Raw genomic sequence first — 89,116 nt, 5'->3', positions numbered from 1 at the left:
CCGGCCGACGGCAGGGTCGACAGGATGGTCAGCGGGTGCAGCGGGCTTTCGTACAGGATGCCCAGCACCAGGTAGATGGCCACCAGTACGCCCAGGATCAGCCACGGCTGGTCCTGCAGGCTCTGCTGGAAGCTGCGGGCGTCGCCGCCCAGGCGGGTCTGGATGTGGGCGGGCACCATCAGCTTGGCCATGGCGGCGTCGATGGCGGCCAGGCCTTGCTGCAGCGACACGCCTTCGGCCAGCGAGAAGCCCACGCCCACGGCGGCAAACAGGCCGTCGTGAAAGACGCGGTCGTTGACCAGGCCGTGTTCATAGGTGGCGAAAGCCGTGAGCGGCACGCGGCTGCCGTCGGCGGCCACGACCTGCACGCGTTCCAGTACCTCGGGGTCTTCGGTGTAGCGCGGGTCCAGTTCCAGCACCACGCGGTACTGGTTCATGGGGTCGTACAGGGTGGCGACCTGGCGCTGGCTGAACGAATTGCTGAGCACGCTGCTGATCGTCTGCATGTCCACGCCCAGGCGCTGGGCGGCGCTGCGGTCGATGTGGATGACCACCTGCTGGGTGGCGGCGTCGCCGACGGCGTCGACGTCGCGCAGTTCGGGAATGTCCTGCATGGCGCGGGAAATGCGGCGCGACCATTGCCGCAGGGCGGGCACGTCGCTGGCCATGATGGCCAGTTCGTGGTCGCCGGAATTGCCGAAGCCGCCGGGCATGCGCAGGTCCTGGTCGACGTTCAGGAAGAACATGCCGCCGGGTACGGGCGGGGCGTTGGCACGCAGCCAGTTGATGACCTGGGCCGACGATTCGCCGCGCTCGGCAGCGGGTTTGAGGCGGATGAGAAACAGCGAATTGCTGATGCCCAGGCTGCCGCCGTTGTAGCCGATGACGTCCTGCACGGCCGGGTGCCGCAACACCAGTTGCCGGTAGACGTCGATTTTCGGTTGCATGACCTGGAACGAGAAGCCGTCGTCGCCGCGCACGAAGCCCACGAGCTGGCCGGTGTCCTGCTGCGGCAGGAAGCCCTTGGGCGCCTGGGCATACAGATAGACGTTCAGGCCGACCACGGCGGCCAGCAGCAGCAAGGTCAGGCGGGCGTGGCCCAGCACGCGCGCCAGCGAGACGCCGTACCAGTGATGCATGCGGGCAAAGACGGCGCGCAGGCGCGAGGGGCGGCCGGTATCGGCGGGGGGTGGCGCGGGCCGCAGCCAGCGCGCGCACAGGCTGGGGATGATGGCCACCGATACCACCAGCGAGATCACGATGGCGGCGACCAGGGTGATGGAGAACTCGCGGAACAGGCGCTCCACCAGGCCGCCCATGAACAGGATCGACACGAACACCACCGACAGCGCCAGCGTCATGGCGACCAGGGTGAAGCCCACTTCGCGCACGCCGCGCAGCGCGGCCTGGCGCGGGGCCAGCCCGCGTTCCAGGTGGCGGGTGATGTTTTCCAGCACCACGATGGCGTCGTCGACCACCAGGCCGGCCGCCACGATCAGCGCCATCAGCGACAGGTTGTTCAGCGAGAAGCCCCACAGGTACATGACGGCGAAGGTGGCGACCAGGCACACGGGAATCGCGACGCTGGGAATGGCGGCGGCGCGCGCGCTGCCCAGGAACAGCCACACCACCAGGATCACCAGGCCCACGGCCAGGGCCAGGGTGATGTGGGCTTCGCGCAGGGTGGCGTGGATGCCGGGGGATCGGTCCAGCACCACGGTCAGGTCGACGTCGGCTGGCATCAGCGCGCGCAGGCCGGGCAGGGCCTGGTTGATGGCGGCGATGGTCTCGATGATGTTGGCGCCGGGCTGGCGGCTGATGGTCAGGACGACCGACGGGTTCTGGTTGTGAAAGCCGCTGCTGTAGCGGTTCTCGACCGAATCACTGACCTGGGCGACCTGCGCCAGGCGGGTGGTGGCGCCGTCCCGGTGGCGCACGATCAGGCCGTTGTAGTCGTGGGCGGTGCGCGGCTGGCCGGGCGTGCCGACTTCCCAGCGCTGGCCGGGCGAGTCCAGTTGACCCTGCGGGCCCATGGGGGCGGCGTTGGCAATCGCCTGGCGCAGGTCGTCCAGGGCGATGCCGTAGTGGGCCAGCGCGTTGGGATTGACCTGCACGCGCACGGCGGGCAAGGAACTGCCGCCCAGGGTTACTTCGCCCACGCCGACGACCTGCGAGATCTTCTGCGCCAGCACGGTGGCGCCCAGGTCATAAAGCTGGCCGGCGGGCCGGGTGGCCGAGCTGAGCGCCAGCGCCATGATGGGCGCCTGCGATGGGTTGATCTTGCGGTAGGTGGGGTTGCCGGGCATGCCGGACGGCAGCTCGGCGCGGGCCGCGTTGATGGCGGCCTGCACGTCGCGCGCGGCTTCGTTGATGTTGCGGTCCAGCGCGAACTGCAGCAGCACGCGGGTGGCGCCCTGGTTGCTGGACGAGCTCATGGCGCTGACGCCGGCAATGGCGCCCAGCGCGCGCTCCAGCGGTGCGGCCACGGTGCTGGCCATGCTCTCGGGGCTGGCGCCGGGCAGCTCGGCCCGCACTTCGATGGTGGGAAAATCCACCTGCGGCAGCGGCGCCACGGGCAGCAGGCGCCAGGCCACGGCGCCCAGCAAGGTCAGGGCCACCGCCAGGAAGATGCAGGCGATGGGCCGGTGCAGCAGCGCGCGGATCATGGCGCCGGCCGGTCCGTGGCAGCCGGGGCGGCGGTCTGGCGGCGTTGACCCAGGCGATGGAAGAACAGGTAGACGGCGGGGGTGGTGAACAGCGTCAGCACCTGGCTGACCAAGAGGCCGCCCACCATCACCCAGCCCAGCGGCTGGCGCAGTTCCGCACCCGACCCGGTGGCCAGCATCAGCGGCAGGGCGCCGAACAGCGCGGCCAGCGTGGTCATCAGAATCGGCCGCAGGCGCAGCAGCGCGGCTTCGCGGATAGCGGCCTGCGGCGCCAGGCCGCGGCTGCGTTCGGCTTCCAGCGCGAAGTCCACCATCATGATGCCGTTCTTCTTGACCAGGCCGATCAGCAGGATGATGCCGATGACGGCGATCAGGTCCAGCGGCCGGCCGGTCAACAGCAGCGCCAGCAGCGCGCCCACGGTGGCGGACGGCAGCGTCGACAGGATGGTGATCGGGTGGATGGCGCTTTCATAGAGCATGCCCAGCACCAGGTACATGGTGACCACGGCGGCCAGCATCAGCCACAAGGTGTTGGACAGGGAGGCCTGGAAGGCCGATGCCGCGCCTTGCAGCCGCAGTTCGACGCTGGGCGGCATGGCGATGTCCTGCCGCGCGGCCTCGATGGCGGCGATGGCCTCGCCCAGCGAGCCGCCCGGCGGCAGGTTGAACGATAGGTTGACGGCCGGAAACTGCGACAGGTGGTTCACCGCCAGCGGCACCGCGCGTTCGCTGACGCTGGCCAGCGCCGACAGCGGAATGGCCTGGCCGTCCTTGCTTTGCAGGTGGATGCGTTCGAGCGCGTCGGGGCTGGCGGCCAGGCGGCGGTCCACTTCCAGCACCACGCGGTACTGGTTCGACTGCGTGAACAGCGTGGCGACCTGGCGCTGGCCGAAGGCGCTGTACAGCGCCTGCGCCACGTCGTCCAGCGTCACGCCCAGGCGGGCGGCGGCGTCGCGCGACACGTCCAGGTAGGCCTGGCGGCCATCGCCCTGCAGGTCGGACGAGATGTCGGCCAATTGCGGCGCGGCAGCCAGGCGCTGGGTCAGCGCGGCGCTCCAGCGGGCCAGCAGCGCGCTGTCGGGCGAGGTCAGCGTGAACTGGTACTGGCCGCGGCTGACGCGGTCTTCGATGTTCAGTTCCTGCACCGGTTGCAGGAACAGGGATATGCCCTGCACCTGGCGCGCCCGCGCGTCCAGCCGCGCCATGATGTCGGCCAGCGGCGCGCTGCGCTCGCTCCAGGGTTTCAGGTTGACCAGCAGGCGGCCGGTGTTCAGCGTGGGGTTCATGCCGTCGATGCCGATGAAGGACGACAGGCTGGCCACGTCGGGGTCGCCCAGCAGGCTTTGCGCCAGCGCCTGCTGGCGCCGCGACATGGCCTCGAACGAGGTGCTTTGCGCGGACTGGGTCACCCCTTGCAGCACGCCGCCGTCCTGCACCGGGAAAAAGCCCTTGGGCACGGCCAGGTACAACAGCCCCGTCAGCACGACCGTGGCCAGCATGGCCAGCAGGGTCAGGCGCTGGTGGCGCAGGGTGGCGTCGAGCCAGCCGGCATAGCGTTCCTGCAGACGGTCCAGCAGGCCGGGCGGGCGTTCGGCGTGCGCGGGCAAGAGGCGCGCGCACATCATCGGCGTCAGCGTCAGGGACACGGCCAGCGATATCAGGATGGCCACGGCCAGCGTGATGGCGAACTCGCGAAACAGGCGGCCGACCACGTCTTCCATGAACAGCAGTGGAATCAGCACGGCGATCAGCGACAGGGTCAGGGACACCAGGGTGAAGCCGATCTGCCCGGCGCCCTTGAGCGCAGCCGACATCGGGCTGTGGCCCTGTTCACGATAGCGGGCGATGTTCTCGAGCATGACGATGGCGTCGTCCACCACGAAGCCGGCGCCGATGGTCAGCGCCATCAGCGTCAGGTTGTTGGTGGAAAACCCCGCCAGGTGCATGAAACCGAACGTGCCGATCAGCGACAGCGGCACGGCCAGGCTGGGGATCAGCGTGGCCGGCAGGTTGCGCAGGAACAGGAAGGTGACCAGCACCACCAGGCCCACGGCAAAGGCCAGTTCCCATTGAACCCCCCGTACGGATGCGCGGATGCTCTCGGTACGGTCGGTCAGGATGCGCACCTGCACGGCGGCGGGCAGGCTCGCAGTCAGTTGCGGCAGCAGGGCCTTGACCTGGTCGGCCACGGCGATGACGTTGGCGCCCGGCTGGCGCTGGATGTTCACCAGTACGGCGGGCTGGCGGTCGACCCAGGCGGCCAGGTAGCGGTCTTCGGCGCCGTCTTCCACCGTGGCCACGTCGCCCAGGCGCACCGGCGCGCCGTTGCGCCAGGCCACGATCAGGTCGCGGTATTCCTGGGCGCTTTGCAATTGGTCGTTGGCGTCCATGATGACCGAGCGCACCGGGCCGTCGAAGCTGCCTTTGGGTTGGTTGGAGTTGGCCTTGGCGATCGTGTCGCGCAGGTCCGACAGTTGCAGCCCGCGCGCGGCCAGCGCCATCGGGTTGGCCTGCACCCTGACCGCGGGCCGTTGGCCGCCCGCCAGGCTGACCATGCCCACGCCGGACAGCTGCGCCAGGCGTTGGGTCATGCGGGTGTCGACCAGGTCGTACACCTGCGGCAGCGGCACCGAATCAGACGTGACGGCCAGCGTCAGGATGGGCACGTCGGCCGGGTTGACCTTGCGGTACACCGGCGGGGTGGGCAGGTCGTTGGGCAGCAGCGAGCCGCTGGCGCTGATGGCGGCCTGCACTTCCTGTTCGGCCACGCCCAGCGACACGTCCAGCGAGAACTGCAGCGTGATGACCGAGATGCCGCTGCCGCTGGACGACGACATCTGCTTCAAGCCGGGAATCTGGCCAAAGCGGCGTTCCAGCGGCGCGGTGACGGCGCGGGCCGTCACGTCGGGGCTGGCGCCGGGGTAGGGCGTGGTGACCTGGATGATGGGGTAGTCCACCTGCGGCAGCGCCGCCACGGGCAGCAGGCGCCAGGCCAGGATGCCCGACAGCAGCAGCGCGATCATCAGGAACGACGTGGCGACCGGGCGCAGGATGAAGGGGCGGGACAGGCTCATGGTGGGGGGCGTCTCGCGTTAGCTCTGGGCGTCCACGACCTGCACGCCGCGGCCGTCGTGCAGGCGGTCCACACCTTCGACCACCACGCGCTCGGCGGGCGCCAGGCCCGACACGACGGTGACGCGGCCGGCGTTGGCGCGGCCCAGTGTCAGTTCGCGGCGGGTGGCTTTCAGGTCATCGTCGATGACGTAGACAAAGGCGCCTTCGGTGCCGTATTGCACCGCGGCCGTGGGAATGGACAGCACGTCTTCGTGCTGCGCCAGGGCCAGCCGGATGTTGACGAACTGGTTGGGGAACAGCGATTCGTCGGCGTTCTCGAACAGGGCGCGCAGCTTGACGGTACCGCTGGCGGCCTGCACCCGGTTGTCCAGCGCTTGCAGCGTGCCTTCGGCAAGCAGGCGCCGGTCGTCGGCGTCCCAGGCTTGCACCCGCAGCACCGTGCCGTCGGCGCGCGCCTGGGCCTGCGCTTGCCGCAGCAGGTCCAGCCGGGTTTCCGAAATGGCGAACAGCGCCGAGATCGGCCGCATCTGCACCAGGGTGGTCAGGCCATCGGTATCGGTGGCGCGCACGTGGTTGCCGGCGTCGACGCGGCGCAGGCCGATGCGGCCGTCCTGCGGCGCGGTGATGCGGGTCTGCTCCAGCAGGCGGCGGGCATCGGCCACGCGGGCGGCCAGGCGCTGGCGCTGGGCGGCATAGCTGCGCGCCTGAGCCTCGGCGGTGTCCAGCTGCTGGCCCGCCACGGCTTCCTGGCGGGCCAGGGTGCGGTAGCGGTCCAGGTCAATGCGGGCGTTGTGCAGCAGCGCATCGGTATGGGCCAATTCACCTTCGGCCGCAGCCAGGGCGGCCTGGTAGGGGCGCGGGTCGATCTCGGCCAGCAGTTGGCCGCGCTGCACCGCCTGGCCCTCGGTGTAGTGCAGCTGCTGCAACTGGCCGTCGACCTGGCTGCGCAAGACCACCTGCGCCAGCGGGGTGATGGTGCCCAGGGCATGCAGGTCCAGCGGCAGCGGGCCGCTGCGCGCGGCGGCGACGCTGACGGCCACGGGCTGCTGGTCGTAATTGGGGATGGCGGGGGCGCCTGGGCCGGGCGACATGTAGCGCCACACGCCCCAGGCGGCCAGCGCGATCACGCTCAGGGCGGCGGCCAGCGCCTTGGCGCGGCGTTTTCCAGGCGGGGAGTGTCGGGGGGAAACAGGGCCCGCGGGCAGGGGCAGGGACATCGGTACTGCCAGGGTTCAGGGGTTGGGGACAGTTCGTGATTCTATCTGAATAATAATTATTAGCGTTTTCGAATCAGCAAGCTGTCAGGTTTCAGGGGGAAAGGCGCGATTGCATGAATTCCAGCAAGGCGCGCACGCGCGCGGTCACCGAGTGGCGGTGGGTGTACACGCCCAGCAGTTGCAGCGGGGCGGGCCGCAGGTCCAGCGGCACTTCCTGCAAGCGGCCTGCCGCCAGATCGTCCTGGCACGACATGGCCGCCAGAATGGCAAAGCCGATGCCCTGGCGGGCGCCGGCCAACGCCAATTCCCCGCTGTTGACCCGGTAGCGGCTGCGCACCGGCACTTTCACGATGCCGCCGGCACCGTCGTCGAACTGCCAGGGTTGGCCCTTGAGCGCGCTGAGCGTGGTGATGCAGGGCAACGCTTTCAGCTGGCGCACGTGGCGGGGCGTGCCAGTCCTGGCGAGCAGGGCCGGGGCCGCAACCACGAGGCTGGGCAGCGTGACCAGGTCGCGGGTGATGAGCGCGCTGTCTTCCAGGCGGCCGCGGTGGAACACGATGGACAGGTCCACGTCTTCGCGCAGCGCGTCGATGCCCGTCAGGCGGGTATCGCATTCCAGCTCGATGGCGGGGTGCAGATCGCAGAACTCGGCCAGGATGGGGGCGAGCAGCCGCGGCGCCTCGCCGGGCATGCACATCTTCAGCGGGCCGCGCAGTTCGCGCCGCACGGCGCCCAGTTCCTCTTCCGTGCTGGCCAGCGCATCGAGCAGGGGCTTGGCGCGTTGGTACAGCAATTGGCCGGCCTCGGTCATGCGCAGGTGGCGCGTGCTGCGTTCCAGCAACCGGGCGCCCAGCTTTTTTTCCAGCGTGGCCACGTGCCGGCTGACGTTGGACGAGGGCATCGACAGCAGGCGCGCGGCCCCCGCGAAACTCTGTTCGTCGACGACAGCGGCGTAGACGCGCACGGCATTCAGATCCATGGCCTGTCGCATGATTATCCTGAATAAGGTAAGAAACGATCCTATTTTTGCATGCTAGTTATCGCATCTGGCGCAATCTACGATGCCGTCTCGTTTCGAATCTGGTCCCCCCACAGGCGGTGGACGGCAACATTCCAAGGAGTCTTCAACATGGACATCGGCATCGTGGGCGGCGGCGTGGCGGGCTTGAGCGTCGCGCTTTCCCTGCAACGACTGGGGCACCGTCCCAAGGTCTACGAGCGCGGCGACGGGCCGGCCACCATGGGGGCCGGCGTCACGCTGTGGCCCAACGCCGGTCTGGTGCTGGACGAGCTGGGGGTGTTGCGCGACATCGCCAGGCTCGGGGGGCGGCCGGTGGCGATGCGCCGACTGGATTCGGCGGGCCAGCCGCTGGGCGGCATCGATATCGGGCTGCTGGACCGATTGATGGGCTATCCCACCCATACGATCCTGCGGCGCGATTTGCTGGCCGTACTGCTGGACCACGCTGCCAGGGCCGGGATCGACGTCCTGTATGGCCATCGCGCAACGGAGATCGAATTGGACGACGGCGGCAGGGCCGTGGCCACGTTCGACAACGGCGTGCGCATTCGGCCCGACCTGCTCATCGGCGCCGATGGCCGCATGGGTTCGGTCGCGCGCCGCTTCGTGGCGGGCGACAACGCGCCGGTGTATCAGGGCTTCGTGAACTGGATCGGCGTTGCGTCGGACGCCGGCGCATTGGTGGACGATATGGCCATCCAGGACTACTGGGGCGTGGGCGAGCGCTTCGGTCTGGTGCCGGTCCGGCGCGACCTGGTGTATTGGGCTGCCGCCCAGGCGCGGCCCAATACACCAGGTCCCGCCGAGGCCGGGGCGGCGGATCTGCGCGCCGACGTGCAACGCCTTTTTGGCCAATGGGCGGGGCCGATCCCCCGGATCATCCAGGCCACGCCCACGGCGGCCTTGCGGCTGATTGCCGTGCATGACCTGGAGCCGCTACCCGTCTGGAGCCGGGCCAACGTGCTGCTGGTGGGCGATGCGGCGCATGCGCCGTTGCCCACGTCGGGGCAAGGCGCCTGCCAGGCGTTGGAAGATGCCTGGCACCTGGCGCGTTGCCTGGAAGATGCCGGCGCCACCCTGGACGCCGCGCTGCAGCGTTTCACTCGAATTCGGGGGCCCAAGACCGCGCAGTTGACGCAACAGGCGCGCGGGTATGCGCAGGCCCTGTTCATCACGGATCCCGACGTGTGCCGGAGCCGTAACCAGCAGGTCCTGGCGGCCGACCCGGTGCAGCAGGTGCAAGCCATGGCCGCAGGGTGGGCGCAGGGGCTGGAATCGGCAAGCGTTCGCACGCAGGGATAAAATGCCGTCCAATCATGCCGTGGCGCGCTGTGCGCCGCATTCATCGAACAGGTTTCAGCCATGTCACAACAATCCCCCGAAGCGCTCGCGCTCGAACTGGACGCCGCGCGCGCCAAGCTGCGCCTGTGGCGCGAGGTGGAACCCGCGTACCAGAAGCAGTTCGAAGACGTGCTGGCGCCCCTGGAATCGGCCGCGCTGGAACTGAAGGCCAAGCTGGTGCTGTGCTTTGACCACGCCTGCAAGCAGAAAGAGCTGACCCGCGCTGAGCGTGAGTTGGCCTCGGAACTGGTGCAGCAACTGGGGCAAGAGACGCTGGCGGCCATCGTGCTGGACGGCACGCCCGCCGACTGCGACGTGGACCGGCTCAAGGCCGTGTACTTGAAGCACAGCGGGTCGGACTTCGATGCCGAGGTGGCTGATGAGCTGGCCGAAATCCAGGCCCACGCAGTGACGCTGGCGCTGGCGGTGCCGGCCGAACCCGATCCGGGCCCGGACCTGGCGGCGCAACTGGCGGCGGTGCGGCGTGAACTGCTGGCGGTCGAAGAGCACTTCGCGGCCCGCTTTCACTTCGATCCGGATCAGGACATCGACCCGGCCGAGCTGATGGAAGACCTGGCCGCCGAGATCGAAGACGCCGAGGAATACATCGGCGAACTGGAATTCGAGCTGACGCAGTTCGTGGACATGCAGCAGGTCAAGGCCTGGCTGAAGGCCATGAAGAAGCAGCTGGACGCGAACAAGCGGCGCGACGGCCGCGCGTAATTTGGTCGGGGCCTTGGCGGACCAAGACGCTCAAGACGCTCAGGGCGCTGAAGGTGCTCCAGGCGCTCAAGGCGCTCGGGGCGTTCAACGCGCCTGCCGCGGCCCCGCCGGCACGATGCGCGTCATCGGCGCCGCGCCCTTGGCCGGCGCGTCAAAGCGCGGCCGCACCATCCAGGGCGTGAAGCGCCACAGATACAGCCCGAACGCCAGCGCCCAGGCGCCAGCCGACGCGTGCAGCAGCCCTAGCGCGCCCGCGGTGGGCAGCAGGGCGGCCAGGCGCAGCAGCGCCGCCAGGATCACCAGCGCATAGCTCAGCACCATGCTGCGGTCGGTGCGCAGCGGCCGGCCCAGGTGGCCCAGCGCGGTGCGCGTGGCCATGCCCAGGATCAGCACCGAAAAGCCGGCCACGCCAATGACGTGCGCGGGCCAGGCGGGCCGCAGCACATAGCCGGCCAGTTGCGCCGCGCCCACCAGCAGGCCGATGCCCAGGCCGGCATAACCGGCGTACAGAATCCACAGCAAGGGCACGCGGCGCGCGGCCCAGGGCTTCCAGGCCAGCCATTGCGCCAGCGCAATCAGGCCCGTGGCCGCCAGCAGCAGCGCAGCCAGGCGCGGGGCACCCGCGAGCAGGCAGGCGATGGCCAGCACGCCCGTGGCCAGTTGCCAATGGCCGCTGCGGGTATGCGGGGGAATGTCCAGGCCGGCGACGGCGCGCTTGGCAAAGAAGGGGATCACGCGCCGCGCGATCAGCAGGGTCAGCACCGCCATGCTCAGCAGGCCGGCATTGAAATAGCGCATCAGCGCCAGGTAGTCGCCGGCCAGGGCCGCGCGCACATACAGCACGTGGGCGGCGGCCAGCGCCACCAGCAGCAGCGGCACGCCATAATTGCGGCGGTTGCGCGTGACCCAGACCGAACGGCCCAGCGCCGCGGCGCCCCACAGGAAGAACAACAGATCGGCGCCCGCGGCGACGTAGAGCGCCGCCGTGCCCGGCGCCAGGTAGGCTGCGCGCGCCACCAGCCAGACGCCGCACAGCAGCGCCAGCGGCAGGCCGCGCAGGGGATTCTTGCCGGTCCAGTTGGCGCCCGCCGTCAGCAGAAAGCCCACCGCGATGGTGGCGACAAAGCCCCACAGCATTTCGTGGGCGTGCCACGGCATGGCGGTCAACAGGCCCGTCAGCCGGGCGGGCGCGAACACCCATAGCAGTACGGATACCAGCGCCCAGGCGCAACCGGCCAGGTACAGCGGGCGAAAGCCCATTTCCGTGAAGGCGCGCCAGTCGGGCGCCGGCGAACGATTCTGGTCGCGGGGCGCAGCGGGTTCTTCCAGGGTCAGCAAGGGGTTCATGGGGTCTCCGCCCGTCGTGGCCGCCATGGCGGCGATAAACATGCATTTCAAATACATATTAATACCGTCGGCCGGCCGCGGGCCAGTGCGCCGGGTTGATCCAGCGCAAACGCGGCCGCTTCCCAGGGGTGACTAGTCACAACGGCAGGGGGTGTTTGGTCGGGTGGGCAATGGTGGGCCGCGCCCGGCATGCCTACGCTGGGTGCAGTCGTATCCGAGTGCACAACAAGCGAGAATCACCATGGCATCAACTCACCCCTCGGCCAGCGCGCCCATGCGGGTCCTGGTATCCAGCACCTTCGCCTTCACCATCTGTTTTGCGGTGTGGATGATCTTTGCGGTGCTGGGCATTCCCATCAAGGCCCAGCTGGGCCTGTCTGAAACCGAATTCGGCCTGCTGGCCGCCATGCCGGTGCTGACCGGTTCACTGGTGCGCGTGCCGCTGGGCATCTGGACCGACCGCTACGGCGGCCGGCCTGTGTTCTTCGTGCTGATGCTGCTGGCGGTGGTGCCGATCTGGCTGCTGTCGTACGCCACGCAGTACTGGCAGTTCCTGGTGCTGGCGCTGTTCGTGGGCCTGACCGGCGGGTCGTTCTCCGTTGGCACGCCCTATGTGGCGCGCTGGTTTCCCCGCAGCAAGCAGGGCCTGGCCATGGGCGTGTTCGGCGCCGGCAATTCGGGTTCGGCCATCACCAAGTTCGTGGCGCCTGCGCTGATCGCGGCCGCGGGCGGCGCCTGGGTGATCGTGCCGCAGGTATATGCCGTGGCGCTGCTGGTGACGGCGATCCTGTTCTGGCTGTTCTCGGCATCGGACCCCTCGCACCGCGTGGCGGGCGGGGCCAGCCTGTCGGCCCAGTTCGCCATGCTGAAGGACCCGCGGGTGTGGCGCTACTGCCAGTACTACTCGGTGGTGTTCGGCGGCTACGTGGCGCTGGCGCTGTGGATGACCAAGTACTACATCGGTGAATACGGCTTCGACATGAAGCTGGCGGCGCTGCTGGCGGCCTGCTTTTCCCTGCCGGGCGGCGTGCTGCGCGCGCTGGGCGGCTGGATCTCTGACCGCTACGGCGCCTACAAGACCACCTGGTGGGTGATGTGGGTGTGCTGGGTGGCGTTCTTCATCCTGAGCTATCCGCAGACCCATTTCACTGTGCTGACCACCGGCGGCCCGCGCCAGTTCGACATCGCCCTGGGCCCCACCAGCTTCACCGTGCTGCTGTTCGTGGTGGGCATCGCCATGGCGATCGGCAAGGCCTCGGTCTTCAAGTTCATCTCGGATGAGTTCAGCGACAACATCGGCGCCGTGTCCGGCATCGTCGGCCTGGCCGGCGGCCTGGGCGGCTTCGTGCTGCCGATCCTGTTCGGCGTGCTGCTGGACCTGACCGGCGTGCGCTCCAGCGCCTTCATGCTGCTGTACGGCACGGTCTGCGTCTCGCTCATCTTCATGCATTTCAGTTTCCGGCCCGAAAGCGCCGCCATCGCCCGGCGGCAAGCCGCCTGACCCCTGATCGGAGAACCCTATGTCTACCCATGTCCTGGCGCGCTGGGAGCCGGAAAACCCCGGCTTCTGGAAACAGACCGGCGCGCGCATCGCCAATCGCAACCTGTGGATCTCGATTCCCGCGCTGATGCTGGCGTTCAGCATCTGGATGCTCTGGAGCGTGGTGGTCGTCAACCTGGACCGCGCCGGCTTCATGCTGTCCAAGAACCAGCTGTTCTGGCTGACCGCGCTGCCCGCCTTGTCGGGCGCCACGCTGCGCATCTTCTATTCGTTCCTGGTGCCGGTGTTCGGCGGCCGCAAGTGGACGGCGATCTCCACCGCCTCGCTGCTGATTCCGGCGCTGGGCATGGGGTTTGCGCTGCGCGACCCGACCACCTCGTTTCCCACCTTGCTGATCCTGGCGCTGCTGTGCGGCCTGGGCGGCGGCAATTTCAGTTCCAGCATGGCCAATATCAGCTTTTTCTTTCCCAAGGAAAAGAAGGGCCTGGCGACCGGGCTGAACGCCGGCATCGGCAACCTGGGTGTGTCGCTGGCGCAGTTCGTGGTGCCGGTGGTGATCTCGGTGGGCATGTTCGGCGCGCTTGGCGGCGATCCGCAGACGGTGGCGGGCGACACGCCGCGCAGCCTGTGGCTGCAGAACGCCGGCTTCATCTGGGTCCTGCCCATCGCGCTGGCGTCCCTGGCCGCGTGGTTCGGCATGAACGACATCGCCGATGCGCGTGCGTCGTTTGCCGACCAGGCCGTGATCTTCAAGCGCAAGCACAACTGGCTGATGTGCTGGCTGTACGTGGGCACCTTCGGCTCGTTCATCGGCTTTTCGGCGGGCTTCGCCATGCTGACCAAGACCTTGTTCCCGCAGGTCGACCCCATGACCTATGCCTTCCTGGGGCCGCTGGTCGGCTCGCTGACCCGGCCGGTGGGCGGTTGGGTGTCCGACAAGCTGGGTGGCGCGCGGGTCACGTTGTTCACCTTCGCCGGCATGATCGCCGCCGTGCTGGGCGTGATGGCGTTCCTGCCGGTGCACGGGCAGGGCGGTGACTTCAACGGCTTTCTGGCCATGTTCATCGTGCTGTTCGCGCTGACCGGCGTGGGCAACGGGTCCACCTTCCGCATGATTCCCGTGATTTTCCTGCGTGAGCGCACCCAGGCCGCGCAAGGCAAGGGGGCGGCCGCCCAGAAGCAGGCGCTGACGGACGCGGCGCGTGAATCCGCGGCAGTGCTGGGCTTTTCCGGCGCGATCGGCGCCTACGGCGGCTTTTTCATCCCGCGCAGCTTCGGCACCTCGCTGGAGATGACGGGCGGGGCGCAGGCCGCGCTCTATTGCTTCATCGGCTTTTACGCCACCTGCATGGTGATCACCTGGTGGTACTACGCGCGCCGTAATGCGCCGGTGCCCTGCTGAAGCGCCGGACTGGCCGGGGTGACTAGTCACTCTGCCGCGCCCGGCCTATGCCACTGGCGAATGGTCGCCCGCCGGGCCCGCGCCTAAAGTGGTCTGGACAGCACTGATTGCAGTACGCGCCGGCAAACCCGGCGCCCTTGGAGAACCATAATGAGTCATTTTCTGGACCGGTTGAAGTTCATGTCGCGGGTGAAATCCACCTTCGCGGACGGTCACGGCGAGCTGGTCAATGAAGACCGCAAGTGGGAAAACGCCTATCGCGCCCGCTGGCAGCACGACAAGGTGGTGCGCTCGACCCACGGCGTGAACTGCACGGGCTCGTGCTCGTGGAAGGTATACGTCAAGAATGGCCTGATCACCTGGGAAACCCAGCAGACCGACTACCCGCGCACGCGGCCCGACCTGCCCAACCACGAGCCGCGCGGCTGTCCGCGGGGCGCGTCCTACAGCTGGTACGTCTATTCCGCCCAGCGCGTGAAGTACCCGATGATGCGCGGCCGCCTGATGGAAATGTGGCGCGAGGCCCGCAAGACCATGGACCCGATCGCGGCCTGGGAATGGATCAGCCAGGACCCCGTGCGCGCCAAGCGCTACAAGTCGGTTCGCGGCCTGGGCGGTTTCGTGCGCACCGACTGGGACACGGCGATGGAAATGATCGCCGCCGCCAACGCCTACACCATCAAGCAATTCGGCCCTGACCGCCTGATCGGCTTTTCGCCGATTCCCGCCATGTCGATGGTCAGCTACGCCGCCGGGGCCCGCTACCTGAGCCTGCTGGGCGGCGCGTGTCTCAGCTTCTACGACTGGTATTGCGACCTGCCGCCGGCCAGCCCGCAGGTCTGGGGCGAGCAGACCGACGTGCCCGAATCGGCCGATTGGTACAACTCGACCTACCTGATGGTGTGGGGCTCGAACGTGCCGCAGACGCGCACCCCCGACGCCCACTTCTACACCGAGGTTCGCTACAAGGGCACCAAGACGGTGGCGGTATCCAGCGACTTCGGCGAAATGGTCAAGTTCGGCGACATCTGGCTGGCGCCCAAGCAGGGCACCGACGCCGCGCTGGCCATGGCCATGGGCCACGTCATCCTGAAGGAATTCCACCTGTCGGGCGCCTCGGCCTATTTCCGCGACTACGTGCGCCGCTACACCGACATGCCCATGCTGGTGCTGCTGCAGGAACGCGACGGCTTCTACGCGCCCGACCACTTCCTGCGCGCCTCGCACCTGGACGGCGCGCTGGGCGAACAGAACAACCCCGACTGGAAGACCCTGGTCATCGATGCCGCCAGCGGCGACCTGGTGGCGCCCAACGGCAGCATCGGTTTCCGCTGGGGCGAGGGCGCGGTCAACGGCGGCGAGAAGGTCGGCCGCTGGAACCTGGAATCGCGCGACGGCGGCAGCGGCCGCGAGATCGAACCGGTACTCAGCCTGATCGACCGGGCCGATGCCGTGGTGGGCGTGGGCTTTCCGTACTTCGGCGCCGAACACGACGATCTGATGGTGCGCAACGTGCCGGCCCGCCGCATCCGCCTGGCGGACGGCAGCGAGGCCCTGGTGGCCAGCGTGTACGACCTGCAGATGGCCAACTACGGCCTGGACCGCGGCCTGGGCGGCGGCAATGTCGCCACGTCGTATGACGATGACGTGCCCTACACCCCGGCCTGGCAGGAAAAGCACACCGGCGTGCCGCGCGCGCAGGTGATCCAGGTGGCGCGCGAGTTCGCGCAGAACGCGCACGACACCGAAGGCAAGTCGATGGTGATCGTGGGCGCCGGCCTGAACCACTGGTACCACATGGACATGATCTACCGCGGCATCATCAACATGCTGATGATGTGCGGCTGCGTGGGCAAGAGCGGCGGCGGCTGGGCGCACTACGTGGGCCAGGAAAAGCTGCGGCCGCAGTTCGGCTGGGCACCGCTGGCGTTCGCGTCCGACTGGGTGCGCCCGCCGCGCCAGATGAACGGCACCTCGTTCTTCTACGCCCACACCAGCCAATGGCGCCACGAAAAGCTGCACGTGCAGGAAGTGCTGGGCCCCACCGCCGACCGCGGCCGCTATGGCGACCTGAGCATGATCGACCTGAACGCCCGCGCCGAGCGCATGGGCTGGCTGCCGTCGGCGCCGCAGCTGCGCACCAATCCACTGGACCTGACCGACCAGGCCGCGGCCGCCGGCAAGGACCCGGTGGCCTTCGCCGCGGAACAGCTCAAGTCCGGCGCGCTGAAAATGTCGTGCGAAAACCCCGACGATCCCGCCAACTTCCCACGCAACATGTTCGTGTGGCGCTCGAACATCCTGGGTTCCAGCGGCAAGGGCCACGAGTACTTCCTGAAGTACCTGCTGGGCACGCAGAACGCCGTCTTCGGCGACGAGGGCGACGCGATCCGGCCGACCGAGGTCACCTATGAAGAAGACGCGGCCGAAGGCAAGCTGGACCTGCTGACGGTGCTGGATTTCCGCATGAGCACCACCTGCCTGTACGGCGACATCGTGCTGCCCACCGCCACCTGGTACGAGAAAGACGATCTGAACACGTCGGACATGCACCCGTTCATCCACCCGTTGAGCGAAGCGGTGCAGCCGCTGTGGGAAAGCAAGACCGACTGGGAAATCTACAAGCTGCTCGCCAAGAAGTTCAGCGACATCGGCGGCCCCTACCTGGGCAAGCGCCGCGACCTGGTGCTGACCCCGCTGATGCACGACACCCCGGGCGAACTGGGCCAGGCCTTCGAACCCAAGGATTGGAAGCTGGGCCAGTGCGACCTGGTGCCGGGCAAGACGGCGCCCAACATGACAGTGGTGGAACGCGACTACAACGACATCTACCGCAAGTTCACGTCGGTGGGCCCGCTGCTGGACAAGCTGGGCAACGGCGGCAAGGGCATCAACTGGAACACCGAGCACGAAGTGCACGAACTGGGCGGCATCAATGACAACGTGGCCGAGGCGGGCGTGAGCCAGGGCCGGCCGCGGCTGGACACCGCCATCGACGCGGCCGAGATGATTCTGACCTTTGCCCCCGAGACCAACGGCCACGTGTCGGTCAAGGCCTGGGAAGCGCTGGGCAAGATCACCGGGCGCGACCACACCCACCTGGCCGTGGGCCGCGAGCACGACAAGATCCGCTTTCGCGACATCCAGGCGCAGCCGCGCAAGATCATTTCGGCGCCCACCTGGTCGGGCCTGGAAAGCGAAGAGGTCAGCTACAACGCCGGCTACACCAACGTGCACGAACTGATCCCATGGCGCACCATTACCGGCCGCCAGCAGTTCTACCAGGACCACCGTTGGATGCTGGATTTCGGCGAAGGCCTGTGCGTGTACAAGCCCGCCATCGACACCAAGACCATCGCGCCGATGCTGGGCCGCTACCCCAACGGTGAAAAGGAACTGGTGCTGAACTGGCTGACGCCGCACCAGAAGTGGGGCATCCACAGCACCTATTCCGACAACCTGCGCATGCTGACGCTCAGTCGCGGTGGCCCCCACGTGTGGGTGTCCGAGACCGAGGCCAAGCAGGCCGGGTTGGTCGACAACGACTGGGTCGAGGTCTTCAACGTCAACGGCACGCTGACCGCCCGCGTGGTGGTCAGCCAGCGCGTGCCGGTGGGCATGTGCCTGATGTACCACGCCCAGGAAAAGATCGTGAACGTGCCGGGCGCGGAAACCAGCGGCAAGCGCGGCGGCATCCATAACTCGGTCACGCGCACGGTGCTCAAGCCCACGCACATGATCGGCGGCTACGCGCAGCAGGCCTACGGCTTCAATTACTACGGCACCGTGGGCGCCAACCGCGACGAATTCGTGGTGCTGCGCAAGATGAAGAAAGTGGACTGGATGGAAGGCCCGCTGGTGGAAGACCCCGCCGCCGCAACGCAACTGGAAGAGAAGCAATCATGAGGATACGCGCCCAAATCGGCATGGTGCTGAACCTGGACAAGTGCATCGGCTGCCACACTTGCTCGGTCACCTGCAAGAACGTCTGGACCAGCCGCGACGGCGTCGAATACGCCTGGTTCAACAACGTCGAAACCAAGCCCGGCATCGGCTATCCCAAGGAATGGGAAAACCAGGAAAAGTGGAAGGGCGGCTGGAAGCGCACCGCGGCCGGCAAGCTGGAACCGCGCCAGGGCGGCAAGCTGCGCATCCTGGCCAACCTGTTCGCCAACCCCAACCTGCCGCAGATCGACGACTACTACGAACCCTTCACCTTCGACTATGAGCACCTGAAGAACGCGCCCCTGTCGCAGACGCCGCCCACCGCGCGCCCGGTGTCGGTGCTGACCGGCAAGAAGATGGACAAGATCGTCTGGGGCCCGAACTGGGAAGACGACCTGGGCGGCGAATTCGCCGCGCGCAGCCGCGACGCGCTGTTCGAAGGCGTGCAGAAAGAGATGTACTCGACCTTCGAGAACACCTTCATGATGTACCTGCCGCGCCTGTGCGAGCACTGCCTGAACCCGGCCTGTGTCGCCAGCTGCCCGTCGGGCTCGATCTACAAGCGCGAAGACGACGGCATCGTGCTGGTCGACCAGGACAAATGCCGCGGCTGGCGCATGTGCATCTCGGGCTGCCCGTACAAGAAGATCTACTACAACTGGCACAGCGGCAAGGCCGAGAAGTGCACCTTCTGCTATCCGCGCATCGAAGCGGGCCAGCCCACCGTGTGTTCGGAGACCTGCGTGGGCCGCATCCGCTACCTGGGCGTGCTGCTGTACGACGCCGACCAGATCGAACGCGCCGCCGCCGTGGGCGATGAACAGGACCTGTACGAATCGCAGCTGGGCCTGTTCCTGGACCCGCATTCGCCCGAGGTGATCGCCGCCGCGCGCGAACAGGGCATTCCCGAATCGTGGCTGGAAGCCGCGCGCCAGTCGCCGGTCTACAAGATGGCTGTGGAGTGGCGCGTCGCCTTCCCGCTGCACCCCGAATACCGCACCTTGCCGATGGTCTGGTACATCCCGCCGCTGTCGCCCATCCAGACGGCGGCCGAAGCCGGCCAGATGCCGCAGCGCACGCTGGGCAAGAGCGCCATGATTCCCGATGTGGCCAGCCTGCGCATTCCGGTGCGCTACCTGGCCAACCTGCTGACCGCCGGCAAGGAAGCGCCGGTCTTGCAGGCACTGGAACGCATGCTGGCCATGCGCGCCTACAAGCGGTCGGAAACCGTGCACGGCGAACGTGACACCGCATTGCTGGAACAGGTGGGCCTGACGGAGGCCACCGTGCAGGACATGTACCGCATCATGGCGATCGCCAACTACGAAGACCGCTTCGTGGTGCCCAGCAGCCACAAGGAAATCGTCGAAGACAGCTTCAACGAGAAGGGCAGCTGCGGCTTCACCTTCGGCAACGGCTGCTCGGGCGGGGTGTCGGAAGGCACGCTGTTCGGCCGCAAGCCCCAGGGCAGCGAGATCTTCATCGACATGCCCAAGTCGCGCAAGAAGGCCGCCACGGCCTGACCCAGGAGAAACGCCATGAAACTCTATCACCTGCTTTCCGCGCTGCTCTGCTACCCCGAACAGGACCTGGTGGATGCGCTGCCCGAACTCGAAGAGCGGCTGGCCGCCTACCCGGACGCCGAGGAGACCCTGCAACCGCTGGTTGCCCATCTGGCCAGCCACGACCTGATCGCCCTGCAGGAAACCTACGTCGCCACCTTCGACCGCAACCGGGCGCATTCGCTGCACCTGTTCGAACACGTGCACGGCGAAAGCCGCGACCGCGGCCAGGCCATGGTCGACCTGCTGGATACCTACCGCGGCCATGGCTTCGAGCCGGTGGTGTCCGAACTGCCGGACCACGTGCCGCTGTTCCTGGAATTCCTGGGCGTGATCGACCCGGCCGTGGCGCAGGACCTGCTGGACGAGGCCATCCACGTGCTGGCGGCGGTGGGCGCGCGCCTGGCCCGCAGCGAAAGCCCCTATGCCAGCGTGTTCGCCGTGCTGCGCGGCCTGTCGCGGGTGACGCCGCGCGAACAGACCGCGCCGCCGGTGCGCGACATGGACGAGGCGATGGAAACCTTCGGCGCCGGTCCCGATGGCGTCGAGCCGCTCTTGCGGCCGTTCTCGGGCGATGGCGCGCAGGCGGTGCGGTTCTATCCGCGCGCGCCCGCCGCCCATTGAATCCCCGTCTTTTCAGGACCCAAGCATCATGAATTCCCTGAATCAGTTCCTCTTCGGCATCTACCCCTACATCGCGCTGACGGTGTTCCTGCTCGGCAGCCTGGCGCGCTTCGAACGCGAGCAATACACCTGGAAGACGGACAGCTCGCAGCTGCTGCACCGCGGCCAGTTGCGGCTGGGCAATATCCTTTTCCACATCGGCATCCTGGGGCTGTTCTTCGGCCACCTGGCGGGCCTGTTGACGCCCGTGGCGGTGTGGGACTGGCTGGGCGTGTCGCACACGCTCAAGCAGACGGTGGCCATGGTGGCCGGCGGCGTCATGGGCGGGCTGTGCCTGATCGGCCTGTTGATCCTGATCCACCGCCGCCTGAGCGACCCGCGCATCCGCAAGACCACTCGCCCTGGCGACAAGCTGCTGTTGCTGTGGATTCTGGTGACCCTGCTGCTGGGCCTGTCGACCATTGCGCTGTCGGCCGGCCACATGGACGGCGAGATGATGGTGCGCCTGATGACCTGGGCGCAGCACATCGTGACCCTGCGCGGCGACGCCGCCAGCCACATTGCCGACGTGCCGCTGCTGTTCAAGGCGCACCTGTTCATGGGCCTGACGCTGTTCGTGATCTTTCCCTTCACCCGGCTGGTGCATGTCTGGAGCGGCTTTGCGTCGCTGGGCTACCTGGGCCGCGCCTGGCAACTGGTGCGTCCGCGCTGAGGCGCGTTTTCCAAGGAGCCGGACATGCCTGTGATCGTCAATGGCGTCGAACTGAACGACGCCGAGCTGGAACAAGAACTGCCGCGGCACGCGGATGCCGCCAACCCCATGCGCGCCGCCATCACGGCGCTGGTGCTGCGGCGCGTGCTGCTGGACGAGGCGGCGCGGCAGGGCGTGGATCAAGGGGAGGGCGCGCGGGCGGAGGCAGGTTGCAGTGCAGACCCAAGCCTCACCCCGGACTTGGCCCGCGAGGACGAGATCATCGGCGCCTTGCTGGACCGCCAGGCCCCGACGCCCGAGGCCGACGAGGCCGCCTGCCTGCGCTATTACCAGTCCAACCCGCAGCGCTTCGTGGTGGGCGAACTGATCGAGGCCGACCACATCCTGTTCCAGGTCACGCCGGGCGTGAACCTGGACATGCTGCGCGCCCATGCGGACGCGGTGCTGGCGGACCTGCTGGCCGATCCGTCGCGCTTTGCCGAGGTGGCGCGGCAGCAGTCCAATTGCCCCTCGGCCGCGCTGGGCGGCAACCTGGGGCAGCTGGGGCGCGGCGACACGGTGCCTGAATTCGAAAAGGCGGTGTTCGCCTTGCCGGCCGGCGGCCTGTTGCCGCAGGTGCTGCAAACCCGCCACGGTCTGCATATCGTGCGGGTGACGCGGAGGGTGGAAGGGCGGCGGCTGCCCTTTGACGAGGTGCGCGAGCAGATCGCAGCGGCCTTGTCGGCGCTCAGCCGCGACACGGCCTGGCGCCAGTACGTGAAGCTCCTGGTCGAGCGCGCCGACGTGCGCGGCATCGACCTGGGCGGGGCAGAGGACGACCGCGTCTTCGGGAGCCCGTCATGAACCCGCGACCGGCAAGCGATTCCTCGGGCGCCGCGCCGGCGCCGCAGGGGCTGGTTGACGGTCATGGCCGTCGCATCGACTACCTGCGGGTATCGGTCACCGACCGCTGCGACCTGCGCTGCGGCTACTGCATGCCCAAGGGCTTCAAGGGATTCGAGACGCCCGCCAACTGGCTGCGCCATGACGAAATGGCGCGGCTGGTGGGCCTGTTCGCCGGCCTGGGCGTGAGCAAGGTGCGCCTGACCGGCGGCGAACCCTTGTTGCGCCGCGGCGTGGCGGACCTGGCCGGCGCCATCGCGGCGCTGCCCGGCGTGGCCGACCTGTCGGTGTCCACCAACGGCACCCAGCTGGCGCGCCACGCCCAGGCGTTGCGCGCGGCCGGGGTCCGCCGGCTCAACATCAGCCTGGACACGCTGGACGCAGCCGAATTCACCCGCATCACTGGCCGCGACTGCCTGGACGCGGTGCTGTCCGGCCTGATGGCGGCCCGCGATGCCGGCTTTGCCCCCATCAAGCTCAACAGCGTGGTGCACGCCGCCACGCCCGAGGCCGACGTGCGCCGGCTGCTGGGCTACGCGCTGGCGCAGGGCTTCATCCTGCGCCTGATCGAACCCATGCCCATCGGTGACAGCGGCCGCCGCTACCGCCATGCCGACCTGGGCGCCCTGGGCGCGCGGCTGGCGGCCGACCATGGCCTGGTGCCGGCGCTGGCCGGGCAGGGCGCAGGCCCGGCGCGCTACTGGACGGCGGGCGCCGGGGCGCCGGCCCTGGGCGTCATCACGCCCCTGTCGCGGCACTTCTGCGCCACCTGCAACCGCGTCCGCCTGGGCGTGGACGGCACGCTGTACCTGTGCCTGGGCCAGGAAGACCAGGTGCCGCTGGGCCACCTGCTGCGCGCCGGGGCCAGCGACGCCGAGCTGCAAGCGGCGATCCGGGCCGGCATTGCCGCCAAGCCCGAACGGCACGAATTCACCACCCGGCCCGAGCGCATCGTGCGCTTCATGTCGCAGACGGGAGGGTGAGGCATGGGCCAACGCATGGGCGACATCGAACGGCTGGTCGACGGCTTCCAGCGCTTCCAGCACCAATACTACGAAGCCACCCCGTCGCTGTACCGCAACCTGCGCGACGGCCAGCATCCCAGCACCTTGCTGGTGGGCTGCTGCGATTCGCGGGTCGACCCGGCCATGCTGCTGGGCTGCGACCCCGGCGACATCTTCACCGTGCGCAACGTGGCCAACCTGGTGCCGCCGGCCGACCGCGACCAGGGCCACCACGGCGTGCTGGCCGCGATCCAGTTCGCCGTCGAACAACTGGCGGTCAGCCGGATCATCGTGCTGGGCCACGCGCAATGCGGCGGTATCCGCGCGCTGATGGACCGGCCCGCCCGCAGCGACGGCGACCCCGACTACCTGAACCGCTGGATGGACATCGCCGAACCGGCCCGCCAACGCGTGTTGAGCCAGATGCCCGAGGCGTCCCGCGCCGAGCGGCGGCGGGCCTGCGAGCAGGCGTCCATCCTGATTTCGCTGCGTAACCTGGAAGCCTTGCCCTGCGTGGGGCGGCGGGTGGCGGCGGGCGAGCTGACCTTGCACGGCTGGTATTTCGACCTGGTGGCGGGGGCTTTGCTGGCATACTCGGCGCGGGCGGATGCGTTTCTGCCCATCGTGTGTCCCTTGTTCACGGAGCCAGCATGACCCCTGTATTCGGCATCGCCGGCCGCTCCGGCAGCGGCAAGACCACCCTGATCGAGGCCATGCTGCCGCTCCTGGGCGCAGCCGGGCTGGCGGTCAGCGTCATCAAGCACAGCCACCACGATTTCCAGATGGAGCCGCCCGGCAAAGACAGCGCGCGCTTTCGCCTGGCCGGCGCGCGCGAAGTAATGGTGGCCTCGCCCTTTCGCTACGCCATCGTGCATGAACTGCGCGACGCCCCGGAGCCGTCGCTGGCAGAGCAGGTGGCCCGGCTGGCGCCGGCCGACCTGGTGCTGGTCGAAGGCTTCAAGGCGGCCGACATTCCGCGCATCGAGGTCTACCGGCCGGCGCTGGGCAAGCCGCCGCTGCACGGCGACGACCCCGGCTTCCTGGCGGTGGTGACCGACGCCGAGCTGGACACGGCCTTGCCGTGCCTGCCCCTGAACGATCCGGCGGCGGTGGCCGCGTTCATCCGGCGCACGGTCGGGCGGGACTGAACTACACTGATCGTCTGCGATTTCCCTTGAAAGTCCCTGCAAGTCCCGCTTCCATGCCTCTGTCCGCCACCCCCGCCGATGCCGACGGCCTGCCGTCGTCGCGGCATCGCCTGTCCACCCGCATCATCGCCAGTTCGCTGGTGGCGCTGATCGTGGTGCTCAGCATGGTCAGCTGGACGCTGTGGCTGTCGTGGCAGCTGGAAGGCGCGGGCGCCGCCATCAACGATACCGGCAGCCTGCGCATGCGCGCCAACCGGGTGGCGGTGGAATTGATGCGGCCGCAGGCTGGCCGGCAGGTCCGCACCGACGAACAGCTGCGCCTGATGGACGACACCATCGCCCGGCTGGCGCGCGGCAACCCGGCGCGGCCGCTGTTCATTCCCAACGATCCGGCCATCCGCGAGCAATGGCTGGGCGTGGCCGATTACTGGCGCAGCATCATGCGGCCGGCGGCGGTGCGTGCCATCGAACGCGAAGACGCCGCCGAATATCTGGAAACGCTGCCCGATTTCGTGGCCCGCGCCGACGCCCTGGTGCGCATGATCGAGCAGGACAACGCCGGCAAGACCACGTCGCTGCGGCTGTCGCAGGGGGTGTTGGCGGCGATTGCCAGCGCCGGCACCCTGGCCATGATCTACCTGTTGTACCTGTGGATCATCTCGCCCGTGCTGCGGCTGCGCGACGGCCTGCAGCGCATGGCGGCGCGCGAATTCAGCACCCGCCTGCCGGTCGAAAGCCGCGACGAATTCGGCGTGCTGGCGCGCGGCTTCAACCGCATGGCCGACGAATTGCAGGGCCTGTACACGGGGCTGGAGCAGCGGGTGGGCGAAAAGACCGCCCAGCTGGCCGCGCAGAACCGCGACATCGGCGCGCTGTACGACATGGCCGCCTTCCTGAACCAGCCCAACGAGATCGAGGCCATGTGCCAGGGCTTCCTGCGCCGGGTGATGCTGCAGTTCGACGCCGAAGGCGGCAGCATCCGCGCGCTGGACCCGGACAACGACACACTCAACCTGGTGGTGTCGGTGGGCCTGTCCGAAGACCTGGTCGAATCCGAACACTGCATGCGGGTGGACGACTGCTACTGCGGCGTGGCCACGCGCCAGGCCGGCGTGATCGTCATTCAGGACCTGCGCCAGGCGCCGGCGCCGCAAGACCTGAACTGCCAGCGCGACGGCTTTGCCAGCGTGGCCGTGTTTCGCATCGTGACCCGCGACGAGGTGCTGGGCTCGTATTCGCTGCATTTCCGCAGCCCGCGGCAACTGGCGCCGTCTGAATCGCAGTTGCTGGAAACCCTGGGGCAGCACCTGGGCGTGGCGCTGGACAACCGCCGCCTCTCCGCCCAGGCGCGCCAGCTGGCCGTGGTGCAAGAGCGCGGGCTGGTGGCCCAGGGCCTGCACGACAGCCTGGCGCAGGGGCTGAACTTCCTGAACCTGCAACTGCAATTGCTGGATGCGGCGGTCAAGCGCGGCGACCAGGCCGAGATCGACGAGATCCTGCCGCTGCTGCGCACCGGCGTGGACGAAAGCTACCAGGACGTGCGCGAGCTGTTGACCAATTTCCGCAGCAAGCTGGGCCAGGGCGATCTGCGCGACGCCATGCAGGACACGGTGGAACGCTTTCGCCGCCAGACCGGCCTGTCCATCACCTTGGCGTTCGAGCAGGGCGAGGGCGCGCCGCTGCCGCCCGAGCAGCAATTGCAGGTGCTGTTCATCCTGCAGGAAGCGCTGTCCAACGTGCGCAAGCATTCCGAGGCCGACCGGGTCGAGATCCGCGTGCACAACGCGCGCGATTTCAGCCTGGACATCATCGACAACGGCCAGGGCTACGACCCGGCCGAAGTGGCGCGCCGCGGCGAGGCCCACGTGGGCCTGCACATCATGCGCGAACGCGCCGCGCGCATGCACGCCACGATTAACATGCAATCCCGTCCCGGCCACGGCACGCACATCGCGCTGCTGCTGCCCGGCGCCGAACGCCAGGCCGCCTGACCCCATCAAGACCATGCCCATCCGTATCCTGCTCGTCGACGACCACACCCTGTTCCGCTCGGGCATGCGCCTGCTGTTGCAACGCCAGCCCGATTTCGAAATCGTGGCCGAAGCCGGCGACGGGGTCGAAGGCGTCAAGCGCGCCAAGGAACTCAAGCCCGATGTGGTGCTGCTGGACTTGAACATGCCCGGCCTGTCGGGCCTGGAAACGTTGCAGCTGCTGACGCAGGACGTGCCGACCAGCGCGGTCATCATCCTGACCGTGTCCGAAGAAGCCGACGAGCTGGGCCAGGCGCTGCGCGACGGCGCCCGCGGCTACCTGCTCAAGAACATCGATGCCGACGTGCTGACCTCGGCCATCCGCCGCGCGGCGGGCGGCGAACCCGTCATTGCCGAAAGCATGACGGCCAAGCTGGTCGAACAATTCCGCGGCCAGGCCAATCTGGCGGCCAATGGGTCCGGGCCGTCCGGGCAGGCCGAACGCCACCGCCTGACCGCGCGCGAACGCCAGATCGTGCAGTGCCTGGCGCGCGGCGCCAGCAACAAGGTCATCGCGCGCGAACTCGATGTCAGCGAAAGCACCGTCAAGATCCACGTGCAGAACGTGCTGAAAAAGCTCAACCTGACCAGCCGGGTGCAAGTGGCCGTGTACGCGGTCGAGCATGGCCTGCACGGCGACGACCCGGCCTGAACAGGCGCCGTTTGACGGTTGACCTGGCCCGTCGCCAGCGCGTTTGATCTTCGACAAGGCTTTGCCGGCGGCCGGCCCCTAGACTGGCCGGCATGCATACCCGAACCTCTCCGTTGGAACTCGTGGCGCCCGCCGGCAGCCTGGCCGCGCTGAAGGCGGCGATCGAGGCAGGCGCCGACACCGTCTATCTGGGCCTGAAGAACGCCACCAACGCCCGCAATTTCGCCGGGCTCAATTTCACCGAAAACGATATCCGCGACGGCGTTGCGCTGGCTCACGCCAAGGGCCGCCAGGTGCTGTTCGCCATCAACACCTTTGTGCAGCCCGGCCGTGGCCAGGAATGGCGCGAGGCGGTCGATGCCGCCTACGCGCTGGGCGCCGACGCGGTCATCATGTCCGACGCCGGCCTGCTGGGCTATGCCCGCGACCGCTATCCCGACCTGCGGCTGCACTTGTCGGTGCAAGGCTCGGCCACGCACGCCGACGCCATCGAGCTGATGAAAGAGCAGTTCGGCATCCGCCGCGTGGTGCTGCCACGCGTGCTGACCCTGGCCGAAATTGCACGCATCTGCGCCAACGTCAGCGTCGAGGTCGAGGTGTTCGGCTTCGGCAGCCTGTGCGTCATGGCCGAAGGACGCTGCCTACTGTCTTCATACGCCACCGGCGATTCGCCCAACAACAAGGGCGTCTGTTCGCCGGCCGGCGCGGTGCGCTGGGTCGAGCAGGACGGCCGCCTGGACGCGCGCCTGAACGGCATTCTGATCGACCGCTACGAACCCGGCGAGCCGGCCGCGTACCCCACGCTGTGCAAGGGCCGCTTCGAGGTCGACGGCCACGCCGACCACGCGCTGGAAGAACCCACCAGCCTGAACGCCATCGGCCTGTTGCCCAAGCTGGCCGAAATGGGCGTGTCGGCCGTGAAGATAGAAGGGCGCCAGCGCAGCCCGGCCTACGTCACGCAGGTGGTGTCCACGCTGCGCGCGGCGCTGGACAGCGCCCATGCCGATCCCAACCGCTATTCCCCGCGCCCCGACTGGAACGCCATGCTGGCGCGCCATGCCGAGGGCTCTCAAGTTACGCAAGGCGCATTCGAACGTCCATGGAAATGACACCCAAGGCTTTCCGCATTTCGGCGGGTCCGCTGCTGTATTACTGGCCGCGTGCGCGCACGCTGGAATGCTATGCGGCGCTGGCCGACAGCCCCGTCGACATCCTCTACGTGGGCGAAACCGTCTGTAGCCGGCGCCACGAGCTGCGCGCCGACGACTGGCTGGACCTGGCGCGCGACCTGCGCGCCGCCGGCAAGGACGTGGTGCTGTCGGCCCGCACGCTGATCGAAACCGGCGCCGAGGCTGCGGCGTTGCGGCGCCTGTGCGAGCAGGGCGACTTCATGGTGGAAGCCGGCGAGGTCGGCGCGCTGCGCCACCTGGGCGGGCGGCCGTTCGTGGCCGGTCCGCACATGAACGCGTACCACGGCGGCACGCTGGACTGGCTGGCCGCGCGGGGTGCGGCGCGCTTCGTGGCGCCGCTGGAAATGCATGTGAACGCGCTGGCCCGGCTGCTGGCCGAGCGGCCGGCGGGCTTGCAGGCCGAAGTGATGGTGTGGGGCCGCATGGCGCTGGCGTTTTCGGCCCGCTGCTTTACCGCGCGCCATTTCCGCCTGAAGAAGGACGACTGCGGCTTTCGCTGCATCGAGCATCCCGACGGCCTGGACATGCGCACCCGCGAATCGCGCGAATTCCTGGCGATCAACGGCATCCAGGTGCAATCGGCCGCGTGCCTGGATCTGCTGGACCAGGCGGCGTACCTGGCCGACCTGGGCGCGCAGGTGCTGCGCGTCAGCCCGCAATCGAGCGGCACGTTGGAGGCCATCGCCGCGTTGGACGCCGCGCGCCAGGGCCGGGCGCAGGACGAGGTGGCGCCGCCTGCCGGCATCGGCCGCTGCAACGGCTATTTCCATGGCCAATCGGGCATCGCCTGGCAGGAGCGCGCATGAGCCACTCTGCCTTCACCTTGCCGTCCGTGGTGGCGCGCCTGGGGCGGCGCGTGCCGGCGCCGCTGGCTTCGCTGCATTTCGCGACCGGGCTGGAACTGGCGCGGCGCCTGAAATGGCTCGCGCCACCGCCGGAGCTGGACGGCCGCAGCTTTGCCATCACCGTCGAAGACCTGGGCTTGCGCAGCGGCTTCGCGGTGCGCGGCGGCGCCTTCCGCCCGCGCTGGGACGGCTCGCCCTGCGAGCTGGAACTGGGTGCGCGGCTGGCCGACCTGCTGGCGCTGATGCGCGCCGAGACCGATGCCGACACGCTGTTCTTCCAGCGCCGGCTGCGCATTTCGGGTGACACCGAACTGGGGCTGATCGTGAAGAACTGGCTGGACGCCGCGCCGCGCCCCGCCTGGCTGCAACGGCTGGCGGCCGCACGCTAGCCAGGCCCGGTCAGCCCCGCCGGCCTTCCATGGCCCGCGCCACGCGCGACAGCGCCAGGCTGGCCGCGAAATACAGCAGTGCCACGGCCAGGTAGACCTCGACGTGATAGGGCCGCCAGCCGGTGCCCGCGACCACCGACTTGGCCGCGCCCAGCACATCGAACACGCCGATGATGCTGACCAGCGACGTGTCCTTCACCGCGCCGACGAACACGCCCAGCGCGGCGGGCGCGGCGATGCGGCGCGCCTGCGGCCAGATCACCGTCCAATACGCCACGGCCGGGCGCATGCCCAGCGCGCGCGCTGCCATCATCTGGCCCGCGGGAATGGCCTGCAAGGCGCCGCGCAGCACCTCGGCCAGCAGGCAGGCGGTGTGCAGCGTCAGCGCGGCCAGCGCCATGCTGAATTTGGATACGCCGCCGCCCAAAAGCAGCGGCAGCACGAACGAGGCAAACAGCAATTGCGTGACCAACGGCACGCCGCGCACGGCCTCGATCAAGGCAGCCGCGGCCAGCGACCCGCCACGGCTGCCCGAACGGCGCAGCAGCGCCAGTCCGAACGCCAGTGGCACCGCCGCTACCAGTGCCGAGATCGCCAAAATCAGCGTCACCAGCAGGCCGCCCCAGCGCAACGGGCCGATGGCCGTGCCCCAGGGCATTCCGGCCAACGCGCCGAGTGTCACGGCCAGCGCCAGCGCAATCAGCGCCAGGCGCACGCGCGCCGGCAGGCGGCCAGCGCCCAGCGCTACCGCCACGCCGGCCAGCAGCGCGGCGCAAGCCACCAGGGCCTGGGGCCGGTCCTCTGGCGCCATGGCGCCGAACAGCAGTAGCGGCACGTTGTCGGTCACCGCGGCCCAGCAGGCGCCGGCGGCCGCGGCGCACTCGGCCGGCGCGCCGTGCCACACCGCGCGCAGCACGGCCCAATCCAGTACAGCCCAGGCAGCGGCGGCCAGCAGCACGGCCACCACGGCCGATCCCAACCAACGGCGCCAGGGGGTTGCACGGCGAGCATCCCCGCCCAGGAGCGGCAGGCCCGGCCGGTCGCCCAGGCGGGCGCCGTGGCTGTCGCCGGGGCCGTGGCGCGCATGGCGCGCGTTCCAGGCGGACAGGGCGCCGCCCAGCGCCAGCGCCAGGCCCAGGTACACGGCGACCGCCAGGGCAATGCCTTCCAGCGCCAGCCCGGTCTGCGTGATGGCGGTGTTGATCACGGCCATCAGTTCCTGGTAGCCGATGGCAATCGCCAGCGTGCTGTTCTTGACCAGCGCCAGGCACTGGTTGGCGTACGGCGGCAGGGCGACGCGCGCGGCGTAGGGCGCGATGACCCGGCGCAAGACACTGGCCGGGGTCAACGCCATGGCCTGGCCGGCCTCCACCAGGCCGACCGGCACCGCCCGCACCGAGGCGCGTACGATGTCGGCGATGTAGGCGGCGTGGAACACGGTGAGGCCGATGGCCAGCGCGGCGAATTCGATGCTGGGCTGCCAGCCCCCTTGCAGGCCCAGGCCGCGCCGGACGGGCAGATCGATCTGCACCGGCGGCAGCAGCGTCCAGGCCAGCAGCGCCAACGCCAGCGGCAGCAGCCACGTGGCGCCTTGGGGGAGCCGGCTTGAGCGGGATCCGATCCCGCGGCTCCAACGTCGATGCGCCAGCCAGCCGACCAGCAACGCGCCCACCGACGCCAGCGCATACGGCAGCCAGCCGTGCAGGGCGGGCAGCGCCAGCCCGCGGTTGGACAGCAGCACCGATGGCAGCGGCTGCCAGGCCTGGCGCGCATCCGGCAGGCGCAGCAGAAGGCCATACCAGACGAACAGTTGCAGCAGCACCGGCGTGTTGCGCAGCGGCGCGATGATGGCCGCGGCGGTGCGCGCGGCCAGCGGCTGCGACGACAGGCGCAGCAGCCCCAGCCCGATGCCCAATAGCGTCGCCACGGGGATGGCCACCAACGCCACCGTCAGCGTATTGACCAGCCCCGCGGCAATCGACATCCAGTACGGATCTTCGGGCGTGACCGGCAGCAGGCTTTCCGAAATGCGAAAGCCCGCCGGCTGGAACAGGAAGCCGAAGCCGCCGCGGATGCCGCGCGCCGCCTGCACGGATTCGATGTGCAGGATCAGCACGGCGGCCATGCCCCCCAGCGCCAGGGTCCAGGCCAGGGCGGGCAGCCAGCGCCGCAGGGCGGGGCTCCCGGGCAGGGCAAGGGTGGCGATCATGTCATTGGAACGGCGGCGAATACAGCAGCCCGCCCTTGTTCCACTGCGCGTTCAGGCCGCGCTCCAGCTTGAGCGGCGTGGCCGCGCCCAGGTTGCGGTCCCACACTTCGCCGTAGTTGCCCACCGCCTTGATGACGTTGCGGGCCCAGCCTTCGTCCAGGCCGAAGCTCTTGCCGATGCCCGGGTCCAGGCCCAGCAGGCGGCGTACCTGGGCATCGGTGCTCTGCGCCTGGCTGTCGACGTTTTTGGACGTGATGCCCAGTTCCTCGGCGGCCACCAGCGCGTTCACCGTCCAGCGCACGATCGCGGTCCAGTTCGGATCGTCCTGGCGTACGAAAGGCCCCAGCGGCGACTTGTTGATGCGTTCGGGCAGGATGACGAAGTCGTCCGGATTGGCGGCGCGCGCGGCGCGGCTGGCGGCCAGCGTGGACGCATCCGACAGGTAGACGTCGCAGCGGCCGGCGTAGAAGGCCTGTTCCAGCTCCACCAGGTTCTCGATCACCACGGGGCGATAGGTGAGCTTGTTCTTCTTGAAGTAGTCGACCAGGTTCTGTTCGTTGACAGTGCCCGGCTGCACGCAGACCTGCGCGCCATCCAGCTCGGTGGCGCTTTTCACGCCCAGCTTGCGCGGCACCAGGAAGCCCTGGCCGTCGTAGAACACGATGCCGGCGGACACGATGCCCAGGCCCGCGTCGCGGCCCGAGGTGATGGTGGTGTTGCGGTTCAGCACGTCGATCTCGCCGCCTTGCAGCGCGGGAAAGCGCTGCTGCGAACTGAGCGGTACGAAGCGGGTCTTCTCGGCATCGCCCAGCACGGCGGCGGCCAGCGCGCGGCAAAGATCGGCATCCAGGCCCGTCCAGCGGCCCTGCTTGTCGGCAATGGACAGGCCCGCCGAGCCCTGGCTCACGCCGCACACCAGTTCGCCGCGTTTCTTGATGGCGTCGACCGTGACGCCTGCCGTGGATGCGCTGGCATAAGCCAGCGCCGCCGCCACGCCGGCGGTCTTGAGAAGAGAGATCAACCGCATGCCGTTCCCGTATTCGTTGTATGCAAGAAAGGCATGAATTCTAGGGTGGCGCACCCGTGCGGCGAGCGACTATATGGTCATATGGTTATGAGAACTTAGCCTTATCCAGATTCGCGTCATATACCTAGAATCCGTCCATACCAAGTTGCATAGACGAAGAAGGTCGCGCATGAGCTGGCAGGACGAATTCAGGCAGTTGTTTCCCATTACACGCGACAAGGCCTACGCCAACATCGCCTACACCAGCCCCTTGGCGCCCAAGGTGGCCGCTGCGGTGGCGGACTTCTTTGACGGCATCACGCATGCCCGCAGCGACAAGCCGCAATGGCTGCGCGACGCGGCAGCCTTGCGCCCGCGCCTGGCGCGCCTGATCGGCGGCGATGCGCGCCGCGTGGCCTTTACCAAGAACACCACCGAAGGCCTGAACACCGTGGCGCAAGGCCTGGCCTGGCAAGAGGGCGACAACCTCATCGTCGACGACCAGGAACATCCCACCAACGCCTTGCCGTGGCTCAATCTGCGCCGCCGCGGCGTGCAGGTGCGCGTGCCGCCGTCGCGCGCCGGCCGCTATACGGTTGACGACCTGTGGCAGCACGTCGATGCCCGCACACGGCTCATCGCAGTATCGTGGGTGCAGTACGGCACGGGCCTGCGCACCGACATCGCCGAGCTCGGCCGACGCTGCGCCGAACGCGACATCTGGCTGGTGGTCGATGGCGTGCAGGGCGCGGGCCTGTTGCGCGCCGAGGTCGATGCCTGGGGCGTGGATGCCTTTGCCAGCGGTGCGCACAAAGGCCTGCTGGGCCCCTTGGGCGTGGGCTTTCTGCACGTATCGCCGCGCCTGCTGGATGCGCTGGACCCGTTGTATATCGGTCCGTCCGAAGTGACCACGCTGGGCAAGGACGGCCTGCAATGGCAAGTGGCCGTGTCGGACGCGGGCGATGCCCGCCGCCTGGAATCGGGCAACCTGAACTATCCCGGTATCGCCGGCCTGGCCGGCGCGCTGGATCTCATTGAATGGGCGCAGCCTGAACGCATCGAACCGTGGGTGATGGAACTGTCCACGGCATTGAGCGATGGTTTACGCGCACTGGGGCTGCAGGTAGTATCCCCAGCCGACGACGCCTTGCGCAGCACCACCACGGCCGTACGCGTGGCCGATCCGGCCGCCGCGCTGGCGCACCTGGCCCGCGAGGGTGTGGTGGCCAGCATTGTCGAGTATGGTTACCTGCGCCTGTCCGTCGGCGCCTACAACAATCACGGGGACATCGAACGCATCCTGCGCGCCGCGCGCGGGTTCGCCGCCTGATCCCCCCATCATTACGCATCTCAAGGAGAGACACATGACTGAAGCGAAAAAGCCCGACTGGCGGCTGGAAACCATTGCCGTGCATGGCGGCTACCGACCCGACCCGACCACGCGCGCCGTGGCCGTGCCGATCTACCAGACCGTGGCCTACGCCTTCGACGACACGCAACACGGCGCGGACCTGTTCGACCTGAAGGTCGCGGGCAACATCTACACCCGCATCATGAACCCGACGACCGACGTGCTGGAGCAGCGCGTGGCGGCCCTGGAAGGCGGCATCGCCGCGCTGGCGCTGGCCTCGGGCCAGGCCGCGGTCACCTACGCCATCCTGACCATCGCCGAAGCTGGCGACAACATCGTCTCGTCCAGCACGCTGTACGGCGGCACCTACAACCTGTTCGCGCACACGCTGCCGCAGTACGGCATCACCACGCGCTTTGCCAACCCCAGCGACCTGGCCGCCTTCGAAGCGCAGATCGATGACCGCACCAAGGCCATCTTCGCCGAGTCCGTCGGCAACCCGCTGGGCAACATCACCGACATCGCCGCGCTGGCCGAACTGGCCCACCGCCATGGCCTGCCGCTGATCGTCGACAACACCGTGCCGTCGCCGTACCTGCTGCGCCCCATCGAGCACGGCGCCGACATCGTGGTGCAGTCGCTGACCAAATACCTGGGCGGCCACGGCACCAGCCTGGGCGGCGCCATCATCGACTCGGGCAAGTTCCCCTGGGCCGAGCACAAGACCCGCTTCAAGCGCCTGAACGAACCCGACGTCAGCTACCACGGCGTGGTCTACACCGAAGCCTTCGGCCCGGCCGCCTACATCGGCCGCGCCCGCGTGGTGCCGCTGCGCAATACCGGTGCGGCGATCTCGCCGTTCAACTCGTTCCAGATCCTGCAAGGCATCGAAACGCTGGCGCTGCGCGTGGACCGCATCGTGGAAAACGCCGTCAAGGTGGCGCGCTACCTGCGCGAACACGCCAAGGTCGAATGGGTCAACTACGCCGGCCTGCCGGACCACCCCGACCACGCGCTGGTGCAGAAGTACCTGGGCGGCAAGGCGCCGGGCCTGTTCACGTTCGGTGTGAAGGGCGGCCGCGAAGCCGGCGCGCGCTTCCAGGACGCGCTGCAGCTGTTCACGCGCCTGGTGAACATCGGCGACGCCAAGTCGCTGGCGACCCACCCGGCGTCCACTACCCACCGCCAGTTGAACCCCGAAGAGCTGCAAAAGGCCGGCGTGCGCGAAGAAACCGTGCGCCTGTCCATCGGCATCGAGCACATCGACGACCTGCTGGCCGATCTGGACCAGGCCCTGGCCAAGGTGTGAACGGCATGACGATGATTCACCGCAGAAACCTGTTGAAGCTGGCCGCGGGGCTGCCCGCGCTGGCCGCAGCCCCGGCCATCGCGGCCCAGCCGCAAGCCGCGCACGCCAAGACCTACGTGCTGGCGCACGGCTCGTGGCATGGCGGCTGGTGCTGGCGGCCGGTGGCCGACCGGCTGCAGGCCGCCGGCCACCGCGTCTACGCGCCCAGCTTCACCGGCATGGGCGACCGCGCGCACCTGCTGAACCCGGCCATCACCATCGACACCTTCGTCGAAGACCTGGTGCAGGTGATCCAGTCCGAAGAACTGAACGACGTCATCCTGGTGGGTCACAGCTTCGGCGGCATTCCGATCTCGGGTGTCGCAGATCGCATTCCCGATCGGCTGGCCCACCTGGTGTACTTCGACTCGATCGTGCTGCAAAGCGGCCAGAACGCGTTTTCGGTGTACCCCAAGGGGGATGCCGATGCCCGCATCGCGGCGGCGTCCAAGGCCACCAACGGCCTGGCCGTGCCGATTCCCGATCCGCTGCCCGCGGCCTGGGGATTCAAGCCGGGCAGCGCCGACGAAGCCTGGGTCAAGCGGCGCCTGACCGCGCATCCGCTGGCCAGCTACACCACGCCGCTGACGCTCAAGCATCCCATCGGCAACGGCCGCCCGCGCACCTACATCCACTGCACCCAGCCTGAACTGCCGGTGCTGGAAGAATCGCGCAAGCTGGTGAAGTCGCAGCCGGGCTGGAACTGGGTCGACATCGCGGCGCCCCACGAGGCCCACATCACGCACCCGGCGCTGTTGGCCGATCTGCTGCTGGGGCTGTCTTAAGCCCCGGGTTTAAGGCCTTTCCTCCAGGCCGAGGGCGCCACGCCCTCGGTGCGCAGGAACACCCGGCTGAACGCCGCCTGCGAGCGGTACCCCACGCGTTCGGCGGCATCCTGGATGCCCACGCCTTGCGACAGCAAGCGCCGCGCCACGCGCATGCGCAGCAATTGCAGCAATTGCGCGGGCGTGGTGCCGCTGTGCAGCGTGAAGCGGCGGTGAAACGTCGCTTTGGACATATGCACGTGGCGCGCCATGTCGTCCAGGTTCCAGTCGTCTTCGGGCCGCGCCAGGATGGCCTGGAGCAAGCCCGCCATGGCCGGGTCGCGCGCCAGCACGAACAGGCCGTAGGCCTGGCGGTCGTGGATGGCCAGATGCCGCAGCATGAAGAAGATCAGCATGTCCGTCAGGCGTTCCAGCACCACGGCCGACGCGCCGCCTTCGCGCGCGGTTTCTCCCAGGATCAGGTCGAACACGCCGCGCGCACCGGCATAGCGCACATCGCCCGCGCGCAGCAACAGGACATCAGGCAAGGTGTCGGCCAGCAGGTCGGCCAGGCCGGGGCGAAACTGGAAAAAACCGCAGGCCAGGCCGGTGCCATCGGGCTGGGCCGGGGCCAGCGGCTGCATGGCGCGGCAGGCGGGTGCGCCGGGTTCGGGCGGGTCCAGCGGGGTCAGCGCGTGCGGCACGTCGCGCAGGAAGAACACGCCATCGCCCGCCGACAGCGTCAGCGGCGCCTGCTCGCCGCCCAGGTCGACGCGGCAGTGTCCGTGCAGGATCAGGTGAAAGCTGGCGCGCGCCCGGCCGCTGGTGCTGGCCGTCCAATTGCCGCAATACTGGCCCAGGTGATACAAGCTGGATTGCACTTCCAGGCTGGACAGCAGCAGGGCGTCGACGGCGGCTTGGTCGGTGTTCGGGGGGGCAGTAGATGGCATGGTTATATGGGCATTGCTGAAAGTCGATAAGATCGAGCATCAGCTTGCGATCCCCGTGCATTGTCGCGCTTCGCGGCGCGGCCGCACAATCGTGTTTTCATCGAACGTCTTCCAGGAGACTCTCATGGCCCGTTTGACCGTCCACACCGCGCAAAGTGCGCCCGAACCCACCCGCGCCGCCCTGGCCGCGGCCGAGCAGGGCGCCGGCTACCTGTCCAACCTGCTGGGGGTGCTGGCCAACGCACCCGTCGCGCTCGAAGCCTACCAGACCCTGTCGCAGATCAACGCCCGCGCCGGGCTGACGCTGCAGGAACGCGAAGTGGTGCAACTGGTGGCCGGCACGCGCCACGGCTGCACCTTCTGCGTGGCCGGCCACACGGCGCTGGCCCGCAACAAGGCCAAGCTGTCGCCCGAAGTGGTGGACGCGCTGCGCGCCCAGGGCGTCTTGCCCGACGCCCGCCTGCAAGCGCTGGCCGCCTTCACCGAAGCCGTCATCCAGACCCGTGGCCGCGTCAGCGACGACGCCCTGCAAGCGCTGCGCGACGCCGGCTACACCGACGGCAACGCCCTGGAAGTCATCGTCGGCGTGGGCCTGGCTACGATCTGCAATTTCGGCAACAACCTGGCGCAGACGCCGCTGAACGAGCAACTGAGCGCCTACGCCTGGAGCGGCGACCGATGACGGCGCGCCAGCCCGATCGGCTGACGCCGGAACTCGCCGCCTGGCTGGACCAGCACGCCGGCGCGCTGGACGACGGCACCCAGGACCCGGCCAGCGTGCTGCCGCGCCTGGCCGCCGCCGGCCTGTTCCGCCAAGGCGTCCCCGAGGCCCTGGGCGGCCTGCCGGGCACCGACATCGGCGATGCCATCGAAGCCGTGTCCCAGGTGGCCGAGCATTCCGTGGCCAGCGCCTTTGTCGCGTGGGGCCAGCGGGTCTTCATCGAATACTTGCTGCGCAGCCCCAACACGGTGCTGGCGCAGACGTGGCTGGCGCCGCTGCTGGCGGGCGAGCAGGCCGGCGCCACCGCGCTGTCGAACGCCATGAAATTCCTGAGCGGCATCGAATCGCTGCAGATCAGCGCCCGCCAGGACGGCGGGCAATGGCTGCTGGACGGCCGCATGCCCTGGGTCACCAACCTGCGCAAGCAGGGTTTCCTGGTGGCCGCTGCAGTCTCGGCGCCCGATGGCACGCCTGCCGTCGTGGCCTTGCCGCACGATATCGACGGCCTGGCGCGCAGCGCCGACCTCGACCTGCTGGCGCTGCAATCGAGCAACACCGCGGCGCTGGACGTACGCGGTGTGCGCATCGGCCCCGAATGGCTGATCCATCCGGACGCGCGGCAATACCTGCCGCAGGCGCGGCCGGCCTTTGCCGGGCTGCAATGCGGCCTGTCCATCGGCCTGGCCCGGCGCGCGCTGCGCGCGGCGCAGGAAGCGGGGCAGGGCCAGGCCTCGCGCGGCATCCTGGGCGAGCCGCTGCAAGCGCTGGCCGCCCAACTCGACGACCTGACCGCACGCCTCATCGACGGCGTGCGCAGCGAACGTTTCGTGGCCGAGCCGTGGCGCCTGTTCGAATTGCGCATCGGCCTGGCCGACATTGCCAGCCAGGCGGTGCAGCTCGAACTGCAGGCCAGCGGCGGGGCGGCCTACCTGAAACCCGCGGGCGACGGTTTTGCGCGGCGCTGGCGCGAGGCCGCGTTCCTGCCCATCGTCACGCCCAGCCTGGTGCAATTGAAGACCGAACTGGCCAAGCGCCAGGCGCGTCTGGCGGCCGAGGCCGACGCATCGGCGGGCGCGGCATCGCGCAGCGCCACGTCCGAGGCCGCTCGATGACGACGCCGCCGCGTCCCGTGCTGCAAGCCAGCGGGCTGTCGCTGCGCTATGCCGGCGCGCCCGCCGACGTGTTCCAGGGCGTGGACCTGGCGCTGGACCGCGGCGAAGTGGTGGCGGTGCTGGGCGCCAGCGGCGCGGGCAAATCCAGTCTGCTGCGCGTGCTGGCGGGCCTGCAAGCGGCCAGCACGGGGTCCCTGCTGATGGAAGGCGCGCCGCTGACCGGCGTGCATCCCCGCGTGGCCGTGGCCTTCCAGGACCCCAGCCTGTTGCCCTGGCTGTCGCTGGAACGCAATGTGGCCTTCGGCCTGGACTTCAAGCATCAGCCCGCCCTGAGCGCCGCCGAACGCCGCCTGCGGGTCGACCAGGCCATCGACGAAGTCGGCCTGGCGCATGCCCGCCAGTTGCGCCCGGCGCAGTTGTCCGGCGGCATGGCCCAGCGCGCGGCGCTGGCCCGCTGCCTGGCGCGCCAGCCGTCGGTGCTGCTGATGGACGAACCCTTCGGCGCGCTGGACGAAGTCACCCGCGGCGAAATGCAGGCGCTGCTGCGCAAGGTGGTGGCCGACTTCCATACCGCGGTGGTGCTGATCACCCACGATATCGACGAAGCGCTGCTGCTGGCCGACCGCATCGTGCTGCTGGGCGGCGCGCCCGGCCGCATCCTGGGCACGTGGCCGGTGGACCTGCCGCAGCCGCGCGCCGATCTATTGTCGGAAATGGGCGCATTGCGCCTGGAAATCCTGACCCGCCTGCGCGCCGCGCTGCGGGATGTACGCGGCCTGGGGCCGATCAACACTGAAAGCGCCAAGGAGACTATCGATGTGCCTTGAACACATGTCGCGTCGCGACTGGTTGAAACTCTCGGCCCTGCTGACCGTGGGCGGCGCCGCGCCGCTGCTGTCGGCCTTCAATGCGCGGGCGCAAAGCGAGCCCGACGCGCCCGTGCGCATCGGCTATCTGCCCATCACCGACGCGGCCCCGCTGCTGGTGGCGCACAACAATGGTCTTTTCGACAAGGCGGGCGTCAAGGCCGAAAAGCCCACGCTGCTGCGCAGCTGGGCGCAGGTGATCGAAGCCTTCATTTCCGGCCAGGTGAACGTGGTGCACCTCTTGTCGCCCATGACGGTCTGGGCGCGTTTTGGCAGCCAGGTACCGGCCAAGGTGGTGGCCTGGAACCACGTGGGCGGCTCTGGCCTGACGGTGGCCCCGGCCATCAACAGCGTCAAGGAACTGGGCGGCAAGACGGTCGCGATTCCGTTCTGGTATTCCATCCACAACGTCATGCTGCAGTATCTGCTGCGGGAAAACGGCTTGACGCCCGTGTCGCGCAAGGACGCCGCCGTGGCGGCCAACGAGGTCAATCTGGTGGTCATGGCGCCGTCCGACATGCCGCCCGCGCTGGCGCAGAACCGCATCGCCGGCTACATCGTGGCCGAACCCTTCAATGCCGTGGCCGAGACGCTGGGCGTGGGCAAGGTGCTGCGCTTTACGGGCGACATCTGGCGCAACCATGCCTGCTGCGTCGTCTTCATGCACGAGCGCGACCTGCAACAGCGCCCCGAGTGGTCGCAGAAAGTGGTGGACGCCATCGTCCAGGCCCAGCTCTGGATTCGCGACAACCGCGAAGAGACCGCCAGGCTGCTGTCCAAGGAAGGCATCAACCGCTACACGCCGCACGCCTTGCCGGCGCTGAGCAAGGTGCTGGCGCCGCCGCCGTCGGACCGCGAGCAGTACCTGGCCAGCGGCGCCATCCGTCATGCCGACTGGGACGAGCGCCGCATCGACTTCCAGCCGTACCCGTTCCCCAGCTACACCGAAGAACTGGTGCGCCGCCTGCGCGACACGCTGATCGAGGCCGACCGCGGTTTCCTGGCCAGCCTGGACCCGGCCCGCGCCGCCGCCGAGCTGGTCGACGATCGCTTCGTCAAGCGCGCCATCGAATCCGCGGGCGGCTTGCAGCGTTTCGGCTTCCCGGATTCGTACCGCCGGACCGAGACGGTGCAGGCGTGACGGCGGCTTCCGGGGCAACCCTGCCGCGCCGGCAAGGCCTGGCCGCGCGCTGCGGCCTGGGCCTGGCCGGCCTGGCGGCGCTGCTGGCGCTGTGGTGGCTGGGCACCGACGTGCTGGCGCCGGCCGGCGGCATGGCGCGCCGTTTCGCGCCCGGGCCGACCTTCGTCAGCCTGGGCGAACTGCTGACCGGGTCCGATCTGCCCATGCACGTGTGGGTCAGCCTGCGCCGCATCGCGGTCGGCCTGGGGCTGGCGTTGGCCATCGGCGTGCCGCTGGGCCTGGCCATCGGCAGCTACCGGCGGCTGGAGGCGGCCGTGTCGCCCGCCATGCAGTTCCTGCGCATGATCTCGCCGCTGTCGTGGATGCCGATTGCCGTCATGGTGTTCGGCGTGGGCGACGACCCGGTCTATTTCCTGCTGACCTTCGCCGCGGTCTGGCCCATCGTGCTCAACACCGCGGCCGGCGTGCAGCAGCTGGACGCACGCTGGCTGCAACTGGCGCAAAGCGTTGCCGCGACGCGTTGGGAAACGTTGTGGCATGTGATCCTGCCCGGCGTGCTGGGCCACATCCTGACCGGCGTGCGGCTGGCCATCGGCATCCTGTGGATCGTGCTGGTGCCCTGCGAAATGCTGGGCGTATCGGCCGGCATGGGTTACTTCATCCTGGACACGCGCGACCGCCTGGCCTATTCGGAACTGATGGCCATGGTGCTGCTGATCGGCGTGCTGGGCTTCTTGCTGGATGCGGCCGCGCGCGGGCTGTATCGGTACTGGCGAGGGTAGGGCGCCGCGCCGCGCGGGTCTGCGGGTGCATTGCCGCCCGCCATCGCGATGCACGGGCGCCCGAAGCGCCCGTTTCTTCTATTTGCGGGCGCTCTTGCCGCCCGCCGGGCAGACCACTCCGCGCAGCTTGCGCTGCACCGGGTCGCGCGCCACCGGCGCATTGACGATGCCGGCAATGGGGATCGATTCCACCAGCCCGCCATTGGCGTTGGGGCCGGCATAGTGCTGGGTCTCGGTGACCGTGTAGGTGTTGTTGCTGCAGTTCAGCGTGACGGGCTGCGTCACCGATCCGTAGGGCTGGCCGTTGGCCTCCGAGACCCGCGGCTGGGCATAGAACCAGGCCACCGTCACCCGCATCACAAGCGGCCGCTCGGACAGCGCCGCGATCGATTCGCTGTCGTAGAACACGCCCGGCATGGCCTGCGAATCCACGGGCTGCCAAGCCGGCGGGGTGCCGAACACGATGCCTTCGACGCCGGGCGTGCGCGGCACGATGTTCACCGCGCAGGCATTGTCCGGAATCGGATCGCCCTCGCGCACCGTCACCGCCTTGCAGACGTCAGCCGGCTCGGCCGTCGCCTGGGCCCAGGCCGGCCCCGCCAGCAATGCCAGGACCAGGGTGAGATGCGCATGCCGTGCTGTCATGGGGCGTTCCGTGTGAGACATCGATATCGTTAGCATCCAAGTATAGAGTGGCGCGCCCGCCCGGCCGCCCGGCCGCCCGAAGGCCGGGCAGCCCATCATCCCTGTATAGTCTCGTTCCGTTGCAGGCGTGTGTTCAGGCCGCCTGAATGTCGGGAGATGAGGCGATAGCGATGAATATCAGGGTGCTGGCCGGCGCGGCCGCCATCGCCGTGACCGGGGTGCTGGCCTACGGCTTGTATCAACAGATCCCGCCGGGCCAGCCGCTGGCCCGCAGCGAGGTCATTGGCGAGCTCGATGGCCCGCCGCTGGCCGGTTATTCCCGCACGCGCCTTTACCGCTTCGGCGCCCAGCAGTTCCTGACCGGCCAACTGATCGCCGGCCCTCGCGACATCGAACCGCTGCAGCAAGCCCCCGTGCTGGACGCCTTGCTGCCCACGCACGCGGACAGCCCGCTGCGCAGCGCTGCCGCCGCCCGAGAGGTCCGCAACCTGGTCTATGGGGGCCGCGATAATGGCCGCTACGCGTTGCTGGGTTCCATCGGCGGCGATACCGGCGTCAGCTTGATCGCCGGCCCGCAAGGCCAGACGCTGTATCTGGTGGCGGGTCCGTCGCGCGATGCCCGCCTGGGCGCGCCGGGCGCGGTGTCGGAAACGCTGCGGTCTGACGATCAGGGCGCCAACTGGCGCTACGAACCCGATGTGGCCCTGGGCCCGCCGCAACGCCACACCGCATTCCTGACCCCGGCCCGCGGCGTGGCGCTGCAAGACGGCCCCGACGGCGAACGCCTGCTGCATAGCGAAGACGGCGCGCGCACCTGGTGGGCCATCTCGCTGCGCGAGCAGGTCTGGCCTGACGCGGCCCGCTACGACAAGGCCTTTCGCGAGCAGGCCGCCCGCGCCCGCGACGAAGACGACACTCTGGCCTATGGTTGGTCGCTCTATCCGTTGGCGCCCGATCTGGCCGTGGGGTGGAGCTGGCGCGAACGCGTCGGCAAGGGCACGGCCCAGCGCATCGAGACCCGCCGATTCGAGGTGCGCTTCCAGGACGGCGCTTCACCCGCCTTCCGTATCGCAGCGGCGCCGCCGCCGGTGCCGGCGCAGGACCCCGAGGCGCAGGTGCTGCTGGGCCAGCCCGTTTTCGAGACGGCCGGCAACCGCATCTACCGCCTGGACGCGGCCGACAAGACCTGGCACGCCGTCGCGGCCACGCCCACCGTCCGCGGCGCGCGCACCCGGATCGGGCAGGCCTGGTTCGGCCGCAATGGCTGGGTGGTCAAGACCTACGCCACGCACCTGCTCTCGTTCGGCGACGACACCCGCTCCTATTTCTACACCGGCGACCAGGGCCGCACCTGGCGACCGTTCCAGCTGTCGCCCGACCAGGAACGCGGCCTGCTCGGGCTGGACGCGGCGGGGCAGGGGCTGCTGGTGCATGCCGATCAGGGCGGCAAGACCGTCATCCTGCGCTACGCGCTGGACGACGCGGGCCGCGCGCCGTGACCTGGACGATACGGCCCGCCACCGACGCCGATCGCCCGGCGCTGCGCGCGCTGTTCCTGGCCTCGCGCCAGCGAACCTACGTCTGGCAGCCGGCCGGATCGTTCGCCTTGGCGGATTTCGACGCGCAGACCGATGGCGAACGGCTGGTGGCCGCGTTCGACTCCGCAGGCCGCCTGGCCGGCTTCGTCTCGCTGTGGGAGCCGGATAACTTCATTCATCACCTGTACGTGGACGCCGCCTGGCTGCGGCGCGGGGTGGGGCAAGCCTTGCTGCGCGCCTTGCCCGGCTGGCCTGCCACCCCTTACCGGCTCAAGTGCCTGCGCCTGAACGTCGGCGCGCTGGCGTTCTACCGCGCCTGCGGCTTTACCGCCATCGGCTCGGGCGTGTCGGAAGACGGCGAATATGTCCTTCTGGAATCGGGCGGGGCCGCCTGACTGCGGCATGGCGTCGCCCCGGGCGGCGATTGCAGGCAGCGCTCGCCTTACTCGGCCAGCACGTAATCCGGATAGCGCTTGCAGATCTCGGCCACCTGGCTAAGCGTGCCCGACAGATGCTCGCGCAGCGCCTGCTGCGCGCGGGGCGCGTCCTGCGCGGCGATCGCATCCAGCACCCGCTGGTGGTCGTCCATGATGCGTTCGGCCTTGCCGGCTTCGGGCAGGTGCAGGCGCCGCAGGCGGTCCAGGTGGCCGCTGTAGCGCTGCGCCATGTGCCACAGCCCGATCATGCCGGCCGCCTCGTGCATGTCGCGGTGAAACGCCTGGTCGGCGTCCATGAACTGCTGCGACTGGCCGCTCGCGTGGCTGACCCGCTGGCGCTCGATGCTGGCCTGCAGGCGCTGGATCAACAGCGGATCCGGCCGCTGCGCCAGGATGTGCGCGATTTCCAGTTCCAGTGAGCGGCGCAGGAAATGCGCCTGGCGCGCTGCGGCGATGTCGATGCGGCTGACCACCGTGGTGTGCTGCGGATAGATCTCGACCAGCGCTTCCTCGGCCAGTTTCATGAGGGCGTCGCGGATGGGCGTCTGGCTCAGGCCATAGGCCTCGGCCAGCGTCACGCGCGACAGCGGGGCGCCCGGCGCCAGCTCCAGCGAGACGATCTGTTCGCGAAGATGTTCGAAGACCTGCGGCGCGGCGTGTCGCGAGCGGTCCAGTCTGAGCTTTTGGCTGTGCATCAGGGCGAAATCAAGTGAAGGCGTGTGGAACGGGAGTGTAGCGGGTTTCTCCCTAGCTGACGCACTAATGTATTAGTGTTTAAATGGCCTGTCTACGATTCCGCCCCGTCCCTTTTCCCCTTGCTCCCGCCTATGAAACGCACCTACGAAAGCCTGCGCAGCGCCGCCTGGATGGCCAAAGACGATCTGCGCTCGTTCGGTCACCGCTCCCGCATGATGCAAATGGGCTATGCCCCCGAAGATTGGGTCAATCGCCCCATCATCGCCATCATCAATACGTGGTCCGACCTCAACCCCTGCCACAGCCACTTCAAGCAGCGGGTCGAAGACGTCAAGCGCGGCGTGTTCCAGGCGGGCGGCTTTCCGGTGGAACTGCCGGCCATCTCGGTGTCGGAATCGTTCGTCAAGCCCACCACCATGCTCTACCGCAACATGCTGGCCATGGAAACCGAAGAGCTGCTGCGCAGCCATCCGGTCGACGGCGCCGTGCTCATGGGCGGTTGCGACAAGACCACCCCGGGCCTGCTCATGGGCGCCATCAGCGCCGGGCTGCCCTGTGTCTACGTGCCCGCCGGCCCCATGCTGCGCGGCAACTGGAAGGGCAAGATCCTGGGGTCCGGGTCGGACGCCTGGAAGCTCTGGGACGAACGCCGCGCCGGCAAAATCACCCAGGAACAATGGACCGAAGTCGAAGGCGGCATCGCCCGCAGCTACGGCACCTGCATGACGATGGGCACGGCCAGCACCATGACCGCCATCGCCGAAGCCATCGGCATGACCCTGCCGGGCGCCTCGTCCATTCCCGCGGCCGACGTCGGCCACATGCGCATGTCGGCCGAATGCGGCCGCCGCGTGGTCGACATGGTCTGGGAAGACCTGACCCCGCAGCGCATCCTGACGCTGGCCTCGTTCAAGAACGCCATCAACGTGGCCATGGCCATGGGTTGCTCCACCAATGCCATCGTGCACCTGGTGGCCATGTCGCGCCGCGCCGGCCACCCCGTGGGGCTGGACGACTTCGACGCCGCCAGCCGCAAGGTGCCCGTCATTGCCAACATCCGGCCCAGCGGCGACAAATACCTGATGGAAGACTTCTACTACGCCGGCGGCCTGCCGGCGCTGATGTCGCGCCTTCAAGACCACCTGGACCCGTCCGCGCTGACCGTCACCGGCAAGACGCTGGGCGAGAACATCGCGGGCGCCGAGGTCTACAACGACGACGTCATCCGCAAGCTGGACACCGCCATCTACGACGAAGGCGCGCTGGCCGTGCTGCGCGGCAATATCGCGCCTGACGGCTGCGTCATCAAGCCCAGCGCCTGCGCGCCGCAATACCTGCAGCACACCGGCCCGGCGCTGGTGTTCGACGACTACCCCAGCATGAAGGCCGCGGTCGACGACGAGAACCTGGACGTTACCGCCGACCACATCATGATCCTGCGCAATGCCGGGCCGCAAGGCGGGCCGGGCATGCCCGAATGGGGCATGCTGCCCATTCCCACCAAGCTGGTGAAACAGGGCGTGCGCGACATGCTGCGCCTGTCCGACGCCCGCATGAGCGGCACCAGCTACGGCGCCTGCATCCTGCACGCCGCGCCCGAAGCCTATATCGGCGGCCCGCTGGCGCTGGTCAAGACCGGCGACCTCATCACCGTCGACGTGCCGGCCCGCAGCATCCACCTGAACATCAGCGACGAAGAACTGGCCGCGCGCCGCGCCGCCTGGACACCGCCGCCCAAGCGCTACGAGCGCGGCTACGGCTGGATGTATTCGCAACACATCCTGCAGGCCAACGAAGGCTGCGATTTCGACTTCCTGGAAACCAGCTTCGGCGCGCCCGTGCCCGAACCCGAAATCTTCTGAACCTGTTTTCGCATCCGATCCCTGGAGCTTCCGACGTGTCCGACATGAATCCCGAAACCCGCGCCCGCCTGGCGGGCATCAGCACCGCCACGCTGTGCACCGCCTTGTTCAAGCGCGGCCTGCGCAACCAGTTCATCCAGGACGTACGTCCGCTGAACGCCACGCTGCCCAACATGGTCGGCCCCGCCTTTACGCTGCGCTACATCCCCGCCCGCGAAGACCTGAACACCATCAAGGTGTTCGAAGACCGCGCCCACCCCCAACGCGCCGCGGTCGAGACCTGCCCGGCGGGCGCGGTGCTGGTCATGGACAGTCGCAAGGACCCGCGTGCGGCCTCGGCCGGCTCGATCCTGGTCACCCGCCTGATGAAGCGCGGGGTGGCCGGCGTGGTCACCGACGGCGGCTTTCGTGATTCGCCCGAAATCGCCGAACTCGGCTTTCCCGCGTATCACAACCGCCCGTCGGCGCCGACCAACCTGACGCTGCACCAGGCGCTGGACATCAATGCGCCCATCGGCTGCGGCGACGTGGCCGTCTTCCCCGGCGACATCGTGGTGGGCGACCGCGAGGGCGTGGTCATCATCCCGGCGCACCTGGCCGACGAGATCGCCGTCGAAGCGGTGGAAATGACCGCTTTCGAAGACTTCGTCACCAGCCAGGTGCAGGACGGCGCGTCCATCCTGGGCCTGTATCCGCCCACCGACCCCGGCACGAAGGACAAATTCGCCGCCTGGCGCCTGCAGCACGGCCGCTGAGGCGCCACGCCGCATACGCCGCCTGGCATTCCCGACAAGGCCGTCGAGCCTTGGCCGGGCGGCGCTGAAAACGGGCCATGCACACGCCGGCAATCCCGCCGGCGGCCCATGCCTGATTACATAGACAAGGCAGGAGACAAACCATGAACACGCAACGTCGCAGCGCGCTGGCCGCGCTGCTGGCAGGACCGCTGCTGGGCGCGCTGGCGCTGCCGGCCTGCGCCGCCGAGTGGCCCGCGCAAAAGCCGATCTCTTATGTGGTGCCGTTCACCGTGGGCGGGTCCACCGACGTGGTCGGCCGCGTGCTGGCGCAAAAGCTGGGCGACCGGCTGCACCAGAACGTCATCGTCGAGAACAAGCCCGGCGCGGCCGGCGGCATCGGCGCCACCTACGTGGCCAAGGCCGCGCCCGACGGCTACACGCTGTTCGGCGGCACCATCAGCACCCACGCCATCAACGCCAGCCTGTACAAGAACCTGAAGTACGACCCGGTCAAGGACTTCGAGCCCGTCTCGCTGATCGCCTACCTGCCCAACGTGCTGCTGGTCGACCCCAACCTGGGTGTGAATTCCGTGGCCGACCTGATCGCGCTGCTCAAGCGCGACCCGTCCAAGCGTACCTTCGCCTCGTCCGGCGCCGGTACCTCCACTCACCTGGCCGGCGAGCTGTTCGCCAGCATGATCGGCGTGCCGCTGACGCATGTGCCCTACAAGGGCACGCCGCCCGCCATGGTCGACGTGTCCTCGGGCTCGGTCACCTTCATGTTCGACCAGATGACCGCGGCGCTGCCGCTGCTGCAGACCGGCAAGCTCAAGCTGCTGGCTGTCACCACCAAGGACCGTATCTCGCTGGCGCCCGACGTGCCCACCATGCAGGAAGCGGGCGTGCCCGGCTTCCAGATGGCCTCGTGGCAGGCCGTCTACGCGCCCAAGGGCACGCCCAAGCCCATCCTGGACAAGCTCGCCGCGGAAATCGCCGTCATCCTGAAAGAACCCGACGTGCAGGAAAAGCTGGGCAAGACCATGGGCATGGAACTGGTCGGCAGCACGCCCGACGAACTGCGCGCCCTGATGGCCACCGAGATTCCGCGCTGGGCGGAGGTGGTGAAGAAATCGGGGGCGACGGTGGAGTAGAAGAGGGAGGGCTGAACCGCCTGAGTGCTGTAGACGTCGACGAAGCAGACCGATTCACCGATGACGGCGGTTCAGGCCAGACGTAATCTGTTGACCAGGTTGATGATGGCATTTCATTCAGGACGGTCACAGCATGGTCAGCAAGGCGTCTACAGCGGCGGGTGAGCTCGCCGCCATTCCCCCGGGTTATGCCGATATCCACGACGGTATCGTGGTGCTGCTGGATACGGCGCGCCAGGCGGCGGCGCGCAGTGTCAATGCCGTCATGACCACCAGCTACTGGGAAATCGGCCGCCGCATTGTCGAGGCCGAGCAAAAGGGCCAGCGGCGGGCCGGCTATGGCGAACAGCTGATCGAGCGGCTGTCTGCCGATTTGAGCGCGCGATTCGGGCGGGGGTTCGGTGTCAATAACCTGGAGAACATGCGGCGCTTTTTTCTTTCCTATCCGCTTGCGGAGATTTCCCAGACACTGTCTGGGAAATTGGGAAAGGACATCGCCGTCGGGAATTCCCAGACGCCGTCCGGGATTTCTTGCTTGTCCGACCTGGCGCAAGCTTTCGTGCTGCCGTGGTCGGCCTATGTGCGTCTCTTGTCAGTCCAGGATGCCCACGCGCGCCAATTCTACGAAGCAGAAGCCCTCCGCGGAGGCTGGAGCGTACGCCAGCTTGATCGGCAGATCGGCAGCCAGTTCTACGAGCGGACGGCGTTGTCGAAAGACAAATCCAGCATGCTCGCCAAGGGCGCCATGGCCAAGCCCGAAGATGCGGTCACGCCTGGCGACGCCATCAAAGATCCCTACGTACTGGAATTCCTGGATCTCAAGGACGAATATTCAGAATCCGACCTGGAAGAAGCTCTGATCCTGCGTCTGCAGGACTTCCTGCTCGAACTGGGCGAAGGGTTCACCTTCGTCGGGCGGCAACGCCGCCTGCGCATCGATCAGACCTGGTATCGGGTGGACTTGCTGTTCTTTCACCGCGCATTGCGCTGTCTGGTCATCGTCGATCTCAAGCTGGGCGGCCTGACACATGCCGATGTGGGGCAGATGCATATGTACTGCAACTATGCCAAGGCGCACTGGACTTACGCGGACGAGAATCCGCCAGTGGGCTTGATTCTCTGCGCCGACAAAGGGCACGCCCTGGCGCGCTATGCCCTGGATGGCCTGCCGACCCAAGTCATGGCGGCCAACTACCGCACCGTGTTGCCAGATGCCGAATTGCTCCAGAAAGAATTGAATGCGGCGCGGCGTCTGCTTGAATCTTCTGGCTTGAATGCGTGAAGGAATTTTCAACCCCGGCCTTGAGCCGGGGCGCTATCCGGCACGCCTTCAAGGCTTCAGATTCAGCTTCGGCACCAGCGCATTGAACGCCTGCTCTTGCCGGGCCACGTCCGCGGCAAACTGCGGTTGGTCAGCGTATGACGGCGTCAGGTTCTGCTTGCGCATCAAGGCCTGGAAGTCCTTCGATTGCGCCACCTGGCGGGCGGCGGCGCGCCATTTCTCGGCGACGTCGGCAGGCGCCGCCTTCGGCAGGCCGATGCCGCGCCACACGCTGAACTGCAGGTCGGCGCCACGTTCCTTCATGGTCGGCACGTCGGGCAGGGTGTCCAGCCGCTTGGGGGCCATGACCGCCAGCGTGCGCAGCTTGCCGGTGTCCACGTGCTGCTGCAGCTCGGCGTAGGCCACGGTGGTGGCCTGCACGTCGCCGGACAGCAGGCCCATGATGGCCGGCGCCGAGCCCTGGTAGGGCACATGCACGAACTTCACGCCGGTCTGTTCGCCCAACGCGGCCGCGGCCATGTGCGGCACCGTGCCGATGCCCGCATTGGATACCGCCACGCGCTCAGGGTTCTTCCGGGCGTATTCCAGGAATTCCTCCACCGTCTTCCAGGGCGCATCGGCGCGCACGGTCACCGACGACGGGTCGTCGGTGAAGCGGGCGATGGGCTGGAAATCATTCACCGTGGTCTTGCCGATGCCCATCAGCGGCACCACCAGCATTTCGGGCGTCATCAACACCAGCTTGTAGCCGTCGGGCTGCGCATTGGCGACATACGCCCAGCCGATCGAGCCGCTGGCGCCGGGCTTGTTGATCACGACCGTGGGCTGCGCCAGCAAGGGCGGGCGCACGGCCTCGGCGATGGCGCGCGCCGTGTTGTCGCTGCCGCCGCCGGGCTGGTAGGCCACCACCAGTTCCATCGAACGGGTCGGGTAGTCGGCGGCGGCCGCGGGCGCCAGGGCGGACAGGCAGGTCAGGGCGCTGAAGGCCAGCGCGGGCAGGCGTAAGGGTGTCATGGCGGTTCCAGTATCAGTAGCCCAGGGCAGCCAGGTCCGCCAGGGTCTGGCGGGTGATGGCAAGGGTGCGTTCACGCTCGGCGCCGGCCAGGTCCAGGCGCGGTGGCTTGACGGTTTCGGCGCTGCCGGTGATCAGGTGCTCGGCCAGCTTGATGTGCTGCACCAGCTTGACCACCGTATCCAGGTGGAACAGCGGCGTCAGCGCGGCATACAGCTTGCGGGCGCGCACGAAATCGCCTTCGGCCGCCAGTCGCAGCAGGTCCACCGACGCCTTGGGCACCGCGTTGGCCATGCCGGACACCCAGGCCGTGACGCCCAGCGCGGCGCTCTCCAGCACCAGGTCGTCGACCCCGCAGACCACCGCCAGGCGGTCGCCAAAACGCGTGATCAGGTCAGTGACGCGGGTCGTGTCGTACGACTCTTCCTTGATGGCGACAATGGTGGGTTCCTGCAGCAGCTCGGCTACTACGTCCGGCGTCAGGTCCACACCGTAGCCGCGCGGATTGTTGTACAGCAGGATCGGTAGCGGGCTGGCCTGCGCCACGCTGCGGTAGAACGCGATCGTCTCGCGGTCGTCCGACTTGTACGTCAGCCCGGGAAACACCATGAGGCCGTCCACGCCGATCCGGGCCGCTTCCTGGGTGAAGGCCGCCGCGCGGGCGGTGCCGGTCTCGGCCACGCCCGACACCACCGGCACGCGGCCACGCACCGTCTCGACCGCCGTGCGCAGCACCGCCAGCTTTTCATCGGGGGACAACTGGGCGTTTTCGCCCACCATGCCCATCATCACCACACCGCCCACGCCGTTGGCGATCAGCCGTTCCAGGCCCTGGCGGATGGCGTCCAGATCCAACGAGAAATCGGGTTTCAACTTGGTGGTGACGGCGGGGAATACGCCTTGCCATTGAATGCTCATGCTGCTGCTCCTGTTGCGAGGTCCGGCGGGCCGCTCCCGTCGGATCGTTATGATTGGATATTGGATCCAAAATAAAAAGCCTAGAAAAAACAGGCGCTTGGCCTGTGCTACCCGACGGCCGGGGCCGTCGGTTTCAACTGGATCATGGATCCAATATACTTCGCATTAAACGGGCTGCCGGCACCCGCTGTCTCTCGGGGTTTTCCTGGGCATGGTGGCCGCGGCAGACTTCCTGCCAGCCTCTCTTGCCGCGCGGCGCCTGCCGGGCGGCTTCATGCATCAGGTATCACGTGACCCGGAATTCCACCGCTGCTTCCCTTTCTTCCTCGTCCGGCCCGGCTGGCCGCCTCGTGCGCAAGACCGCTGTCGATCTGGTGGTCGACGAACTGCGCGACCGGATCCTGTCGGGGGCGATTCCGCCCGGCTCCGCGCTGCGCCAGGAACTGCTGGCCGATGAACTGGGGGTGAGCCGCCTGCCGGTGCGCGAAGCCATCCGCCAGCTCAGCGCCGAAGGGCTGGTCGACATGATTGCGCACCGCGGCGCCTATGTGTCGATGCTGTCGCGCGCCGAAGTGCAGGAATTCTTCGATATCCGGCTACGGCTGGAACCCTGGCTGTTCCGCCTGGCCGTGCAGCAGCACGACGTCGGCGATCTGGACCGCGCCGCGCAGGTGGTGACGCAGATGGACAGCGCCGAACCCGAGCAGTGGGGCCGGCTGAACTGGCAACTGCATGAACTTCTGTACCGCGCCGCGCAGCGGCCCGCCGCCCTGGCGATGGTGCGCGCGCTGCATGAAAAATCCGAGCGCTATTTCCGCTTCCAGATCGTCAATGCGCCCATCCGCCAGCAGGCCCACGACGAACATTCCGAACTCATCGCGCTCAGCCGCCAAGGCCAGGCCGACAAGGCCGAGGCCGCCTTGGAACGCCACATCGCCCAGGCGGCCGATCAGATCCTGGTCATCGTCGATCATCTGCTGGATGCCACGGCGCCGGCCTAGCGGCCGGCACGGTATCGCCGCGCCGCACGTCGACGCGGGCGCGGCGTCCTGGCACACGGCGCCCGCGCCCAATGCGACAGCGCCGGCCCGGGCAATGCCCGGCCGGCGCATCTGCGGCAGCCCGAAGGCCACCGCTCAAGCCCACAAGCGGCTCAATTGATCTTGATGTTGCGTTCCTTGACCAGCACCTTCCACTGCGCCGTTTCCTTGGCCAGGTGGTCGCGCAGTTCGTCGGGCGAGCCGCCGATGGATTCCGCGCCGATCGAATCCAGCGTGGCCTTCACCTTGGGCTCGTTCAGCGCCTGGCGCATGGCGGCGTTCAGCTTGGCCACCACTTCCGGCGGCGTGCCAGCGGGGGCAAAGGCGGCGAACCAGGGCATCAGTTCGTAGCCGGGCAGGCCGCTTTCGGCCACCGTGGGCACGTTGGGCAGGGCGGCCGAACGCTTGCTGGTGGTCACGGCCAGCGCGCGCAGCTTGCCGGCTTCGATGTGCGGCTTGGCCGACGTGATGCTGTCGAACATGTAGTCGACCTGGCCGCCCAGCAGGTCGGCGATGGCCGGGCCGCTGCCCTTGTACGGCACGTGCAGCATGTCGATCTTGGCCATCGACACGAACAGTTCGCCCGCCAGGTGAATCGACGTGCCCACGCCCGCCGAGGCAAAGGTGTAGTGGTTGGGCTGCGCCTTCGCCTTGGCGATCACGTCGTCCACGCTCTTGACGTCATTGCGTGCGGGGTTGGTGACCAGCACGTTCGGCACCACCGCCAGCAGCGAGATCGGTGCGAAATCCTTGATCGGGTCGTAGTTCAGGTCGGCGTACAGCGCCGGGTTCACGGCCATGCCGTTGGCCACGATCAGGATCGTGTAGCCGTCCGGCTTGGACCGCGCCACGCTGGCCGCGCCGATGTTGCCGCCCGCGCCTGCGCGGTTCTCGACGATGAACGAGGTATTGAGCTGCTTGCCCATCGATTCGCCCAGCGTGCGGGCGATGCTGTCCATGGCGCCGCCCGGCGGGAACGGCACGATCCACTTGACCGGGCGGTCCGGGTAGCCGTCGGCATAGGCGCCGCTGGCGGCGCCCAGCAGGGCCAGGCCCATGCAGGCCCGGGCAAGGTGTTTGAAGGCGTGGCGAATTGGCATGCTGTCTCCGTGGTGCTTGAATTATTGTTGCCGGCGCATCGGCCGGCAGGCCGTGCGCGCGGGGGTGATCGGGCAGGGGGCGGTCAGTTGCCCCTGCGGTAGAAAGTCAGTTTGTCTTCGTCCAGTTCGAGCCCCAGGCCGGGGCCGCTGGGAATCTCCATCTCGAAATCCGTGTAGCGCGGCGGGTTGGCGACGATGTCGTCCTTGAGCAGCAGCGGCCCGAACAGCTCGGTGCCCCACGACAGGCGCGGCAGGCAGGCAAAGCCGTGGGCCGAAGCGATCGACCCTACCGAGCCTTCCAGCATCGTGCCGCCATACAGCGACATGCCGGCTGCGTCGCCCACCGCGGCGGTGCGCAGCATTTCATAGATGCCGCCCGATTTGGCGATCTTCAGCGCCAGCACGTCGGCCGCGCCCAGTCGCGCGATGTCCAGCGCGTCTTCGGGGCCGTTGAGGGCTTCGTCGGCCATGATCGGCACCACGAAGCGTGCGGCCAGCCGGGCCATGCCGGCCAGGTTGGCGCGCGGAATCGGCTGCTCGATCAGGTCCACACCGGCCGCTTCCAGGCGCGCGATCGCGCCGGCGGCGTCGGCCTCGTTCCAGGCCTGGTTCACGTCCACCGTGACGCGGGCGCGGTCGCCCAGCGCCTGCTTGATGCGCGACACGTGTGCCACGTCGTCGGCCACCGCACGGCGTCCGACCTTCAGCTTGAACGTATTGTGGCGGCGGCTGGCAAGCAGCGATTCGGCTTCTTCGATGTCGCGCGCGGTATCGCCGCTGGCCAGCGTCCACAGCACCGGCAGGCGGGTGCGTACGGCACCGCCCAGCAGCGTCGACACCGGCACGCCCAGGCGCTTGCCCTGGGCGTCCAGCAGGGCGCTTTCCAGCGCCGACTTGGCAAAGCGGTTGCCGCGCGCCACCGTTTCCAGGCGCCGCATCGCGCCGTGGATGTTGGCCGCGTCCAGGCCTGCCAGGGCAGGCGCCAGATAGGTATCGATCGCCAGCTTCATGCCTTCCGGGCTTTCCTCGCCGTACGACAGGCCGCCGATGGTGGTGGCTTCGCCGATGCCCTCGATGCCGTCGCTGCAGCGCAGCCGCACGATCACCAGCGTCTGTCGCTGCATCACCGCCATGGCCAGTTGGTGGGCGCGGATGGTCGGCAGGTCCACCAAGACCGCTTCGACCGAGACTATGCTTACCGGATTCATACTTTTTACAGCCAGTTTGAACAATAGGCCGCAGTATCGCTTGCGCGCAGAGGCAAAGTCCAAGACTATATCGGTCTCTATTGATACCTTTAAGGTCTGAATAAGCCATGCAGCTCAGGCAACTTCGGTACTTCCAGGCGGTGGCGGAAGAGGGCAGCTTCACCCGCGCCGCCGAAAGGCTGCACATGGCCCAGCCCCCGCTCAGCCGCCAGATCCGCCAGTTCGAGGAAGAGCTGGGCGTGGCGCTGTTCGAACGCACCACCCGGGCCCTGCGCCTGACCGAGGCCGGCCGCTTCCTGCTCGAACAATCGCGCCTGTTGACCGCGCGGCTGGACGAAGTGCTGGAAGGCACCCGCCGGCTGGGCCAGACCCAGCGCCGCTGGTTCGGCATCGGCTTCGTGCCGTCCACCCTGTATGGCTTCGTGCCCGAACTGATTCGCCAACTGCGCAGCGCTGACCCGCTGGTGGAAGTCGGCCTGGCCGAGATGACCACGCAGCCGCAGCTGGAAGCCCTGAAGGCTGGCCGCATCGACCTGGGCATCGGCCGCATCCTGCTGGACGACCCGGCGATTGAACGGCGCGTGCTGATGACCGAACCCTTGATGGCCGCCGTGCCGCTGCACCACGCGCTGGCCGGCAGTGCCAGCGTCTCGGTCGACCGCCTGGCCCAGGAGCCCTTCGTGCTGTACCCGGCCCGCCCGCGGCCCAACTTTGCCGACCATGTGCTGGGCCTGTTCCGCGCCGCCGGCCATGCTCCGCAGGTGGTGCAAGAGGCCAACGAATTGCAGACCGCCATCGGCCTGGTGGCTGCCGGGCTGGGCGTGACCGTGGTGCCGGCGTCGGTCGAACGCCTGCAGCGGCGCGACGTGGCCCATGTGCGCATCGACGCCGACGCGTTTGTTTCGCCGGTCATCGCCAGCTACCGCAAGGACGATAGATCACCCTTCCTGGCACATGCCCTGGCCCTGGCCGAGGCCTTGGCCAAGGGGTAACAAACCGTTTTTTGACGATCCATCGCAAGCGGCGTTGGGGCACACTACGGCCGGGCTGAATGCCGGCAAACCCATTTTCCGGCAAGTCTTCCGGCCACCATCACCGAAATGCCCGAGAGAGGTAATGATGATCGTCACTATCCAGAACAAACCCAAGTGGCTGTTTTCGCAATTGGGGCAGCTGGTCATCGCCGTCGGCCTGCTGTCGCTGGTCTTCAACTACGCCTATCGCTACACGGTTGACCGCCACATCAATACCCCGACGTTCTACGTCGCCACCATCGTGCTGGGCCTGATTGCCTTTCTGATCATACGCAAGGACTATGTGTTCGTGAATCGCTACGCCTTCAGCGATGCCGAAATCTCGGTCAGCACCTTGCTGGGCGTGAAGAAAACCTACCCCACCGCGCAATACGAATTCGTGCCGTCGCTGCACAAGGCCATGAACCTGCCCGAGAAAAAGGCGTCCCTGTCGTTCTACGTGCGCGATACCCAAACCCAACGCAACATCCGCAACTATTCCTGGACGGGCTTTTCACCCGACGATTTCCAGAAGGTCTCGCAGATGTACGGCTACCGTGGCGAAACCGATTTCAAGCAGAAGGATTTCGGCAAGCGCTAGGAACGGTCAGGCCATTTCTCACATCGGATCCTGGGATCCATCATTTTTTTCTGGAACGCTATGACACTGAAGAAAAAAGGCGACTACTGGTATGGCACCTCGCCCGAAGACATCCAGACCGAGATCGCCAAGTTCAGCCACGATGAATATCCCGCCACCCGCTACGCGCAATCGGTGTGCACCTGCGGCAACCGCACGTTCAACCTGGAATCCGACGAAGAAGCCGGCGTCGCCCAGCGCACCTGCGCCGAGTGCGGGGTCGTCCATTTCATGGGAGACAGCGCCGAATTCGCCGACGAGGCCGACCTGGGCGGCCATGTCTGCGTGTGCGACGAAGACACCTTCGAATTGATGTCCGGCGTGGCGCTCTATGCCGACAGCAACGACGTGCGCTGGTACTACATCGGCTGCCGCTGCGTCGACTGCAACCTGGTGGGCGTGTTTGCTGAATGGAAGTGCGAAGCCGGCGACGCGGACGCGTTTCTGGCCAAGGTCTGACTCCCTGCCTCGATCAAGCCGCCCCGCTGCCACGCCGACCACGCCATGAAACTGAAGAAACTGCTGCCCAAGAACTTTGATGATTTGCTGGCTGAAGGCGATGTCGATGCCTTGAAGGCGGTATTCGCGGCGTGCAGCGTGGATGCCCGCGGCGGGTATTCCAAGCAGACCGCCTTGGCGTTCAATGAATTTCCCGACGAACTCTGCCGCTGGCTGGTGGAGCAGGGCGCGGATGTTTCCGCGGCGGATAGCTATGGCGACACGCCCTTGCAGTCGCGCGCCGGGCATTGGCAGGGCCGGTTGGACATCCTGCTGGACCTGGGCGCCGATGTTCACAGCGGCGAAGGGGGGCGTGGCACGGCGCTGCACAAAGCCTGCGGCGTCGGCCATGCGGACAACGTTCGCCTGTTGTTGCAGCAGGGCGCCAACCCTGACGCGCTGACGGCCGACGGCCTCACGCCGCTGGAATGGGCGCTGCAGCGCTGCAGCAACACCGGCATTGTCGGCATCGCCAAGGTGGCGCCCATCATGCTGGCGGCCGGCGCACGCCAGACGCCGCGCATGGAAGCATTCATCACGCGGATCGGCACGCAGTTCGAATTCCATCGCGCCGGCTTCAATCGTGATTCGGTGGACGAGTACAGCGCCGCGCTCGATCAGCTGTACCGCCTGTTCGCCGTGGCCCCGGTCCCGCGGCGCGCCATGCACGACGGCCGTTCGCCCATCGTCGTCAAGGCAGGCGCCTGGCAAGACCAGCACGAAGCGCTATGGGAGTTGCTGGTTCCTTCAAACGGACCCGCCGCCACCGTGCAGGGCGAAGTGATCCGCCTGTCGGGCCGCATCGCCAACGAACTCGACGGCAACGGCGGCGTGAACTGGGACGCAGACTTTCGTCGCATGGTCGATGCGCTGCTGGGGCATCTGGGCTCGGGCACCTCGTTGCCTGCCGAACGGCTGGACGCGGCCGCCGTCACCGCCAAAGCGATCAAGCAAAAATCGGGTGAGCCCGTACTGCTGTGCGAATTGGCGGTGCAATGGGTAGCGCGCAATCCGAAGCCCGTTGCCTTGCCTGCGGTGGATTACCGTCGGTAAGGCGGTGCGGCGATCTGGAGCATTGCGGCATGACGGGGCTGCGTTGCGCGGCTATCGATCTTTCTTGCGGCAGGTCCACCCCTTGAACGTGAACGCCGCGTAGAACAGTTCGATCTCTTCAAACCCCGCCTCACGCAGCACCGCTTCGTCGGCGGCGGGGTCCAGCACCGGCAGTTTTTCCTTCATCGTCTTGATGCTGTTCTGCGCTTGCACGGCAGGCACGCCCGCAGCCACCACGAAGGCCGCGTTGCGGGCCAGCCAGGCGTCCTGCCGGTCCAGCGGAAAGCTGTGATGGGCCACGATGAAGGGGGCGCCGGGCTTGAGCCGCCGGGCCACTTCCCGCACGGTTCTCAGCCGCTCTTCGTGTGGCAGGAAATGCAGCGTCAAGAGGCAGGTGGCGCCGTCGAACGGCCCGTCGGGGGCGTCGTCGATATAGCCTTGGTGCAGGGTGGCGCGCGGTGCCAGGGCGCCCAGCGTATCAGTTGCCTGGCGCAACATCTCGGGCGACGGGTCCACGCCATCCAGCCGCCAGCCCGGCCTTGTCTCGGCCAGGGCTTTCAATTCCAGCCCGCCGCCGGCGCCCAGCACGAGGATGCGGCCGTCGTGGGGCACGTGTTCCGCCATCAGCAAGCCCACCATGCGGTGCAGGTCACGCAGGCCGGGCACGTGGCGGGCGACGCGTTCGGCGTAGTCTTCCGAGGCGCCGGGGGTATTGGAAAAGGACATGGGGACTCCGGAGATGGGGCGCGTAGGCCATGACGGCAGGCGCATATCATATAACATATGATGTTGCGTGATAAGCGGCGCGTCAAGTGACGGGTCCGCCTGCCGGCACGGCGCTCTGGCGGTCGACAATGAAAAATGACCGCAGCGGATCACGCTGCGGTCATGTCATGCCCATCCGGTCAGGCCGCGATGGATAGCGGCCGCGCCGATCCTGGAAAGTCCGGCAGCGCAATGTCGCTATGGCCCGGCCGCACCCAGCGCACGCGTTCGCGGGTGGCGTCGATGCAGCCGCCCTGGTCGTAGACGCCCTGCGGATCGCGGATGCGCATCATGCGCGCCAGGATCGCGGCGGTGGCCTCGGGGTCGGCCAGCGTGTCATGCACGCGGGCCTTGACGACGTCTTCGTCCATGTAGCGCTTGCCAGCCGCGTCCGTGCGCAGGCCGTCGCGCCAATGGAAGATCTCGACGCACTTGGACGTCAGCGTATAGGGCACGCCGCGTTCCCAGAAATTGTTGAACTGGCCGCCGCCCAGGTAGAACACCCAGGACCCCTCGTAGCCTTCGACGTCCGACGATTCGGCGTCGGGATTGCGGAACCAGAGGCGGTCGCCCGGCACGTAGAAGCGTTGCGGCAGGGGTTCGGCCAGCGAGCCGTATTCGTGCAGGAAGGTTTCGTGGAAACTGCCGGACATGACGGCGCGGGTTTCCCATTGGCGTTGCAGGCGCCGCGCCAGGTCGGGGTTGGCGCTGTGCAGTTCCTGCGCAATGCCCAGCACGGTGACGTATTCCGTCGCCCGGTAGCATGAGAACGAATACAGCTGGCCCGAGGCCTCGGGCTGCGTCGCCTTGCGCAGGCCGTCGATCAGCGAGCGCCCCGGCAGCACCGTGAAACCGCGCGCTTCGTCATAGGTGAAGTAGTCGTCGGGCCGCTCGGCATGTTCGGTGTCGAAGGCCAGCGCCGTCTTGCTGGCGGCCTGCACGATGTAACGGCGGATGCGCACGGCCGATTCCCATTCCGCCACGGTGGGGAAGGTGAAGGCGACGGGGCTGGCCAGCATGGTCAGCACGATCTCGCGGTCCAGGTCCGCCGCATTGGCGTCGGTACGCAGGCTAAGCGCGCGGGCGATGCCGGTGGTGTCGTGGTCGGGCAGGTAGGTGGCGGCGAATCCCGCGTTCACCGCGGCGTGCACGCCCGGCACGGGGCCGGTCAAGAGATCGCAGTGGGAGGCGGCACGCAGGCCCAGCGCGGACAGGAACTGCTCTGCGGCGTCCAGCGCGGCGGCGGCCTGGCGTGAATCGGGGACTTCGATGCGAATCCCGCCTGGGTGAGGCTGATTCGGCGACTGCTGGGAAGACGGCATGAAATACGAATCGAAAAGCGGCAGGAATCAGTATGGATCAGTGCAGGCCGGGCAGAGTTCCCATCAAGCTGCAAGCTGGCGTGAACAACTATTTCAGCGCGGCAGCCAGGGGGATTTTCCTGCGGAAATCAACGACCTGGAACCTCCTGATTGTAGTGACGCGGCCTGAACGCCAGCTTGCAGGGATTTATCGGCAGCACGATAAAACTGTCAACGGATTGTCATGTTCGCCGTCAGTGCGATGACACGTACGCCGAGGCCGCAAATGCCGGCGGCACGGCGAATTCGGCGCGCATGCGCTTGATCTCTTCTACGGGGCTGCGCCCGAACAGGCGCTTGAATTCGCGGCTGAACTGCGACGGGCTGTCGTAGCCGACATCGGCGCTGGCGGCGGCCGCGGTGATGGCGTTGCGCACCATCAGCAGCCTGGCCTGATGCAGCCGGGTGGACTTCAGGTACTGCATCGGCGACGTGCCGGTGACGGCCTTGAAGTGCACATGGAAGGCGGGCACGCTCATGCCCGCCTCGCGGGCCAGTTGGTCCACGCCCAGCGCCTCCTTGAACGAGGCGTGGATGCGGCGCAGCGCCCGCACCACCTTGCCGAACTGCCCCTGCATCGTCAACGCCGCGCGCATCGACGGCCCCTGGTCGCTCGTGAGAATGTGGAAATAGATTTCGCGCACCAGCGACGGGCCCAGGATCTGCGCCTGCATCGGCGATCCCATGGCTTCCAGAAAGCGCAGCACCGAGGCGCTGAGCGGGCCGTCCATGGGGCTGGACAGCATGCCCTTGGGTTCGGCCGCCTTGAAGCCGCCGGCCTGATCGATCTGCAGCATCAGGTCGGCGGCCAGCTTGAAATCCAGGTGCATGTAGATGGCCAGCAGCGGCTCCGTCGGGCTGGCGTCGGTTTCCATCGTGAAGGGCACCGGCACGGACACGACCAGGCATTGCCGCTCGTCGTAGACATAGGTCTGCCCGCCGAAGTAGCCGCGCTTGCGGCCCTGGCACACGATGACGATGCCCGGGTCGTACAGCACCGGCACCGAGCTCAAGGGGCGGTTCGAGCGCAGGAAACGCACGTCCGGCAGCACGGTCAGGTTGTAGCCCTCCTGGGGCGCCAGGGCTTGCAGCAGGGTGGCCATGCGCTGGCGTTGGGCCGGAAGGGCTGCGAAATCGGGAGTGGGATGGTCGGGCATCGGGGGCGCACCGCGCGTGGGCTTGGGTGTCAGGTAAAAATATTCAAACCAATAGTTTTAGGCAATAAAACGAGAACATAGGCCATCGATTATTGATATTGGTAATCCTATCATTCCATCCATGCTTTTTCACCCCGATAGGACGTAAACCTCATGATCGACGTATTGAATCCCGCAGATGGCTCCCTGGTCGGCACCGCGCCCGACCTGAATGCAGCCCAGGTCAAGGCCGCCATCGACCGCACCTGCGCTGCGTTTCCCGCCTGGTCGCGCAAGCTGGCCCGTGAACGCGGCGACCTCCTACGCCGCTGGTTTGAACTGATCCGCGCCGACAGGGCGGCGTTTGCCGACCTCCTGGTCAAGGAAAACGGCAAATGCCGGGTCGAGGCCCTGGGCGAAATCGACTACGGCCTGGGCTTCATCGAGTGGTATGCCGAAGAGGCCAAGCGGGTGTATGGCGACACCATCCCGTCCCATGCCGACAATGCCCAGGTGCTGGTCGTGAAGGAACCGGCCGGGCCCACCGCCGCCATCACGCCGTGGAATTTCCCGTTCATGATGATCGCGCGCAAGATCGCGACGGCCCTGGCGGCCGGCTGCACCATGATCATCAAGCCGTCCGAACTGACGCCGCTGACGGCCTACAAAATGCTGGAATACGCCCGCCGCGCCGGCATTCCCGACGGCGTGTTCGAGATGGTGACCGGCAACCCCAAGGAAATCGGCGAGCAGTTCACGGGCGACCCGCGCATCCGCAAGCTTTCGTTCACCGGATCCACCGCCGTCGGCAAGCTGCTGGCCGCGGCCTGCGCCCGGGACCTGAAGAAAATGACGCTGGAACTGGGCGGCAATGCGCCGTTCATCGTCTTCGATGACGCCAGCCTGGAAGACGCCGCGACCGCCCTGGTCGCGGCCAAGCTGCGCAATTCGGGGCAGGTCTGCATCTCGCCGAACCGCGTCTACGTGCAGGATGCCATCCACGACCGTTTCGTGGCCGCGGTGGCCGAGAAAGTCGCGCGCATCGGGGTCGACCAGGGCTTGCAGGAAGACTTCGTGGTGGGGCCGATGATCAACCAGGCCGGCATCGACAAGGTCGCCGCGCTGGTCGACGACGCCAGGGCCGCCGGGGCGCAGGTGGTGCTGGGCGGCGAACCGCATGCCAAGGGCGGCTTGTTCTATTCGCCCACGGTGCTGGCCGGCCTGGACGACAACATGCGCATCGCCCACACCGAAATCTTCGGGCCGGTGTTCCCGATCTACCGCTTTCACACCGAAGACGAGGTCGTGCAGCGCGCCAATGCGTCGGAATATGGCCTGGTAGCCTATGCGTACACCCGCGACCTGGCCAGGGCCTTCCGGCTGTCACGCAACATCGAGTCGGGCATGGTGATGCTCAATTCCGGCTCGGTCGGAACGGCCTCGGTGCCCTTTGGCGGGGTGAAGCATTCCGGCTATGGGCGCGAGGGCAGCTATTACGGCATCGAGGAATACGTCGAGGTGAAGTATGTGTTGATGGCGGGGTTGGACAAGTAAGGCGCGGAGGCGTGGCGCGGGTTTGCCGGCAGGTCGCCAACTGCGATAAAAGGTTGGCATCTGCCGGAGCGACGCCCATGACCCCGTTGAAACAACCCGAAGACATCCCCCACGCCTTCCAGGCCGCGTGGAATCGCCACGATATGCAGGCGTTCGGCGCGCTGTTCCAGGCCGATGCGACCTTTGTGAACCGGTTTGGCCACTACGTGCGCGGCGTCGATGAGATCATCGAGCTGCATGCGCCCATCCACGCCACGATCTATCGCGATTCCACGCTGGAGAACGAACTGATCGACGTGGTTCCCATCGGCCAGGACGCGGTGGTCATGCATTTCTGGAGCCGCCTGGCTGCGGGCGCTGCCCATCCGGCCGGCGCGCACTCGGTCGATACGCTGATTCTGGCCGTCCTGACGCGGCTAGGCAGCGAGTGGCGCATCAAGGCCCTGGAAAATGTCACGCTGACGAATCCACGTACCGGTGACACGGTGCTGCGGGACGGCGGGCGCCGCTAAGCGGCGCCCGCGTTCAGGCGCGCGGTGTCACTGCGCCCGCAGCAGATTGGCTGACCCGCCCGCCACCGGCTTGGCGTGCACGGTCGGCGCGCGGTAGACCAGGTCGCGCAGGGCGGCATGCGTCTGGGGCAGGTTGAAGGTGTCGGCGCCCGGCGCCTGGCGAAAATCTTCCAGGCTGGCGGGCAGGCGTTGTACGGTGATCGACTGCACCGCGCAGCGCACGAAATCCAGCGATGTTTCGCACAGGTTCTTGGCCAGCACGGGCTGGTCGTCCAGCAGCACGAAGCCATCGGTCAGCACGGCTTCGCCCTTGTGCAGGGTGATGTCGGCGATGGGCGAGAAGCTGAGCAGCACGTCGACCCCCGGCACCTGGACGGCCTCGGCCTGGCGTTGTTGCAGCGCGATCCGGGCGCTTGCGTCCCAGCGGAACACGCGGGCCAGTTCGTCGCAGCCGCCGCCCAGGCGCAGCACCAGGCCGCAACCCTGGCCCAGGCCGTCGTCCCCTTGTTCGGCCGAGTTGGACCAGGGGGCGGTTTTCTTGAAGTCCCGGTCGGTGGTGGGAGTGAGTTCGGCGATGCCGACCTTGGCCAGCATGTCGGCCACCGGAATGCTTCTGACGGCCTTGGGCGGGGTGGCGTCCATCTGGTGGTAGGCAATGCGATTCAAGCGGTATTCGCCCGGCCAGACCGGAATCACCTGGTACGTCAGCTTGCCGCGCGGGGTCTGGAACAGCGGCCCCAGGTCGGGAATGTCGGCCTTGTGCTCGGCATGGCCGACCGAGATCGCGTAGCCGTCGTCGGCCTTGTGATTCCAATGCATCATGGTGCTGCTTTGCTGCATGAACCGCATCCGCGTGGCCGGGTCGTGGAAATCGCGTTTGCCTTGGGCATCGAGGTTCAGGGTGGGAATCACCAGCAGCGCCATGCCGTCCTGCCGCGCCTTGCCCAGCAGGGCGTCGATGCCGGCGCGGCGCTGGTCCATCTTTTGGTCCCAGGACGCTTCTGCGGACTCCTGTTCCGGTTGACCCGTCGGATGGGCTGACGCCGCCGCGTGGGCGAACACGGCGAGCAGGCAGGCGCGGGCTAGCAGGGAAGTCAACGGCATGGGATTCAGTCCTTTTTGCGGGGGTCGGCAGGTCGGGTGACCGCAATCGCCTTGATTTCGATCACCAGTTCAGGCCGGGCCAGGGCCGCGACGCCCAGGATCGTCCAGGCCGGAAAATCTGAACGGATGTACTTTTCCTTCACGGCGCGAAAGTCGGCCAGCTGCGCGCCTACGTCCACGTGATAGGTCACCAGCTCGACGAGATCGGTGAAGTCCAGGCTCAGGTGCGCCAGGATGGCCTGAATGCGCTGGAACGCCAGGTCGGCCTGTTCCGCGGCCGATTCGGGGATCGTGCCGTCGGCGCGCAGGCCGATCTGTCCGGCAATGAACACCATGCCGTTGGCCGTGACGGCAGGCGAATACTGGAACAGGTCGAAAATGCGGTTGCCGCCGAACGTGGGGTCGTCGTCGGGCAGGCGCAGGCGGTCGATGTGGGTCATGGGGGCCTTGGTGAAGGAGTGCGGATTCATTCGGCCGTCGGTTTGAATGCATGGCGCCGAGGGGGTTTTCTTTTGCATTTTTGCGGGTGAATGCTAACCAAATTCAGGCGCGGGCATCGCAGGATTGATAAACACAACGTTTGTCGATGTTTCAAATTCCGCTGACGCTCGTGCGGATGCGATCGCCATCGGCGCCCGGTCGACGGTGAAGATGCCGCGTCGTTGGTGCCGGGCCGGCGCAAGTGATTGAAGAAACTGCGGTCGATACGAGCTTGTCCCGTTGCCGGCGTTTGGCGGATACTCGTTGTTCGCCATTGCTGCACGGCCTCTCGCACAGGAAACCCCGCCATGAGCCTTACCCCGTTCGAATTGCACGCCCATGTCGACGAAGACGGCTTCGTCGCGCTGGTCTGCCCCGATACGTATCGGGGGTACGTGCACGAAGACTGGACCCTTGCCCAGGTGCTCGAACGCTTTGTGCGGCAGATCAATGCGCAGACGCTGTTTGCGGCGTTTCCCGGGCCGGATCTGGCCGATGCGTCTTTGCGCATCGCGGATGCGGCCTCGCCGGGGGCGGCCTGGCGCACGGTGTCCGGTCTGGTGCGCGTGGGCGAAGGCGGGCTCTGGCTGACCGACTACTCGCAGCTGACCATGGCCGCGCAGTTCGACGATGAACTGCCCACCCGCGACGAACAACTGCAACTCCCCATAGGGCCTGGGGTATATCGGGTCACGCTGCGGCAGTTTGCGGCGTCGGTCGAAGATGACCAGAACCCGGCTGCGGAACTGGTCATCCAGCCGGCGGGGGCGGGGGATGTCACCGCCCGCATCGACACCGTGCCGTGGTTCGGCTAGCCGCCGGGCCGCATCAGCGGCGCATGTTCCGCCATCAATTCCGCCACCCACTCGATGAACACCCGCAGCTTGGCACTGACATGCCGGTTGGGCGGATAGGCGATGTACAGGGGCATGGGGTCCAGCTTCCAGTCTTCGAACACGGGTACCAATTCGCCTCGGGCTGAGTGTTCCAGGGCCATGTAGTCGGGCAGCCACAATATGCCCATGCCGGCCAGGCCGGCTGCCAGGTAGGCGTTGCCGTCGTCCATGGCCACGATGTAGCGGCCCTGGGCGTGCACGCTTTCGTCGCCGCGGCGCATGGCGTAGGGCAGGGGCTTGCCGGTGCGCGACCACAGAAAGCCGACGATGCGGTGATGGGAATCTTCCAGGTCGGCCGGATGCACCGGCTTGCCGGCGTGCTGCAAATAGCTGGGCGCCGCGTACACGCGCAGCTGCAGGTCGCCGACGCGGCGCGCGATCAGCGACTGGTCGGTGAGCTCGCCGCCGCGCACGACGCAATCGACGTTCTCGCCGATGATGTCCACCATTCGGTCGCTGACGCCCATGTCCAGCTGGATGTCGGGGTAGCGGGCATGGAAGGCGGGCAGGGCGGGCGCCAGAATCATGCGGGCGAGCGGGCTGGGCACGTCGACCCGCAGCCGGCCGCGTGGTACCGCGGCCGCGCTGGACAGGCTGGTTTCGGCGTCGTCCATGTCGGCCAGGAGGCGCAGCACGCGTTCGTAGTACACCGCGCCGTCAGCGGTGACATTGACCTTGCGGGTCGTGCGGTTCAACAGGCGCACGCGCAAGCGCGCTTCCAGCTGCTGCACCAGCTGCGTGACGCTGGTCTTGCTCATGTGCAGGGTGTCGGCCGCTTTGGTGAAGCTGCCGGTTTCCACGACGCGGGCAAATGCCTGCATGGCATCGAAACGGTCCATTGCCACTCCGGGGTCTGAGGGATTGTTTGCATTTTACAAACAGTGATGGGCAGGGTTGCGCGTTTATCGCGCGGCAAGGGGTCCGTAAAGTGCCTGCATGATCAATGCGGGCGGATGCCCCTGGGAGCAATTGAATGACAACTCGTGATGTGGTTTTTCCGGCAGGGCGTCAGGCGCTGTATGACCGCAACCGGTATTCGCCGGCCATCCGGTCCAACGGTTTTCTGTTCGTGTCGGGCCAGGTGGGCAGCCGCGAAGACGGCTCGCCCGAGCCGGACCTGCAGGCCCAGGTGCGCCTCGCGTTCGACAACCTGAACGCCATCTTGAAGGCGGCGGGCGCCACGTTTGAAGACGTGGTCGACGTGACCGTGTTCATGGTGGACCCGGCGTCCAGGTTCGAGACCATCTGGCAAGTCGTGCCGGACTACTGGGGCCAGGCGCCGCACCCGACGCTGACCGCGGTGGGCGTGACGTGGCTGTACGGCTTTGACTTCGAGATCAAGGTGATTGCGAAGCTGCCCGAAGGCGCGTAGCCGTGCGCGGATAAAAGCGGACAAGACAAAGGCGCCCCTCGGGGCGCCTTTGCCGTTGCGCGGGAAGCGGGGATTAACCGCGGGCGCGGGCCACGGCCTGGGCCAGGTCTTCCTGCTTGCGGATCAAGGCGGCTTCGACCTGGTCGCGCGGGGTCGTGGTGTCCTTGAGCGGAGCATCCAGGTCCGCGGCGCGCAGCAGCTCCATCAGGTCGCGCGAGCGGGTCTGGGTGGACGGAATCGCGCTTTGGTCGACCAGCTTGCCCTTGACGAACTTGGAGACCGTGGTGGACAGCGTGCTGGTCTCGGTGAACGAGGCCTTGGCCAGTTTGCCGTCTTCGTAGCCGATGTCGGTCTGGTTCTCGTAGTTGTCGCGGATCTGGTAGAAAGCGTAGTTCTGCGAATCCGGGTCCGAGGTCAGGTTCAACTTCTGGTCCAGTGACAGCGCGCGATGGAAGCTGGCGCTCAGCGACGACTGCTGCTGTTGCGTGATGGCCAGGTCGAACTGCGGGCGGCCGCTGCTGCGGGTGTTCTGCGAGGTCTGGTACGAGAACGTGTCCAGTTCGCGCGGCTGAGCCGGATTGGACGCGACCAGCGCCTGGTTGACCGAGGCGGAGAAGTCGGCCAGGCCGGACAGCATGGTGCGGTGGACTTCAGCCGGTGGGCCCAGGCGGTTGGTGGCGCCCTGGGGCGACCAGGCGCCATAGCTGCGGTGCAGGTCCGAGAAGCCTTGCTTGAAGTACGACATCAACGCGGCATCGCCTTCGCCGCGCTTCTGGGCGCTGTCGAATTTGGTGAGGTAGCTGTCGATGGCCGCGGATTGCTGCTGGGCGCTGCCGAACTGGGCGGGCTGGCTGACGTCCACGTTGATCTGGGCGGAACCGGCCAGGGTCTTGACGGTCAGCGCGCGCTGGCCTGCGTCGGCCTGAAACTTGAAGCTGACCTGGTCCGGGCCTTCGACGCCGACGGTGGCTTCCAGCGACACCGACGACAGGACGTTGGTATCGATCTTGGACAACGCGCCGAGAGCCAGCTTGGGCGGCACCGACGCCAGGCCGTCAACGGCGTCCTGGAACGATTTGGACAAGCCGGCGATGGCATTGCGCTCGGCCTCGGTGAGCTTGGCGTCGCCCACGTCGATCTGCACGGCCAGGCCCTTTGCATTGCTGTCGAGCGTAATGTTGACCTTGGCGCCGCTGGCGGTGGTGATGCGCAGGGCCACCGAGTTATCCGCCTGGGCTTGGGCCTGGGGGCCATCCACGCCGTCCACGGCCGCGGCCGAGCGAGTCGCGGGGACCGATTGCGAGAAGTTGCCGCCCTCGGTCTGGAAGCGCGACAGCAGCGCGGCGGCCAGGCCCTTGAACTGACCGGTCAGGGACGACGAGCGGACGTTGTCCGACATCAGCGACGACAGGGCGTCGGGTTCCTGCACCGGGTTGGCGGAAAGCGTGTTGGGCGAATAGGTCAGCACGCCGGTCGATTGCTGTCCCAGCGTGACCGAAGTGGACGCGGGCGGCTCGGAGCTGCGGTTGACGTTGGTAACGCGGGACACGCCGCTCGCCGGCGCTTGCGGCGCGATGACGAGCGGGGGCAGTGAAGAGGAAATCGTAGTCATGTCTGCGGTAATCCAGGCGGGCAACAGCTGCCCAGTGATCGTGCCGGGGATATTCAGAATGACTAACGGCAGGCGCGGCGGAAAATTAATGGGCCGCGCGATTGATTATTTACCACCCCCGCGATTATCTTTGGCGGGGAAATAATGTCGACAAAAAGATTGCTTTCCAGAAACTGAATACCGCGGACGCAAGCGCATGAATTACGCCGGTTCCGCGGTTATTGCCGGGCATGCCTGCGCGCTCATTTCACGACATAATTGCGCGCTTCGTTTTCGCCGGCCCATTTGCGCAGCGCCGCAATGAATTCCGGGCAGACGTTGCCATCGACGGTGGAACCGACAATGACGCTGTCTTTCATGCGCATCAGCACCTTGCATTCATAGACGCGCGAGCGGTTCTGCATATAGCCGGTGCTGCTTTGCTGGAAAACCGGCGTGGCGGCCGTGGTGTTGCTGGCGGGAATCATGCCCACCACCTGCTGGCTGGTGCCGGTGACCACCCATTCCTGGTAGGGCGCGGTCTGGTAGTCGGACCATTCCAATTCCATCGTGTTGCCGACGGCGCGTTTTTTGGACGGTTCACCCAGGGCGGCGATGGCGTCGTTGATCGAACGGCCTTCCATGTTGCGAGCCACGTTGACGCTGGGCGAGAACGACAGGCCTTCGCTGAAGACCTTGCCCAGCGACGGCAGGGACGAACTGCCCCCGGTGGGCATCGGGGCGCAGCCGGCCAGGCTGGCGGCGGCGATCAGGCCAGCGGCAAAGCGAAGCGGCCGGCGGGGAAAGGCATTCAGGGGCGACGTCATGGTGTGCGGGCGATGCTCCGTTGCGGTCGGACGGGCGCGGCGGTTGGCCGGAGCCAGGGCGCGCAATGTGTTTGTTTCTCTTCGTGACAAGCCAGCGCGCGGCCGTCAGCGCTGTAAAGCCGGGAGGATGGCCGCAGGCTGACTGCCTGCTTAAGAAAAGTCCGCCATTTTTACCGGAAATCGGGGTCAGCTTCTTTCAGATTGCTGTGAAATTTGTTACTCAATATGCCTGGGGGCGGTTTGCAAGGGGGACGGAAGGCGTAACCCGCTTGTTAAGATCGTGGCCGCCAAATCCACTCGATCCGGATAACGACGATGATGCTTGCCCGATTTGTTCCGATGATTCGCTCGGCCATTGCCGCGCTTGCGTTGATGGCGGGGGTATTTGCCCCGGCCGCGCATGCAGACACGCTGTATGGCGGCATCGCCACGGATGGCAAGCACGCCAAGATCTACTGGGCGCTGCCCGAAGACACGGGCAAGGAAGCGGAAGCGGCCGGGGTGGCCGAATGCCGCCGTGCCGGTGGCAAAGACTGCAAGTCGCTGAGCTGGTTCTCGGACAGCTGCATGGTGTATGCGCGCAACCTCACGTCGAACGACCTGTTTCCCGGCAACAGCGTGTCGCCCGAACTGGCGGCCAAGAAGGCGATGCGCCGCTGCACGGCCGGCAGCCCGGACGGCAAGTGCCGCCTGGCCACGATGCCGCTGTGCGTGGGCCCGGGCTACAGCACGCAAGACCTGCAAGCCCCCAAGACCGCCACGCCCGCCCAGCTCGAAGCGCTGTCGGCCAAGCTGAACGACCGCGAGTACTGGGGCGCGATTGCCGAATCGAACAGCGGCGGCCTGTCGTATGCCGATGGCTATCCCAACGAAAAGGACGCCATCAGCAAGCTGCTGGAGTGGGAAGACTGCGAGGGTTGCACCAAGGTGCTGACCTACACGGATACCTGCGTGGGCCTGGCCTGGGCCAAGGGCAGCAAGGGCCGCGGCACCGGCTTCACGGCGCAGAACCCCGATCCCAAGGCGGCGCGCAATGCGGCCCGCGACGTCTGCAGCAGCAAGACCGGCGCGCCGAACTGCGTGGCGATGGTGCGTTGCTCGGGCCGGGCATACATCGACGGGTATGCGGGCTTCGAGGAAAAGCCCAATTGAGGCGCTGACCGCACAAGCGTAGCCGGACAGATGAAGCCGGATCCAGGAAACTGGGTCCGGATTTTATTCGTTCAGCCGTGCGGCCGCCTGCCGAACCACCCCCTGCAACCACCCCAGTGCTGCATCCCCCGGCGCGCGCCGGCTGCATACCATGTCGATGTTGAACGGGCCCGGGTCCACCTCGGGCGGCAACGGCCGCAGGGTCAGGCCGTCGCCTGCCAGCCGCTGGGCGGCGCGCCGCGCCAGCGTGGCGATCAGGTCGGTGCCCTGCACGGCGTGGGGCAGGGCGACGATGTGGGCAAAGGTGCAGGCCACCCGGCGGCGGTGGCCCAGCCGGGCCAGGCTGGCGTCGACCACGCCGCGGGCCGAGCCGTCGTCGCTGGGCGTGAAGAGCGCGTGGGGCAGGGCCAGGTAACGCGCCAGGTCCAGCTTGCAGCTGCGCAAGGCGGGGTGGCGCCTGTCGGCGATGCAGACGAAATCTTCCGTGTAGAGCGTTTCCTGCAGCATGCGCTTGGGCGGCGCCAGATGGCCGCCGATGGCGAGATCCACCGTGCCGTTGTCCAGCTGTTCGTAGAGGGCGGCGCGGTCCAGCCGCGCCACGCGCAGGTCGATGCCCGGCGCTTCGTGCCGCAGGGCGGCGACGATGTGGGGAACGATGACGACGTCGGCGTAGTCGCTGGCGGCCAGGGTGAAGCGCCGCCCGGATGCCGTGCGCGGCTCGAAGCCCGCGCCCTGCGCCAGGGCGGCGCGGATGTGATCCAGCGCGGCCGTCACCGCGGGCATCAGCGCCGTGGCCTTGGGCGTGGGCTGCATGCCGTCGGCGGTGCGCAGGAACAGTTCGTCCTGGAACAGCAGGCGCAGGCGCCCCAGCGCGCTGCTGACCGACGGCTGCGCACGGTTGATGCGCTGGCCGGCCAGCGTGACGTTGCGGGTGTCGTAGAGGGCTTCGAAGGCGACCAGCAGGTTCAGGTCGACGGCAGATAGATTCATACAATCAATAGTACGAATATCAATTATCGATTTCAACAATTCTATCCGCGCGCCTACGATGGCCGTCAGAACTCAGACGCAAGGATGCGGCAATGCCCACTGTATTGATTACCGGAATCGAACCCTTTGACGGCGAAACGCTGAACCCCTCGTGGGAGGCCGTGCGGCGGCTGGACGGCGCTCAGGTGGCCGGCGCCACGCTGGTGGCGCGGCAGCTGCCGTGCGTGATCGGCAAAGTGGTGGGCGTGCTGCGCCAGGCCATTGCCGAGACCCGGCCGGACGTGGTCATCTGCCTGGGCCAGGCCGGCGGCCGCAGCGACGTGTCGATCGAACGCGTGGCGATCAACGTGGTGGACGCGCGCATTCCCGACAACGAAGGGCGCCAGCCGATCGACGAGCCGGTGGTCGAAGGCGGCCCGGCGGCGTATTTCTCGACCTTGCCCATCAAGGCCATCGTGCGCGACCTGCGGGCCGCGGGCGTGCCGGCGTCGGTGTCGTCGACGGCGGGCACCTACAACTGCAACACGATTTTCTACGGCCTGGCGCACTATATCGCCACCGAGCAACCGGCGCTGCGCGGCGGCTTCGTGCACGTGCCTTATTTGCCGGAAATGGCGGCGCACCATCCCGGCCAGCCCAGCCTGGCGCTGGACACGCTGATCGAAGCGGTCAAGATCATGGCGGCGACGACGCTGGCGGTAACGGCCGACATCAAGGCCGGCGGCGGCGCGCTGCATTGAGCGAGGTGACAGAGATGGATACGTTCAATGACGCCGATGTGTTCGCGCTGGATGGCGTGCCGTTTCGGCATCGCCGCGTGCGGGTGGACGGCCTGGGCTACCACGTGGTGGAAGGCGGGGCGGGGCCGGCGCTGATCCTGCTGGCGGGCTTTCCGCAGAGCTGGTACGCCTGGCGCCGCGTGATGCCGCTGCTGGCGCCGCATTTCCGTCTGTACGCGGTGGACCTGCCGGGCCAGGGCGATTCGGACAAGCCGCTGGACGGCTACGACACCCACACGGCGGGCGAGCGCCTGCGGGCCTTGTTCCATACGCTGGGCCTGACGCGCTATGCGCTGGCCGGCCACGACATCGGCGCGTGGATCGCCTACCCGTACGCGGCGCGCCATGCGCACGAGGTCGAGCGTCTGGTGTTGCTGGACGCGAACATTCCGGGCGTGACGCTCAAGCCAGCCATCGAGCTGGGGCCGGACAACTGGAAGAGCTGGCACTTTCTGTTCAACACGGTGCCCGACCTGCCCGAAGCGCTCTTGGCCGGGCGCGAGCGGGTGCTGATCGAATGGTTCTTCAGCCGCAAGACGGCGAACAAGCCGGGCGTGTTCAGCCGCGAGGACATCGACGAATACGAACGCGTGTACCAGACGCTGGGCGGCCTGCGCGGCATGCTGGGCTATTACCGCGCGGCGCACCAGGACGCCATCCAGAACCGGGCGCTGCGCGAGACGCCGCTGACGCTGCCGGTGCTGGCGCTGGGCGGCGACCAGGGCAGCGCGCCCGACCTGTACCAGGCCTTGCAGCCGCTGGCGCGCAACCTGCAAGGCGGGGTGCTGGCGGACTGCGGCCACTATCTGCCCGAAGAGCAGCCGCGCGAGCTGGCGCGACGCATGCTGGCGTTTCTGGCGTAGGGCATCCACCGCGCGCCGCACCCGCCGCAACGGCGCGGTATTTCCACATTGCCTATCGGTATTTGGTGGCCGCCTGGCGCGCCCCTATCCTGGTTTTCACCAAGAAATCCAGGAGTCTTTCGATGGGCAGTCAACGTAGATCCGTTCTCAAGGCCGCGCTGGGCCTGGCGGCAGGCGTGGTCGTGGGCGCGGGGCTATTGAGCAACATGACGGGCGCGGCGCCCGCGGTCGGTGACGACGCCAACCGTTATCCGACCCGGCCGGTCAAGCTGATCGTGCCGATTGCCGCGGGCGGCAGCGCCGACAAGCTGGCGCGCACCGTGGCGCAGAAGCTCAGCGAGAAGTGGGGCCAAAGCGTGGTGGTCGAGAACCAGCCGGGCGCCAGCAGCGCGATCGGCAATGCGGCCGTGGCCCACGCACGCGGCGACGGCTACACGCTGCTGCTGGGGGGCGACGCCCTGTCGCTGAATGCGCTGCAGCCCGGCAAGCAGCACTACGACCCCGTGCGTGATCTGCAAGGCGTGACCAAAGCCGTCATCAACCCGCAACTGCTGGTTGTTCGGCCAGGGCTGGGCGTTGCGACCTTCAAGGAATTCGTGGCGCTGGTGCGCCAGCGGCCCGGCGAGATTTCGCTGGCGTTGCCCGGTGGCAACGGCAGCCTGCAACACCTGGCGGTGGAACTGCTGAACGAACGCATCGGCGCCAGGACCAACCAGATTCCCTATCCGGGGGGCGGCCCGGCCATGCTGGACGTGCTGGGCGGGCACGTGGATGCGATGCTGATCACGCTGGCCGCCGCCACCGAGAACGTGCGGTCGGGCAAGCTGGTGGCGCTGGCGGTCACCACGCCGTACCGGTCCAAGGCGTTGCCAGAGGTGCCGACCATCCAGGAATCGGGCCTGGCGGATTACGCGGTGGAAAGCTGGCAGGGTTTCGTGGTGCCGGCGTCCACGCCCAAGCCGCTGGTCGATCGCATTCATCGCGATGTGGTGGCGGTGCTGCGTGAGCCGGAGACGGCCGCCTTGCTGGAAAACCTGGGGTTTTCGATTGCGGCGAGCACGCCCGAGGCGGTCGACCAGACGGTGCGCGACGATATCGCGACCTACCGCCGCGTGATCGCGACGGCCGACGTCAAGCTCGACTGAGCGAGGGGCGGGCGCGAAGTTCGGCAGCACGCTCCGGGGCACGCCCCGGGCGCGCCAGCGGTTTCATATCCATATCTGAAAGTCTTCTTTGTGTTGAGCGCCGCGGCCACGCAGCATAGAACTCCGTTCAATGCATACGGCACGACAACATGAAAACTCGCAATACCCCCGGCCTGTTCCTGCGCACGGCCGTCGCCCTGGCCCTGGCGGCCGGCGCCACCGCCGCCCACGCGGATGCCACGCTGGACAAGATCAAGGAACGCGGCACCGTCACCATCGGCGTGCTGGCCAATGGCGGCGTGTTCGGCTCGATCGACCCGAAGACGCAGGAACTGGTGGGCTGGAACCCGGACCTGGCGCGCGAACTGGCCAAGGGCCTGGGTGTGAAGGCCGAACTGGTGCAGGTGCAGACCGCCACCCGCACGCAGTTCCTGATCTCGGGCAAGGTCGACCTGCTGATCGCGTCGATGGAACTGAACCCCGAACGCGCCGAGATCCTGGGCTACGCGCCCACGCCGTTCTTCCGGGTGGGCGGCGCGGCCGCCACGCGTCGCGACAGCGGCATCACCAAGTGGGAAGACCTGCGCGGCAAACCCGTCTGCGTGTCGCAGGGCAGCAGCTTCGCGCGTCCCTTGCAGGCCGACTACGGCGCGGTGGTCAAGGGCTACAAGAGCTCGTCGGACTCGCTGCTGGCGCTGCGCGGCGGCCAGTGCGTGGCGGCGGTGCACGATTCGACGCTGATCCACCCCTTGTTGCGCAGCAACCCCGAATGGGCGGCCTACCACGCGCCCATCGGTAGCGAGGTGTTGCCGGCGAACTCGGTGGTCTGGACCCGCAAGGGCGAGGCCGACACCATCGCCGCGGTCGACAAGGTGATCCAGGGCTGGCACCGCACGGGCTGGCTGATCGCCACCGAAAAGCGCCTGGACATCGAGCCGGCGCAGCCGCTGCTGCAAGAACTGCATGACAAGTACAAGCAGGGCAGCTGAGCCCGGTGAATGGCAAGCACGTGTTGGATAAGACGATGACCAAGCAAGCAATGAAGTGGGCCGCCGCCTTGGCGCTGGCGGCCCTGGCGACGACGGCGGCGCATGCCGACGCGACGCTGGATCGCGTCAAGCAGCGCGGCAAACTGGTGGTGGGCGTGGACGGCGCCAGCCCGCCGTTCGGCGTACTGGACCCGGCCACCGGAAAAGTCGGGGGCTTTCAGACCGAACTGGGCCGCGACATCGCCCAGCGCCTGGGCGTGGCGCTGGAAACGGTGCCCGTGACCGCGGCAACCCGGGTGCAGTTCCTGCAAGCGGGCAAGGTGGACCTGCTGATCGCCAACATCCAGTGGACCCAGGAACGCAGCGAGATCCTGAGCTATGCGCCCACGCCCTACAACCTGGTGGGCGGCGCGGCGATGGTGTCCAAGCGCAGCGGCATCAAGCGCTGGGAAGACCTGAAGGGCAAGGTGGCCTGCGTGTCGCAAGGCAGCAATTTCGCCAAGCCGCTGCAGGATACCTACGGCGCGGTGGTGAAGGGCCTGCGCAACATTCCGGAATCGCTCCTGGCCCTCAAGGGCGGCAGCTGCGATGCGTCGGTGCACATCCAGCCGGCGCTATACGAGACGCTGCACGGCCCCAATGGCAAGGAATGGGACGGCTTCGAGTTGGCCACGTCCGACCAGCTGATTCCGTCGCCGACGGTGATCTGGACGCGCCGCAACGAAGCGGACACGCGCGCCTTCGTCGACGGCGTGATCCGCGATTGGCATAAGTCGGGCTTGCTGGTGCGAGAGGCCGAGAAATTCGGCGTGCCCGCCGACTACCTGAAACAGGCCCAGGCCGACGCCCAGGCCGGCAAGTTCGACAGCGCGCCGCCCGAGGCGCAGGCCAAGCCATGACGGCGCACGCCCCATTGCTGGCCGCGCTGCGTGCGTGCTAGACCCCCTGAACCTGATGAATCCCGCAAAGGTCCTGTCATGACTGAACCCCTGTTTCCCGGCGTGTTCTCGCGCCGTGCCCGCGGCGTGGAGCTGTCGCCTATCGCGGCTGCCGGCGCACGCGCCGCGCGGCTGGCGGCCGAGGGCCGCTCGATTGTCGTGCTGACGTCGGGCGAGCCTGATTTCGATACGCCCCAGGCCATCAAGGACGCCGCCGCGGCGGCGCTGGCCCAGGGCCAGACCAAATACACGCCCACCGCCGGCACCGCGGCGCTGCGCCGCGCGGTGGCCGACGACTACCGCCAGCGCCACGGCGTGGACGTGCAGGCCGGCAACGTCATCATTTCCAATGGCGGCAAGCAGGTGATCTACCTGGCCCTGGCTGCCACGCTGGACGAAGGCGACGAAGTGGTCGTGCCGACGCCGTACTGGCCGACCTTCCTGGATTCGGTGCGGGTCAACGGCGGCACGCCGGTGCTGGCGCCCACCGCCCAGGCCGATGGCTTCAAGCTCACCCCCGACGGCCTGCGCCAGGCGCTGACGCCGCGCACCAAGTGGCTGATCCTGAATTCGCCCGGCAATCCGTCGGGCGCCGTCTATAGCCGCGACGAGCTGGCGGCGCTGGCCGCCGTGCTGCGCGAACATCCGTCGGTGCTGGTGCTGTGGGACGAGATGTACGAGGAAATCTGGTTTGGCGAGCCGCCGACGCATCTGTTGCGCGCGGCGCCCGACCTGGCCGGCCGCACGCTGGCGGTCAACGGCGTGTCCAAGGCCTACGCCATGACCGGCTGGCGCATTGGCTGGGGCGTGGGCCCGGCGGCGCTGATCGGCGTGCTGGAAGCGGTGCAGTCGCAGGTGTCGTCCGGCCCCAGTTCGCTGGGCCAGGCCGCGGCGCTGGCCGCCTTGCAGGGCGTGGCGGACGATTTCGTCGAGACCGCGCGGCAAGCCTATGCGCGCCGCGCCCGCGTGGTGGTGGACGGCCTGGGCGCCGTGCCGGGGCTGCGCGTGGCCGCGCCACAAGGCTCGTTCTTTGCGTGGATCGGCGTGGCCGGGCTGATCGGCCTGGCGCGGCCGGATGGCCACGTCATCGCCGATGACGGCGATGTAGTCGACTGGCTGCTCGACGCCGAAGGCGTGGCGGTGGTGCGCGGCGCGGCCTATGGCCTGTCGCCGTATCTGCGGCTGTCGTTCGCGGCGTCGGATGCCAAGCTGCAGGAAGCGGTGGTGCGCATCGGCCGCGCGGTCGCGGCGCTGCGGCCGGCCAAGGCGCTGGAGGCCGCTGCATGATCGAACAGGTGCTGCAGGCCTGGGTGCATTTCTTCAAGCCCCTGGGCCTGAACTACAGCTTCGTGCTGGACCCCGGCGAACTGGCCGCGTTCGGCCATGGCCTGCTGGTGACGGTGCAGCTGTGCCTCTGGACCATTCCCGTCAGCCTCGCGTTCGGCGTGCTGATCGCCGCCGGGCTGACCAGTGGCCGGGGCTGGCTCGCGCGGCCCTTGCAGGCGTTTGTGGAACTGACCCGCAACACGCCCACGCTGGTGCAGCTGTACTGCGCCTTCCTGGTGCTGAACATGCTGATCACGCAGAAGCTGGGCGGCGGCAGTCCGATCACGCCGTTCATGTGGGTGGTGATCGTGGTGGCGCTGCACAAGGGCGTATTCCACGCCGAGGCCCTGCGCGCGGGGATCGAGGCCGTGCCGTCCGTGACGCTGGAGGCCGCGCGGTCGCTGGCGTTCTCGCGGCGTCAGATCCTGGCGCAGGTGCAGCTGCCGCTGGCGCTGCGCTTTGCCTTGCCGGCGCTGGTCAACAACCTGGTCGACCTGGTGAAGATGACCGCGATTGCATCGGCCATCGCGGTGGGCGATGTGACGTACGAGTCGATCATGATCTGGTCGCACCGCGACAACGTGCTGGAACTGCTGCTCTTGATCCTGCTGTATTTCGGCCTCTTGACCTGGCTGGTGAGCGTGGGCGGACGCTGGCTGGAAACCCGTTTGAGGATGCCCGGCTATGGCCAATGATCTGGCATTGAATGCGCAGGCGTCCCGCCGCGCGGGCGGTTTCGGGCCGGGCGCGCTGCTGCGCGATCCGTGGTTCGTGCTGCTCCTGGCGCTGGTTGCGCTGGGCGCCGGATGGGCGCTGACGGACACCACGCCCGCGGCGGTGCGCTTTTTGTGGCAATGGTCGCCGGCGCTGCTGCGCGGGCTGGGCATGAACGTGCAGATCAGCGTGCTGGCGATGGCGCTGGGTACCGCGCTGGGCCTGGTGATCGGCGCGCTGTCCTTGTCGCCGTCGGTGCTGCTGCGGCGCCTGACGCGGGTCTATGTGCTGGCGTTTCGCAACGCGCCGATCCTGGTGCTGGTGTATTTCACGACCTACGTGTTTCCGTTCGAGCTGAACCTGGGACGCTGGAACCTGCCGTTTCCCGATTGGATCAAGGTGGTGATCGGGCTGGGCCTGCCGGCCAGCGCCAATGTGGCCGAGATCTTTCGCGGCGCGATCCAGTCGATTCCCGAGGCGCAATGGGAAGCGGCGCAGTCGCTGGCGTTTCGCCGCACCCAGGTGCTGCGCATGATCGTGCTGCCCCAGTGCGTGCGGCGCATGCTGCCGTCGTGGATGAACCTGTACGCCAGCATCACCATGAGCACCTCGCTGGCCTCGCTGGTGGGGGTGCACGACCTGGTCGACACGGCCACGGTGGCCAGCAACACCGTGGCGCGCAGCGACTTCACCGTGCTGGTCTATTTCACGCTATTGGCGCTGTTTTTCGCCTATTGCTATCCCATCTCGCGCTGGACGCGCTATCTGGAGCGACGCTATGCGCACCACTGACACCGGCGCGCGCGCCGCCGCCGACACCCCGCTGGTCCGCCTGCGGGACGTGCACCTGGCCTTTGGCCAGACCGAGGTGCTGAAGGGCATCGACGTCGAGGTGCGGGCGGGCAACGCCGTTTCCATCATCGGCCCGTCGGGCTCGGGCAAGTCCACCATCCTGCGCTGCATCACCGGCCTGCTGCGCCCGCAACGCGGTGAAATCGAGGTGGGCGGCGTCCGGGTGGACGCCCTGAAATCCGAAGGTGAACTGATCGCGCTGCGCAAGCGGGTCGGCTTCGTGTTCCAGCAATACAACCTGTTCCCGCATCTGAGCGTGCTGGAAAACCTGGTGATCTCGCCCATCAAGGTCAATGGCCAGCCGCGCGCCCAGGCGCAGGCGCTGGCGCGCGAACTGCTGGCCAAGGTGCGCATGGACCACAAGGAAAACGCCTATCCCGGCGAACTGTCGGGCGGCCAGCAGCAGCGCGTGGCGATCGCCCGGGCGCTGGCGCTGCGCCCCGAGCTGATCCTGTTCGACGAGGTGACCTCGGCGCTGGACCCGGAAATGGTCGGCGAGGTGCTGACCGTGATCCGCGACCTGGTCAACGACGGCCTGACCTGCGTGCTGGTGACGCACGAAATGCGCTTTGCGCAGGAAGTCAGCGACACCGTGTACTTCACCGAGGCCGGCCGCATCGTGGAATACGGCCCGCCGGCCCGCATCTTCAGCCATCCCGACAGCGAACGCACCCGCGCGTTCCTGCAGCGCACGTCGGCCGAGCCGCCCGCACGGCGCGGGCAGCCAGACCCGATCGACGCCTACCTGACCTTTGATCCGCTGCGTCTTGCAGTGTGACCTTTTTTCCGACCTTCCGGAGAACCGCCATGACCACCGAGACTTCCGTTTCCCAAGAACGCCGCCGCCAGGTACAGGATGCCCTGGTCGACATCCGCGGCCTGCTGGCCGCCGCGCCGCTGACCCGTGACCTGCTGGCCCGCGTGACCGAACGCCTGGAACAGCTGGCCGAGCAGCGGGCGCTGTTTCCCGCGACCGACTTTCCGCCGCCCGCGCCGGGGCAGGGCGTGGGCGCGTCCACCCGCTATCGCTTGAACCCGGACGACGGCGCGGGCGAACCGGCGCTTTACCTGAATTCGATCAACCCCGGCAAGACCACCTTGCCGCATAACCATACGACCTGGGCGGCCATCGTGGCGCTGTCGGGACAGGAGCTGAACCGCGTCTATCGCCGCAGCGACGATGGCTCGCAGGCCGGCCGCGCCACGCTGGAACAGGTGCGTGAAGTGGTGGTGCAGCCGGGCCAGCCGGTGTCGTTCCTGCCGGACGACATCCACAGCATCCACGTGACCGGCGACGAGCCGACGCTGCACTTTCACCTGTATGGCCAGCCGCTGGAAACCCTGTCGGGCCGCATCGGCATCGACCTGGCCACCGGCGAGATCGTGAACTACAACGCTACCCAGATGAAGCCCGGCCAGGAGCAGCGCGCATGAGCGGCCTGGACCAAGCCCACGTGCAGACCCGCCTGGTGCACGCCGGCAGCCCCGACCTGAACGGCGGCGCGGGGCCGGTGAACGTGCCGGTGGTGCGCACCAGCACCGTGCGTTTTGCCGACACCGCCACGCATGCGGCGCTGAACAGCCAGCGCGCGGCCGGCGAGCGTGTCGCCACCTATGGCCGCCATGGCCTGGATACGCACCAGGCCCTGGAGGCCGCGGTGGCGTCGCTGGAAGGCGGCTATCGCAGCATCCTGGCGCCGTCGGGCCTGTCGGCCATCGTGCTGGTGCTGCTGGCGACGCTGGCGCCGGGCGAACACGCACTGGTGTCGGACAGCGTCTATTCCCCGCTGCGGCGGGTCGACAAGGCGCTGCTGCAGCGCTATGGCATCGAGGTGCAGTATTTCTCGCCGGGCCGCGACGATCTTGACGCGCTGATTCGTCCCACCACGCGCCTCCTGTACCTGGAATCGCCCAGTTCGCTGCTGTACGAGGTGCTGGACCTGCCGGCCCTGGCCGCCACCGCGCGTCGCCATGGCGTGCTGGTGGCCACCGACAACACCTGGAGCGGCGGCCTGTACTACCAGCCGCTGGCGCTGGGCGCGCACATCTCCATCCAGGCGGCCACCAAGTATCTGGCCGGCCATTCGGACGTGATGATGGGCGTGGTGACGGTCGACAGCGCTGAACTCGCGCAGCGCATCGGCGCCACCTACGACGCGCTGGGCCTGGCCGTGGGCGCGGACGATGCCTACCTGACGCTACGCGGCATCCGCACGCTGGACGTGCGCCTGGCGCGCCATCACCAGAACGCGCTGAGCGTGGCCGAATACCTGTCGCGCCATGCCGACGTGGCGCGGGTGTTCTACCCGGCGCTGCCGGGCGACCCCGGCCACGCGTTGTGGCAGCGCGATTTCAGCGGCGCCAGCGGCCTGGTGTCGTTTGCATTCCCGGCAGGGCAGCCGGGCGCGGCGGCGCGCTTCATCGATGCGCTGCGCTACTTCTCGATCGGCGCCTCGTGGGGCGGCTACGAAAGCCTGGCACTGCAAGCCGCGCCCGAGCGCCTGGCCGAGCATAGCTTCTGGGAAGGGTCGGGCGAAGTGGTGCGCCTGCACATCGGCCTGGAGCATCCGCTGGACCTGGTGGGCGACCTGGACCGGGCCTTTGGCGTGGTGCGCGAGAGCCTGCGCCGCAGCGCCTGACGCATATGCAAATGACTCCGTGTCTTAAGGGTTTCTGATTATGTAGAAGCAATTACAACCTCTTTGTCCGGTTGTACCCCCGGGTACTAGAATTTGCCTTGTTCCACGGTTGGCGGCAGGGCATGTCTACTATTTCATCCATCGGTTCGGTACAGCTTTCCTTTGTGGCGCGGCGGCTGGACGCGGTACGCGAGTTCTACCGCGGCGCCATCGGGCTGGACGAAGTGCCCGCCCCGGGCGGCCAGCTGCTGTTCGCCCTGGGCGATGCGACCCTGTCGCTGTCGCCGGTGGCCGAGGTCAGCCGCGAGGTCAAGCCCGACTACCTGGCCATCAAGACCCGCGCCTACGACGACATCCTGCTGCGCCTGCGCGACGCGGGCTATCACCCCGTCTGTTCGCTGCCTGACGCCGGCCAGCGCGTCATGTACGTCAAAGACCCCTCCGGCAACCAACTGGCCTTTCTCGGCTAGGGCCGGGCAAGGCGTTTTCCGGTTCAATCCGGTACCTTCAGGCCCCAGCGAATCCATGAACTTCCAGCAATTGCGTTCCGTGCGCGAAACGGTGCGCCGTGATTTCAATCTGACCGACGTGTCGGAAAGCCTGCATACCTCGCAGCCCGGCGTCAGCCGCCAGATCCGCGAACTGGAAGAAGAAGTGGGCGTGGACATCTTCGTGCGTTCGGGCAAGCGCCTGATCGGCCTGACCCCGCCCGGCGAACTGATCCTGCCGCTGGTCGAGCAGATCCTGCAGTGCGCCGACAACATCCGCCACGCAGGCGCCGAATACGCCGACAGCCGCACGGGCGTGCTGTCGATTGCCGCCACGCATTCGCAAGCCCGTTATGCCTTGCCGCCGGTCATCAAGGAATTTCGCCAGCGCTACCCGGAGGTGGTGCTGCACCTGCACCAGGGCTCGCCCAAGCAGGTCTCGGAAATGCTGCTGGAAGGCGAGGCCGACATCGGCGTGGCGACCGAGGCGGTGGCCGATTATCCGGGCCTGCTGAACCTGCCGTGCTACCGCTGGAGCCACAGCATCATCGTGCCCAAGGGCCATCCGCTCAGCGCGCACGAGGGCGGCATCAGCCTGTCGCAGCTGTCGCGTTACCCCATCATCACCTATGGGCGCGGCTACACGGGGCGGGCGCACATCGACGAAGCCTTTGCGCGCGCCGGCATCACCCCGGACATCGTCATGACCGCGATGGACGCGGACGTGATCAAGACCTACGTCGAATTGGAACTGGGCGTGGGCATCGTGGCCGCCGTGGCCTGGGACGCCGAGCGCGATACGCGCCTGTGCGCCATCGACGCGCGCCACCTGTTCGAGATCAACCTGACCCGGCTGGCGATCCGCCGCGGCGCCTGGCTGCGCGGCTACGCGTTCCATTTCATCGAGATGTTCGTGCCGACGCTGACGCGCGCGGTGGTGGACCAGGCGCTCAAGGGCGAGGACTGAACGGCAAGGCCGTGCATCGGCCGCATATCCATAGACGCATTTCTACGTTGTCCGCGCCGGGGCGCGGACGTAGGCTGGTCCGGTTCTTCAACCTAGGAATTCCGGGCCATCCCATGAGCACTTCTTTGCACGCGGCCGCTGCCGCCACCTCGACTTCCCAAGACAGCGCGCGCGCCCAGGCCGTGCGCGACTTCATCGCCCAGGTCAAGGCCGTGGCGCCGGACCCGCGCCAGGCCACCCTCGACCAATTGGCCCGCGTGGCCACGTTGCTCGAAGCCCTGGGCCGCCGCCGCGAACTGTTTCCCGCCGACGCCTTTGCCGTGGTGCCGGGCCGCCCCACGTCGATCTACCGGCTGGCCGAAGACGTGGACGGCGGCTATGCGCTGTACCTGTCGCTGGGCGAAGCGGGCAAGGCCCAGCCGCCGCACGACCACACCACCTGGGCCATCATTGCCGGCGTATCCGGCAACGAACGCAACGAGGTCTATGCCCGCAGCGCCGGCACCGAGCGGGGCCGTGACGTGCTGACCCACGTGCGCCGCGTAGACGTGGGCCCCGGCAATTCCATCGTGCTGGGCCCGAACGACGTGCACACCATCGAACTGGTCGACGACGCGCCCGGCGCACACCTGCATTTCTACGGCCTGGCGCTGGACCGCCTGCACGGCCGCGTGGTGTTCGAGAGCACCACGGGCGGCGCGTACCGCACGTTTTCGCCGCCGGCCGCCATCTACCACGCACGCCTGTCGGCGGCGGGCCTGCAGGCCGAGCTGCGCGGCGAGGCCGAAATCGCGGTGCTGGACGTGCGCGAGGCCGGCCGCTACGCCCGCCGCCACCTGCTGTACGCCGTGCCCGCGCCGCTGTGGCGCCTGGAAGTGCTGGCCGACCGCCTGGTGCCGCGCCGCGACACCCGCATCGTGCTGGTCGACGACGACGAAACCCTGGCGCACCAGGCCGCCGCCAAGCTGACGCGGCTGGGCTGGACCGACATCTCGGTGCTGGCCGGCGGCACCGACGCCTGGGAACAAGAAGGGCGCGAACTGTTCTCGGGCACCAACGTGCCCAGCAAGGCGTTCGGCGAAATCATCGAACACGAGAAGCACACCCCGTGGATCGACGTCGATGAACTGCACGAGCGCGTGGCCCGCGGCGACGACATCGTGGTGGTCGACAGCCGCACGCCCGAGGAATTCCACAACTTCACGCTGCCGTTCTCGCACAGCCTGCCGGGCGCCGAGCTGGTGTATCGCATCCGCGAACTGGCGCCGGACCCCAAGACCTTCGTGGTGGTGAACTGTGCCGGCCGCACGCGCAGCATCGTCGGCGCCCAGACGCTGATCGACGCCGGCATTCCCAACCGCGTGGCCTCGCTGCGCAACGGCACCATGGAATGGCTGCTGTCCGGCCGCGAACTGGCCTATGGCCGCCAGGCGGCGTTGCCGGAACCGTCGGCCGACAGCATCGCCGCCGCCCGCGAGCAGGCCCGCGACGTGGCGCAGCGCGCCGGCATCGGCTACATCGACGCGGCCACGCTGCAAGCCTTCGAGGCCGAGCAGGCGTCGCGCACGCTGTACAAGTTCGACGTGCGCACGCGCGAAGAATATGAAACGGGCCACTTGCCGGGCTGGCGCTGGGCGCCCGGCGGCCAGCTGGTGCAGGCCACCGACGAATACCTGGCCACGCGCCGTGCGCGCGTGGTGCTGGTGGACTGGGACGGCGTGCGGGCGCAGACCACCGGCGCCTGGCTGGCGCAACTGGGCGCAGTCGAAGTCTATCTGTATCAGCCGCCGGCCCTGGCTGCCTTGGAACGCGGCGCGGAACCGCGCCGCGTGCTGCGCCACCGGCCCGACGCGCCGGCCCTGCGCGCCCAGGCGCTGCAAGCCGCGCTCGATGCGGGCGAGGTGGACGTCTTCGACGTCGAATCGCGCCTGGCCTACGAACGCGGCCACGTGCCCGGCGCCCGCTACGCCGCACCCGACCGCCTGCACGAATTCCTGCCGACCGACACGCAGCGCGCCATCGTGCTGACGTCGCCCGACGGCGTGCTGGCCAGCGTGGTCGCGGCCGACCTGGCCTGGCGCACCGGCCGGCCGGTGCGTTACCTGCTGGGCGGCACCCGCGCCTGGCAGGCCCAGGGCCTGGCGCTGGGCAAGGGCGCCGACGGCGTGCTGACTGGCGACGACGACCAAAGCATCAGCCCGTACCTGTTCGACGACCTGTCGGCCCGCGATCAGGGCTTTCGCGACTACCTGGACTGGGAACTGGGCCTGGTGGCGCAACTGGAACGCGACGGCAGCGCAGACATCCGGCTGATCGCATCCCAGTAATCAGGTTATGCCTACAAAGTTGTTCCTGACTGTAAGCTGAACACATATTCTCCGGATTCCCAGGCCTGTTCGCGCCTGCTTCCGGAGAACATGATGTCCCTATCCAAACTGCTGGCGGGCGCCTTCGCCGCGCTGGCCAGCCTGCTGGCGTTTCCCGCCACGGCGCAGCACGCCAAGTTCCTGGTCACCACCGAGTGGCTGGAAAAGAACCTGAACGACCCCAAGGTGCGCGTGGTCGAAGTCAGCGTCAACCCCGGCCTGTTCGAACGCGGCCACATCCCCGGCGCCAGCAACGTGAACTGGCACACCGACCTGGTCGACACCGTCAACCGCGACATCGCGCCGCCCAAGCAATTCCAGGGGCTGCTGGAACGCACCGGCATCAACACCGACACCACCACCGTGCTGTACGGCGACAACAACAACTGGTTCGCCGCCTGGGGCGCCTGGATCTTCGACATCTACGGTATCGACAACGTGAAGATCCTGGACGGCGGCCGCAAGAAGTGGGAAGCCGAAGGCCGCCCGCGCTCGACCAGCGCCAAGACCCACGCCGCCGGCAACGTCCGCATCAAGGACGCCAACCCCGCGCTGCGCGCCCACCTGCAGGACGTGCTGGCCGTGGCCCGCAAGGACAAGCAGGGCGTGTTGGTGGACATCCGCTCGGCCGACGAATACAACGGCAAGATCTTCGCGCCCAACGGCGTGCCCGAACTGGCGGTACGCGCCGGCCACGTGCCCGGCGCGGTCAACGTGACCTGGAGCAAGCTGGTCGCCGAAGACGGCACCTTCAAGTCCGCCGACGAGCTGCGCGCCATCTACCAGGCCGTGGGGGTGGATGGCACGAAGCCCATCATCACCTACTGCCGCATCGGCGAACGCTCCAGCCATTCCTGGTTCGCGCTGCGCAAGCTGCTGGGTTACGACGTACGCAACTACGACGGCTCGTGGACGGAATACGGCAACAGCGTCGGCTCGCCGATCAGCAATCCGTCCGGCACGGTATGGGGCAAGACGTAAGGTGAGCGTTCCGGGATACTCCGCGCCGCCGGAGACGGCGGCGCAGCATGATGCCGTGCCGTCGGCCCATGCGGCCCTGCGCTACACGGCCGCCGCCACGCTGTTGGCGGCGGTGTTTCTTGCCGCCTGGCACCTCGCACCGCTGCCCGATGGCGGCCGCAACCTGTCCTTGTCGCTTCTGCTGGGCGCAGCGTTCGGCATCGTCCTGCAACGCTCGCGCTTCTGCTTTTACTGCATCGCCCGCGACGCCATCGAACGCCGCGACCCACGCGGCGCCTACGCGGTACTGATCGCGCTGGCGGTCGGCACGCTGGGCTACCACGCCGTATTCGGCGCGTTCCTGCCGGTGCCAGGCCCCGAGCGTCTGCCGCCCGGCGCTCACATCGGTCCGATCAACCTGGCGCTGGTCGCCGGCGCCTTCACATTTGGCATCGGCATGCGAATCTCGGGCTCGTGCATCAGCGCCCATTTCTATCGCCTGGGCGAGGGCGCACTGGCATCACCATTCGCGCTGCTGGGCGCAGCCGTGGGCTTCATGCTGGGTTTCGCGACCTGGAACACGCTGTACCTGGCGATGATCCAGGAAGCGCCGGTCATCTGGCTGCCCCGCCATCTGGGATACGGCGGCACGGCGCTGTTGCAGTGCGCGGCGCTGGCACTGTTGGCGTTGGCGCTGAGCAGGCTGGGCCGCGCAGGGCAGGTGACGACGGCACGGATTCCACCGACGTCTAACGACTCCGTGTCGCTGTCGGTGGACGCCCAATCCGGCAATGTGGCCTTGCCCCAAAGCGGCACCGTGCCACTCTGGCGCACCGTGCTGGAAGACCGCTGGTCGCCCGCCATCGGCGGCCTGCTGGTGGCCTTCATCGGCGTGATCGCCTACCTGCGCATCGCCCCGTTGGGCGTGACAGCGGAACTTGGCAGTGTGGCTCGCACCACAGCATCCGCCGCTGGTTGGCTGCCTTCCCGGCTCGAAGGCCTGGATACCTTCGCCGGTTGCGCCACGGCAGTCAAACAAGCCCTGCTATCGAACAACGGCGCATTCGTATTGGCGCTGATCATCGGTGCATGGGCATCCGCGTTGGCGGCAGGCGCATTTCGGCCGAAGTTGCCTGGTTGGCGAGAGGTGGCGCGTAACTTCACGGGTGGCGTCTTGATGGGGTGGGGCGGGATGACAGCATTGGGTTGCACGGTCGGGACGTTGCTGTCGGGGGTGATGGCGGGTGCGTTGTCAGGTTGGATCTTCGGTGTGGCGTGCTTGGCGGGCATCTGGGTGGCGTTGAAGTTGCGGCCTACTCGGTGATGGCTTGTCGCTGGTTATCGTGAATCGTGGCGTTATCTCTTCGTAGGTCGCCCCTGGCGGTGGTGGCTTGCTGAGTGGGCGCCCACGATTGCGGTCCGGAGCCTTCGCTCCGGACGTCCCCTTCGTCATCTTCGTCCGGACCTTCGGTCCCTCCTTCAGATTCCCTCGGGCGCATCGAGGTTGCCCACTCAGCAAGCCACCACCGCCAGGGGCTACGTGCGTCTTGGTTTGTCGCACTGCTAGACCTGTGGTCAGGGCATGGAATCTACAGGGCCGCCAAGCCGCGGCCGCGCGGGCGGCCACGTTTGGCATTGCGGCGGTGGAAAGTGTGGCAGGGACGCTGCGCGCTTGTGGAGAAGAGAGAAAGACGAGTCGCGGCGTTTGCTCGCCACCACCATTGGCAAGAGCGTTGTCTTGGTCAGCGCGCAGCGTCATCGTGACGACGCCCAACCACCGCGTAAGTCAGGCGGGGCCGCCCGCGCGGCCCCAACTGACGGGCCCCGCCAGTCTGGCCGCATTAGGCCACCGCAGCAGCGCTTCAAACCGCCGATATGTAGCTCGGGGCGCAGGGCGTGTGTGGGGCGGGCAACCTCGATGCGCCCGAGGGAATCTGAAGGGAGCCGAAGGCGGACGAAGATGACGAAGGGGCAGTCCGGAGCGAAGGCTCCGG

General features: G+C 67.8%; 81 protein-coding genes. 58 read left to right on the top strand and 23 right to left on the bottom strand.

The annotated features are described in order from the left end of the window. The 4 genes from U858_RS0118085 to U858_RS0118070 form a co-directional block, all read right to left on the bottom strand. A partial coding sequence (locus tag U858_RS0118085) for an efflux RND transporter permease subunit (RefSeq protein WP_025138560.1) occupies positions 1-2,666 on the bottom strand: 2,666 nt, incomplete at its 3' end. Next, positions 2,663-5,740: a multidrug efflux RND transporter permease subunit gene (locus tag U858_RS0118080; protein WP_025138559.1), complete on the bottom strand. Its 3,078-nt coding sequence runs from the start codon at positions 5,738-5,740 to the stop codon at positions 2,663-2,665. The genes U858_RS0118080 and U858_RS0118085, both read right to left, overlap by 4 nt. Before the next feature lie 18 nt (positions 5,741-5,758). Next, the gene (locus U858_RS0118075) at positions 5,759-6,958 is read right to left on the bottom strand and encodes an efflux RND transporter periplasmic adaptor subunit (RefSeq protein WP_025138558.1); all 1,200 of its coding nucleotides are present in this window, start codon (positions 6,956-6,958) and stop codon (positions 5,759-5,761) included. 91 nt (positions 6,959-7,049) lie between these two features. Continuing rightward, positions 7,050-7,949, bottom strand: coding sequence for a LysR family transcriptional regulator (locus tag U858_RS0118070; RefSeq protein ID WP_025138557.1), 900 nt, complete (start codon positions 7,947-7,949; stop codon positions 7,050-7,052). Positions 7,950-8,087: 138 nt separating this feature from the next. On the opposite strand from U858_RS0118070, the gene U858_RS0118065 reads away from it, so the two are divergent. Next, complete coding sequence (locus U858_RS0118065; protein ID WP_025138556.1) at positions 8,088-9,281, top strand: FAD-dependent monooxygenase; 1,194 nt, start codon at positions 8,088-8,090, stop codon at positions 9,279-9,281. 60 nt (positions 9,282-9,341) lie between these two features. Continuing rightward, positions 9,342-10,043 carry a hypothetical protein gene (locus U858_RS0118060; protein ID WP_025138555.1) on the top strand — a complete coding sequence of 234 codons (702 nt, stop codon included), beginning with the start codon at positions 9,342-9,344 and terminating at the stop codon, positions 10,041-10,043. 84 nt (positions 10,044-10,127) lie between these two features. On the opposite strand, the gene U858_RS0118055 is transcribed toward U858_RS0118060, so the two are convergent. Beyond that, entirely contained in the window at positions 10,128-11,390 is a 1,263-nt protein-coding gene (locus U858_RS0118055; protein WP_025138554.1) for an NnrS family protein, read from the bottom strand. 241 nt (positions 11,391-11,631) lie between these two features. Here U858_RS0118055 and U858_RS0118050 point away from each other — a divergent pair, with 241 nt between their 5' ends. From U858_RS0118050 to U858_RS0117980, 15 genes are all read left to right on the top strand, one after another. Further along, entirely contained in the window at positions 11,632-12,891 is a 1,260-nt protein-coding gene (locus U858_RS0118050) for a nitrate/nitrite transporter (RefSeq protein WP_025138553.1), read from the top strand. Positions 12,892-12,910: 19 nt separating this feature from the next. After that, the gene (locus U858_RS0118045; protein WP_025138552.1) at positions 12,911-14,293 is read left to right on the top strand and encodes a NarK family nitrate/nitrite MFS transporter; all 1,383 of its coding nucleotides are present in this window, start codon (positions 12,911-12,913) and stop codon (positions 14,291-14,293) included. Positions 14,294-14,443: 150 nt separating this feature from the next. Beyond that, positions 14,444-18,199 (top strand): nitrate reductase subunit alpha, encoded by a 3,756-nt coding sequence (locus U858_RS0118040; protein ID WP_025138551.1) that lies wholly within the window; start codon positions 14,444-14,446, stop codon positions 18,197-18,199. Next, positions 18,196-19,761 carry a nitrate reductase subunit beta gene (gene narH / locus U858_RS0118035; protein ID WP_025138550.1) on the top strand — a complete coding sequence of 522 codons (1,566 nt, stop codon included), beginning with the start codon at positions 18,196-18,198 and terminating at the stop codon, positions 19,759-19,761. Before U858_RS0118040 ends, narH begins: the two co-directional genes overlap by 4 nt. Before the next feature lie 15 nt (positions 19,762-19,776). After that, positions 19,777-20,424, top strand: a complete 648-nt coding sequence (gene narJ / locus U858_RS0118030) for a nitrate reductase molybdenum cofactor assembly chaperone (protein WP_025138549.1) — start codon at positions 19,777-19,779, stop codon at positions 20,422-20,424. Positions 20,425-20,452: 28 nt separating this feature from the next. Continuing rightward, entirely contained in the window at positions 20,453-21,136 is a 684-nt protein-coding gene (gene narI / locus U858_RS0118025; RefSeq protein ID WP_025138548.1) for a respiratory nitrate reductase subunit gamma, read from the top strand. Between the two features lie 24 nt (positions 21,137-21,160). Continuing rightward, positions 21,161-21,979 (top strand): peptidylprolyl isomerase, encoded by an 819-nt coding sequence (locus U858_RS0118020; RefSeq protein WP_025138547.1) that lies wholly within the window; start codon positions 21,161-21,163, stop codon positions 21,977-21,979. Continuing rightward, positions 21,976-23,001, top strand: coding sequence for a GTP 3',8-cyclase MoaA (gene moaA, locus U858_RS0118015; protein WP_025138546.1), 1,026 nt, complete (start codon positions 21,976-21,978; stop codon positions 22,999-23,001). The genes U858_RS0118020 and moaA overlap by 4 nt, the downstream gene beginning before the upstream one ends. Before the next feature lie 15 nt (positions 23,002-23,016). Further along, complete coding sequence (locus U858_RS0118010) at positions 23,017-23,676, top strand: carbonic anhydrase (protein ID WP_025138545.1); 660 nt, start codon at positions 23,017-23,019, stop codon at positions 23,674-23,676. Beyond that, entirely contained in the window at positions 23,673-24,170 is a 498-nt protein-coding gene (gene mobB / locus U858_RS0118005) for a molybdopterin-guanine dinucleotide biosynthesis protein B (protein ID WP_025138544.1), read from the top strand. Before U858_RS0118010 ends, mobB begins: the two co-directional genes overlap by 4 nt. 53 nt (positions 24,171-24,223) lie before the next feature. Beyond that, the gene (locus U858_RS0118000) at positions 24,224-26,161 is read left to right on the top strand and encodes a type IV pili methyl-accepting chemotaxis transducer N-terminal domain-containing protein (RefSeq protein WP_025138543.1); all 1,938 of its coding nucleotides are present in this window, start codon (positions 24,224-24,226) and stop codon (positions 26,159-26,161) included. Between the two features lie 13 nt (positions 26,162-26,174). Next, positions 26,175-26,852 carry a response regulator transcription factor gene (locus tag U858_RS0117995; protein WP_025138542.1) on the top strand — a complete coding sequence of 226 codons (678 nt, stop codon included), beginning with the start codon at positions 26,175-26,177 and terminating at the stop codon, positions 26,850-26,852. A 92-nt stretch (positions 26,853-26,944) separates the two neighbouring features. Then, the gene (locus U858_RS0117990; protein WP_025138541.1) at positions 26,945-27,961 is read left to right on the top strand and encodes a peptidase U32 family protein; all 1,017 of its coding nucleotides are present in this window, start codon (positions 26,945-26,947) and stop codon (positions 27,959-27,961) included. Beyond that, positions 27,958-28,848 (top strand): U32 family peptidase, encoded by an 891-nt coding sequence (locus U858_RS0117985; protein ID WP_025138540.1) that lies wholly within the window; start codon positions 27,958-27,960, stop codon positions 28,846-28,848. The genes U858_RS0117990 and U858_RS0117985 overlap by 4 nt, the downstream gene beginning before the upstream one ends. After that, positions 28,845-29,276, top strand: a complete 432-nt coding sequence (locus U858_RS0117980) for an SCP2 domain-containing protein (protein ID WP_025138539.1) — start codon at positions 28,845-28,847, stop codon at positions 29,274-29,276. The genes U858_RS0117985 and U858_RS0117980 overlap by 4 nt, the downstream gene beginning before the upstream one ends. Positions 29,277-29,286: 10 nt before the next feature. Here U858_RS0117980 and U858_RS0117975 read toward each other — a convergent pair whose 3' ends face one another. Further along, complete coding sequence (locus U858_RS0117975) at positions 29,287-31,485, bottom strand: ABC transporter permease subunit (protein ID WP_025138538.1); 2,199 nt, start codon at positions 31,483-31,485, stop codon at positions 29,287-29,289. Position 31,486: 1 nt separating this feature from the next. After that, entirely contained in the window at positions 31,487-32,512 is a 1,026-nt protein-coding gene (locus tag U858_RS0117970) for an amino acid ABC transporter substrate-binding protein (protein WP_029954023.1), read from the bottom strand. A gap of 169 nt (positions 32,513-32,681) precedes the next feature. Here U858_RS0117970 and U858_RS0117965 point away from each other — a divergent pair, with 169 nt between their 5' ends. From U858_RS0117965 to U858_RS0117955, 3 genes are read left to right on the top strand one after another with little or no spacing between them, the layout of a single operon-like run. Beyond that, positions 32,682-33,821 carry an aminotransferase class V-fold PLP-dependent enzyme gene (locus U858_RS0117965; protein WP_025138536.1) on the top strand — a complete coding sequence of 380 codons (1,140 nt, stop codon included), beginning with the start codon at positions 32,682-32,684 and terminating at the stop codon, positions 33,819-33,821. A gap of 34 nt (positions 33,822-33,855) precedes the next feature. Next, positions 33,856-35,151 carry an O-acetylhomoserine aminocarboxypropyltransferase/cysteine synthase family protein gene (locus U858_RS0117960; RefSeq protein ID WP_025138535.1) on the top strand — a complete coding sequence of 432 codons (1,296 nt, stop codon included), beginning with the start codon at positions 33,856-33,858 and terminating at the stop codon, positions 35,149-35,151. Between the two features lie 5 nt (positions 35,152-35,156). Then, on the top strand, positions 35,157-35,975 hold the full coding sequence (locus U858_RS0117955; protein ID WP_232786558.1) for an alpha/beta fold hydrolase: 819 nt from the start codon (positions 35,157-35,159) through the stop codon (positions 35,973-35,975). Here the strand turns inward: U858_RS0117955 and U858_RS0117950 are convergent. Continuing rightward, positions 35,972-36,904: an AraC family transcriptional regulator gene (locus U858_RS0117950; protein ID WP_025138533.1), complete on the bottom strand. Its 933-nt coding sequence runs from the start codon at positions 36,902-36,904 to the stop codon at positions 35,972-35,974. The genes U858_RS0117955 and U858_RS0117950 overlap by 4 nt on opposite strands. Positions 36,905-37,028: 124 nt before the next feature. Here U858_RS0117950 and U858_RS0117945 point away from each other — a divergent pair, with 124 nt between their 5' ends. Genes U858_RS0117945 through U858_RS0117925 form a run of 5 tightly spaced genes read left to right on the top strand, consistent with a single transcriptional unit; the run spans position 37,029 to position 41,526 of the window. Beyond that, entirely contained in the window at positions 37,029-37,586 is a 558-nt protein-coding gene (locus U858_RS0117945; RefSeq protein ID WP_025138532.1) for a carboxymuconolactone decarboxylase family protein, read from the top strand. Continuing rightward, positions 37,583-38,737, top strand: coding sequence for an acyl-CoA dehydrogenase family protein (locus tag U858_RS0117940; protein ID WP_051593611.1), 1,155 nt, complete (start codon positions 37,583-37,585; stop codon positions 38,735-38,737). The genes U858_RS0117945 and U858_RS0117940 overlap by 4 nt, the downstream gene beginning before the upstream one ends. Next, the gene (locus U858_RS0117935) at positions 38,734-39,564 is read left to right on the top strand and encodes an ABC transporter ATP-binding protein (RefSeq protein ID WP_025138530.1); all 831 of its coding nucleotides are present in this window, start codon (positions 38,734-38,736) and stop codon (positions 39,562-39,564) included. Before U858_RS0117940 ends, U858_RS0117935 begins: the two co-directional genes overlap by 4 nt. Next, positions 39,554-40,744 carry an ABC transporter substrate-binding protein gene (locus tag U858_RS0117930; protein WP_025138529.1) on the top strand — a complete coding sequence of 397 codons (1,191 nt, stop codon included), beginning with the start codon at positions 39,554-39,556 and terminating at the stop codon, positions 40,742-40,744. The genes U858_RS0117935 and U858_RS0117930 overlap by 11 nt, the downstream gene beginning before the upstream one ends. Then, entirely contained in the window at positions 40,741-41,526 is a 786-nt protein-coding gene (locus tag U858_RS0117925; protein ID WP_025138528.1) for an ABC transporter permease, read from the top strand. The genes U858_RS0117930 and U858_RS0117925 overlap by 4 nt, the downstream gene beginning before the upstream one ends. Positions 41,527-41,604: 78 nt before the next feature. Here the strand turns inward: U858_RS0117925 and U858_RS0117920 are convergent, their stop codons facing one another. Further along, complete coding sequence (locus tag U858_RS0117920) at positions 41,605-42,171, bottom strand: surface-adhesin E family protein (protein ID WP_025138527.1); 567 nt, start codon at positions 42,169-42,171, stop codon at positions 41,605-41,607. A 170-nt stretch (positions 42,172-42,341) separates the two neighbouring features. Here U858_RS0117920 and U858_RS0117915 point away from each other — a divergent pair, with 170 nt between their 5' ends. Both U858_RS0117915 and U858_RS0117910 read left to right on the top strand, forming a co-directional pair. After that, complete coding sequence (locus tag U858_RS0117915) at positions 42,342-43,670, top strand: hypothetical protein (protein ID WP_025138526.1); 1,329 nt, start codon at positions 42,342-42,344, stop codon at positions 43,668-43,670. Continuing rightward, positions 43,667-44,104, top strand: coding sequence for a GNAT family N-acetyltransferase (locus U858_RS0117910; protein WP_025138525.1), 438 nt, complete (start codon positions 43,667-43,669; stop codon positions 44,102-44,104). The genes U858_RS0117915 and U858_RS0117910 overlap by 4 nt, the downstream gene beginning before the upstream one ends. Positions 44,105-44,151: 47 nt before the next feature. Here U858_RS0117910 and U858_RS0117905 read toward each other — a convergent pair whose 3' ends face one another. Continuing rightward, positions 44,152-44,841 carry a GntR family transcriptional regulator gene (locus tag U858_RS0117905; RefSeq protein ID WP_025138524.1) on the bottom strand — a complete coding sequence of 230 codons (690 nt, stop codon included), beginning with the start codon at positions 44,839-44,841 and terminating at the stop codon, positions 44,152-44,154. 132 nt (positions 44,842-44,973) lie between these two features. On the opposite strand from U858_RS0117905, the gene araD reads away from it, so the two are divergent. From araD to U858_RS0117885, 4 genes are all read left to right on the top strand, one after another. Then, on the top strand, positions 44,974-46,704 hold the full coding sequence (gene araD, locus U858_RS0117900) for an L-arabinonate dehydratase (protein WP_025138523.1): 1,731 nt from the start codon (positions 44,974-44,976) through the stop codon (positions 46,702-46,704). A gap of 44 nt (positions 46,705-46,748) precedes the next feature. Continuing rightward, positions 46,749-47,459: a ribonuclease activity regulator RraA gene (locus U858_RS0117895; protein ID WP_025138522.1), complete on the top strand. Its 711-nt coding sequence runs from the start codon at positions 46,749-46,751 to the stop codon at positions 47,457-47,459. Between the two features lie 143 nt (positions 47,460-47,602). Further along, on the top strand, positions 47,603-48,592 hold the full coding sequence (locus U858_RS0117890) for a tripartite tricarboxylate transporter substrate binding protein (protein WP_025138521.1): 990 nt from the start codon (positions 47,603-47,605) through the stop codon (positions 48,590-48,592). Between the two features lie 133 nt (positions 48,593-48,725). Then, a complete protein-coding gene (locus U858_RS0117885) occupies positions 48,726-49,874 on the top strand; it encodes a YhcG family protein (RefSeq protein ID WP_029954017.1) in 1,149 nt (382 codons plus the stop codon). Positions 49,875-49,922: 48 nt separating this feature from the next. Here the strand turns inward: U858_RS0117885 and U858_RS0117880 are convergent, their stop codons facing one another. Beyond that, entirely contained in the window at positions 49,923-50,888 is a 966-nt protein-coding gene (locus U858_RS0117880; RefSeq protein WP_025138520.1) for a tripartite tricarboxylate transporter substrate binding protein, read from the bottom strand. Positions 50,889-50,901: 13 nt separating this feature from the next. Beyond that, positions 50,902-51,804, bottom strand: coding sequence for a dihydrodipicolinate synthase family protein (locus U858_RS0117875; RefSeq protein ID WP_025138519.1), 903 nt, complete (start codon positions 51,802-51,804; stop codon positions 50,902-50,904). A 350-nt stretch (positions 51,805-52,154) separates the two neighbouring features. Between U858_RS0117875 and U858_RS0117870 the strand changes: the two genes are divergently transcribed. Further along, a complete protein-coding gene (locus tag U858_RS0117870) occupies positions 52,155-52,805 on the top strand; it encodes a GntR family transcriptional regulator (protein ID WP_025138518.1) in 651 nt (216 codons plus the stop codon). 152 nt (positions 52,806-52,957) lie between these two features. Here the strand turns inward: U858_RS0117870 and U858_RS0117865 are convergent, their stop codons facing one another. Together U858_RS0117865 and U858_RS0117860 are read right to left on the bottom strand one after the other, a co-directional pair. After that, positions 52,958-53,944, bottom strand: a complete 987-nt coding sequence (locus U858_RS0117865; protein WP_025138517.1) for a tripartite tricarboxylate transporter substrate binding protein — start codon at positions 53,942-53,944, stop codon at positions 52,958-52,960. A gap of 83 nt (positions 53,945-54,027) precedes the next feature. Further along, the gene (locus tag U858_RS0117860) at positions 54,028-55,152 is read right to left on the bottom strand and encodes a muconate/chloromuconate family cycloisomerase (protein WP_025138516.1); all 1,125 of its coding nucleotides are present in this window, start codon (positions 55,150-55,152) and stop codon (positions 54,028-54,030) included. 107 nt (positions 55,153-55,259) lie between these two features. Here U858_RS0117860 and U858_RS0117855 point away from each other — a divergent pair, with 107 nt between their 5' ends. The 4 genes from U858_RS0117855 to U858_RS0117840 all read left to right on the top strand — a co-directional run bounded on the left by U858_RS0117855 (position 55,260) and on the right by U858_RS0117840 (position 58,356). Further along, on the top strand, positions 55,260-56,144 hold the full coding sequence (locus U858_RS0117855) for a LysR family transcriptional regulator (RefSeq protein ID WP_025138515.1): 885 nt from the start codon (positions 55,260-55,262) through the stop codon (positions 56,142-56,144). Between the two features lie 124 nt (positions 56,145-56,268). Further along, entirely contained in the window at positions 56,269-56,766 is a 498-nt protein-coding gene (locus U858_RS0117850) for a hypothetical protein (protein ID WP_025138514.1), read from the top strand. A gap of 60 nt (positions 56,767-56,826) precedes the next feature. Continuing rightward, on the top strand, positions 56,827-57,264 hold the full coding sequence (locus U858_RS0117845) for a hypothetical protein (RefSeq protein ID WP_025138513.1): 438 nt from the start codon (positions 56,827-56,829) through the stop codon (positions 57,262-57,264). Positions 57,265-57,309: 45 nt separating this feature from the next. Continuing rightward, on the top strand, positions 57,310-58,356 hold the full coding sequence (locus U858_RS0117840) for an ankyrin repeat domain-containing protein (RefSeq protein WP_025138512.1): 1,047 nt from the start codon (positions 57,310-57,312) through the stop codon (positions 58,354-58,356). Between the two features lie 51 nt (positions 58,357-58,407). Here the strand turns inward: U858_RS0117840 and U858_RS0117835 are convergent, their stop codons facing one another. Beyond that, entirely contained in the window at positions 58,408-59,082 is a 675-nt protein-coding gene (locus tag U858_RS0117835) for a class I SAM-dependent methyltransferase (RefSeq protein ID WP_025138511.1), read from the bottom strand. Positions 59,083-59,261: 179 nt separating this feature from the next. Beyond that, complete coding sequence (locus U858_RS0117830; RefSeq protein WP_025138510.1) at positions 59,262-60,443, bottom strand: hypothetical protein; 1,182 nt, start codon at positions 60,441-60,443, stop codon at positions 59,262-59,264. Here U858_RS0117830 and U858_RS35680 point away from each other — a divergent pair. Continuing rightward, positions 60,442-60,612 (top strand): hypothetical protein, encoded by a 171-nt coding sequence (locus U858_RS35680; RefSeq protein ID WP_157838816.1) that lies wholly within the window; start codon positions 60,442-60,444, stop codon positions 60,610-60,612. The genes U858_RS0117830 and U858_RS35680 overlap by 2 nt on opposite strands. A 64-nt stretch (positions 60,613-60,676) precedes the next feature. Here U858_RS35680 and U858_RS0117825 read toward each other — a convergent pair whose 3' ends face one another. After that, the gene (locus U858_RS0117825) at positions 60,677-61,639 is read right to left on the bottom strand and encodes an AraC family transcriptional regulator (protein WP_025138509.1); all 963 of its coding nucleotides are present in this window, start codon (positions 61,637-61,639) and stop codon (positions 60,677-60,679) included. 153 nt (positions 61,640-61,792) lie between these two features. On the opposite strand from U858_RS0117825, the gene U858_RS0117820 reads away from it, so the two are divergent. Further along, positions 61,793-63,172 carry an NAD-dependent succinate-semialdehyde dehydrogenase gene (locus U858_RS0117820; RefSeq protein WP_025138508.1) on the top strand — a complete coding sequence of 460 codons (1,380 nt, stop codon included), beginning with the start codon at positions 61,793-61,795 and terminating at the stop codon, positions 63,170-63,172. Positions 63,173-63,249: 77 nt separating this feature from the next. After that, on the top strand, positions 63,250-63,684 hold the full coding sequence (locus tag U858_RS0117815) for an SgcJ/EcaC family oxidoreductase (protein WP_025138507.1): 435 nt from the start codon (positions 63,250-63,252) through the stop codon (positions 63,682-63,684). Positions 63,685-63,711: 27 nt separating this feature from the next. On the opposite strand, the gene U858_RS0117810 is transcribed toward U858_RS0117815, so the two are convergent. Then, positions 63,712-64,788 (bottom strand): hypothetical protein, encoded by a 1,077-nt coding sequence (locus tag U858_RS0117810; RefSeq protein ID WP_025138506.1) that lies wholly within the window; start codon positions 64,786-64,788, stop codon positions 63,712-63,714. Positions 64,789-64,793: 5 nt separating this feature from the next. Beyond that, positions 64,794-65,258, bottom strand: a complete 465-nt coding sequence (locus tag U858_RS0117805; protein WP_029954013.1) for a RidA family protein — start codon at positions 65,256-65,258, stop codon at positions 64,794-64,796. A 318-nt stretch (positions 65,259-65,576) separates the two neighbouring features. On the opposite strand from U858_RS0117805, the gene U858_RS34305 reads away from it, so the two are divergent. Further along, the gene (locus U858_RS34305; RefSeq protein WP_025138504.1) at positions 65,577-66,083 is read left to right on the top strand and encodes a hypothetical protein; all 507 of its coding nucleotides are present in this window, start codon (positions 65,577-65,579) and stop codon (positions 66,081-66,083) included. Here U858_RS34305 and U858_RS0117795 read toward each other — a convergent pair. Beyond that, complete coding sequence (locus U858_RS0117795; RefSeq protein ID WP_025138503.1) at positions 66,080-67,003, bottom strand: LysR family transcriptional regulator; 924 nt, start codon at positions 67,001-67,003, stop codon at positions 66,080-66,082. The genes U858_RS34305 and U858_RS0117795 overlap by 4 nt on opposite strands. A 134-nt stretch (positions 67,004-67,137) precedes the next feature. Between U858_RS0117795 and U858_RS0117790 the strand changes: the two genes are divergently transcribed. Next, positions 67,138-67,536: a RidA family protein gene (locus U858_RS0117790; protein ID WP_025138502.1), complete on the top strand. Its 399-nt coding sequence runs from the start codon at positions 67,138-67,140 to the stop codon at positions 67,534-67,536. Between the two features lie 73 nt (positions 67,537-67,609). Here U858_RS0117790 and U858_RS0117785 read toward each other — a convergent pair whose 3' ends face one another. Both U858_RS0117785 and U858_RS0117780 read right to left on the bottom strand, forming a co-directional pair. Beyond that, positions 67,610-69,148, bottom strand: a complete 1,539-nt coding sequence (locus U858_RS0117785; protein ID WP_025138501.1) for a hypothetical protein — start codon at positions 69,146-69,148, stop codon at positions 67,610-67,612. A 242-nt stretch (positions 69,149-69,390) separates the two neighbouring features. Next, positions 69,391-69,954 carry a hypothetical protein gene (locus U858_RS0117780; protein ID WP_025138500.1) on the bottom strand — a complete coding sequence of 188 codons (564 nt, stop codon included), beginning with the start codon at positions 69,952-69,954 and terminating at the stop codon, positions 69,391-69,393. A 315-nt stretch (positions 69,955-70,269) separates the two neighbouring features. Between U858_RS0117780 and U858_RS0117775 the strand changes: the two genes are divergently transcribed. Further along, complete coding sequence (locus U858_RS0117775; RefSeq protein WP_025138499.1) at positions 70,270-71,106, top strand: DUF4189 domain-containing protein; 837 nt, start codon at positions 70,270-70,272, stop codon at positions 71,104-71,106. A gap of 63 nt (positions 71,107-71,169) precedes the next feature. On the opposite strand, the gene U858_RS0117770 is transcribed toward U858_RS0117775, so the two are convergent. After that, the gene (locus U858_RS0117770; RefSeq protein WP_025138498.1) at positions 71,170-72,096 is read right to left on the bottom strand and encodes a LysR family transcriptional regulator; all 927 of its coding nucleotides are present in this window, start codon (positions 72,094-72,096) and stop codon (positions 71,170-71,172) included. 92 nt (positions 72,097-72,188) lie between these two features. On the opposite strand from U858_RS0117770, the gene pcp reads away from it, so the two are divergent. From pcp to U858_RS0117690, 16 genes are all read left to right on the top strand, one after another. After that, entirely contained in the window at positions 72,189-72,836 is a 648-nt protein-coding gene (gene pcp, locus U858_RS0117765; protein ID WP_025138497.1) for a pyroglutamyl-peptidase I, read from the top strand. 14 nt (positions 72,837-72,850) lie between these two features. Beyond that, entirely contained in the window at positions 72,851-73,738 is an 888-nt protein-coding gene (locus U858_RS0117760; protein ID WP_025138496.1) for an alpha/beta fold hydrolase, read from the top strand. A 122-nt stretch (positions 73,739-73,860) separates the two neighbouring features. Then, positions 73,861-74,883, top strand: a complete 1,023-nt coding sequence (locus U858_RS0117755; RefSeq protein WP_025138495.1) for a tripartite tricarboxylate transporter substrate binding protein — start codon at positions 73,861-73,863, stop codon at positions 74,881-74,883. A gap of 149 nt (positions 74,884-75,032) precedes the next feature. Beyond that, a complete protein-coding gene (locus U858_RS0117750; protein WP_025138494.1) occupies positions 75,033-75,872 on the top strand; it encodes a transporter substrate-binding domain-containing protein in 840 nt (279 codons plus the stop codon). Positions 75,873-75,907: 35 nt separating this feature from the next. Then, positions 75,908-76,771 (top strand): transporter substrate-binding domain-containing protein, encoded by an 864-nt coding sequence (locus U858_RS0117745; RefSeq protein WP_025138493.1) that lies wholly within the window; start codon positions 75,908-75,910, stop codon positions 76,769-76,771. A gap of 78 nt (positions 76,772-76,849) precedes the next feature. Beyond that, a complete protein-coding gene (locus U858_RS0117740) occupies positions 76,850-78,097 on the top strand; it encodes an aminotransferase class I/II-fold pyridoxal phosphate-dependent enzyme (RefSeq protein ID WP_025138492.1) in 1,248 nt (415 codons plus the stop codon). Next, the gene (locus U858_RS0117735; protein WP_025138491.1) at positions 78,094-78,831 is read left to right on the top strand and encodes an amino acid ABC transporter permease; all 738 of its coding nucleotides are present in this window, start codon (positions 78,094-78,096) and stop codon (positions 78,829-78,831) included. The genes U858_RS0117740 and U858_RS0117735 overlap by 4 nt, the downstream gene beginning before the upstream one ends. After that, positions 78,821-79,642 (top strand): amino acid ABC transporter permease, encoded by an 822-nt coding sequence (locus U858_RS0117730; RefSeq protein WP_025138490.1) that lies wholly within the window; start codon positions 78,821-78,823, stop codon positions 79,640-79,642. The genes U858_RS0117735 and U858_RS0117730 overlap by 11 nt, the downstream gene beginning before the upstream one ends. Further along, a complete protein-coding gene (locus U858_RS0117725; RefSeq protein WP_025138489.1) occupies positions 79,629-80,480 on the top strand; it encodes an amino acid ABC transporter ATP-binding protein in 852 nt (283 codons plus the stop codon). The genes U858_RS0117730 and U858_RS0117725 overlap by 14 nt, the downstream gene beginning before the upstream one ends. 29 nt (positions 80,481-80,509) lie before the next feature. Beyond that, entirely contained in the window at positions 80,510-81,136 is a 627-nt protein-coding gene (locus tag U858_RS0117720; RefSeq protein WP_025138488.1) for a cysteine dioxygenase family protein, read from the top strand. Next, positions 81,133-82,341, top strand: a complete 1,209-nt coding sequence (metC, locus tag U858_RS0117715; protein WP_029954012.1) for a cystathionine beta-lyase — start codon at positions 81,133-81,135, stop codon at positions 82,339-82,341. The genes U858_RS0117720 and metC overlap by 4 nt, the downstream gene beginning before the upstream one ends. A gap of 122 nt (positions 82,342-82,463) precedes the next feature. After that, positions 82,464-82,811, top strand: a complete 348-nt coding sequence (locus U858_RS0117710) for a VOC family protein (RefSeq protein WP_025138486.1) — start codon at positions 82,464-82,466, stop codon at positions 82,809-82,811. A gap of 55 nt (positions 82,812-82,866) precedes the next feature. Continuing rightward, positions 82,867-83,796 carry a CysB family HTH-type transcriptional regulator gene (locus tag U858_RS0117705; RefSeq protein WP_025138485.1) on the top strand — a complete coding sequence of 310 codons (930 nt, stop codon included), beginning with the start codon at positions 82,867-82,869 and terminating at the stop codon, positions 83,794-83,796. Between the two features lie 113 nt (positions 83,797-83,909). Next, complete coding sequence (locus U858_RS0117700) at positions 83,910-86,123, top strand: rhodanese-like domain-containing protein (protein WP_025138484.1); 2,214 nt, start codon at positions 83,910-83,912, stop codon at positions 86,121-86,123. Positions 86,124-86,213: 90 nt separating this feature from the next. Next, positions 86,214-87,143 (top strand): sulfurtransferase, encoded by a 930-nt coding sequence (locus U858_RS0117695; protein ID WP_198529736.1) that lies wholly within the window; start codon positions 86,214-86,216, stop codon positions 87,141-87,143. Between the two features lie 55 nt (positions 87,144-87,198). Beyond that, positions 87,199-88,446: a YeeE/YedE family protein gene (locus U858_RS0117690; RefSeq protein ID WP_025138482.1), complete on the top strand. Its 1,248-nt coding sequence runs from the start codon at positions 87,199-87,201 to the stop codon at positions 88,444-88,446. Positions 88,447-89,116: the final 670 nt, after the last annotated feature.

It is taken from the genome of Achromobacter sp. DH1f, assembly GCF_000633435.1.
In the GTDB taxonomy this organism is placed as follows: Bacteria; Pseudomonadota; Gammaproteobacteria; order Burkholderiales; family Burkholderiaceae_B; genus Achromobacter; species Achromobacter deleyi.
Note: the sequence above shows the minus strand (reverse complement) of the source record. Positions and strands in the feature narration are given on the sequence as shown.

What these genes read in the sequence shown, in the direction of transcription:
- U858_RS0118080 (WP_025138559.1), bottom strand. Translation starts at nt 5,740, where the DNA reads ATGAGCCTGTCCCGCCCCTTCATCCTGCGCCCGGTCGCCACGTCGTTC.
- U858_RS0118075 (WP_025138558.1), bottom strand. Translation starts at nt 6,958, where the DNA reads ATGTCCCTGCCCCTGCCCGCGGGCCCTGTTTCCCCCCGACACTCCCCG.
- U858_RS0118070 (WP_025138557.1), bottom strand. Translation starts at nt 7,949, where the DNA reads ATGCGACAGGCCATGGATCTGAATGCCGTGCGCGTCTACGCCGCTGTC.
- U858_RS0118065 (WP_025138556.1), top strand. Translation starts at nt 8,088, where the DNA reads ATGGACATCGGCATCGTGGGCGGCGGCGTGGCGGGCTTGAGCGTCGCG.
- U858_RS0118060 (WP_025138555.1), top strand. Translation starts at nt 9,342, where the DNA reads ATGTCACAACAATCCCCCGAAGCGCTCGCGCTCGAACTGGACGCCGCG.
- U858_RS0118055 (WP_025138554.1), bottom strand. Translation starts at nt 11,390, where the DNA reads ATGAACCCCTTGCTGACCCTGGAAGAACCCGCTGCGCCCCGCGACCAG.
- U858_RS0118050 (WP_025138553.1), top strand. Translation starts at nt 11,632, where the DNA reads ATGGCATCAACTCACCCCTCGGCCAGCGCGCCCATGCGGGTCCTGGTA.
- U858_RS0118045 (WP_025138552.1), top strand. Translation starts at nt 12,911, where the DNA reads ATGTCTACCCATGTCCTGGCGCGCTGGGAGCCGGAAAACCCCGGCTTC.
- U858_RS0118040 (WP_025138551.1), top strand. Translation starts at nt 14,444, where the DNA reads ATGAGTCATTTTCTGGACCGGTTGAAGTTCATGTCGCGGGTGAAATCC.
- narH (WP_025138550.1), top strand. Translation starts at nt 18,196, where the DNA reads ATGAGGATACGCGCCCAAATCGGCATGGTGCTGAACCTGGACAAGTGC.
- narJ (WP_025138549.1), top strand. Translation starts at nt 19,777, where the DNA reads ATGAAACTCTATCACCTGCTTTCCGCGCTGCTCTGCTACCCCGAACAG.
- narI (WP_025138548.1), top strand. Translation starts at nt 20,453, where the DNA reads ATGAATTCCCTGAATCAGTTCCTCTTCGGCATCTACCCCTACATCGCG.
- U858_RS0118020 (WP_025138547.1), top strand. Translation starts at nt 21,161, where the DNA reads ATGCCTGTGATCGTCAATGGCGTCGAACTGAACGACGCCGAGCTGGAA.
- moaA (WP_025138546.1), top strand. Translation starts at nt 21,976, where the DNA reads ATGAACCCGCGACCGGCAAGCGATTCCTCGGGCGCCGCGCCGGCGCCG.
- U858_RS0118010 (WP_025138545.1), top strand. Translation starts at nt 23,017, where the DNA reads ATGGGCGACATCGAACGGCTGGTCGACGGCTTCCAGCGCTTCCAGCAC.
- mobB (WP_025138544.1), top strand. Translation starts at nt 23,673, where the DNA reads ATGACCCCTGTATTCGGCATCGCCGGCCGCTCCGGCAGCGGCAAGACC.
- U858_RS0118000 (WP_025138543.1), top strand. Translation starts at nt 24,224, where the DNA reads ATGCCTCTGTCCGCCACCCCCGCCGATGCCGACGGCCTGCCGTCGTCG.
- U858_RS0117995 (WP_025138542.1), top strand. Translation starts at nt 26,175, where the DNA reads ATGCCCATCCGTATCCTGCTCGTCGACGACCACACCCTGTTCCGCTCG.
- U858_RS0117990 (WP_025138541.1), top strand. Translation starts at nt 26,945, where the DNA reads ATGCATACCCGAACCTCTCCGTTGGAACTCGTGGCGCCCGCCGGCAGC.
- U858_RS0117985 (WP_025138540.1), top strand. Translation starts at nt 27,958, where the DNA reads ATGACACCCAAGGCTTTCCGCATTTCGGCGGGTCCGCTGCTGTATTAC.
- U858_RS0117980 (WP_025138539.1), top strand. Translation starts at nt 28,845, where the DNA reads ATGAGCCACTCTGCCTTCACCTTGCCGTCCGTGGTGGCGCGCCTGGGG.
- U858_RS0117975 (WP_025138538.1), bottom strand. Translation starts at nt 31,485, where the DNA reads ATGATCGCCACCCTTGCCCTGCCCGGGAGCCCCGCCCTGCGGCGCTGG.
- U858_RS0117970 (WP_029954023.1), bottom strand. Translation starts at nt 32,512, where the DNA reads ATGCGGTTGATCTCTCTTCTCAAGACCGCCGGCGTGGCGGCGGCGCTG.
- U858_RS0117965 (WP_025138536.1), top strand. Translation starts at nt 32,682, where the DNA reads ATGAGCTGGCAGGACGAATTCAGGCAGTTGTTTCCCATTACACGCGAC.
- U858_RS0117960 (WP_025138535.1), top strand. Translation starts at nt 33,856, where the DNA reads ATGACTGAAGCGAAAAAGCCCGACTGGCGGCTGGAAACCATTGCCGTG.
- U858_RS0117955 (WP_232786558.1), top strand. Translation starts at nt 35,157, where the DNA reads ATGACGATGATTCACCGCAGAAACCTGTTGAAGCTGGCCGCGGGGCTG.
- U858_RS0117950 (WP_025138533.1), bottom strand. Translation starts at nt 36,904, where the DNA reads ATGCCATCTACTGCCCCCCCGAACACCGACCAAGCCGCCGTCGACGCC.
- U858_RS0117945 (WP_025138532.1), top strand. Translation starts at nt 37,029, where the DNA reads ATGGCCCGTTTGACCGTCCACACCGCGCAAAGTGCGCCCGAACCCACC.
- U858_RS0117940 (WP_051593611.1), top strand. Translation starts at nt 37,583, where the DNA reads ATGACGGCGCGCCAGCCCGATCGGCTGACGCCGGAACTCGCCGCCTGG.
- U858_RS0117935 (WP_025138530.1), top strand. Translation starts at nt 38,734, where the DNA reads ATGACGACGCCGCCGCGTCCCGTGCTGCAAGCCAGCGGGCTGTCGCTG.
- U858_RS0117930 (WP_025138529.1), top strand. Translation starts at nt 39,554, where the DNA reads ATGTGCCTTGAACACATGTCGCGTCGCGACTGGTTGAAACTCTCGGCC.
- U858_RS0117920 (WP_025138527.1), bottom strand. Translation starts at nt 42,171, where the DNA reads ATGACAGCACGGCATGCGCATCTCACCCTGGTCCTGGCATTGCTGGCG.
- U858_RS0117915 (WP_025138526.1), top strand. Translation starts at nt 42,342, where the DNA reads ATGAATATCAGGGTGCTGGCCGGCGCGGCCGCCATCGCCGTGACCGGG.
- U858_RS0117905 (WP_025138524.1), bottom strand. Translation starts at nt 44,841, where the DNA reads ATGCACAGCCAAAAGCTCAGACTGGACCGCTCGCGACACGCCGCGCCG.
- araD (WP_025138523.1), top strand. Translation starts at nt 44,974, where the DNA reads ATGAAACGCACCTACGAAAGCCTGCGCAGCGCCGCCTGGATGGCCAAA.
- U858_RS0117895 (WP_025138522.1), top strand. Translation starts at nt 46,749, where the DNA reads ATGAATCCCGAAACCCGCGCCCGCCTGGCGGGCATCAGCACCGCCACG.
- U858_RS0117890 (WP_025138521.1), top strand. Translation starts at nt 47,603, where the DNA reads ATGAACACGCAACGTCGCAGCGCGCTGGCCGCGCTGCTGGCAGGACCG.
- U858_RS0117885 (WP_029954017.1), top strand. Translation starts at nt 48,726, where the DNA reads ATGGTCAGCAAGGCGTCTACAGCGGCGGGTGAGCTCGCCGCCATTCCC.
- U858_RS0117880 (WP_025138520.1), bottom strand. Translation starts at nt 50,888, where the DNA reads ATGACACCCTTACGCCTGCCCGCGCTGGCCTTCAGCGCCCTGACCTGC.
- U858_RS0117875 (WP_025138519.1), bottom strand. Translation starts at nt 51,804, where the DNA reads ATGAGCATTCAATGGCAAGGCGTATTCCCCGCCGTCACCACCAAGTTG.
- U858_RS0117865 (WP_025138517.1), bottom strand. Translation starts at nt 53,944, where the DNA reads ATGCCAATTCGCCACGCCTTCAAACACCTTGCCCGGGCCTGCATGGGC.
- U858_RS0117860 (WP_025138516.1), bottom strand. Translation starts at nt 55,152, where the DNA reads ATGAATCCGGTAAGCATAGTCTCGGTCGAAGCGGTCTTGGTGGACCTG.
- U858_RS0117855 (WP_025138515.1), top strand. Translation starts at nt 55,260, where the DNA reads ATGCAGCTCAGGCAACTTCGGTACTTCCAGGCGGTGGCGGAAGAGGGC.
- U858_RS0117850 (WP_025138514.1), top strand. Translation starts at nt 56,269, where the DNA reads ATGATGATCGTCACTATCCAGAACAAACCCAAGTGGCTGTTTTCGCAA.
- U858_RS0117845 (WP_025138513.1), top strand. Translation starts at nt 56,827, where the DNA reads ATGACACTGAAGAAAAAAGGCGACTACTGGTATGGCACCTCGCCCGAA.
- U858_RS0117840 (WP_025138512.1), top strand. Translation starts at nt 57,310, where the DNA reads ATGAAACTGAAGAAACTGCTGCCCAAGAACTTTGATGATTTGCTGGCT.
- U858_RS0117835 (WP_025138511.1), bottom strand. Translation starts at nt 59,082, where the DNA reads ATGTCCTTTTCCAATACCCCCGGCGCCTCGGAAGACTACGCCGAACGC.
- U858_RS35680 (WP_157838816.1), top strand. Translation starts at nt 60,442, where the DNA reads ATGAAATACGAATCGAAAAGCGGCAGGAATCAGTATGGATCAGTGCAG.
- U858_RS0117830 (WP_025138510.1), bottom strand. Translation starts at nt 60,443, where the DNA reads ATGCCGTCTTCCCAGCAGTCGCCGAATCAGCCTCACCCAGGCGGGATT.
- U858_RS0117825 (WP_025138509.1), bottom strand. Translation starts at nt 61,639, where the DNA reads ATGCCCGACCATCCCACTCCCGATTTCGCAGCCCTTCCGGCCCAACGC.
- U858_RS0117820 (WP_025138508.1), top strand. Translation starts at nt 61,793, where the DNA reads ATGATCGACGTATTGAATCCCGCAGATGGCTCCCTGGTCGGCACCGCG.
- U858_RS0117815 (WP_025138507.1), top strand. Translation starts at nt 63,250, where the DNA reads ATGACCCCGTTGAAACAACCCGAAGACATCCCCCACGCCTTCCAGGCC.
- U858_RS0117810 (WP_025138506.1), bottom strand. Translation starts at nt 64,788, where the DNA reads ATGCCGTTGACTTCCCTGCTAGCCCGCGCCTGCCTGCTCGCCGTGTTC.
- U858_RS0117805 (WP_029954013.1), bottom strand. Translation starts at nt 65,258, where the DNA reads ATGAATCCGCACTCCTTCACCAAGGCCCCCATGACCCACATCGACCGC.
- U858_RS34305 (WP_025138504.1), top strand. Translation starts at nt 65,577, where the DNA reads ATGAGCCTTACCCCGTTCGAATTGCACGCCCATGTCGACGAAGACGGC.
- U858_RS0117795 (WP_025138503.1), bottom strand. Translation starts at nt 67,003, where the DNA reads ATGGACCGTTTCGATGCCATGCAGGCATTTGCCCGCGTCGTGGAAACC.
- U858_RS0117790 (WP_025138502.1), top strand. Translation starts at nt 67,138, where the DNA reads ATGACAACTCGTGATGTGGTTTTTCCGGCAGGGCGTCAGGCGCTGTAT.
- U858_RS0117785 (WP_025138501.1), bottom strand. Translation starts at nt 69,148, where the DNA reads ATGACTACGATTTCCTCTTCACTGCCCCCGCTCGTCATCGCGCCGCAA.
- U858_RS0117780 (WP_025138500.1), bottom strand. Translation starts at nt 69,954, where the DNA reads ATGACGTCGCCCCTGAATGCCTTTCCCCGCCGGCCGCTTCGCTTTGCC.
- U858_RS0117775 (WP_025138499.1), top strand. Translation starts at nt 70,270, where the DNA reads ATGATGCTTGCCCGATTTGTTCCGATGATTCGCTCGGCCATTGCCGCG.
- U858_RS0117770 (WP_025138498.1), bottom strand. Translation starts at nt 72,096, where the DNA reads ATGAATCTATCTGCCGTCGACCTGAACCTGCTGGTCGCCTTCGAAGCC.
- pcp (WP_025138497.1), top strand. Translation starts at nt 72,189, where the DNA reads ATGCCCACTGTATTGATTACCGGAATCGAACCCTTTGACGGCGAAACG.
- U858_RS0117760 (WP_025138496.1), top strand. Translation starts at nt 72,851, where the DNA reads ATGGATACGTTCAATGACGCCGATGTGTTCGCGCTGGATGGCGTGCCG.
- U858_RS0117755 (WP_025138495.1), top strand. Translation starts at nt 73,861, where the DNA reads ATGGGCAGTCAACGTAGATCCGTTCTCAAGGCCGCGCTGGGCCTGGCG.
- U858_RS0117750 (WP_025138494.1), top strand. Translation starts at nt 75,033, where the DNA reads ATGAAAACTCGCAATACCCCCGGCCTGTTCCTGCGCACGGCCGTCGCC.
- U858_RS0117745 (WP_025138493.1), top strand. Translation starts at nt 75,908, where the DNA reads ATGACCAAGCAAGCAATGAAGTGGGCCGCCGCCTTGGCGCTGGCGGCC.
- U858_RS0117740 (WP_025138492.1), top strand. Translation starts at nt 76,850, where the DNA reads ATGACTGAACCCCTGTTTCCCGGCGTGTTCTCGCGCCGTGCCCGCGGC.
- U858_RS0117735 (WP_025138491.1), top strand. Translation starts at nt 78,094, where the DNA reads ATGATCGAACAGGTGCTGCAGGCCTGGGTGCATTTCTTCAAGCCCCTG.
- U858_RS0117730 (WP_025138490.1), top strand. Translation starts at nt 78,821, where the DNA reads ATGGCCAATGATCTGGCATTGAATGCGCAGGCGTCCCGCCGCGCGGGC.
- U858_RS0117725 (WP_025138489.1), top strand. Translation starts at nt 79,629, where the DNA reads ATGCGCACCACTGACACCGGCGCGCGCGCCGCCGCCGACACCCCGCTG.
- U858_RS0117720 (WP_025138488.1), top strand. Translation starts at nt 80,510, where the DNA reads ATGACCACCGAGACTTCCGTTTCCCAAGAACGCCGCCGCCAGGTACAG.
- metC (WP_029954012.1), top strand. Translation starts at nt 81,133, where the DNA reads ATGAGCGGCCTGGACCAAGCCCACGTGCAGACCCGCCTGGTGCACGCC.
- U858_RS0117710 (WP_025138486.1), top strand. Translation starts at nt 82,464, where the DNA reads ATGTCTACTATTTCATCCATCGGTTCGGTACAGCTTTCCTTTGTGGCG.
- U858_RS0117705 (WP_025138485.1), top strand. Translation starts at nt 82,867, where the DNA reads ATGAACTTCCAGCAATTGCGTTCCGTGCGCGAAACGGTGCGCCGTGAT.
- U858_RS0117700 (WP_025138484.1), top strand. Translation starts at nt 83,910, where the DNA reads ATGAGCACTTCTTTGCACGCGGCCGCTGCCGCCACCTCGACTTCCCAA.
- U858_RS0117695 (WP_198529736.1), top strand. Translation starts at nt 86,214, where the DNA reads ATGATGTCCCTATCCAAACTGCTGGCGGGCGCCTTCGCCGCGCTGGCC.